We start from the raw sequence: 115343 nt of genomic DNA on the forward strand, positions 1-115343 counted from the left end.
GAATCGTTAGGATTATCACACAATATTATTCATTCTGTTAAAAAGTTAGGCTATCTGAAGCCATTTCCTATACAAGAGCAGGCAATACCTGTTATTTTACAAGGAAAAGATTTAATGGGAATTGCACAAACAGGTTCCGGAAAAACGGCTTGTTTTGTGATGCCTATCTTAGAAAAACTACAAAATGCAGAGGTTAAGAAAGACCGTAATATTCAGGTTTTAATATTGGTTCCTACACGTGAGTTGGCTATTCAGATTGATGAGGTTTTTAGAGCTTTTACAGACAACCTGAAGCGTGAGATTCGTACGATGGCAGTCTATGGAGGAGTGTCCATCAATCCACAGATGAAAGGAATGTTTGGCGTTGAGGTTTTGATTGCAACACCTGGTCGTTTATTAGATTTGATTGATCATAAAGCGTTGAGTATTTCAGGAATCCAACATTTGGTGATTGATGAAGCTGATAAAATGTTTCAGTTAGGTTTTGGGGAAGAAATGAATAAGCTTTTCGCTCAAATGCCTGTTATGAAGCAGACTACCTTGTTTTCTGCGACGTTAGATGATAAAGTTTCTGAAATGAAGGAGCGTTTATCAATCAATCCTACGCTGATTGAGATCAAGAAAGAAGAAGTTGAAATCGATAATATCGAACAATTGGCATATCATGTTTCTCCGGAAAATAAAGGTCCTTTTTTACGTTATTTAATTAAAGAAAAGAAGGTTGAAAAAGCATTGATCTTTGTTTCATCTACAAAATCTGCAGATAGTTTAGTTGAAAAATTGAAAAAGAATAAAATTAAAGCAGTAGCCATTCACAGTCAGAAATCGCAAGGTGCCCGTAGAAATAATTTAGAAGAATTTAAAGTAAATGGGGCTCAGATTTTGGTTGCTACCGATTTGATTGGTCGTGGGATCCACATTGAGTCTTTACCGTGTGTTATCAATTACGAATTACCACGTTCGCCACTAGATTATATTCACCGTATTGGTAGAACAGGACGTGCAGGCGAAAAAGGAACTGCTATTAATATTCTAACAGACGACGAACTGCAGCATTTCAGAGTCATTCAAAAGAAAATGGGTAAGAAAGTTACTTTACAAAGAACAGAAGGAATCGACTTACATGGATATTAATCCATTAAATTATATAACAAGAGCTTCAATTTTAATAGAATTGGAGCTTTTTTAATTATGATTTCTTTTCAGTAATACAATTTTACATTGTTAATTGTATTGTAATATGTTCAATTAACATTTTTTTCATTTTAAATTCTCGAATTTTTGATAAATTTACCAAAAACTATTATTTGAAAAGTTGTCCAGAATGTGATGATGGACAAAACAGCATTTTATGAAAGAATTTACTATAGTTCGAGGACTATTTGATACCAGAAAAAGATCGTTAGTAATTAACGAGAACTTTATAAAATATGAAGATAAAGACCAAAATGAGAACTTATTTACTATTTTAAAGAAAGAAGATATTGTGGGAATCCGCTATGGAATTCATTTTATCAACGGATATAGTATTTATATAGGAAGGGAATATCAGATTTTCATAAGGAACAAATCAAACAAAGAGTTAAAAATTTATTTTAAACTCTTTTATGGTAGAAAATTAAATGAAAAACATCAATTGTATAATGATATTTTGGATGAAGTCTGGGATAATTTCATTGGAGACATTTCACAGTCTTATTGGGTGAAATTTAAAAATAATGAAAAGTTCAATCTGGCTGGAGTTGAAGTTTTAAATGATAGAATAGAATTTGACAAAAATGAAATTTTAATTAAAGACTTAGATATAAAAACCTACAGACATCATTTTGTAATCTATTCAAAAAATGACCAATATAAAAATAAAATGCTGTATTACCTGAAAGACAAAGATGCTGTAATTCTATTAGACGTAATAACCAAGATAATTAAAAATGAGTGATTTAAAACAAAAGAGGTTTCCAATAGGTGAGTACCAACAACCTGAGAGCATCTGTGATATTAAACTTGATGAATATATTAAAGTCATCAAAAACTTTCCTGAAAAGCTAAAAAACTTAATAGAAGACCTTTCGGATGATCAGTTGGACACGCCTTACAGAGATGGGGGCTGGACAGTAAGACAGCTTGTAAACCATATTGCAGACAGCCATATCAACAGTTTTATCCGTCTTAAATTAGCATTAACAGAAGACAACCCAACCATCAGACCTTATGACGAAGCCAAATGGGCCGAACTTCAGGATAGTGCCAATATGCCGATAAAGCCGGCTATGAGAATGATAAAAGGAACGCATCAGAGATGGGCAGCATTGCTTAAAACACTTACGAATAAACAATTTGAAAGAACTTTTCATCATCCTGAACATCATCAGAATTATGATCTGAGAAGTTATCTTGCCTTGTATGTTTGGCACTGTAATCATCATTTTGCACACATCGAAAATTTGAAGAAAGAAAAAGGTTGGTAAAAAAGAGCCTTCATCATCGGATGTATTTCGAGGAAATTGTCAACAGAATTTCTAATCTCGCAGAAAATTCTCCAAAAAAATGGGGAAAAATGTCTGCTGCTCAAATGCTAAAGCACTGTGATCTTGTTCTTCAGGTGGCTTTGCAGAAAATTATTCTTCCGGATATCAACGTTTTATTTGGCGCAGTAGGGATTCTTGCAAAATATGAAATGCAAATGTTTAATAATGGAATTCCTCGAAATATGCCCACTTTTCAAAAACTAATCGTTAATTTTGAATGTGATTTCGATGAAGGAAAGAAAAATCTTCTAAAAACACTGGATGATTATTGGCAAGCATTTGAAAATAATCATCTATCTAACCGGCACAAACTTTTTGGTAAAATGACCGAAAAAGACTGGGGCTTTTTAGAGTATAAACATCTTAATCATCATCTTAAACAATTTAATGTATGAGTTTCTTTGATAAAATATTTGGCGGAAAAGAAGAAAAACCAGAAGAAAAATCTTTCTGGAAAAAAATAGAATCTGAAGAAGATTTACAAACGGCTATTGAAAATTCTTCCCGTCATAAGATCGGAATATTCAAACATTCTACAAGTTGCTTTATCAGTAAAACGGTATTGCGAAACTTTGAGAAAGAAATAGAAAATACAGATGAAAAAGTAGATTTGTATTTCTTAGATTTGTTGGCTCACAGACCTATTTCCAATAAAATAGCAGAAGATTTGGGAGTAAGACATGAAAGCCCGCAATTTATTGTTATTGAAAACGGAAAAGCAATTAGCAACGCTTCACATCAGGATATATCTTTAAGCCAGATCCTCTAATGAAAAATATTAATAATTATTTATCTAAAGTTTTAAATGTTCCTGTTGAAAAAGTGAACATGTGCAGCTTGCACTATGAAGTAAAGAAAATTCAGAAGAATCAGTTCATTTTACAATATGGCGAGGTGTGCAGACACATCTACTTTGTAGAAAAAGGACTTTTGAAAATGTATTCTATCGATAAAAACGGGAAGGAACACATTATCCAATTCGCTCCTGAAAGTTGGCTGATTTCGGATAGAAGTAGTCTTTATTTTAACGAAAAATCAATTTACTACATTGAGGCTATTGAAGATTGTGAGATCCTTTTACTGCATCCGGATTTCATCAGTAAATTGGTAGGAGAGTTCCCAAGCAGCCTTGGAAAAAGTGATGTTTTAGTGCAAAAACATATAAAAAGCCTTCAAGACAGAATCAATTCTTTATTAGGAGAAACAGCCGAAGAAAGATACATGAAGTTTGTCAAAATGTATCCGGATTTGTTACTGAGAGTTCCCCAATGGATGATTGCTTCCTATTTAGGAATTACGCCCGAAAGTTTAAGCCGTGTTCGAAAAGAATTGGCGAGAAAAAACTTTGTTCCGGACAGATAATTACGAAAGCCTTTTCGCTAAACTCCCTATTTGTCTTAGTTTTAATTGGGTGTCTTCTGACCAGGGTAAGCCAAAGCAAAGTCGCATGCAATTTTCAAACTGATCCTGAAGGGTAAACATTCTTCCCGGAGCAATGCTTATATTTTGCTTTATGGCCAGATCATACAATTCTGTTGTACGAACTTTTTTATCAAATTCTATCCAAAGAGATAATCCGCCTTGCGGTCTGCTGGTTTTTGTGCCCTCAGGAAAAGATTCCGCAATCGTCTGAACATAATTTTGATAGTTAGTTTGCAACGTTCTGCGCATTTGTTGAAGGTGTTTCTCATACCTTCCACTTTTTAGGAAATTAGCAACGGCTTCATTTACAATGGAAATTGATGAGGTAGAATGAAGGAGTTTCAGCTTTAAAATTTTCTCTTTATATTTTCCGGGAACGATCCATCCCACACGATACCCTGGCGCTAGCGTTTTTGAAACTGAGCTACAATAGAGCACATTTCCTTCTTTGTCAAAAGATTTACAACATTTCGGGCGGTTGGCTCCAAAATAAAGATCTCCATACACGTCATCTTCAATTAATGGAATGTTATTTTCCGACAGAAGTTTTACCACTTCTTTTTTATTTTCATCAGACATGCAACTTCCCAGCGGAGTATTAAAATTGGGAATCAATAAACAGATGTCAATTTTAGGGATAGCCTTTTTTAATGCTTCAATCTCAATCCCATGAGCCGGATGCGTAGGTAATTCCAATACTTTTAATCCAAAGCCGGCAGCCAGTTGTAAGATTCCAGGATAGCACGGACTTTCAATAGCAATGGTATCTCCGGGTTTGCCTAAAGCCATGAGACAAAAAGATAGGGCATTCATTCCGCCGTTTGTTGTTACAACATCAGTTTCATTAAAATTTCCACCCCATGATAACGATCGTAAGGCGGTCATTCTTCTTAATTTCAGATTTCCCTGTAGTTCTTCATATTCAGCTCCGCCAGATTTTAATTCTCTTGTCGCGTTGATGATTTCTTTTTTAAGTTTAGCCTGAGGTAACAAATCTCCAGACGGAATGGCAATAGAAAACAGCGTAAGATTATTTTTACCCATATTTTCATACACCTTGCTGATTAGCTCATCAGGTTCATTTGTATTCGCAATTAAAGAAGGTCGGCTAACCTCTGGAAGGGGAAGTGTAATCGAAAGTAACTGACTTACAAAATAACCCGATTGCGGTTTTGATTCTATTAAAGACATCGATTCCAGTTCAAGAAAAACACGTTTTGCTGTGTTCATACTGATTTGATGCTCTTTACATAAAATTCTCACAGAGGGAAGTTTATCTCCAGCATTTAACACACCGCCTCTGATTTGAGAAGCAATTCCGTTGGCTATTTCTGTATATAAAAATTCTTTAGTCATATTTTTTTCTAACTGTGCTCATGCAAATATACAAAACTGAGATTGTGCTTACTGAATTAACTTGTATAATTTTGACTCATTAAATAAAGCCTCAATAAAATGATGACAAATCAAATATCAAAAGACCAAACACTTAATGGCTGGATCAACGGATTCATAGGTGTACTTTTATTCAGTGGTTCCATGCCTGCCACCAAATTGGCAGTGAATGATATGAGCCCAATTTTTGTAACGATAGCACGTGCTGCGATTGCAGGACTTTTGGCTTTGATCGTCCTTTTAATCTATAAAGAAAAACGACCGACAAAAGATCAGCTCTTTCCATTGGTATTGGTTTCAATAGGTTGCGTAATTGGGTTTCCTTTGCTTTCGGCACTGGCACTTCAATATGTAACTTCGGCACATTCTATTGTTTTTTTAGGAATGTTACCTTTGATGACAGCGATTTTCGGAGTGATTAGAGGAGGAGAAAGACCACATCCTATATTTTGGTTATTCTCTATTATCGGAAGTCTTTTAGTAATTGGTTTTGCCATTTCTCAAGGCATTTCTGCATCTCCGATTGGAGATGTTTTAATGTTAGCCGCTGTGGTTTTATGCGGATTAGGATATGCAGAAGGGGCTAAACTTTCAAAAACCTTAGGAGGCTGGCAAGTGATTTCGTGGGCTTTGATCTTAGCATTGCCATTAATGGTTGTTTTATTTTTTATTTATTTTCCCAATAATATTGAAATGGTAACTACCGGTGGCTGGTTTGGTTTGGCCTACATCTCTTTATTCAGTATGTTCATTGGTTTCATCTTTTGGTATCGTGGCTTAGCACAAGGCGGAATTACTACTGTGGGTCAACTTCAATTATTGCAACCATTTTTTGGATTGGCATTGGCAGCTTACTTTCTTCATGAACCTGTAAGCATGGGAATGTTAGGCGTTACCATTGGGGTTATTCTATGTGTAGCAGGCACGAAAAAATTTGCTAAATAATTCTTTATTAAAATCATTAATCGAAAAATACGTATTTAAGTTAAAAAAATAAATTTTTTCCAAACATACAATTAGCCCCGTTTATAAAAGTAAACGGGGCTAATTGTATGATATTGTGAATGTTTTTAATTTAAAACAATGAATACGGTTTAAAATTTGCTTGACAAAAAAAGTTGTATTGCATAAAATTTGGTCCGATTTTTATTGTGATTAAACGAAATATTTAAACTAGTAGTATGAAAACAATAAGCTGTATGAATATCGATATGGAGCTTTTAAACTCATTCGGTGGAGAAACAAAAGTGTATAAGAGGGGAGATATTATTTTCAGAGAGGGAGATCATGCACTGTATTATTTTCAGATTAATGAAGGGAAAGTAAAACTCAATAATTATGATGATAATGGGAAAGAGTTTATCCAGAATATATTCGGGAAAAATCAGAGTTTCGGAGATTCTATGATTTTTTTGGAGAAATTTTATCCTATCAATGCTATAAGTTTAGAGTCCTCTAAAATTGTAAGGGTTCCTAAAAATAATTTTCTTGAATTATTAGAACAACATCCCAAAATTTCGTTGGGAATGAACGCCTGTCTTTCACAAAGGCTGTATTATAAGGTTTTAATGACCCAAAATATGTCTTCTACCAATCCTGTATTAAGATTAAAGGGATTAATGGAATATCTAAAAAGCTATTATGAAGACGATTGTCAACATTGTTTTCGCATAGAATTAACCAGACAACAGATCGCCAATTTAACAGGTCTGCGTGTAGAAACGGTTATTAGGGTTTTAAAAAGAATGGAAAAAGACAATCTGCTTAAAATAATAAATCGAAAAATTCTATATTAAAGCTATGACCCAAATCATAAAAAGGTGAAATATTTTAGCGTATCTTTATCTACTAGATAATAGAGAGTTATGAGCGGTAAGATACAGCTAACTTATTGATTATTTAGAATTGAAAATGGATGTGATTTGTTTTAACCATGAATAATCGAAAATGAATTGTCATAAAATAATACAATCACTGGAAGCGAGTCATTTTGCTAAAATAATAAATAATGGGACTTGGTTAGAAACTCATTCTCATATCTATGCAAAAGAAATTAAGGAAACTGTTTTTTTATTATTTCTTATTGCAGAAGAAAAAGAGAACATGGAGGATATTCGAGCACTAATTGCTCAATTTGATAACATTAATAATATCGGAAAGCAAGAACCGAAACAAATTCTATTTTATCTTTCAATTAAGAAAAAATATGATTTACATTATTTAAAGAAATTCATGAAAGTGGAAGACTGAAAAATTATAAAACACAAAACATAAAAAAGAAATTAAAGAGTAAAGGTTCTCAAAAGATATGAGTTGATTCTCATAGAAAATAGAAACACCAAATAGCTATATAAACCAATCATTTAAATCTAATTACTATGAAATTTCAACAGAACTTACTCGAATACATCAGTCGATCACTGATTACGGTTGGCGAATCTATTTCAGTTGTAGAAAGCGTAACTTCGGGATGTCTGCAAATGGCTTTTTCACAAATGCCTAATGCCTCTTTGTTTTATAAAGGCGGAATGACCGCGTATACATTACCGGAAAAGGTTAGATTATTAAAAATTGACCAAGATGAAGCGGAGGAATACGACTGCGTGTCAGAAAGTATAGCTCAAACAATGGCCCTAAACGTCGCCAAACTCTTTGAATCTGATTGGTCTATTGCGACAACAGGCTACAGCACACCCATACGTAATTCATTGTATAAAGTTTTCGCTTATTTTTCATTTTCCTATAAAGGTGAAATTGTTCTCACAAAAAAATTAGAATTACACCCAAAAACTCAATCTTTTAATGCCCAAATGTATTATACGGAGTTTATTTTAGGATGCTTTAAAAGCGAAATGAACCAATTATTGATTTTGAAATAACGATTTGATGAGTATTTCATTTCAATAATCCCCCTGACCACTTTAATGTTTATTATATTTAATTAAGGATAAAGCCATGATATATTTTATGGCTTTGTTTTTTTTTTAAAAGCTTCTGTATAAAACATAAGATACTCATTATGAAAGAGGTGATAAGATAGGGATTGATATTTTTTTATACATTTGTATCTAAACCAAATGACATTATGAAAAAACTTATTTTTTATGTGGCAGCTACATTTATAGTTGTTCAATGTTCATCATCTTCAGATGATTACAATTTTAATGCAGATTTAGAAACAAAAGAAATCAGAAAACTGGTCCTCAACGAAGAAGTTGCTTGGAATAATGGAGATGCAAAATCTTATTCAGTTGATTTTGATGAAAATGGGTTGTTTACCAATCTGTTTGGAATGTCTTTTACAGGGCATACAGCATTTTTCACAAGGCACGAACAGCTTCTTAATGGAGCGTTTAAAGGAAGTGTAATGAAGCAAGATGTAACGAGTTTAAAAATCATTGATAGAAACGTTGCGTATGTTGAAACAATGATTCGGGTTACAGGGTTTCCAAACAGCGAACCTCTTGCCGGAATCTATATCGATGAAAAAGGTGCTCTCAATACACGCCTTTTACAAGTTCTGAAAAAGGAAAAAAATGGTTGGAAAATTGTAGCCTATCATAATATTGATATAAAGAAAGGAGTGCCAATCCCGTAAACTTTATTTTTTATTGCATCAAAATAGTTACTTTGAATCTGTGGGTTCAAACTGATAAATTCTACTTTTTATTTTTCGTATTCTTGAAATCTCTTTTGAATTTATGAGAATTATATATAATTCAAAATATCTTCAAATTTGAATCTGTACATTAGCAAAATAAAATATGTATACTGATGAAGGTCCTGATCATAGAAGACGAAACCGAATTGGCGAAAAGTATTGCAGAATACCTTTCGGAGGAAAATTATTTATGTGAATTCGCTTCAACATTTCAGGATGCGATGGAGAAAATACATACATTTCAATATGACTGTATTCTTTTAGACATTATGCTTCCTGATGGGAATGGACTAACTATTTTGGAAGAATTAAAAAAGCAAAATAAACAGGATGGCGTTATCATTGTCTCAGCAAAAAATGCTTTAGATGACAAGATCAGTGGATTGCAAATGGGTGCAGACGATTATTTAACCAAGCCTTTTCATCTTTCTGAACTGATGGCAAGGATTTATTCTATTATTCGCAGAAAGCAGTTTAACAATTCAAATGTTGTTACCCAAAATGAATTACAGATTGATCTTTTAGCCAAAACAGTTTCTATTAATAATGAAATTATTTCTCTCACCAAAAAAGAATTCGATCTCTTGATTTTCTTTATTGGAAATAAAAATAAGGTGATTTCAAAAAGTGCTTTGGCAGAACATCTTTCGGGTGATTTTGCGGATATGCTGGATAATCATGATTTTGTATATGCCCACATTAAGAATTTAAAGAAGAAACTTAGTGACGCAGGCTGTGACAGCTATTTGAAAACAGTGTACGGAACAGGATATAAATGGGAATCTATTTAATATGGCTATGAAAAATTTACTCAGTAAAACAACAAAGCCGTTTATAATATACGTTCTTATTGTATTGGCTATCAGTATACCGGTGTATTATATTGTAGTTGATGCTATCTGGTTGAGTGAACTGGACGAGCATAATGAAATTATTGCCGATAAATCAGCTCATGAACTTAATAAGTTACAGCTTTCCGATGAAGAACTAGAAAAAAGTATAGCACTTTGGAATAATATCCAACCCGGAACCAATATTGAAAAACTTCCGTATGCTAGTTTAAAGAGAGATCAAATATACACGGTGGAAAGGCAAAAATCGTATTCATCAGAACCGAATACAGACCGTTTCAGATGTTTAAAGAAGATTGTTTTCATCAATAAAAAGCCTTACTTATTTACGGTAGAAACCAATGTGGAAGAAACTCAGGAGACTGTACTTGTCATTGCAATGATTACCATATTCTTTTTTATAGTTATTGTCGTTGGATTATTGCTTTTAAACAGAAGACTTTCCAATACAGTTTGGAAACCGTTTCATGATACGTTGCGCCAATTAAAATCATTCGACTTGAGCCATGAAACCAAGATTAATTTCGAAAAAACAGACGTTAAAGAATTTGAAGAATTAAATACAGTTCTTACAAGGCTGATTGATCATAATATTTCAGTATATAAAGCCCAGAAAGAATTTACCGAAAATGCATCTCACGAATTACAAACTCCGCTGGCTATTCTTCAAAACAAACTGGATCTTCTTCTTCAAGACGAAAACATGACCGAAAGTCAGTACAACACCGTTGAAGAATTAAACAGAACCCTGGCCCGAAGCACAAGAATCAATAAAAACCTTTTATTATTGGCCAAAATTGAAAACCTGCAATTCGCACAAAATGAGAAATTACCGTTAAGTCAGTTGCTGAATCAAAGTATAGAAGGCATACGCGAACATTTTGAACAAAAAGATATTACCATCCATACTCATATTTTGGATGGGGTAGAGATCAATGGAAATAGAACATTAACCGAGACGCTCATTAATAATCTTCTAATTAATGCCGTAAGACATACTATGTCTCATGGAAAAGCGGATGTAAAGCTTTCTGAAAACGAATTGGTTATTTCTAATTCAGGAATGATAGCACTTAACAAAGAAAATTTATTCAAAAGATTTTCTAAATCCTCTACAGATACTGCCGGAAGCGGTTTAGGATTATCGATTATTAAAGAAATATGTGCCCATCAACATTGGAAACTGAATTATAGCTTTGACAATAATACTCACACTTTCTCTGTGAAATTTTAATAGAACAATGCTTCGTATAAATTTAGGCTGTGCTTTATGATAAAGTGCAGTTTTTTTGAACTTATTGATTCAAATAATAATCTGGCAAAATAACTTTTTTGTTGGTTTTTCGCAAAGACACAATTTCTTTTAAAAAGGAAGTGTTGTAAGGCGCAAGGATTTTATCAGAGATAAAATTGATTGTGTTATAGTTGAAATTTCAGGAAATTAAAATATTACCATTTGAAAATCTTAGATTTTCTTGCGCCTTAAAACAGAATAAGGATTGAAAACCTTTGCGTCTTAGCGATGTGCCAACTTTTCAGTCTGTTAAAAAAGGCTTCATCACTCAAAGTTCACAAATTCGAAATTTCTACAGAATTGCATCAGAACTTTGAATAAAAAATATGAAAGCGGTCAATAAAGTAGCTTCTGTTACCCTTCTTTTTTGGTTGATGAAAATAACGGCAACAACATTGGGAGAAACACTTGGTGATTTTATCTCTATGACGCTCAATTTAGGATACACCGTAGGAATTTTTATTACGTTGTTATTCTTTGGAATCACACTCGCTACCCAGCTAAAAGTAAAGAAATACATCCCCATTATTTATTGGCTGGTAATTGTAGGAACTACAATATTAGGGACTGAAATTTCAGATTTTATAGACAGAACCTTAAAAGCCGGATACTTATTGGGTAGCCTGCTATTGATCAGCGGACTGTTGTTGACACTTTTTCTATGGTATAAAAAATATAAAGACCTTGAAGTATATCCCATTATAGACCGAAATAAGGAAATCTATTATTGGATTGCCATTCTTTTTTCTAACAGTCTGGGAACCGCATTTGGTGATTTCTTGAGTGATAATTTAGGACTGAGTTATCTCATTGGAGCTTGCATCACAGGAGTTATTATTCTGATTGTTGTTTTGCTTCATTATTTCACCAAAATCAATCATGCGGTATTATTCTGGATTGCTTTCGTTTTCACAAGACCGTTTGGAGCTACTTTCGGCGATTTTTTAACGAAACCGATTTCTCATGGAGGACTCAATTTAGGAACACTAAATGCCTCGCTGGTATCGCTGGCACTTTTGCTTTTAATGATTGTGATCTCCCATAAAAAACAAAACAAAGAAATAAGCCTTACCCCATAGAAATTCAAAATTTCTTCTAAATCATTATGGAATATTGTACCATAAAATAAAAATAGAATAATATGAAAAAGTTAACAATTGTATTCACCATCACAGCAAGTATAGTGTTGATCAATGCACAGAAAATACAGCAGAAAGATATTCCTGCATTAGTTCAGGCAAGAGTGCAAAAGCAATTTCCGGACGCCAAAAATATACAATGGGAAAAAGAACATGGTAATTATGAAGCGGGTTTTCAATCGAAGGGTATCAAGTATTCAGTCTTGGTAAATTCTTCGGGAACTCTTTTGGAAACCGAGATTCCTGTAGCGATCAATTCTTTTCCTGCTCAAAGCAAAGCGTTTATTCTTAAAAAATATCCTAATCAAAAAATAAAAGAAACTTCTAGAATAACAGATTCAAAAGGGGTAGTAACCTATGAAGCAGAGGTTAATGGGAAAGATGTAATATTTGATACAAAAGGGAATTTTTTAAAGGAAACTAAAGACTAAATCTTATGAATACAATAAAACCGTTCCTATTCCTCACGATATTATTTTTCTCTTCCATGGCAATGGCGCAGGTTTCTTCTGTAACCGTTTCCGGGATTGTTATTAATAAAAATAAAGCTGCTGTTCCATACACCAATGTTATTTTAAAAGATACAAAAGACAATGCTTTTGTTTTGGGAACAATTACCAATGAGGAAGGCCGATTTTCTTTAGCCGAAGTAAAACCTGGAAATTATCATTTAGAAATTTCTCTTTCAGGCTATGTTTCTAAAGAGCATCCTCTTTTTATAGGCAGTCTTTCTCCATTTTTAGATATTCCTTCCATAGAAATTGAATCGAATACCAGTGAAAAAGAAACCAAAATAGAAGAGGTGGTGGTAACGGCTTCTAAAAAAAATGAAATAGGAAATCAGCTCGACAAAAAGACCTATTCTGTTGCCGATAACATTAGCCAAAGTGGAGGATCTGTTCTTCAAAGTATGCAAAACCTACCGGGAATAACCGTTCAGGACGGAAAAGTTCAGTTGCGTGGAAATGATAAAGTAACCGTTTTAATTGATGGAAAACAAACTGCTTTAACCGGTTTTGGAAGCCAGACAGGATTGGATAATATTCCATCTTCGGCGATTGACAAAATTGAGATCATTAATAATCCGTCTTCAAAATATGATGCGAATGGAAATGCAGGAATTATTAACATCATTATGAAAAAAAATAAGCAAAACGGGTGGAACGGAAAAGTTGGGTTAACTACAGGATTAGGATCTCTTTGGGAAAGAAAAGAAAACCTTCCGGGCATCAGACCGCAGTATACGCTGACACCAAAAATAAATCCTTCCGTTTCTTTAAATTATAGAAAAGATAAGATCAATATTTTCTTGCAGGCTGATAATTTATATACGCAGACGCTTAACAAGAATGAATTTGTAACCAGAACCTATGATGACGGAACAATCATCAATTCACAACTAAAAAGAAACCGAAATACCAATTTTCTGACGACAAAAGCCGGAATAGACTGGACAATCGATAGTCAGAATACTTTAACCGTTTCAGGAATGTACGGAAGTGAAAAAATCATTGACCGTGGAGATCAGCCTTTTTTCAATAAAGATCTTTCACAGCGCCTGCGTCTCTGGCAGTTTTTAGAAGATGAATTAAAAACGACGGTAATGGCTTCGGTGGCGTATCAGCATAAATTTAAAGAAGCTGGACATCTTTTAAATGTCGGTTTCAATTACACCTTTCACAGAGAAGACGAAAAGTATTTTTATGACAATTATTTGCCTATTTCCACAGGAACCGATGCTTTTAAACTATTGTCTGATGAGCAGGTGTATGATTTCAACGTAGATTACGTAAAACCGCTACAATACGGAAGAATTGAAGCCGGAATTAAGCTAAGAAACAGAAGCATTCCTACGAATATGAATTTTATACCTGGCGCTAATTCTGTGTTGGATGTAAATGCTGGCGGTTGGGCAGATTATAAGGAACTCATTCCTGCAGTCTATGGGAATTATGTTTTTGAAAATGAAAAATGGGAAGCAGAATTGGGCGTAAGACTGGAATATGTGAAGATTCAGTATGATGTAAATCCTAATCATCCCACTTATAAAAGCGATGGTTACAATTATACACAGCCATTTCCGAATATGAGATTGGCGTACAAGCTTAATGACCGAAATAAGTTGTCTGTATTTTACAACAGAAGGGTAGACCGACCTAATGAAGTAGACATCCGAATATTTCCAAAATATGACGATGCAGAAATTATTAAAGTGGGAAATCCTGCCCTGAGACCACAATTTACCAATTCGCTGGAGTTAGGCTATAAACACAATTGGGACAACGGATATTTATATTCCGCGGCCTACCATCGTTTTTCTAATGGAACCATCAGCAGGATCTCAAGCACTGCACCTGGAAGTACATTAATTTATGCCATATTCCAAAATGCGGGTAAGAGTTTTAACTCGGGGATTGAGGCCATTTGGAATCAGAAAGTTTCAAAAGTATATTCTTTTAATGTTAATGGAAATCTTTACAGAAATCAGATCAATGCTTTTACGGTGGAGAATCTATATCCGGTTCCTAATACTTTTTCGGCAGACCAACAGACCGCAGTTTCAGGAAATATAAAATTCAACAATACCTTCAAATTCGCCAAAGGGTTTGATGCGCAGCTTACGGCTGTGTATTTGGCTCCTGATATTATTCCACAGGGAAAAATCAGTTCAAGATTCTCGATTGATATGGGGGTTAAAAAATCGGTTCAAAACGGAAAAGGAGAAGTATTCCTTAATGCATCCGACTTATTGAATACAATGGTGGTTAAAAAGCAGATTCAAGGATCAGGCTTCCAATATACGAGTAATGATTATTACGAAACACAGGTCATCCGATTAGGATACAGTTATAAATTTTAATTCAAATAAAAATCAAGTTCAAATGAAAAGTTTATTCGCAGGCTTATTTTTAAGTTTGATCATTTTTCAACAGGCTGCTGCGCAAGATAGTTTAGCGGTTAATACAATTAAGGATACCGCAGTTGTTCCTTCAAAATTAGAGATTCATGATACTTCTCATCAGTTTACCTATAAAAAACTCATTATACCCGCAGCCTTGATTTCTTACGGAGTTGCCAGTTTAAGCATAAAAGGCCTCAAGCAATTGAACGCTTCCACGCAATACGAGATCAGTGAGCATCAACCTGACAAAATAAAACTGGATAATTATACTCAATTTGCTCCGGCAGTATTGGTGTACGGACTAAACGCTGCAGGAGTTCAGGGAAAACATAATTTCAGAGACCGAAGCATTATTTACGGAACTTCTATGTTGATCACTTCGGCGATTACTGTTCCGCTAAAGCATATCGTAAAGGAAGAAAGACCGGATGAGTCTAATAAACTCTCATTTCCTTCAGGGCACACCGCTATTGCCTTTGCTTCTGCTCAGTTTATGTTCAGAGAATATAAGGATACCAACTTTTTGCTGAGCATCTCCGGATATTCCTTTGCTGTTTTCACTGGGGTTTACAGAATGTTGAACAACAAACATTGGTTTGGTGATGTAGTAGGCGGCGCAGGCTTTGGAATCCTGTCTACAGAATTGGCGTATTGGCTATATCCTAAAATCAATACCCTTTTGGGAGGTAAAAAAGAAAAATCACAAACGATGATTATGCCGTTTTATCAGCAGGGCAATATGGGAATCGGTTTGGTGAAAAATTTTTAAAATTCAGATAATGACGTTCAATATCATTCTTCTATTTCTGGGAACCATTGTAGCCTTTTGGATCAGTGCTATTTGTGGTGGTGGAGCAAGCTTAATTCTTATTCCTATCCTTAATCTATTATTACCGAGTTCGGTGGTTCCTTTTTCATTAACAATAGGCACTTTTACGAGTTCAGTTTCAAGAATTGCCGTCTTTAAAAAACACATCAACTGGAAAATCTTCTTTTGGTTTGTTCCGTTTTCTATTCCATCGGTCTTATTGGGAGCTTGGCTTATTAAATATATTAATCCTAATTATCTTCAATTGATCGTTGCCTTTTTTCTGATCATTAATCTTCCTGAATTATTTAAATCAACAAAAAGCAGAAGTAACCACAGAAAAAGCCTATCCAAAATTTATGTTAGGAATCATTGGGTTTTGTGCCGGATTTGTTTCTGGTATTACAGGCGCCATCGGATTGTTATTTAATAGGTTTTATTTAAGATTCGGACTCAAAAAAGAAGAAATTGTAGCAACAAGAGCTGCCAATGAGGTCTTTTTACACCTGATAAAGTTGATTATTTATATTTCCCTCGGATTGTATTCCAATACGGCCTTATGGCTTGGTCTTACGATTGCAGCGGCTACTATTATTTCGTCTTACACCGTAAAATATATACTTCCGTACCTGAGTGAGTTTCTATTCAAAAAATAGGATACGGAGCAATGGTCCTATCCGGAATTATGCTGATGGTGGGTACTTCGGGTAAGATTATTCAGCAGGATAGCATTTCTGTTTCTACCACGCACCTCAATAGTGAAATAGAATCTGTTATTTCATGGAGACAAACTGATTTTGTGTTTGAATTTACTTTTGATGAGGGTTTTGAAGTAGAAAGACCGATAAAAGCCGATGAACTTCCGAATCATCTCAAAGAAAAGTATACGATGTTAAAACCTCATTACGATAAAATTCATCTTGAAAAAGTATTCACTTTTAACAAGAAACCGGTTTATGAGTTCTATTGTTACAAAAACGGAAAGCTTACCAAATTCGAAGGGTAATTATTTCGTTCTGGGCTTTGATTTCATAATAGAAAAATAAGAAGACGTAAAAGCCGAAAGACTTTGATAGCCCACTTTAAAGCCTACTTCACTCAGCGTATACTGCTTCATATCGATGAATTCAACACTTTTTAGAATTCGTATCAACTGTAAATATTTTTGAAGCGTAATTCCTGTTTCGTGTTTAAAAATGCGTTGTAAACTTCTTACCGACATTTGTGCTTTTTCAGCTAGGAGATCAATGTTCAGATTATATTTGAAATTAGCATTGATGTAGTTACACACAGGAATTAACCGTACATCTGTAGGAACAGGAACTTCCAGGTAATTGCTTTCCTTACAGAAGTTGGGAAGGCTTTTTACAATAGCTTTAAAAAATATACTTTGTTCATCATCTTCTGCCAACAGTTTATTCCATTTTGAAGCATATAAAAGCATCTCTCGCAAAACCGGAGGAATCGCAAAAACCTGAACATGCTCATAAAAATCTTCTTTGAAGGAATAATTAAACAAAAAAAGCATCAGCTTCACTGTTTTCGCTTCCGAAGTGATACGATGAGGTTTTCCTGACGGGATCCAGATCACATGATTTTGTGGAACGAGATAAATCTTCTGATCAATATGAAAATATTGATAGCCTTCTTCCACATACGTTAGCTGAGAACGGTTGTGAGTATGCTCATAATCGTCATGTTTCCAGTCTTCTTCACACCAAACATAGGCTTCTTTTTCGATCGTGTCGATAAATTCGCTTTCCTTGTGCTCGGTCAAACCGCATTTTACCTTGTCGTTCTGCATAAAGTTTTTGGCAAATTTAATAAAAACGTCATTACTAATTTTGTATTATAAAAATATATCATATTAATAATGAAAAAATTAGGCTCTCTTTTTGTATTAATTTTACTACTTAAAATCACAAACATCATGGCACAAGATAAAGCTAAAGTATTGGTTTTGATCCATTCAGATAATGGTGGGACTTACGAACTGGCCAAAGAAATCGCCAAAGGAATTGAAAGTGACAAAAATGCAACGGCAATAATCAAGCAGGTTAAAGAATCTCAAAATCAAAAATTAAAAGGTGTTCCTGTGGCAACAGTGGAAGAACTTCCAACGTATGATGGGATTGCTTTTGGTTCACCGGTTTATTTCGGAAATATCAGTACCGGAATGAGTGAATTTTTGTCTAAAACGGTTAACCTTTGGACAAACCATGCGCTGGAAGGATTGCCTGCAACAGTTTTTATGTCTGCAGGAAGTGGAGCAGGGAAAGAATTGGCTTTACAGGCTTTTTGGAACAGTCTTGCTGTTCACGGAATGGTATTGGTTTCTAACGGAATTCGTGGGACAGAAGGAATTAACAAAGCAATTCCTCAGGGAAACACAGTGTTGGGAGTAACCAGCATGGCTTCTTTAAAAGATGTTGAAAGACCTACAAAAGACGAAAGAAACCTTGCTGAACTTCAAGGGAAAAACTTCGCAAAAGTAGCGTTGGCTTTAAAAGGTACATTTGCTAAAAAGGCAATGGCGACGATTGAAAAGTCGGTTAATGTTAATGAAACGTTGAAACAAAAAATATTACCCTTCCTCAAGTTCCGAAACCTGCAGGAAACTATAAGCCTTTTGTACGTTCAGGAAATTTGGTTTTCATTAATCAGGTTGCTTTGAAAGATGGAAAAATTTTAAATCCAGGAAAATTAGGAGTGGATGTGAATGAACAACAAGTGAAAGACGCTACAAAAGCTACTATGTTAAATGTTTTATCAGTCTTAAATGAAGCCGTTGGCGGAGATCTAAGCAAAGTGAAGCAATGCGTACAACTAACAGGGATTTTCAATACCAAAGATGATTATACGAAACATGCGGATTTGATGAATATCGCATCAGATCTTACCGTTGAGGTTTTTGGAGATAAAGGAAAGCATGCAAGAGCAACATTAGGCGCTTCATCTATTCCAGTGAATTCTTCTGTGGAAATACAGGCTATTTTTGAAGTTGAATAATTAATTCAAATATATTTTTTAATCTTGAAATTCTCGCAGAACAAACAGGCTGAAAAGATTTATACATCTTACAGATTTGTAGATTCTGCGGGATTTTTTATTTTATTTAAATCAATTTAGAATTGGCAACAGATTTATGTCGATTTTTAAATTCTGTCGGTGTTTCTCCAACGAGTATTTTAAATAATTTATTAAAATAAGGAATACTGTCAAAACCTACATTATAAGCAATTTCAGAGATACTTACATCATACAGCAATAATGTTTTTGCCTGGTTTATTCTGTACTGATTTACAAAATCTGTAAAGGTTATATCCGTTTGCTTCTTAAAATATCTACAAAAAGCAGAAGTACTCAGATGTACCATTTCTGCAACTACATTCACATTGGGCGTTTTATCATAATTTTCATGAATATAATTATAAACGGTTCCCAACCTTACTTTATCATTTAAAAAAAACTTCACCCTCGTGTCTTCTTGGTTAAGCTGCTTATACTCATTAGAATTAGCCAGGATATTTAAAATTTCGATCAGTTTTAACAAGGAATCAAAAAGCCCTATTTGTTGCATTTCTTTAAGGCATTTTACTGCTTTTTCTTTTGTTTCTCCATAGAATGAAAGTCCAAGATAAGAGCGTTCCAGTAAATTTTTGATACAATTAAATTCAGGGGTTGAGATAATGGTGTTTTCAGGAAATTTTTCGTTTAGCTGAATCACGATTTGCTTGTATGCCGTTTCAATTCCATAGTCAAAGTTGAGGTGAGGAACGTTAGGACCAATCAAAACTAAATAATCTCCCACAAAACCAGAGATATTTTTCCCTACATGGCTTATTCCATTGATTGCTTCAACATACACAATTTCTATTTCTGGATGATAATGCCAGAAAAAATAATTTTTAAGACGGGGTGTATGAATCTTAAATGAGCTTTCAGCTTCAAAAGAGATAATTTCTTTTTCAATTTTCATTGGTACTGTGTTTTTCATTTAGAAAACAAATTAACTAAAAAAATGTCAATAGAGAGCAAGAAATAGACATTAGTGATTAATTCGTGAGAAAGTTTTATCCACAACTTTGTATTACTAACATACATAAAATATTAAAAGACATGGAAAAAAAATTAGAAAAAGGACCAATGATGAATCACATGAGTGGTGGTAAAATGGGGGAGCCAAATCCAGGAAATCCTTCAACAATTACAAAAAACAACCCTAAATTATCAAAAAGAGTACACAACGAACCTTTAAGAATTCTTTCTGAGGAAGATTGGAAATTTTGGATTGAAAACGGATACGTTGTTGTAAAAGGAGTCATCTCAAAAGAACAGGCTGCAAAAAGCGCTGCTTTTCTTTGGGAATATGAAGGTAAAGATCACAATAATAAAGACACTTGGTATACTGTACCGCAAACTGAGCACAAAATGAAGGAGCTCAACAATGCCGGAATGGTAGAAGTTTATAACACGCCTGTTTTATGGGAAAACCGTCAGGCTCCAAAATTACAACAGGCTTTTGCGGATATTTGGGGAACAGATCATCTTTGGGTAAGCATTGACAGAGCTAATCTTAATTTTCCGATTCGCCCGGGATTTGAATATAAAGGCTTTATTCATTGGGATTATGATCCTGAAACTAAACCACAGAATGTACAAGGAGTATTGGCTTTAGCAGATCAAACTGATGAGGAAATGGGAGGTTTCCAATGTATTCCTGAATTATTCCGAACGTATGACACTTGGAAATTAACGCAACCTGCAGATCGTAACCCTTTTAAGCCTGATACAACAGGATTTACGCCTACAAAAGTAAAAATGGAAGCAGGAGATCTTTTAATTTTCAACAGCTCAGAACCTCATGGAATAAGAGCTAATAATAGTGAAGACAAAGTACGTATAGCACAATATATTTCAATGGTTCCTGCGGATGAAGAGAACGAAGATCTTAGACAATGGAGATTAAATTCTTGGCACGACAGAATTTGTCCGGATGGAGACGGATTCCCTGGAGATCCTTTAAAAAGAGAAAAGAACTATCCAATTGCTGAGCTTTCTGAACTAGGCAAAAAATTACTTGGACTCAATAAATGGTAAAATAATAAAACAGGCTGTCTCAAAAAAGGCAGCCTGTTTTTTATCATTGAAAATTGAAGAAATTATACAGATGCAGTTCCTTCTACACCATCGGAATTATTGGTTTTAATTCCGGTAATAGCAGAGGCTGCAAAACTGAGTAGGCTTACCAGTTTTCCGGCTTTGGTATCCCAATAATAGGTTTCTTTCGGCTCTACCCGAATAATGGTGACATTGGGGTCATCTTTTCCGTCAAACCAAGCTTTTGCTATAGGCGACCATTTTTCTTCAATCGTTGCTTTGTCTTTATAGACCGAAGCCGTTCCATAAACAGAAAGATATTGAGAATCTCCGTTATTCATAAAAAACAATTGTACTCTTCGGTCTTCTTTAATTTCGAAATTTTTATTGCTGTCTGCACTGCTGATAAACCAGAGATTTCCACTGTCATCCGTTTCCTGTAAGCCCATGGGGCGGGAATTGATTGGGGTAACATCCAATTCTGTACAGAACATACAGATTCTGGCTTTTTCCGAGAGTTCTTTGATTTTTTTAATTGCTTCGAGATGCGTAAGATTTTGTGTTGACATAATATAGTATTTTAAGTGATTTGAGTGAAAATGAAAAATAAATAAATTATAATGCTGTAATTCATTGATATTAATTATTATTCAAAAACCTGACCAAAAGAATTTATTCCAGATTTATAGAGGCTTGAAATTATATTCTACTTTTTTTCGCTACTTTTAAATTAATGGTAATAGGGTTATTCGTTACACTTAAGAAAGAATAGCAATTAAAAAAGAAGTTTAATGGAAAACTATGCAGTTATTTTAATGATTATGGCGCTGATGATCGGGGCATCAGGTTTTGCGGGGAAAATTAAAATTCCGGTACCGATGCTTCTTCTGGTTGTTGGAATTTTATTTGGTTTTATTCCTGCAATGCCGGAAATAGAGATGAATCCGGAAATTATTATGCTTCTTTTTTTGCCACCGTTGCTGTATGATGCAGCTTTCAATATTTCTTTTCAGGATTTTAAAACCAATATCAATACCATTAGCACCTTAGCGATAGGATTGGTGTTTATAACCACCGCCGGAATTGCGGTGCTGGCCTATTATTTAATTCCGGGAATGACCTGGCCGTTAGCTTTTGTATTGGGATCTATTCTTTCTGCGACAGATGCTGTCGCTGCAGTTGGAGTAACCAAAGGACTCGGAATTCCTCATAAAACGGTAACCATATTGGAAGGTGAAAGCTTGATCAATGATGCTTCAGCATTGGTAGCGTATCGTTTTGCGGTAGCAGCTGTAACGGGAATTGCCTTTGTAACCTGGAAAGCTTCTTTAGAATTTTTACTGGTTTTAGGCGGCGGTTTTGTTGTAGGCTGGTTAGTTTTTAAGGCGTTATCACTTACCATTAGGTTCTTTCGTTCCGATGCGATGGTGGTCAACAGTTTGATTTTATTAATGCCTTTTGTGACGTATCTTATTGCAGAGCATTTTAACGTTTCCGGAGTGATTGCGGTGGTAATTTTAGGATTGGGAATGTCTAAATTAAGTCGAAACAAATTCCCGGATCATGTAAAAGACCAATCCCGAAACTTTTGGGACATCATTATTTTTTTACTGAATGGTTTGATCTTTTTATTGATCGGTCTGGAATTCCCTATTATCTTAAAGAAAATGCCTCAGGCACAAGTTTGGACCTTTACAGGCTATGCCGCCATCATCGTTTTGATAACCTTGTTAATAAGAATGGCTCGTGTTTATCTGCAGCAGTTTAACCTTCAAAAAGCCTTTCAGGGGAAACGTAGGATCAGTGAAGATGCATTGTTTGATTCCAAAACAAGTTTTATCATTACGTGGTCAGGAATGAGAGGAATTGTCTCCTTGGCCATCGCCATTGGTATTCCTGAAACATTAGAGAATGGCGAACCATTTCCTATGCGGAATGAGATCGTCTTTTTATCAGTGGTTGTAGTTTTAATTTCTTTATTGGGACAAGGGCTTACCTTACCATGGATCGTTAAAAAGTTTAAATCATAAACAGGTTAACCCTAATTTGACTAATTTTGGTCTATGCAGATTTCTCCGCCGAAACATTTAGCATCCTACATCAAACATTATATATTCTTGGAAAATTCTGAGAATGATGTAAAGAGATTGAGGTTATTTACCGACGGAAATACCGGGCTTATTCTATCGGGTAATATCAATCTGCAGGATTTATCAGGAAACAGCCTGCCACTTTCATTTTTCTATGGACAGCTAACGCAGTACAAAGATTTGGTGACCAACGGTTCGTTTTCTTTAATGGCAGTGGTATTTCAGCCTTATTTCCTAAATATTCTCCTTAAGATTTCTGCAAAAGAAGTTCAGAATCAAATTGTTTCTGTAGAAGATGTTTTAAAAAAAGAAATGCAGGTTTTTCAGGAAAAGCTTTTTTACAACGTTGATCCTACATTAATTATTAATGATTTAAATATTTATTTCACAACATTTTTGTTTAAAATAATTAATTCCGATTATGAACTTATACAAGCAACCCAACAGTATATTCTTCAGAATAAAGGCATTGTCACATCAAAAGAATTGGAACATTTCACCGGATATTCTGAGCGTCAAATCGAAAGAAAATTTCAACAGTATATGGGATTATCTCCTAAAAAATACAGCAATATTGCCCGACTTCATTATTTCTTAAACTTGATGAAAACAAATACTGAAGAAAATATTACAGAACTTTCTTATCATGCGGGTTATGCTGACCAATCTCATTTGATTAAAGAATTCAACAATAATATCGGACTCACCCCTAATCAATATTCAAAAACAGAAAATAAACTGGCAGTAAACTTTATAGAAATTCATTCAAAATAATGGATGTCGGTTTTTTACAATTTTTAGATTTGTAGTGATCATAGATTTGTAGAAAAAAAAGATGATTAATCTTACAATTTCAACAGCACAATTTGAAAATAAAAGCGGCGATAAAGCTTACAATCTTTCCATCATAGAAAAACTGGCGAAGGAAGCGGCTTCTAAAGGTTCTCATGTGATTGCTTTCCATGAATGTTCCATTACAGGTTATACATTTGCCAGAAAACTCAATAAAGAACAGCTTCTAGATGTTGCAGAGCCTATTCCGGACGGAAAAAGTATTCAAAAACTAAAAGAAATCGCAGAGAATTATAACATCACCATTTTAGCAGGTCTTTTTGAAAAAGATGAACATGATAATCTATTCAAAGCGTATGTCTGTGTAGATAAAACCGGATTGGTTGCGAAATACAGAAAATTACATCCGTTTATTAATCCTAATCTTACGCCGGGAAATGAATTTTGTGTATTTGAAATTCATGGCTGGAAGTGTGGCATTCTGATTTGCTACGACAATAATATTATCGAAAATGTAAGAGCTACAAAATTGCTGGGTGCAGATATTATTTTCATGCCTCATGTTACGATGTGTACGCCTTCCACAAGGCCGGGCGCAGGTTTTGTAGATCCAAAACTTTGGGAAAATAGAGTAGCAGACCCAACCTCTTTACGACTTGAATTCGACGGAATGAAAGGAAGAGACTGGCTAATGAAATGGTTACCTTCGAGAGCGTATGACAATGCTGCATATGTTGTGTTTTCAAATCCTATCGGAATGGATGACGATCAATTAAAAAATGGCTGTTCCATGATTATTGATCCTTTTGGTGACATCATTGCAGAATGTCGTTCGTTTGATGATAGCTTTGAAACCATCGCTATAACTCCTGAAAAATTGATCCAAGCTGGCGGATTTCGATATATTCAAGCTCGAAGACCTGAATTATATAAAGATATTATCGGTCAAGATCATCAATCTGAACAAAAAGTGGTTTGGATTGATGCTCAAAATAATTAAAAACCTCATACAAAAGCTATTCTAGATGTAGGATAGCTTATTTGTTTTTTGTCTTACATTTGTGACGCAAAATTTCACGATGAAAGAAAAAATTTTACAAACTTCGGTGGAGCCTCTGATTGATTATTTTAATCAGATTATTCCGTTGAATTCGGAAGAAAAAAAGCTTGTAACAGAACTTTTTAAATCAAGGTTATACCGCAAAAGACAGTATGTTTTGCAGGAAGGGGATGTTTGTAATCAATTCAATTTCATTGTTCGTGGATGTTTACGAATGTATAAAATTGATGAAAAAGGAAACACCCATATCATACAATTTGCTCCCGAAAACTGGTGGATGATTGACATTGGAAGTTTTCATAAGAGAAGTGCTTCAGAATTGAGTATAGATGCTATAGAAGATACCATGGTGTTGCAAATCACTCATGAAGATCTTATTAAATTATATATTTCAGCTCCAAAATTTGACCGTATTTTTAGGGTTTTAATAGAAAATAGTTTTGTTACCCTTCAGAATCGATTGCTTCAAAATATCAGTTCTACTGCGGAAGAACGCTATCTTTCTTTTATGGAAACCTATTCTCATTTATCCAATCGCCTTCCACAAACGCAAATCGCTTCTTTTTTAGGTATCACTCCCGAATTCCTGAGCAGATTGAGAAACAGGCTCGTAAAGTCAAAGTCTTAATCTAGATCAATACTATTTCTTGATGCAGTTTATTGGAAAGAAGCCTCTTTTCAACAGAAATTTGCAGTATAAATTAAATAAAAGAAATAGTTATGACATCAAATTCAAAAGTAGCCGTTATCGGTTTAGGAAACATCGGACAGGCAGTTGCAGGAAATTTTGCAACATCAAATACCAGTTTTATCGCCGCTGATAGAAGTTCAGAAAAGGCAAAAGAACTTGCTGAAAAATGGAACGCAAAACCCAATGATATCACAACCGCTGTAAAAGATGCAGATATTGTAATTCTAGCCATTCCATTTGAAACAATTGGAGGATTTTTAAAAGAATATTCAACAGATTTAGAAGGGAAAATTATTATTGATCCATCAAATCCTATTGCCCCTGATGAAAATGGAGGTTTCAAAAAAATTATAGGAGAAAATGAATCTGCGGGAGAAATTAATGCTTCTTATCTGCCTAAAGATGCAAAATTAGTTAAAGCATTTGGTACGTTAGGCGTAGCATCTTTATCAGGCTCTTCTCATCAAACTCCTGAAAAAGCTGTTTTGTTTTATGCCAATAATGATGAAACGATTGATGCTGAAATTGAAAAACTAATTCAGGAGAATGGTTTTGATGCTTTAAAAATAGGAGGGTTGGATCAATCCATCAGAATTGAGGTTTTTGGAGATCTTCATGAGTTTGGGGCATTAGGAAAAACCGTAACAATTGAAGAAGCAAAACAAAAAATTTAGACTGACGAGAGTTTTAATCATTATATTTTCTTTGATATCATTTTTTACTATGTCAGCACAAACCATACAATTCGAAAATAAGCAATTTGAAATTTCTAATGTTACATCTTCTGTTGTAGATTTTAAAGGCGAAAAAGTTTTGAAAATTGAAAGAGATTTAACTAAAATACCTTTCGATGTAAATCACCTCGAAAACACTGTAGATGAACCCACTTTTGTTAAGCTTAGCAATGAAAATATGGAAAATGGTATTATTGAGGTGAAAGTTTTAAGTCAAATTCAGAATCCTTCACCATTTGAATTTGCGCAAGGTTTTATAGGATTGGCATTTAATATTAATGATGATAATTCGGCTTTCGAAGCTGTTTATTTAAGACCTAAAGTGGGAAGATCTGAAGTTCAATTTCATAGAAATCACAGCGTACAATATTATGCATATCCTGATTTTAAATTTGAAAAATTAAGAAAAGAAGAATTTAAAGGTCAGTATGAAACTTACGCTGATGTAGGATTAAACGAATGGATAACTTTTCGATTGGAATTAAAAAATGAGAAAATATTTCTTTATATCAATAATCAAAAATTTCCATCTTTTATTGTAAATGAAAGAAAAGGAAAAATGAAATCGGGTAGTATTGGTTTATGGGTAGATATCGGAACAATAGGATATTTTAAGGATTTAAAAATAACTAAGAACTAAACCATATTGTAAAAACCCTTCAATATTTTAGTTTCTATACTTTGTTATATCGAAAGAGCTGTAAAAAACTCTTTCGATATTTTTATTTAAGACTTTTCTGTAAATCACTCCAGGCACCACCATTATAAACCTTTTTAAAGCCTTTTTCCTTCAAAATATGTTCAACTTTTACACTTCTAAGTCCGTGTGAACAGACGGTGATATAGGTTTTATTTGAATCCAGTTCTACATATCTTTCCCTTATCGTTCCTAAAGAAATATTCAAAGATCCATCAATATGTCCCATTGCATATTCTTTCTCTGTTCTTACATCTAAAATAACGGCTCCGTTTTTAATCAGCTTATCTAAGCCATTCTCTAATGTCTGGTATCTGTAGACACGGTAAACAACATAAACGGTAAGAATAATTCCGCAAAAAATTAATATGTTTTTCATAGTTTGCTTAATATTTTATGATCAATATAAAAGGTTCCAAACGGAATAAAACACGCTAAAAGTACTTTCCAGGTTGTTTCTTTAAACTTCCAATGTTGCTCTACACCTACACTTAATGTATTGAAAAGAAAAAGGAGAAATAAGGTACCGTGGATAGGGCCCATCATTTTTACTAAAGCAGGATTTTCCATTCCGTATTTTAATGGAACTGCGATGAATACTAAGGTTAATAAAGAGATTCCTTCCAAAATAGCAAGAATTCTTAATCGTCCGATCTTTGTTTTAAATAAATCTATCATAATTATCTGAAATAAGGTCTGTTAGCAAGAGGTGAGAATGGCCACGGAATGGCAATGAAAATAATGATTAGGGCAATCGTATACCAGATTAACATCGTTTTAAATTTTTCTTTGTCCGTTGTTTTTCTTTTTGTTAATGCCGATCCGATGGTGATTAAGACGATAGAAAATAGCATCATAAAAATATGGATTAATCCGAAAAATAAGAGATCAATAGATTCTTTGGCAGTACTGAAGTTGTTCCAAAAGTATTTTACAATCGGGCTTTGAGAATATAAAGTGATTCCCAAAATTAATTGTACGTGGGCGATTGTTGCCGTCCAATGTCTTACCGAATCGTCTGTTTTTGAAAATTTCTTGTGAGAAAAATACCCTTTGTAAGCGATAAATAGGGAATAAATAAGGCTTAATAAAACCAGCCAACGAAATATAGAATGCAAAAAAGTAAGCGTTTGGTACATCTTTTCATTTTTAGATGCAGCAAAGGTAAAATAAAAACATACTAATTGGTATGTTTTTTAATAAAAAATTATCTTAACGAATTAAAATAAGATGTAAGTTGTTTTAAATAAACAAGATATATTGATTTTGAGTTTTCTAATTTCCCCAGATTTCTAATTCCCCAATATCCGGACATCACAAAAATGGCCACTCCTTTTGCATTAACATCCGGTTGTACTTTTCCGTTTTTCTTTCCTTTTTCTATAGCTTCAATCATTGCATTTTCCCATTCTGAAGAAAGCTTGTTCAGTGCTTTGGTAAACTCAATATTCCATGGTGCCATTTCCTGTGTAAAATTGGAAGTGGGGCAGCCGTATTCAACCTTTAAAAATTCATTGTCCATCAGAATATTTTCCATTAGATTATAAATGGTGTCTAACGGATTTTCCGAAAGCTTAAAAGGATCAATAAAAGTATCCTGAAAGGAAGATCTCATCAGTTCATTGATGATCGCCAAGCCCATCTCATCTTTAGTTTTAAAATGATAATAGAACGCCCCTTTTGTAACCTGAGTGGTCGCAATGATCTCATCTACACTGGTCGTCTGATAGCCTTTTTCATAGATCAATTCAAACGCTTTTCGTAGAATATTTAAACGGGTTGCTTCCGATTTCTTCATAAGATACTAACTGGTATTTTATACAAAGGAACAACTTTTTTGATGAACTCTCTCAAAGCTTTTGTTTGAAAATGGTAAGGGTAGAAAGTTTTTAATTTTATCTAATACTTTTCAGATAAACTTAGGTATAATTTGCAATAAAAGTTTCGACTCCGCTCAACCTGACAATACTAATACTATCCGCTGTTTTATCAACTGTCAGGCTGAGCGGAGTCGAAACCTCCTATAAATATCTATAATTTAATTGATGTTTTAGAAACGTACCCAACTTCTAGCTAGAATTAAATCTATCTATTATTTTAATGATAACTAACTACTATTTATCTAATTTTTATAATACAATAAATCCTCGGAAATTTGTAGTGTTAAAATCATTAAAAATAAATACAATGAATTATCAAAATGAGATCAACATGAATCCTGATCGTCCCATCATAAAAAAGAAAAAATTGCCTGCAGCCCTTTGGGCATTAACGATAAGCGCTTTCGGAATCGGAACAACGGAGTTTGTTATTGTAGGACTTCTCCCAACCGTTGCCAGTGATCTGAATATTTCCATTCCATCAGCCGGACTGTTGGTCAGTTTATATGCCATCGGGGTTGCGATTGGCGCTCCTATATTAACAGCTTTAACAGGAAAAGTACCCCGAAAAGCTTTATTAATCGCCATTATGATACTATTTGTTATTGGAAACGGCTTAGCTTCTATTGCTCCTGGGTTTATCACTTTGGTATTGGCAAGAATCTTAACAGGTTTTGCACACGGGGTTTATTTTTCTATCGGATCTACGATTGCCGCTTCTCTGGTTCCTGAGGAAAAAAGGGCTACCGCAATCTCCATTATGTTTGCAGGATTAACGTTGGCGATTGTAACCGGTGTTCCGTTGGGAACTTTTATCGGACAACATTTTGGATGGAGAGCCACTTTTATCGGAGTAGCCATTTTAGGAATAATCGGGTTAATAGCAAGTATAATTTTGATTCCGAAAAATTTACAGAAAGGAAAAACGGCATCTTTAAAACAACAGTTGAAAGTATTAACCAACAGACGTTTAATTTTTGCTTTCCTAATGACTGCGATGGGATATGGTGGGACTTTTGTGGTATTCACGTATTTATCGCCTATTTTACAGGAGATTACAGGGTTTAAAGAATCAGTGGTAACCATTATTTTATTGATTTACGGAATTGCGATTGCTTTAGGAAATTTAATCGGTGGAAAAGTAGCCAATAAGAATCCATTGAAAGTACTGCTTTGGATGTTTGCAGCACAAGGCTTGGTTTTATTGACGTTTTATTTCACGGTAAACAGTCCGGTTTTGAGTATTATTACGCTTTTCTTTTTGGGAGCATTATCGTTTGCTACGGTTCCGGGATTACAACTTTTGGTGGTTCAGATCGCTGAAAAAGAATTGCCGGGCACAGAAGATGTAGCTTCAGGAATCAATATTGCGGCGTTTAATATTGGGATCGCGATTGGTTCTTATTCAGGAGGTTTGATTGTAACTTCAGCATTAGGAATAGAAAGTACCCCATGGATTGGAGCTTTATTCCTTTTGGTAACTGTTTTAATTACGATGTATAGCATCCGTATTTCTAAAAATAGATTGAAGTAAATAATTAAATAAATTGCAAAAGACCATTCATTTTGAGTGGTCTTTTTTTGCTTTAAATATTGAACCTGTTTAAACTAATTAAAAATTTAACCGCAGAAGAATCAAAAGCTATCGTTGATTTATTGGTTATTGAGAAAGCAAAAGTATACAAAAGAATAATATTTCGACTCCGCTCAATATGCAAAGATTTTTAAAAACTTATGTGCTCTTATTTGTAGCCTAATACTCAGCTTAAAGTCACTAATATGTTAATCTTTTGTCACTTTTGCGGTTAAAATAAAAGTTTAAACAAGTTGATCTTCATGTTACGGAAAACCGTAAATAATTTTTTTCAATTGTTTATACATTTGAATGAATATATTTTTATATTAGTCTATTGATTCTTGATCAATACAAGCAAAAACTAGTATAGCCATAACTCAATTTTATTTAAAATGACCAATTTTGAAAATTACAATACTATAACCAGCATTACAGGAAATAAAAATAATTTTTGCCACTAAACTTTCAAACACAGATATTATGCTAAGCAATAATTCGTCTTTTACCAATAGTGAAGACGACTCTATTATTGATGTTTCAGGAAATACCGATACTCCGATTAATTTTGGAGCTGAAATGATATTGCCAATCATTCAGGAAAATATTCATTCTATTCCTGCCCAACAATACAATCCTGATGATTGGAAAATTGGAAAAAAATATACCCAAAAACTCAATCTTTCGGAAGAGCAGATTACCCTTCTCAATACCTTAAGATTTGGAGATAACGTTTTTAATGAAATTGAATATTGCAGGATTCAGATTCTGAAACAGCTTTTAAGAGCCGTTGAATATCTTAAAAACCATTGTATTCCGGTGAATAAATCGTATCCGACAGTTATTGATGAGCTATCGGAAATTATTGTAGCACTGCAATACAACTACAGAAAAGAAAGCATGAATTATAAATATACCTATGAGTCTGTGCAAGGTGAAATTTATAATCATATTCTAAAATTATGCGAAAATAATATACGGGAAGTCTACGGAATTAAAAGAAAAGTCAATACCGATTTCACATATACGCATCAGGATATTCTCCATCAGTTTAATCGAAAAATAGTCTCTAAATTAGATCTTTTTTTACTTGAAAATCAAGGTCAGATTCTGGATGCAGATGCTAAAACCAATATCATTCTCAATGAAAATAATACCAATCGCTGGAAAGATAAATTCGAGATCATCAAACAGGATTACACCAATCCCATTGCTTTTGAAAGGGAGATTTTCAGATTGGCGGATGTAAATATAAAAAATCCATCGGCTGATATGATCTATTTCGAAGCCTCGAAATTCATCTCTGAACACCATAAAACTTGTGCGTTAAGACTGTATATTCATTACTTAGATAAAGATTTAAACTCACCGAAATTCGATAATAAACAGCTCACAAAAACCATTCAGAAGAATTTATTTTCAACGAATGAGCAACTTGTGGATTTCGAGAAGATCATGAGTGAATTTGTTTCCCATCGAAATCTGGAATCCTCCATTGAAAAGGTGAATCTATTATACGAACCCAAAAGGAAAAAAATCATCATCAACAGAGAAGCAATTGAAAATGTTCAGAAGCTGGACTCGGAAGTAAGTAAAATATTAGGCGATCTTTTAAGCGATGAGTTGGAAACAGAAAATATTTTTATCCAATCAGAAGAAACAGAAAACACCCAAGAAATAACTTTTAACATCACCCGTGAACATCCGGAACTTCAAAAATCAAAATATATTGAGGAACTTCATCTGACAGATATTCAGAAGAAAATATTAGACCTGTTCGAAAGACAGAGTTTTAATATTCTGCAAAGCGAATTTTCAGATTTTATTAAAACTAAAAACCTGTTTATGGGATCAACCATTGAATCCATTAATGATACCTGTTTTGAAATCCTTGATGATATTCTGATTGAAGAAGAAGATGAATACTTTACTATTAATACCAATTATTACCAAAAACTTTTAAACAATGATTGACAATATAAAACCTAAAGAAGCCACCTCTATTATCAACTCTCTGGTAAGCGGTGTCGTACCCAAAATAGGAGTGCAGCATATTACCGTAGGAAGATCCGAAGAAGTAAATGCATGTATTGGTTCTTTAGAAGACGTGAAAAATGGACACAGCTTAGTGAAATTCTGGATCGGAGATTTCGGTAGCGGAAAATCTTTTATGCTTCATTTGCTCAATACCGTAGCGTTAAAACAGAAATTTGTGGTTGCCAATGCAGATTTTACACCTGATAACAGGCTGTATTCCAACGATGGAAAAAGTGTGATTCTATATTCTGCCATCATGGATAATATTGCGATTCAGACAAAACCAGAAGGAGGCGCATTGCAGACTTTATTGGAAAAATGGATTGAGCAGGTGATTGCTAAAACTGCCGAAGAAAATACGATTCCGCTTTCTGAAATTAGAAATGAACAGTATTTAAATCTGATTCAACATTCAATTATGAAAACCGTTAATGAGATCACCGAAGTTGGTGGTTTTGATTTCGGATATGTGATTGTAAAATACTACGAAGGCTACATTAAAAATGATGAGCTATTGCGCAGAAATGCCCTAAAATGGCTAAAAGGAGAATACAAAACGAAAACAGAAGCCAAACAAGATCTTGGCGCTCGAGAGATCATTAATGATTCCAATTATTACGATATGCTTAAAAACTTCTGTAAGCTATTTGTGAGCATGGGATACAGCGGTTTTATGATCAATTTGGATGAAGCCATCAATCTGTATAAAATTTCTACGGCTGCAGCGAGAGATAAAAATTACGAAAAAATATTATCGATTTACAACGATTGTTTTCAGGGGAAAATTTCAAATCTATTCATCAATTTTGCAGGAACTAAAGAGTTTTTGGAGAATGAAAGGAGAGGGCTTTTTAGTTATCAGGCTTTAAAATCCAGGCTGGAAACCAATAAATTTGAAACCCTGGAGATAAGAGATTTTGCACAACCCGTGATTAAATTAACACCTTTAGATCACAATGAAATTTTTGTCCTTCTGAAAAAATTAAAGCTAATTTTTGATTTGAATTATAAAACGGAACTCAGTATTTCAGACGATGAGATTTCAGCTTTTATGGAAGAGATGTTCAACAAACCGGGTGCCTCAGAATTTCTAACGCCAAGGGAAGTGATTCGTGATTTCTTAAATATTCTGAATATCATCAGGCAAAATCCAGAAGTGGATAAAAGAAGACTTTTCGGAGATATTGAAATTTCAGACGAAAGACCAAGTGATCTGGTAGCCTTAGATAGCATTGAAGAATTATGAGTTCATTCAACTTACTTTCAGAGCCGATAAGAAAATACATCAGAGATAAAAAATGGGAGAGCTTACGGCCTATTCAGGAGGCTGCTATCCAAAAAATAATTTCTACGGATCATAATTATGTACTGATATCAAGAACAGCTTCGGGTAAAACTGAGGCTGCTTTTCTGCCTATTTTGTCTAAAGTCAATTTCAAGGAACAAGGCGTAAAAGTTCTTTATATTTCGCCGTTGATTGCTTTGATTAATGACCAGTTTCGCCGTGTTGAAGAGCTTTGTGAATATCTTGATGTTTCCGTGACCAAATGGCATGGCGAAGCCAGTAAAGGACAAAAAGACAAGTTGATAAAAGATCCGAACGGCATCGTACTCATTACTCCGGAATCTATTGAAGCGATGTTTGTGAATAAACCTTACAACGTGCATCATTTATTTTCTTCATTGGAGTATGTCGTTATTGATGAAATTCATTCTTTTTTAGGTTCGGATCGAGGTATTCAGCTTAAATCTTTACTCAACCGTTTGCAGAGCATTAATAAAAATAAATTCAGTATTGTAGGACTTTCTGCTACGGTGAGTGATGCCAATAAATATGTTGAATTAAAAGAATTTCTGGGAAATACGGGGAACACAAAGATCATTAGAGATATTACTCCTAAGCCCATCAATGCTGTCTTTAAATACTTTCAGGCAAGTTCATCAGAGCTTCCATTAGCGTTGTTAAAAGATCTGTATGTTCGGACCAGAGAAAGCAAAGTTCTGGTTTTTCCGAATGCCAGAGGAAGAGTAGAGGAAGTGGCGGTTAAACTTAAAAAGATTTCAGATCAGGTAGGAGGCCATCCCAATTATTTCTCTCACCATTCATCGGTTGATAAAGAAGTTCGGGAATATGTAGAATTTTTCGCAAAAAATCAATCTCACCAAAATTTTTGCATTTCCTGTACATCAACCTTAGAATTGGGAATTGATATTGGAAATGTAGATGAAGTTGTTCAAATTGATGCCACCCACAGCATTGCATCCCTTATTCAAAGAGTTGGAAGAAGCGGAAGGCGAGAAGGTAAAGAAAGTAATTTGTTTTTATACGCCACCGATCCTTGGAGTTTACTGCAATCTTTGGCATGCTGGCTTTTGTATAAAGAACAGTATATAGAACCCATTGCTGTCAACAAAAAGCCTTACGATGTGTTGGTTCATCAGCTTTTATCCATTGTAAAAGGAATTTCCGGAATTATTTTAACGGATCTTTTAGAACAACTGAAAAATAATACTACTTTTTCGAATATAGAAACGGAGGAAATAAAAGACATTATTCTTCATCTTACTGCTATCGACTTTCTTGAAAAATTAGGCAATGAATTTATTATCGGTATTGAAGGTGAAAAAGTAGTTAACAATAAAGATTTCTACACTCTTTTTAAATCAGATACCCTTTTTAAAGTTTCAAATAAAGGAATTAAAATTGGTGAATTGCCATTCTCATCTCAGTTGATACATGATCAGAATGTTTTTTTATCTGCAAAGATTTGGAAAATTATAGATATTGATTTTAAAGCAAAAAAAATAGAAGTGACTCCTGCGAATGATGGTAAAAAGCCGTTGTTTGGTGGTGATGGAACTGATGTAGCGCTTAAAATAAGAGAAAAAATGTTGGAAATTCTCCTTTCAAAAGAAACGTTTGAGTTTTTAGATGAGATTGGGCAAGAAGTGATTAATGAACTCCGTACAGAGTTTTATCCTTACGAAATTACTGATGTTAAAACGCAAAGACCTTTATTATCAAGCAACTATCATCTTACATTGTATTCGTTTACAAGTTCAAGAATCAACAGAACTTTAAGCTTTATTATGGATACGATAAATATTGATCATCATCTGGACAAAAAAAATATTTCATTTGAGATCATCCATTATTCAGCCTCTGCTTTTATATCTATTTTAAATGAGTTAAGCAGCGTCAATGTAGATCAGGCTTTAAGTGAATTAATAGAGCGTAATCCCGGGATTTTAGACTTTTCAAAATGGGGGCATTATTTACCGATAAAATATCAGATAGAATTATTAAAAACCAATTATTTTGATTTTGAAGGGTGTACTACCTACTTACAAAATCTAAAGATTGTAGAAAACTAATGTATACCTGTTGTGCATTTTGGGAGTCAAATTAAAACACCAAATCCTTGTTTATCCTTGCGGTGATAAGACAATACAAAGGTGTTTTTAAACAAAGTGTCAAAATGCACAACCATTAATTAAAACCAAAAAACTCACTTTTGAATTCAATGATTTTAGTTTCTAAGGGGTAAAAAAAGAATTCATTATCCCCAACTATTCTGGCATCCAAAAGGTGGCCAACCAAATTCGTGTGGTTTTCCCGCTCTAAAGTAGTTTCAAGATGGAATATCGGGATGCCATCCATCTCAGAAAGCGTACCAAAGATCTCTGATAAACGTATTTTGGCGTCAAATTTTATATGAAATTTTCTTTTCGTTGAAGGATTGAAAAAACTTAAAATGGCTTCGTTTACATTTCCTAGTCCTTTTATTTTTCCGTGTTTAATCTTCTGGTCGACCACAAAATCTGTTAAGCCCTCCATGATGTTTGAAAAATCTTTTAAGCATACGACATACGTGTTTTCTATTTTCCTGGCGGTCCATAAATTACCTTCAATGAATTTTAAATCCATACAATTAAATGGTTTGATAGTTTTTATATTTTTTTTCAATATTCTCAATCTTCCTTTTTTCATCTATAGAATCAAACACCATTGAGCTCACTATCAAAAAATAAAGAAATAATAATTTTCATCAATTTATATAAAAAGCAATACCACATCAGTACCACAAATCTTCATTTTCGCTTTTTACAGAGTAAAAAATAAAAAAAATGAAAACATTGATTAAGGTCATAAAAAGGAAATATATCAACCTTATATATTTGACCATAGATAATTAAAATGAAATTGTTTTCATAAAACTTGATGAAAAAGAGTTAAAATAGACCTTCTAAACAATTACGTGGTATGTATGTGGTATTTTAATTTAAGAAAATTTTAATCATTTTTCTTTCTTTGCCTACTACAAAATAGTACCGCAGTCACATTGTTAGAATAATTTTAATCACAAATGCAAAAATAGAGAAAATTAAGTCAAGAAAAAGAAAAACAACTTTATTTTATAAATAGAGTAGGATTCTAAAAGAAACATTGTTAATAAAACTTCAGCATCTAATTTATTGTTTCTAATTACTGTCATAAGTAAAATAAACACCGGAAAGAATAGTAGAAAATGAAGAACCCAACGCTGACGCTGACCATTAAAATAAAAATAGCAGCAACAGAAAGTACCGTAGAGATGAGAAAATTATTATGAAAAACGAAAAACCTGAATTGAATTTAGAAGATTTAAACCAAAAATTTTTAGCCCAAGATGAAATTATTGCACTCGCTAAAGAAAACTCACCCCGTTTGCTGAATAAATTCAGATTGGCTTACCCTGATTTTTTCGACAAAATATCTGTGATACAGTCCAATCTTAAAAATTCAGAACTTATTTTTTGTATTTATTTAAAACTAAACCTTACAACCAAAGAAATTGCTACGTATACGTATGTAACCCCAAAGGCAATTCAGAACAGAAAAAACAGAATAAGAAAAAAGTTGAATATCCCGTCAACTCTTGATATTTATAAATGGTTTAATGATATTTAAACCATTTTTTTAGTTTAAAATTCTACAATGGCTTTATCTAAATCGTGGTAAAGCAAAACTTTCCAATGGTTTTCTATGGCTTCTTTTTCCCATTTCTGTCTCAATTCCATTGCTTTTCTTCCGTCAAAATCACTTTTATAAGCAACATGGTATTTAAGATAAGATTCCTGTGGAAGATCATCTGCTCCATAAAAGGCCGTTTCCCCGTTTTCTTTGATCCAAAAAACCTGCATAAACGGAGTATGACCACCAACAACTTCAAAAGAAATTTCATCCGTTATTTGCCCTTGATCATCGTTCATCCAAACAATATTGGGCAATTGAATCAGTTTTTCCAGGATATCAAAATCAAAAGAAGGATTGCCTTTATTTTCCATTGCAAAATCAAGCTCGCGCTTTTGAATGTAAATTTCTGCATTGGGATAGCTAGCCTCATCACCGCTTTCCGTATTTTTTATAATGCCGTCAATATGATCTTTATGAAGATGCGAAAGCAAAATTTTAGTGATCTGATCAGGGGTAATGTTTTCCCGATCAAAAATTTCAGAAATAACGTTTTTCCCCGCTTCATTCTCCCATCCGATACCGGTATCTAAAAGAATACAGTCATTTTCCGTAATAATAAGAAAAGGTTGAATAGACATTTTTATTCCTTTAACAGCATCCCTGTTTTCTTCTGTTAAAAGAGTAAAGTCTTTGGTTTTACTCGCCGAAAAATTTCCTTCTTTTAGTGGTACGATCTTCATATTGCAAATTTCCTGATAAATAACCAATCTTGAAAACGTTTTTTTTCGATACAAATCATCGGCAAAACCGATGATTTAAACAATTGAATTTTCTTTGTATTGTTCATTAAGAAGGCTTCGACTCCGCTCCTGACATTGCTAATACTATTCCAAATATTATCCACTGTCAGGCAGAGCGGAGTCGAAGCCTTTGTGATAACTACATCCAGATTCCTACAGAAAAATAATGATTTCTCTCGCTAATAATAACTGTAAAAAAAAGATATCGTCTTTAAATTTTTTCTAATTTATTGTTTCAAATAATTGATGATTCCTATCACATCATCTTTTCCGAAACCTGCATCATGAGCAGATTGGTAAGTTTCTATCAACGTTTTAGATAAAGGAAAATCTGCTCCGGCATCTTTTGCTAAGAGAATGTCTTTTAACATCAAATCTAAAGCAAATGCAGGCGCATAAGTATCATTGATCAACAATGGGGTTTTTATTTTGGTAGCACCGCTTCCGCTAGCACTTTCATTGATGATATCGAGCATATCTTTACGTTCAATTCCTAATTTGTCTGACAGTAAAATAGTTTCTGCCAGCCCCTGATAAATTGTGGAGATGAAATAATTAATAGACAGTTTCGCCGCAATTCCTTTTCCGTTTTCACCGAGATGCTTGATCTCTTTTCCTAATTTCTGAAAATAAGGTTCTGCACGTTGGAGATCTTTTTCATTGCCTCCTACCATAATGATCAGTGTTCCGTCAGCTGCAGGTTTTGTACTTCCGGCAACAGGCGCGTCTATAAATGAAGCTTCTTTGATGATAACTGCGGCGGCTAATTTCTTGCTGGTTTCAGGAGAAATCGTACTCATATCGATGAATAGTTTTCCTTGAATATCCAGGGTCAAAACTTCTTCATAGACTGCTTTCACAGCATCATCATTGGTCAACATCGTGAAAATAACATCACTGTTTTTAACCAGTTCTGTTACGGTAGTAAAAACGGTAGATTTTTCTTTGAAATCCTCCGCTTTTTCAATCGTTCTATTGTAAACGGATAATGGAAATCCTGCTTTTTCTAAATTTTTAGCCATCGGAAATCCCATGTTTCCCAATCCTATAAATCCTATTTTTTCGATACTCATTTTGTTTGTTTTTTTAATTTTAATTAAACAATATCCGGCCAGTTATTGGGTAATTCTCCACTGAAACCCATTTCCGGAATTTCATTGATCTGTTTGATTTCTTCAAGGCTTAATTCAAAATCAAAGATATTGATATTATCTTCAATTCTTTCGGGGGTAGTAGATTTCGGGATGGTAATCGTATCATGTTCAATACACCATCTCAAACAGATTTGAGAAACCGATTTATTGTGTTTTTCGGCAATAGATTTTAGTAATTCATTATCAAAAACTTTCCCTCTTGCCAATGGAGACCAAGCTTCGACAACAATTCCTTTGTCTTGAGAAAATTGGGTAACCTCAGGCTGCCAATATCCCGGGTGAAATTCTATCTGATTGATAGATGGCGTAACGTTGGCTGTCTTTGCTAAAGCCTCCAAATGCTCCTGCCAAAAATTGCTTACCCCGATGGATTTAATTTTTCCTTCTGCCTGAAGTTCTTCCATCGCACGCCAGGTTTCCGCATTTACTTCCTGCCAGTTGTCAAAATTCTTTTCGTTTGCGGGCCAATGGATCAGATACAGATCAATATAGTCCAAATCTAATTTTTGAAGTGATTCTTCAAATGCTTTTTTAGTGTTTTCATAGCCTAGATTGTCTCGCCAAACTTTGGTGGTTACAAAAATCTCTTCACGCGGAATTCCACTTTCTTTAATTCCTTTTCCTACCGCTGATTCGTTTTCATATCTGGCTGCGGTATCCAGCAATCTGTATCCTTTTTGTAAGGCTAATTTTACAGATGCAATACCTTCTTCCTCGGTTGCTTTATAGGTTCCAAAACCTATGGAGGGTAAGGTAAGTCCGTCGTTAAGGGTAATATATTTCATTATAATGTATTGTTTGTATTAAATACATTACAAAGGCTTTATACAACGATTTGTTTGTGCCTTTGCAATATATTTTTATTATTTAAAATCAATGGTTAAAAAGCATTCACCAGATCATCGATGGTTTTCAATTCTTCTGTGCTTAATTTGATGTTGATTGCTTCCGCATTTTGAACCGCCTGCTCTGCATTTCTAGCTCCGGCCAATGCAATCGTAATTCCTGGTCTTTCGATGGTCCAACGTAAAACTAACTGACCTAAACTTGCATGATGCGCTTCTGCAATCGGTTTTATTTTAGCTAAAAGAACATTGGTTTTCTCAATAAATTCAGGTTTGAAATGCGCCAGATTGGCTCTATGGTCTCCTTCTTTAAATTTATAATCCGAATGAATTTTCCCTGTCAATAATCCTCTTTCTAATGGACTGTATGCCAAAATAGATTTGTTATTTTTAATACAATAAGGAACGGTTTCTGCTTCAATACCTCGGTTTACCATGCTGAACGGAATTTGATTTGAAACTAAATTCAACGTTTTTTCGGCTTCTGCCATTTGTGCAGCGTTGTAGTTACAAACTCCTGCATGAAGTACTTTTCCTTGTTCGATCAACTTTGAAACGGCTTCAAAAGTTTCATCAATAGGCGTGGTAGAATCCGGCCAGTGAATTTGATACAGATCAATATAATCTGTTCCCAATCTCTTTAAACTCTGCTCACATTCATAGATGATGCTTTCTTTTCCTGCATATTTGTAAACATCGATTGCGTCTCCGTTATTTTTAAAGCTGTTCATCGCAAAATCACCTTTTGCAAGATCCCAACGCATTCCAAATTTGGTTAAGATCTGAACTTTATCTCTTGAAAACCCTTTGATGGCTTCCCCAACAATTTCTTCACTCACTCCCTGCCCATAAATAGGCGCTGTATCAATGGAAGTTACTCCAACTTCATACGATGCTTTGATGGCCTCAATGGCTTCGTTTCTGTCTGTGCTTCCCCACATCCAACCTCCGGCAGCCCAAGCTCCAAAAGTGATTGCTGAAACTTCTAAATCGCTGTTTCCTAATTTTCTGTATTCCATCTATTTTTTATCTAATGATTAAAAGAAATTAATCTTAAAAGTACTATTTTAAGATCTCTATAAAGTCTTATACAAATTTTGGCAAAAAAAATCAATTTTAGCTTGTAGAAATCGTTTAACATGTTGTAATTTTAAGAGATGAAACGAAAACAGTTTGAACCTTTAGAAATAGATACTTTTGAAACTTCTGTCTTTCCATTTCCCAAACACAGCCATACGTATTATGAAATGATCTATATTTTCAAAGGCTGCGGAAATCATCATATCAACCAAATTGTGATTCCTTACAAAGCGGGAGACCTATATTTGATCTCTCCCGATGATGAACACTACTTTGATGTCAAGAAATCAACCAGGTTTTGCTTTATCAAGTTCAACGACAGTTATTTTGAAAGCAATAAGCATCTTTCTCCCGATAATCTGACGACGGCGTCGCCAACGGACATTATGCGAAACCCTTTGCTGAAGGAAGAAAAACTGATCTTTGATGAGCCTTGCAAAACGATCTTAAGAAAGACGGTTGAAAATATTATCGAATACAATAGTTTTTGTAAAGTTTCGGATTCACCCATTATCTTTTTTCAGGTTTTGTCTTTGTTTGGATTAATTCGTGAAGCTTCCGCTAAATTCTTAAAAGTGAATCTAGATCATGCTGCACTGAGAAAAGATGATTTAATCTCCTATATTCATCAAAATATTTACCATCCTGAAAAGATTAGAATAGGCATTATTTCAGATCATTTTAATATCTCCAATACCTATTTTGGGGCTTATTTTAAACGAAATTTTGATGTTTCCTACCGAAAATACGTTACCGATTATAAGCTGAAATTAATTGAAAGAAGAATAGAATCCGGACAAATGACGATGAAGCAAATTGCGTATGAATTCGGATTTACAGATGAAAGCCATTTAACGAATTACTTTAAAAAACAAACCAGTATAAGCCCGACGGATTATAAATTTCAGTTGGTTTAATTTTTCATAGTTGGCTTTTCGTAAAGGTGCAAGGATTTGATTTCTTCTGGAATGTAGAATAAGCATTAAAATTCATTTTTAAACGCAAAGTTTTAATATGAAAATGTGTCATTTTTAGGAAGCAAAGAAATGCGACAAAGTCGCTGATGAAGGCTGCTTCTTAAGAATCAATTATATTGATTCCTTTCTTTGCTCCCTTAAATAAGGAGAATTAAAAATAAATCTTTGCGTTAAAAAAGTCAATGTTTTTTTTGGTGAGGAATTGAGAGGTTCAGAGTTCTATTTTAATTGAAACATTAAAAGTCCCAAACAATTACGTTCAGGACTTTTGAATACCATTTTCAACCTATTTTTTCTTACAGTTTTTGGGAGAATTCGCAGGATTACATCTTGCCGTTTCACCTCCGGGAAGTGTTACAAAATAATCTGTTCCGTACGTATTTCCTTTTTTGAAGAAATCGGTGGAAACAATTTGAGCTCCGCTACTAAAGGCTGCTTTTTCCCTTGTTCTGTCGTTCACCTTTGCTTCGTACGTTTCTATATCCGATCGGGTTCTTACCAAATATCCTTCTTTTACCGACTTCTGAATTTCATTCTGTCTTACAATCGCATTATCATACAATATAAAAGCGGAATAATCTTTTCCGGGGGTAGATTCTATAAACATCATTCTTCCTTTAAGACTTGGATGTTCTGCCAGGTAAGGAGATTCATTATTGCTGATTCCTGCGCTGGACGGCAAGAGGATAAATACAAACTTTCCTTTTGCATCATTCACTGTTGGCCAATTGTTATGAAGAACAGCTTCGTTTAACGTTTTATATTTTCCTTTAACATCATCAGGCGTAATGATCTTTTCTCTTCCCAAGACAGCAAGTACTTCCTGATCCAGATCATCAAATGCTTTTTTATCAAATTTCAAGACTTCTGCGGAATTGGGTAAAATTGGCATTCCTGAATCTTTAGCTTCAATTTGAATGAAGATCGGAATGTGATCAGGGTTTTTATCAGACCAATCTTTTAAAGCCTGAAGTGCCTTCTTTAAAGTCGTGTAGTGGGTTCTGAAATCAATATCTGCAATATGCATTACTTTAAAACCTGGTTTATCCAGATCTTCCGTAGAAAAAGGAGCAAGGTCTGTTACGCCTTGTTTTTTCAACATTTCATACGCTGCGGGTTTGTTGAATCTGTTTCCTGTAGGATCGTAATACACATCTATTTCGAGATTTCTTAAGCCTGCATTCAGTTGTTCATTAAAATCGGGGTGATTGTAGTTCAGGGCTTCGGAGAAATCTAATCCGTTCGGGTGATATTCCTGAAATTTTTCTTTTTCGGATGGCGACATGTTGTCAAAAAAAGAATTCTTGAACTTTTCCATGATGCCTGTTGCTAGTTTAATCACTTTCGGATCTACAGGTTTCGCATAGCTGTTGTGGGTTCCCAAGACCTGAATCTGATTGATCTTTAAGTCTTTCGGATAAGCGCTGAATTCTTTTTTATGTTGGCCTATAGCCATAGCTGATAGCAATCCGAAGGTGGATAGTATTATTTTTTTCATGTTGAAATATTTAAATTAAAAGTTGAATGAAACTCCCATTTGTCCACGGAAGCCTGTATAGGAAACACTTTCTGTTCTTGCCTGTTCTCCGTGATAAAACCTGTTGGGTTCGTTTAAAAGATTATTAAGTTCTACAAACAATCTTACTTTTTTTGAAAGAGCATATGAAGCTGTAGTATCGAGGGTAAAGTTTTTATCAAACCACTGATAATGTTCTGGCCCTGCCAAAGAACGGATGGCATTCAGGTATTTTCCTTTATAATTTCCGGCAAGTCGTATCATGAATTTATCTGTTTCATAAAAAATACTTACGTTGAAAATATGTTTGGCCTGTTTAGGTAGAGTAGTCTCAATTTTCTCTAATACGATTCCGTTCTGATATACGGGAATTTCTGTTTTTGAATCTACAAAAGTATAGTTCCCTTCCAATCCGAAATGTTGCAATATGCCCGGCAATTCTGTAAAACGTTTACTGAAATTAGCTTCCAGCCCAAACAACCAGCCTCCTTCTAAATTACTGGGCGAAATTTTAAGATAGGTAAGTCCGTTTCGCTGTTCCGTTGTTTGATCCTGATAAATGATATTGCTCAATCTTTTATAGAAACTTCCGACAGAGATAATTCCTAAATTAGAAAAATACTTTTCAAACATCAAATCAAAACTATTAGCGTAAGTCGGCTTTAAACCTGCGTTTCCTTCTGTAATTGTTTGAAGTGCATCGTTGATCTGTAACCCGGGATTGAGATCGCTAAAATCCGGTCTTGCAAATGATCGGGTATAAGAAGCTCTGAAAATTGTATTATCATCCAGATTATACTTCATATTCACCATAGGTAAGAAAGCGTTGTACTTGTTTTCCTTTTGTACAGGTTCTGCTGTTGCCGTATTTCCTTGCTGTACCACACGGTTTCCTTTGAAATTGGTAACGTTATATTCATTTCTGAAACCTCCAATCACCGTAAATTTTTCAGTAAGTCTGAAATTTCCCATCAAATAAGCAGAATACACATTTTCCTTTCCTGAATAAGAGGAAGCCAGATTACTTGCTGTATTTGCTCCCTGCACATTAGTCATCGTATGATTGGCCATGAAATCAGGGTTGTACATTTGATCGATCTGACCGTTGGTGATTTGATTGATCAACACATTATTGTAAGGATTCCCTAAAGGATTAAGGATTCCCTAAAGGATTAAGAAATCCACCGTTGTACGGAAAATCCACGGTCTGTAGCTGATTGAGATATACCAAAGGCGCAGCTCCCGGAATTCCCAATAGTTTGGAAGGCATCCATGCATACACACTTGACGTGAAAGTTTTATCTTTATTAATGAGCTTTCCTCCCGCTTTTAAATTGATATTATCATTCAATTTATAATTAAAGTTGAATTGCGCTCTGTAATCTCTTTCGCTGTTTTTATTTCGGCTGATAATGTTTTGATATAAATACAGTTTAGAAGCATCTAAATTATTAAGATTATGGGGTAAGACAACATCAGAAGCATCTCCGACACCGTCGGGAGAATCCATTGCTAGATATTTCAGTCCGTCACTTGAAAGATTTCCATAGGTCATATCCTGCCTGAAAAGGACAATAGGATAGCCTCTTTCATCTTTGCTTACATTTTTAGGGGAATTAAATTCAAAGCTTGATTTTGAATTCACTAAAGACCAATCCAGTTTTAATTTATCCGATAATTTGTGTTCACCTCCAACATCAAAAGAGTAGAGATCTGTAATGTAATCTGCATGTCTGGCCTGTAGCTGAACATTTTTTGTATTAAAATTAAAATAAGATTCTCTTACCGTCTGCTGATCAAGGTACTGACTGTATAATCCTTTGAAATAAAGCTTATTGTTTTTATTGATCTGATAATCCAGCGCGCCATTGAACCCTAAGGTTCTTCTTTGCGCAATATAATCTCTTAATTGTAGTTGATTGATTGCAAAAGATTTTGTCTTGTCTTTATTGTTGAAATCATATACCATCTGGAAATTATCAATTCCGGTATCTCGATTCCATATCACCGCAGACGTGATGAATTTTAATTTATCGGTGATCTTATTTCCATAGACTACCGATGCATTATAGCTCGGCGATTGAGATTGATTAACATAACCTCCTGCTAGATTTACCGAAAAGGTTTCTTTATTTACTGCCGTTTTGGTAATAAAATCAATAGTTCCTCCGATGGCATCTCCATCCATGTCGGGAGTTAAGGTCTTAGATAATTTTACATACTGGATTAATTCTGAAGGGAAAATATCCATTTGCAATCCTCTGTTAGCATTATCTCCACTGGCGCTGGGCATTCTGTTTCCGTTAAGCGTAGATGAGCTCCATTGAATAGGTGTTCCTCGTACGGCAGCAAATCTACCTTCGCCCATATCTCTTTCGATGGTTACGGCGGGTAATCTTTGGATCGCTTCTGCGGCATTTCGATCCGGTAATTTTCCAATTGCATCTGACGCGAGCACATCAGAAATATTTTCAGAATTCTTTTTAATATTTAAGGCTCTGGCTTGGGAAGGTTTATAAGCAGAAGTAATGGTAACGCCTTCAATACTCTTTACTTTTTCTCTGTTTTCTAAGACAATAACTCCTACATCAGCTATTTTCGGATTTGCAGAAGCTTCAATAACAATCGTTTTATCAGCATATCCTTCATAGGTTACGATAATAGACGTATATCCTTCAGGAACGGTAATGTTAAAATTCCCTTGATTGTCTGTGAGAACAAAAGTTTTGTTGTCATTCGTTAGAACTTTCGCCTGAGGAAGTCTTCCTTGTGAATCTTCCACTTTTCCGCTTACCTGAATCTGGGCATAAGATTGTATGGAAGCAAAGAAAAGGGCAACAGCCAAAGTCGATGTTAGTTTTTTCATTTTTACAGGTACAGTTTGATTTGCTGCAAAACTATTCCGACTTTCATTTTTAAAAGTTCATTTAGATTGAGATGAACTTATTTCCATGAATTGAACTTTTAATTAATTGATAAACAGTGTTTTGGCTTGTTTTAATTATTTGTTAACAGATTACTGTTCAATACTAAATCTGTGGGGTTATTAGTTTTTCTTCAAGTATTTTTTTTCGGTAATCATTAGGATTTACTCCAGTTTCCTGTTTGAAATATTTATAAAAAGTAGCCTTCGATCTGAATCCGCATTGGTAATACAATTCACTGATTTGGAGATCAGGTTTTTGATTGATTTGTTCAATAAATTCTTCGATTCGGTATTTATTGATAAGATCGTAGAAAGTGGTTTCAAGACCTTCAGAAATACATTGAGACAGATGATTCTTAGAAATATGGATCATGTTCGAAATATCTTCCAAGTTTAAATCTTCTTTCGTGTATATTTTTTTGTTTTTTAAAAGCTCGATCAATCGGTTATTGGTATTTGTGATATAGTCTTTACTCAGGACAGACGTTTTGTACTTTGTATTTTTTTTAGCATCGATTATGATATCAAGAGCTTCAACAACAACCATGTTTTCATTTTTTTTCTGAATATGGAGAGGTTGTCTTTCTATTTGATTTAATCTGATCAAAAAAGCAAACTGAATAAAAAAGGAGAGGGTGTAAATGGTTCTCAATAGTTCTTTATCTAGAAGTTTTGCATAATGACAAATAGCATATAAGATCACTAAAGAAAGAACGAAACCTATAAACTTGATAAACAGTTTTTGAAATGCATTTTCACGATCTCTATGCCTAATCTGTGCAATCAAAGTCGCAATCAGGTAACCCGCCCAGTACAACGGATACAGTTTAAAGATCCATAAATAAAACTGATGAAAACTCTGAGATTCCGAGCCTATAAAAAGAACAATAATATTACAGATAAAGACTACGAAAAAAAGGACAAAATGGAGATACTGTTTCCAAGTATTGGTGTGTTGAAGTAAATATCTGCCCGCTAAAAACAAAAGCGGACCTTTTAGAAGTCTGAAGCTTGACGGATATTGGTCTATCAGAAAAGTGCTTTTATTCCCAAAACTAAAAATAAAGTATTCGCAAAGGAAATCTAATGTGATGGTTACAATATAAAGAATTAAAAAAATATTCTTCTTGGAATTATCTCTTTTAATTAAAAAAAAGGAGAGTATGGCTTCTAAAATTACCGCTAAGAAAGCACCAGAAATTTCCATAATTGATCAATAAAATTTTGCAGAAAAGTAGTCTTTTCCAACAAGAATTTATTGAATAATGAATTACGATTTTGTTAAATATATCTTGATTTATACTTGTATTTTGAATTGTTGGTTTTTTGCAAAGGCGCAAAGTTTTATAAAAAAATACTGTTGGTAAGGCGCAAGGATTTTATCGCAGATAAAATTGACTGTGATCCGTTCACTTTGTCATTCTCTAAGAAGTTAATCAATTCAAATTCCTGTATTCAATAGGAGACATCCCTACTTTCTGTTTAAAAAGGCGTGTAAAATGCTGAGGATATTTAAACCCTAAATGATAAGCAATCTGGCTAATCGACTGGTCAATGTCAAAAATTTTATCTTTCGCTACATCAATAACTTTTGTCTGGATATATTCCTGAGGCGAAATGCCTGTTTCTTTTTTAATAAGGTCTCCAAAATAATTAGCCGATAGATTGAGTTCTTCTGCGCACCAAGCCACAGAAGGTAAGCCGATTGTTTGTGGTTTATCGGAAGAGAAATATTCATTTAAAAGCGTTTCAAAACGTTCTACGATTCCTTTGTTGATGTTATCTCTTGTAATAAATTGACGGTCATAGAATCGGGTGCAATAATTAAGAAAAAGTTCTAAATTGGAAGCGATTAACGTTTTGCTGTGTTTATCAATGTTTTGCGCCAGCTCATCCTGAATTTTCTCAAAACAATCCATCACAATCTGTCTTTCTTTTTCTGAAAGGTGGAGAGCCTCATTAGATTCATAAGAAAAGAACGAATAATCCTGAATATGCTTTCCTAATAATGTACCTTTTATCAAATCGGAATGGAAGATCAAAGCCCAGCCTTTTGGTTCAAATTGAGTTACTTTGGGCTGTACTCCAATGACCTGCCCGGGAGAAATGAAAACTAAAGTTCCTTCCTGATAATCGTAGTAATCACGGCCATATTTCAATTCTCCACATTTTAATTCTTTCAGGAAAATTGCATAGACTCCAAAGTTCAACGTTTGGGCGGGCATTGCTGTTGCCTTAGACATATCAATAATACTAATCAAAGGATTAAGCGTTTCTACTCCTCTTAATTTATTATAGACATCTACGCTGTCAATTTTTGCGATCTTTTCCATTCTCTTCGTTTTGATGATACAAATTTACATATTATAAGACACTGATAATCATCCGAAAACCTCAATCAGTAATTTTGGTAACAAATACAGTAATCTGTATAAAGTCATCGTTGTTTTATCTTCTGAAATTTGCAAAGAGAGAAAAGGAATAGATGATTTATGATCAAGATTTTTTTTGTGGGAAATCGCAAAGGCGCAAAGATTTTAACCTTTACAATGTTTCAAGGCGCAAGAAAATCAAAGATTTTCGATTGGTAATCTTTTAATTTCCATAAAGTTTGTCATTCTGGAAGAATCTCGACAAAGTTTAGCAAGATAGTATTTTAATAAATGTATTTAGACTCTTCCAGAATGACAAAGTAAACGGATATATATATATTACACAATCAATTTTATCGCAGATAAAATCCTTGCGCCTTAATAACAATATTTAAACTTTCATTGCGCCTTTGCGATTGACCAACCTGCAAAATAAAAATTTAAACAAAGTTTATTTAAACCTACTAAAAATCAAAATATGAAATACAGAAAATTAGGCAATAACGGACTTGAAGTTTCAGCCATCGGAATGGGGTGTATGAATTTAAGTTTCGGAACCGGGAAAGCAGCCGATATCAATGAAGGGATTAAAGTAATCCGTTCAGCATTTGAAAAAGGAATTACTTTCTTTGATACCGCCGAAGCGTATGGACCTTTTACCAATGAAGAATTGGTAGGAAAAGCGTTAGAACCCATTCGTAAAGATATTATTATCGCTACAAAATTTGGAATGATCTCTGAAGAAGGAGGATTAAACAGTCGTCCTGAACACATTCGAAAAGTTGTAGAGGAATCATTGAAAAGATTAAAGACAGATTATATCGATCTATTATATCAACATAGAGTTGATCCCAACGTTCCGATTGAAGAGGTAGCAGGAACCGTAAAAGAGCTGATTAACGAAGGTAAGGTGAAATATTTCGGACTATCAGAAGCAGGTACCGAAACCATCAGAAAAGCACACGAAGTTCAGTCTGTTTCAGCGGTACAAAATCAATATTCTATCTGGACAAGAGAACCAGAGATTTCTGTACTTCCGGTTTGTGAAGAACTGGGAATCGGATTTGTTCCGTGGGGACCATTAGGGACAGGATTTTTAACAGGAAAGATATCTGCTGATACCAAATTTGATCCGGCAACAGATTTGAGAGCTACATTTCCAAGGTTCACGCAGGAAGCAATGAAAGCCAACATGCCTTTGGTAGAAATGCTGAATGATATTGCTAAAAATAAGGGCGTTTCAACAGTACAGATTGCTTTGGCTTGGCTGTTAGCCCAAAAGCCATTTATCGTCCCAATTCCTGGAATGGATAAAATTGAATACCTGGAAGATAATATTAAATCTGCAGATCTAGAACTTTCAGCGGGAGATTTACAAGAAATTGAAGACAGACTTTCTGCCATCCATATTCAGGGAGAGAGGTTATCAAAAGAACTATTAAGCATCTCTGAAGAATAAGTTTTATGAATCTACAATTAAAAAATAATATGGAAACTGCAAAAATAGAAGATAACCAATTACAAATATTAACGGTGACACAAACACTCACGGAGTTGATGATCGAAAAAGATATAGCTGGCATTAATAAAATTGTAGATGTAGACTTTACCCTGACGCACATCACAGGATATGTACAGTCAAAAAAGGATTGGTTTACAGAAATAGAAAGTGAACAAATGAAATACTATTCCTATACAGAAGTAAAAACATCGGTAAGTATCACTGCTGATAAAGCAACTTTTGTTGGTCAAAATCTTTTGGATGCCCGAATTTGGGGAACGCGAAACACATGGAGATTACAACAGACCATGCAACTTGAAAAACGTAACGGTAAATGGATTATATTAAAATCCGTTGCCACAATATTTTAATTAAAAATCAAAAAAAATATGAAAACAAGAACATTAGGAAACCAAGGATTAGAAGTTTCCGAATTAGGATTAGGATGCATGGGATTAAGCTTTGGCTATGGTCCTGCAACAGATAAAACAGAAGCCATCAAATTATTACAAACAGCATTTGATGCTGGAGTAACATTTTTTGATACCGCCGAAGCGTATGGACCTTACACGAATGAAGAATTATTAGGAGAAGCATTAGAGCCCTTTAGAAAAGAGGTCGTAATTGCTACCAAATTCGGATTTAAAGAAGGTAGACCTGATCTGGGAATGGACAGCCGTCCGGAAACCATTACTGCTTTCGTTGAAGCTTCATTAAAAAGACTGAAAACTGATGTTATTGATCTGCTTTATCAACACAGAATAGATCCCAACGTTCCAATAGAAGAGGTAGCTGGAACAGTAAAAGAACTTATTCAACAAGGAAAGGTTAAACATTTTGGAATGTCGGAAGCCGGAGTAGAAAGCATCCGAAGAGCGCATGCAGTACAACCTGTAACAGCTTTACAAAGCGAATATTCATTATGGTGGAGAGAGCCCGAAGTCGAAATTTTGCCCACTTTAGAGGAACTGGGAATTGGTTTTGTTCCATTCAGCCCATTGGGAAAAGGATTTCTGACTGGAGCGATTAATGAAAATACACAGTTTGACAAGACAGATTTCAGAAATATTGTTCCACGCTTTACAGAAGACAATAGAAAAGCCAATCAGGCATTGGTAGATCTTCTTCAGAATATTGCGCAAGAGAAAGAAGCAACTCCTGCACAGATTGCTTTGGCTTGGCTGCTCGCTCAGAAACCTTTCATCGCTCCAATTCCTGGAACAACTAAAGTTCACCGTTTGCAGGAAAATATTGGTGCAACACGTGTTGAATTAACGCTGGAAGATTTACATCAGATTGAAGAAACAGCTTCAAAAATTACCATTGTAGGAGAGAGATATCCTCAACATCTTCAAAACAGAGTAGGAAAATAAAATTTTAAATGAAAAAAGTACTTATCATAGGAGCTACCGGAAGCCTCGCAAAATACGTTGTTGAGGCGGTGAAACCTTTAGAAAATATAGAATTAACCTTATTCGTAAGAAATAAAAACAGACTTTCAAAAGACCTTTCAGATAATTGTGAAATTATAGAAGGAGACGCCTTGAATTTCAATGATATTAAAAATGCCGTAAAAGGAAAAGACATTGTTTATATTAACCTTGATGGCGATTTGGAAACAATGACGGGTAATATTGTACAAGCTATGCAGGAAGAGAAGGTAAAGAGAATCATTGGGATCAGCTCTATTGGGATTTACACTGTTCCGTTGAGACCCGTTTTGGTTCCTTACAGAAAATTGGCAGATATTATTGAAAGTTCAGGATTAAACTATACGATTCTCAGACCCGATTGGTTTACCAATGTAGATGAGGTTGATTACGAAACCACAATTAAAGGCTCTCCGGAAATTGGTTCCGCCATTTCAAGAAAAAGCATTGCAGATTTTGTTTCAAAATTGATTAATTATCCGAATTTGTATATCAATGAAAACTTAGGAATTAGTAAACCCAATTAAATCTTTTTGACAGTTCAATTTGATATATTTACGTAATGAAAGTTTTTAAAGATTTTGCTTCATATAATAAATTCATGGGAATGTCTGAACCTTTGAATGAAGATATTGATGTTGGATATTATGATCCGCCCAATATCATATTGGGATCTGACCCTGTGATGGTAGATTTTTACAGAATATCTATTAAGATTAAATTCAAACGTAAAGCAACACCGTTCGCAGAGCCTATTACCGCTGTCTTTTTTAACAGTCCGGATCTGGTCATAGCACCGGGTTGGGATGCTGAACCTACCTATACGGGAATGTATCTTCAACTTTCTAAAAAAGTCATTGATCAAAATAGATTTTTATTTAAAACGTACTTAGATTACGGACAGCATGAAGCGCTGTATTTAACAGAAGAGGAAGTAGATGAAATAAGTGCTGTTTTCAGATTGTTGTTTAAATATTATGAAAGCGAAAAAAAGCATTTCGGGGTTTTATTGTCTTATGTAAATGTTTTAATTTCATTGGTAGAAGCTTTTTATAAGCGACAGTTTTCAACGGATCCTAAACAATACAACCGAATTGTGACCGATTTTCAGCAGCGTTTGATAGAGTATTACAATCATCCCATAAAACAGCTTCCCAATGTTCAGTACTTTGCAGATGCGCTGGGACTAACGGCTAATTATTTAGGAGATATCATTAAACATTATACTCAAAAATCGGCACTTGAAAATATTCATGACTTCATCATTAGAAAAGCAAAAGAATTATTGGAACAAAACGCTGAAATGAATACCACTGAAGTTGCATATGAATTAGGCTTTGAATATCCCAATTACTTTTCGAAGTTCTTTAAAAAACAAGTGGGATTAAGTCCCAAAGAGTATCGTTTACAACGCATTAATAAAGAGTAAACTTATCATAAACGCCTTCAACAAGAGGCGTTTTTTTTGTATCAGTAATTTGTATCTTTTTTATTGGTAATCTGTCTCTGTTAAAAATTTTATTCGTTTCTACATTTGTTCAGTACAAAATAGGATAAAATGAAAAACAGTAATAATGAAAATTCAAGACGGAAATTTATTCAGCAAACAGCAATGGCAGGACTTGGATTAATGTTAGCTCCGAATATATTGTCTGCATCAGTAAATGAGCCACTTGAAAATAATAAGGATAAAAAAGAGGATACAATGACTAAAAGAAAATTGGGTACGTTAGAAGTTTCAGCTTTAGGCGCAGGCTGTATGAGCATTACTGCAAATTATGGGGCAGGGGTAAAAATTGAAGATGGCATAAAAACGATTCGTACAGCTTATGAAAATGGAGTAACTTTTTTTGATACAGCCGAAGTTTATGGATTACACGCTAACGAAAAACTAGTAGGTGAAGCTTTATTGCCCATGAGAAACAAAGTTACTATTGCTACAAAATTTGGCTTTGACCTCGAAAATGGCGGATTAAATAGCCGTCCTGAGCATATTAAAAAAGTAGTTGAAGAATCTTTGATCCGTTTAAAGACCGATCGCATAGATCTTTTATATCAACATAGAGTTGACCCGAATGTGCCAATTGAAGAGGTAGCCGGAGCAGTAAAAGATTTGATTAAAGAAGGAAAAGTGTTGCATTTTGGTTTGTCAGAAGCTAAGGTGTCAACCATTCGCAGAGCACATGCCGTTCAGCCTATTTCGGCTATTCAAACCGAATATTCTTTTATGGAAAGAACTGTTGAAAAAAATGGAGTTTTAGCTATTTGTGAAGAACTGGGAATTGGTTTTGTTCCTTGGGGACCTGTTGGAATGGGGTATTTAACCGGAAAATTAAATGCTCAAAGTCATTTTGATGAAAAACTGGATTTACGCAAAACTTTCGACCGTTTTAGTCCTGAAAACTTAGCATTGAATATGCCTATCGTTAATTTGCTTAATGATTTTGCATCTAAGAAAAATGCAACTGCTTCACAAATAGCTTTAGCTTGGTTGCTCGCTCAAAAACCCTTTATTGTTCCTATTCCGGGAACAAGAAACATCCCTCATTTAAATGAAAATTTGGGAGCATTACCTATTCAACTTACCAATGCTGACTTGCAGGAATTAGAAACAGAATATTTAAAACTAAAAGTATACGGAGGCAGAATGAATGCAATGCAAATGGCAATTTGTGAGTAGTTATTAAAAATATTTAAATAAAATCAAAATGAATCAAACAAAAAAAGTACTGTTAATCAATACCCATTTAACATATCCTAATTGGTCAGAAGGCCTTTTAAATGATGCTTTCAACCAAAAAGCAAAAGAGTTTCTTGCATCAAAAGGTTTTGAAATTTTAGAAACAAAAGTTGAGAATGGTTATGATGCAGACGAAGAAGTAGAAAAACATCTACAGGCAGATATTATCATCCTGCAAACGCCCATCAATTGGTTCGGTGCTCCCTGGATTTACAAAAAATATGTAGATGAGGTTTTCAATAGTGGCTTACACAGTGCCAAATTCCTTTCTGGCGATGGCAGAACAAGAGAAGATCCTACCAAACAATATGGAACAGGTGGAAAAATGCAGGGTAAAAAGTTTATGGTCTGCAGTACCTGGAACGCTCCGTCAGAAAGCTTCAATGATGTTGGTCAACAGTTATTTAAAGGAATAAGTACACAGGATTATCTATTACACATTACCAGTAATTACCGTTTCTGCGGAGTTGAGGTTGTTCCGGATTATAATTGTTTTGATATTTTCAAAGATGGAGATATTGCTAAAGATTTAGAGAATTATCCTGCACATTTGGCCAAGGTTTTTGGCATGTAAGAATGATCTCTCGTTGAAATGATGAGGTAATGACTTCAGTTTTTTTATTCCTAATCATCAATCTCTAGAAAGACCTTACGATAATAAAATTGTGAGGCCTTTTATTTTGGGCGTGCCCCTTTGGGTCGGGCTATCCACTGCAATCTTTTGTTCGTTCCTCACAAAAGGATTTCCGTTTCTATCCCTCACGCGGTATTGGTCTTTTTAAATAGATAGAATCCGAAATTTAGAAAAAAAATAATCCTTTTTGAGCTTGTAAGAAATGATAATTGAGCCTTACAATAAGATTTGATCATTTTTAAAGCAATAAATTTGCTAGATTTAATCAAATAAAATCAAGCTGTAAATGGAAGAGACAGAGAAATTGAGAACATTGGGGTATTCAGGAATATTTCTGTCCTGCTTTTCAGATTATAGCGAAAAATATGATGACCAATATATATTATCAATAATGGAGAGCTCAATGCTCTCTTTTTTATGATTACAAATCAGATAATCTCAAATAACTGCAATCGTATAATACAATTTTCTGTTCCTACAATTTTTTAAAATCAGAAAACTTCCTGAAATTTGCATCAAGTAAAAATGAAGACAATAATGAAGATCATAGACTTAGAAAACTGGAACAGGAAAGAACATTTCGAATTTTTCTCAAGAATGGCAAGTCCATATTTTGGTTTTACAACCGAAGTAGACTGTACAAAAGCATTTCAAAAATCTAAAGATGAGGGCCATTCTTTTTTTGCCTCATACCTTCACAAATCAATGGTTGCTGTAAATTCTGTATATGAATTAAGATTAAGAATTCTTGAGGGTAAAGTGGTGGAATTTGATAATATTCATGCAGGCACAACAATCGGAAGAGCAGATGGAACTTTTGGTTTTGCATTCATTCATTTTTCTAAAGATTTTGATGTTTTCAATGCTGAGTTACAAAGTGAAATTGAGGGAGTACAAAATACAACAGGAATCAGAATGAATAACGGAGAATTGGGCAAAGACTTAATCAGACATTCTACCATTCCGTGGAATTCTTTCAGCGCGTTGCTTCATCCCACTCCTTTGGATAAAACGGAATCTGTACCCAAAATCACTTTCGGGAAATTCAGTATTCGTGATGGCAAAAAGTTCTTACCGGTTTCTGTTGAAGCGCATCATGGTTTAGCAGACGGAATTCACATTGCAAGGTATTTGGAGGAATTCCAAAGACAATTGGATATGTAAACTGAAGAAAAAAATTAACCACAAAAGTCACAAAAGACCAATCTTGAAGGTAAAGATTTTAAAGTTCACAAAATGAAAATCAAAGATTTTTAAAAGCTTTTGTGTTCTTCTTTTTTAGCATTATTTTAAACTAAAAATAGATAAAACTTTTGCCTCTTTTGTGGTTGATAAATAATACACAGTTTAGCAGATGGAATTCACATTGCAAGGTATTTGGAGGAATTCCAGAGACAGCTTGATAATTGAGTTGAAATATATTAAGTAAGAAAATAATACACCACATTTGTCATTCCGGAGGAATCTAAACACATCTATTAAAATAGAATCTTTAAAAAATTTGCTTAGATTCCTCCAGAATGACAAACTTAATATCTAATAAAAATCAAAGATTTTTAAAAGCTTCTGTGTTCTTCTTTTTTAGCATTATTTTAAACTAAAAAATAGATAAAGCTTTTGTACCTTTTGTGGTTGATAAATAACACACAGTTTAGCAGATGGAATTCACATTGCAAGGTATTTGGAGGAATTCCAAAGACAGCTTGATAATTGAGTTGAAATATATTAAGTAAGAAAATAATACACCACATTTGTCATTCCGGAGGAATCTAAACACATCTATTAAAATATAATCTTTAAAAATTTTGCTTAGATTCCTCCGGAATGACAAACTTAATATCTAATAAAAATCAAAGATTTTTAAAAGCTTCTGTGTTCTTCTTTTTTAGCATTATTTTAAACTAAAAATAGATAAAACTTTTGCCTCTTTTGTGGTTGATAAATAACACACAGTTTAGCAGATGGAATTCACATTGCAAGGTATTTGGAGGAATTCCAAAGGCAACTTGATATGTAAACTGAAGAACAAAATTAACCACAAAAGTCACAAAAGACCAATCTTGAAGGTAAAGATTTTAAAGTTCACAAAATGAACACAAAAGATTTTTAAAAGCTTCTGTGTTCTTCTTTTTTAGCATTATTTTAAACTAAAAAATAGATAAAGCTTTTGTACCTTTTGTGGTTAATAAATCACACACAGCTAGGATAACTTCCAACCCAGAATCCTACCAATTACTCAATCCGTTTTCCAACGCTTTTTCATAATTTTCTTCATCAAAAGAATACAGATCAGGAGATTTATGAGCGCCGCCACGTCTTTGTTCTTCCAACTTATTTAGAATACCTAGGTTTTTAATTTTTCTGTAAAAATTACCACGGTTAAGTTCTTTCCCTAAAATAGCTTCATATAATTTCTGTAGCTCAGAAAGGGTAAATTTTTCGGGTAAAAGATTATATCCAATCGGTTTTGTTGATATTTTTTCGCGTAAAGTCATCAATGCTTTATCAACGATCTCACGATGATCCATAGCCAGATCAATTTCTGATAATTGATTTAAATAAATCCACTCCACTTTTTCACTGAATTCATCCGGAATAGGATTTAGTTTTGTAGGATTGTATAACGCGTAATATCCGATAGAGATAAATCTTTGCTTATGGAAAAGCGTTTCATCAAAATCTTCAAAATAAAATTCACTTCTGTTTTTCTTTCCAAAAACACCGAATTCTTCAAGATAAACACCCGTTACACCCGCTCTGTCCCTTAAAATTCGTTCAACGGCTTCATCCAGGTCTTCATCTTTCTTTACATAACCTCCCGGCAATAGCCATTGTTTTCGGTAATTCATCTTGATCAGTAAAACCTTTAAATCATTTTGATCAAAGCCAAATATCACAGGGTCAGCAGATATATGAGGAAGAAAAAGCTCTTTTGCTTCGTTTGATTTATCTAAAAGTTGTTGTTTGGAATCCATGGATGTTATAAGAAAAACGTGATATCACAAATTTACTAATAAAAATTTTGAAAGAACCTCAAAAATGCATTCTTGAATTCAATTTTGGGGAAATTTTAAGACTTTATTTTTCATTGTTTCACTCCGAAACAATGAAAAATATTCATTTAGATTAAATTTAATTATTTGACATTTAGATAATTAACCCCAGTATTAAATTTTATTAATATTTTTTTTCAAAAATTGAATGAAAAAATGTAGTATTGTAATGCTTCGCATTGAAGCAATGAAAAAAAACAAAGATTGAGATAAAATTGCTTCGAAAATACTTTCCCCTGAGAGTATGCAATTTTCAGTACAAATATGATGCTTAATCCACTAAGCCTGCATGAAAAAAGTAAAGTAAATAGGCTTTTCACTTGATTTCATGACGATGCAGAGGTAAATGAACAGCTGGCTGTATTAATAAAAAATCCAGTACTGATTTTAAATGATAACAGTTCATCCAATGAAAATTTGGGTGCAGGAAATGTTGTGTCTTTTAATTGTTGGCGATAAAGACAACAGAGTGTTGATTATCATAGAATTAGATGTAAAACAAAGAAACTAAAGAAGAAATTATATAAACTAAGCAATGAAAAAATCAATTGTAAAAATTTCAGCATTAGGCATCATTCTGTTCTGTTCCAATCTTGCATTTGGACAGACAGATAAGCTTGCTGTACAAGACTCTGTGAAGCTGCAGGAAAAGCTTAAGATTGCCAATGTAAAAGAAGACAACAACAGAAATGTGATGTTGAATGCTGCTAATAATACGAGCCCAAGAGATGTAAATATCGGGCTTCCTTCTACAGTTGGCGGAATTACCATCCTTGAAAATGACCTTCCCGTGGTTTATTTTTTCTGGCCCGAACTTCCCAATAAAACGTGGAGACAAAGTGTAGGTTTAGAAAAAACGGGATTGTTAAAAATGGATCAATTGGCCAATACCATGGGCGATCTTGGGTTTGCAGTGAACTCTTATGCTCAAACAGGCACCAAAGATTTTAAACTGAAAGGAAAATTTACTACAAGTACTTTTGGATGGCTTCAAGGGGATGTCAATGCTTCAGGACCGATTTCTAAAAACGGCTGGACATACACTGTTGGGGCTTTTGCAAACTACGATCCCAGTACTTTTAAGCTAGGTTTTGCAAGGAATGTAGATGAAACAAAAATCTTCAGAGCGGGTGTTACGAAATATTTTAATGATGATAAAGGGAAGATCTCAATTTTATATAAATATTCAGATTCTTATAACGTAGGAAACTATGCTGTTTTCCAATATGGTGAGAACGGGAAGGTTACCGAATTGGATAATTTCAAAATCGGTAGAGATTCTTATGTGGTAAATGATGGCCAGATCCGAATGAAAGATATTTTATCAGGACAGAATTATTGGGCATCTATGAGTGGAAATGACAACCGATCAAAAGCTCATAACATAGATATCTTCGGTAATTATTTATTAAACAACGGCTGGAATTTCAAATTCTCCACCCGAGCCCATTTTTCAACAGTAAAAATGTCAACGATTATTCCTTTGAGTATTTTCCAGGCAGATCAGTCAGCGGGTTATACAATTGCCTCAACCGGACAGGCTTATTCCGGAGCGGTGGGAACTCAGTTGGCAATGCACACGCCTGAAACTCCAATTACCAATATTGCAGGACGTTTTTCATTAAACAAACAGCTGGGAAATCATAACGTTACGGTGGGGATTTTAGAGCAATTCTATAATGTAAATAAATACACATCCAACAGATCTTTCTTCTTCCAGACCGTGGAAGCGCAACCTCAAAGATTAATTGGCCCAACCACAGATGCTTCAGGATTTTACAACTACAATGCAGGTGGAGAATACCACAGCGGAACAGAAAACAAGCTGTCTGTATATGCAACAGATGAATGGAAAGTATCTGATAACTTTAATCTAAGCTATGGTTTACATCTACGAAATCACTTAGTTGATGGTGAATTCTCAATGACACCAAGAACTCCGGGGTTTGTTTTTGGACCTAATGATTTTCAAAGCATTAAAGAAAGCTGGTTCCAGATCGGCGGAAGTTTAAATGCGACGTATAACATCAGTAAAAACTTTGGAGTTATTGCCAACTTACTTTATACAGAAGAAAACAGAAGGCTGGAAAGTTATTCTCAGGCATTTGATCCCAATACAAAGAAAATTAAAAGCCCGTTGGGAGCGTTAGGAGTATTTTGGAATACAGATTATCTTCAATTGATTTCTCAGGCAACGTACCTTAAAAAGAATAACAATCTTAACAGATATAACTTAGTAAATCCTGCTAATACAACGCAAGCTCAAAATGTTACGGTTTACTATGACATTCAGACTATTGGTTGGACAACAGATTTTGTACTAAAGCCTTTCAAAGGGTTTAATCTTCACTATTTGATCACGTTACAGAATCCGGTATATAAGAAATTCAATTTCAATGCTTTCGGAACAGATTACGATTACAATGATAACAATGTTTTGGGAGTGGCTAAAGTATTGATGGAGATCGATCCAAGTTACACGGTTGACAAATGGAGATTCTGGGCGAGTTTCAGATATTTCTCAAAACAGTATGCCAACCTTACGAATGCGTTATACTTCGCCCCAAGATGGGAAACTTTTGGAGGAGTGAATTACACCGTAAACAAAAATATCAACCTTGGCGCTACCGTGATCAACTTCCTGAACCAAAGGGGAGCAAGTGGAACCATCAACGGGGCTGAACTCATCACCGATGCCAGTCCATATTACGGAAAACTATTAACGGGAACATACATTATGCCGTTGACAGGGCAGTTTTCAGTAAGCTTTAATTTTTAACAGGTAGAATAATGAAAAAGACAGTTTTAAGTATAGCCGTTTTGTGTTTTGGGATCTCGGTTTCTGCACAAAATATTCATCAGATAAAAAACAACAACGGACTCGTTTTAGGATATTCCGAAGAATCAGGTGTGAAAATCCTTGATGTTTCAGGGAAAAAATTCAAAGATTTAAATAAAAACGGAAAACTCGACAAATATGAAGATTGGCGTTTGCCCGTAGAAGAAAGAGCAAAAGATCTGGCTTCTAAAATGTCTATTGAGCAAATTGCAGGGTTAATGCTTTACAGTGCACATCAGGCAGTTCCGGCTCCGTCAGAAGGTTTCAGAGCAGGAAAATACAATGGTAAATTTTTCAATGAAAGTGGTGCGAATCCTTGGGATTTGACGGATCAACAAAAGAAATTTTTAAAGGATGATAATCTTCGTCATGTTTTGGTAACCACTTTACAGTCGCCGGAAGTCGCCGCCAAATGGAATAACAATTTACAGTCTTACATTGAAGGTTTAGGATTGGGAATTCCTTCTAATAATAGTACCGACCCGAGACATTCTGCTTCTGTAACGGCTGAGTTTAACGAAGGAGCAGGCGGACAAATTTCTCTTTGGCCGGATGGATTAGCAATGGGAGCTACTTTCGATCCTGAATTGGTGAAAAAATTCGGAAATATTGCGGCTCAGGAATACCGTGCGTTGGGAATTTCAACAGCTTTATCTCCACAAATCGATTTAGGGACTGAGCCCCGTTGGTACAGAATTGCTTATGTATTCAGTGAAAGCCCGGAATTAACAGCCGATTTGGCAAGAGGTTATATCGATGGTTTTCAGACGTCTTTTGGAAAAGATGTGATCAAAAACGGATGGGGTTACAAAAGTGTCAACGCCATGGTAAAACACTGGCCGGGCGGCGGTCCTGAAGAAGGTGGTCGTGATGGTCACTGGGCAATGGGAAAATATGCCGTTTATCCGGGAAATAATTTTCAAAATCATGTGAAACCTTTTACAGAAGGAGCTTTTAAATTAAATGGAGGAACCAAAGAAGCCTCTGCGGTTATGCCTTATTACACCATCAGTTTCAATCAGGATACAAAGAATGGGGAAAATGTAGGAAATGGATTCAGTAAATATTTAATTACGGATTTATTGAGAGGGAAATATGGGTATGATGGAGTAGTATGTACCGACTGGCTGATTACCGCTGAAGAAGGAAAAACTCCGGGAACATTCGCCGGAAAACCTTGGGGCGTTGAAAAGCTTTCTATTGCAGAACGTCATTACAAAGTACTGGAAGCTGGAGTAGACCAATTTGGAGGAAACAACGACAAAGGACCTGTGTTGGAAGCTTACCAAATGGGCGTAAAAGAACATGGTGAAAAATATATGCGTACCCGTTTTGAACAGTCAGCCGTTCGTTTGTTAATGAACATTTTAAGAACCGGATTGTTTGAAAATCCTTATGTAAACGTAGACGAAACCAAGAAAATCGTAGGAAACCCTGAATTTATGAAAGCAGGATACGATGCACAGGTAAAATCTATCGTTATGCTTAAAAATAAAGCGCAGGTTTTACCGATTAAAGAACGCAAAACGGTATATATTCCGAAGAGATATTCTCCTGCAACATTCAACTGGTGGGGAGTGTACACGGCTCCGTCTTTAGATTATCCTGTGGATTTAGAATTTGTGAAAAAGCATTACAACGTATCGGATGATCCTGCAAAAGCAGACTTCGCTATTGTTTTTGTTCAGAGTCCGCACAGTGAAGAAGGTGGGTACAGCGATGTTGATGTAAAAGATGGCGGAAACGGATACGTACCAATCTCTCTTCAATATCAAACCTATACGGCAACAGAAGCTCGTGAAAAAAGCATTGCCGCAGGAGATGCTGTTATTGCACCAACGGTTAAAGACAGAACGTTTAAAAACAAAACTACGACTGTTACTAATTTCACAGATTTATTGAATATTGAAAATACCTATAGAGCAATGAACGGAAAGCCTGTGATTGTTTCTGTAACTGCCTCAAAACCCATGATCTTTTCTGAGTTTGAAAAACATGCAGACGGAATTTTAGTGAATTTCAATGTATCTAACCAAGCTGTGGTAGATATTATCGCCGGAAAATATGAGCCCTCAGGATTATTGCCACTTCAGATGCCTGCCGATATGAAAACAGTGGAAACCCAAAAAGAAGATGTTCCGTTTGATATGATTCCTTACAAAGATTCGGAAGGTCATGCGTATGATTTTGGATACGGACTGAACTGGTCAGGCGTTATTAAAGATGCAAGAACGCAGAAATACGTTAAATAATTCAATAAAAAAATACGCCACAAATCGAAGATTCTACGGAGTCAAAAGGCTCAAATATTTTAGCATATTGAAAATATTAAAGTTTATATAAGAAGATTTTCAAAAAACAGAAGTATCCTTTTCAACAGCATGATATTTAAACTTAAATAAATTCTTCAGTGTAAAACCTTTGAGCCTTTTGTGGTTAATAAAAATACTTAAAACTTAATACAATGAAAAAACTCATCATAGCAAGTTTATTCCTTATCGGGATCAACAATGTACAGGCTCAGAAAAGCATTTCATTATACAGTGGAAAAGCTCCGGGCTCAGAAAACTGGAAGCAAAAAGAAGCGCAAACCTATTCTGATTTGTTTAAAACCGAGGTTGTTTACAATGTAACACAACCCACAATTTTAGTCTTTGAAGCGGATAAGGCTAAAGCCAACGGAACAGTGATTGTTATTGCTCCGGGTGGTGGTTTTCAAAGTTTATCGATTAACAGAGAAGGGATTGATATGGCAAAAAAACTAGCCGAAAACGGAATTACTGCCATTGTGCTAAAATACCGTTTATTGGAAACAAAATCCAACGATCCTGCCCGTGAAATGATGGAGAACATCAAAGACAGAAAAGCTTTTGATACGAAAACCGCTCCCATTAAAGTAATGGCAGGCGAAGATATCAAAACAGCTATTTCTTATGTAAGAGCTCACGCTAAAGAATTAAATATTCAGGCTGATAAATTAGGGGTAATCGGTTTCTCGGCTGGAGCAAGTGTAATTTTAGAAAGTGTTCTTCACAGCAAAGATGCTTCTACTTTACCCAATTTTGCGGCTTCCATTTATGGTGGACCGAATGAAGATATTTTAACTTCAAAAATCCCAACACCCATGCCATTATTTATTTGTGCAGCAACCGATGATCAGTTGAAACTAGCTCCAAAAAGCATTCAGCTTTACAATAAATGGTTAGAAGCGGGACAACCTGTGGAACTTCACATGTATGAAAAAGGAGGCCATGGTTTCGGAATGGGAACGCAAAATTTACCTGTTGACAAATGGTCAGATGTCTATCTGGATTGGTTGAGATACCATAAGTTTTTATAACATTTTAATCTGTTTAAGATGTAACCACAAAAGAAACAAAAGCTTATGCTTTAATAAAAAATCTCATTAATAAATTATTTAAGAGCACAACAGTATTCAAAATTTTTCGATTTTTATCTTATGTGACCTTGTGATTTTTTATTTCAAGCTTAAAAAAAACTTTTGTCCCTTTTGTGGTAATAATAGTATCGCATGAAATCAATTATTATAAAATAGCTTCGTTATTCTTTGAAAGTTAACTATTTAGATACCTGATTCATGTTCGAATATTTTTATACTAAACTCAAATTATTTAATTCAAAAAATAAAAAATATGAAGAAGAACCAATCTGCATTGATCAAACTTGTTCAAAAAGCTAAAAACTCAGGATTATTTCTTGTTTTATTAGCAACATCGGCGGTTGCAAATGCTCAGCAAAATAATCAGACGGTTACCGTAAACGGTCAAACGTTTAAAGATGCCAATAAAAACGGAAAATTAGATCCTTGGGAAGATATGCGTCTTTCCGTGGATAAAAGAATAGATGCGATTGTTAAAGAAATGACCAACGCAGAAAAAGTAGATGTATTGATTGGAACAGGAATGCCCGGAATTGAAGTGCTGACAGGTCCTGTGGGTGATTCAAAACAAGGTCTTGTTCCCGGAGCAGCGGGTGGAACAGCTTCTTTCGAGAGATTCGGAATTCCTGCGACAGTAGTTGCTGATGGTCCTGCGGGGCTAAGGATTGCGCCGACCAGAGAGAATAATTCAAAAACCTATTATGCAACAGCATTTCCGGTGGGGACAGCGCTAGCTTCTACTTGGAACAAAACCTTGCTAGAGCAAGTAGGAAAAGCAATGGGGAACGAAGTAAAAGAATATGGAGTAGACGTATTATTGGCTCCGGCGTTAAATATTCACCGAAACCCTCTGAACGGAAGGAATTTTGAATATTATTCTGAAGATCCTTTAATTTCAGGAAAAACAGCCGCTGCTATTGTTAATGGAATTCAGTCTCAAGGAGTGGGAACTTCCATCAAACATTTTGCGGCCAATAATGAAGAAACCAACCGTTTGACGATCAATGCTCACGTTTCAGAACGTGCGATGAGAGAACTCTATTTAAAAGGTTTTGAAATCACGGTTAAAGAATCTCAACCCTGGACGGTAATGTCTTCTTATAATTTGTTGAATGGAGTCTATACTTCAGACAGCAAAGATTTACTGACTCAGGTGTTAAGAAACGAATGGGGTTTCAAAGGAATTGTAATGACCGATTGGTTTGGTGGCTTCCCAGGATTTGAATCCATCAAAGACGGAGGGATTTCTGATGTTGTAAAACAGATGAATGCAGGGAACGATCTTTTGATGCCGGGAATTCCTGCACAGAAAAAAGTTCTTCTTGCCGCCCTTGATTCAGGGAAATTATCTCAGGAAGTTGCCAATGTAAACGTGAAAAGAATTTTGGAATATATTTTCCGAACTCCCACTTTCACACACTACAAATACAGCGACAAGCCCAACCTTGCTCAAAATGCAGAAGTCACAAGAAATGCTGCTACAGAAGGAATGGTTTTGCTTAAAAATGATAACAACGCACTGCCTTTTGCTAACAAGCAGAAAGAGGTTTCCTTATTTGGAGTTACTTCTTACGCTTGGATCACGGGGGAACAGGAAGTGGAAGTGTGAATAATAAACACACCGTTTCATTATTGGAAGGGCTAAATTCTGCAGGATATCAACTGGATAAAGAGTTGGTGAATCTCTATAAACCTCACGCAGAAAAAGAAAGAATTGCAGAAAAAGAAAGAAGAAAAGGAAAAGGGATTTTAGCGTTACCTGGAAGACTTTCTGAAATGAAAATGGACGATGCTTTCCTTGCTAAAAAAGCTGAAATGTCAGAAATTGCTTTCGTGACTTTAGGAAGAAATTCTGGTGAAGGCGGTGATAGAGTTGTTGATAATGATTTTAATCTGGCGACCGAAGAAATTGAAATGCTGGATAAGATTTCAAAAGCCTTCCACGCAAAAGGTAAAAAAGTGGTGGTGATCTTAAATATCGGCGGTGTTATTGAAACGGCATCATGGAAAGATAAAGTAGACGCTATTGTATTGGCTTGGCAACCTGGCCAGGAAGGCGGACATTCTGTAGCAGACGTTGTTTCAGGGAAAATAAACCCTTCCGGAAAACTGACAATGACGTTTCCTGTAAAATATGTAGATACGCCTTCTGCGAAAAACTTCCCGGGAGTTCCTGCTGAAAACCCGAAAGAAGTAACGTATGAAGAAGGAGTGTATGTGGGATACCGTTATTTCAATACCTTTAATGTAAAACCTTCGTATGAATTCGGATTTGGAAAGTCGTATACCAGTTTTGATTATTCGAATATAAAAATAAGTTCACCCACTTTTAAAGATAAATTGGAGGTGAAGGTTACCGTTAAAAACAGCGGAAAAGTAGCCGGAAAAGAAGTGGTAGAATTATACCTGTCTGCTCCAAATAAATTAATCGACAAGCCAAAATCTGAGCTGAAAGCTTTTGCAAAAACAAAGGAATTACAGCCTGGTGAAAGTGAAACGATTACTTTACAACTTAATCCAAAAGATTTAGCTTCATTTATCACCGAGAAAAGTGCTTGGGTCGCTGAAAAAGGAAAATATAAGATTGCTGTTGGCGCATCCTCTTTGGATATCAAACAAACTGCTGAGTTTGAAGTAAATTCGGATCTTGTTGTAGAAAAGGTACAGCATGTTTTCCCTGCGGATAAACAGTTTAAGGATTTAAGACCTTAAATTTGTTTAAACTTTTTTTAACCACAAAAGGAACAAAAGATTAACACTTTAGTATTTTAAGTTAATTGTTAAACCGCTAATAAGAGCACATAAGTTTTAAAAACATTTGCATATTGAGCGGAGTCGAAATATTATTCTTAAATTAGTGTAAACAAACTTCTTAAAATAAACAACAAAAAGAGGTTCACATTGAACCTCTTTTTTAATAGGTATTATTTAATCCACCATCCAAAGGGATATTGGTTCCTGTAAGATAAGCCGCATATTCTGAGGCTAAAAAAGCAACCAAATGACCATATTCTTCAGGCTTTCCTAATCTTTTCATAGGGATTTTATCTTCTCTGCCTTTTTTTATTTCTTCCACAGATTGATTGTTCCGTTCTGCTTCGTGATCGATCAGTTTTTTAATTCGTTCGGTATCAAAATATCCTGTCAGAACATTGTTAACCGTAATATTATATTGCGCCACTTCATTGGCTAATGTTTTTGCCCATGCTGCTACTGCTGAACGAATAGAATTTGAAAGCACTAAATTATTAATCGGCGATTTTACCGACAGAGAAGAAACATTGATAATTCGTCCGTGATTTTGTCTAATCATATAAGGCAACGCTAAAGTGGTAGTTTCACAAACCGTTTTAAAAACCAGATCAAAAGCTTTTTGGTAATCATCTACCTTTTTTTCTAAGGCAACTCCAGGCTCGGGACCATTGGTGTTATTGACAAGAATATCAACCGAATTATTTTTAAAATACTCCGAAATAATACCTCTATATTTTTCAAAATCAGAAAAATCTGCTACCAGATATTGATGTTTCTGTTTTTCATTAACAATGGGTAAAGAAGCTACAAAACTTTTCAACTTCTCTTCATTTCGAGCCATTACAGTGACGTTTGCCCCGCATTTTGCCAATTCTATTGCAATTCCTGCCCCGATTCCTTGGGTAGCGGCTCCTACTAATGCATTTTTTGATATTAATTGAATATTCATGAATCTATCTTTTCTAATTAATCCTATTAGATAAATGTACGGAAAAGTCTTGATTTCAGTGAAAAGTGAGAATAATTAAAATATTCTATTTTTTGTAGTTGGAGAATCGCAAAGGCGCAAAAGTATAACTAAAATAATGTTTTAAGGCGCAAGGATTTTATCTTTGATAAAGAACCTGTTTAAACTAATTAAAAATTTAACCGCAAAAGAATCAAAAGCTATCGTTGATTTATTAAGGATTGGTTATTGAGAAAGCAAAAGTCTACAAAAGAATAAAAATCAAAGATTTTTAAAAACTTATGTGCTCTTATTTGTGGCCTAATACTCAACTTAAAGTGACTAATGTGTTAATCTTTTGTCAATTTTGCGGTTAAAATAAAAGTTTAAACAAGTTGAAAATTTAAATCGTATATCACTAAACATTTGCTGAAAATATATGATTTTTTTGCACCTTAAAAACAGCATAACGATTAAAAACCTTTGCGCGATTGAGATTGTCCAAAAAAAAATTAATTAAACACTCGAAAATAGATAATTTGTACAAATCTCTTTTTACAAAAATAAGTACCTTTGCAGGTCTTTAAAAAATATTCTTTGCTGATTGATTTCATTGATTTTATAATTAATCATTAACAATTTGAAATACATCAAAAGTCAAGAATTCTATAACTAAATTTGAAGTAAATTTTTACCATGCAGATGAGCGCTTCTAACGGTATTTCGCGTACTGTAATTTGGCTAATGGCCATTATTTCCGGACTTGTAGTGGCCAACAATTATTACAACCAACCTTTATTGGGACTTATTTCGAAAGATTTAAATGTTTCTGAAAGTGCAGCCAGTCGAATTTCTATGCTTACTCAAATAGGATATGCGATTGGATTATTAATGATTGTTCCTTTGGGAGATAAATTTTTCCGCAAAAGATTAATTTTGATTGATTTATTTTTAGTTTTTGGATCATTATTGTGGATGACATTTGCAACCCAGTTATGGATGTTGTATGCTGCAAGTTTACTGATTGGAGTGACGTCTGTAATTCCCCAATTATTTATCCCGATTGCCGCAGAACTATCGTCTGATAAAGAAAAATCTTCCAATATCGGAACCGTGATGTCGGGCTTATTATTAGGAATTCTTTTGTCAAGATTTATAGGCGGAATTGTAGGCGATGTCTGGGGATGGAGAGCGATGTTTGGAATCGCTGCAGGACTGATGATCTTGGTTTGGTTTGCCGTTTACAAAATGCTACCCGAGATGCAACCTAATTTTAAAGGAACCTATAAAGAATTGATGCGTTCTGTGGGACACTTAGCTAAAACACAGCCTATTTTACAGTTGGCTTCATTCCGTGGCGCGATGGCATTTGGGTCGATGTGTGCTTTGTTTACAACATTGGTTTTTCACATGGAGAAACCGCCATTCAATGCAGGGGCATCCGTTGTAGGAAGCTTCGGATTAGCTGGTGCAGTGGGTGCTTTAGCTGCTGCGAAAGTTGGGAAACTTCAAAAATTCTTAGATATCAACAGAATTATTTCTTATTCTTTATTGGTTGTGTTGGGAAGTTGGGCGTTCACGTATTTTGGAGGCGAAACGTATTGGGGACTGATTGTAGGCGTAATCCTTGTGGACTTAGGTGTACAATCGAGTCACATTATGAATCAAACCAATTACTTTTTAATAAAATCTAATGCCGTCAACAGATTAAACACCGTTTATATGGTGTGTTATTTCATCGGCGGATCATTAGGAACATGGCTGGCTTCAATCGCATGGCAATATGCGCAATGGGACGGTGTTTGTTTCGTGGGAGCATCCTTTGGTCTATTGGCCTTGATTGCTCATATCCTGTTCTGTAACAAGGTGAATAAAGAGACTGGAAACTAGATTCTTTTAAAGTTTAAAATATTTCAATAAATCTCATTAATTTTCATCAACTTCCAATAGCTGCTCTTGGATTAATTTTTTGTGCTTTTTTCCCCAATCTTCCAACTGTCTCCAAATAGGAATCAGATCTCTGGCTATTTCTGTTAATTCATAATCTACCCTTGGAGGAACTTGGGCATACACAGTCCTTTTTAGTAAACCATCTTTTTCCATTTCTCTTAAATGTAGGGTAAGCATTCTCTCTGTGATTCCTGAAATTCGGTCTCTGATCTCACTGAAACGCAATTTGCCGTTTTCAAGCTTACATAAGATCAAGAGTTTCCATCTTCCTCCAGTTTTGCAAACCGCATACGTTAAATCACATTCCGTAATGTATTGTGAATTAATACTGTTCGTTGAGTTTTCCTTTTTCTTTGCCATTACTTACAAATTTGTTAGTACCATACAATTAACTGTGTACAGTGCAAATTTAGGGTTTGTTTTTTACTTTTGCTCCCTCAAAATAAATAAACGTGCAGAAAATAATAGGAACGCTTCTCATTCTGGGAACTATTTCCTGTAAAAACATCAGTAATACCAAAAGAGAAACAAATATGCAATTAACCACTACAATAGGTAAAGTACTAGACTATTTACCAAAAATAGAAGTATTCGACAGTCAGAATCCTTTAGAGATTAGTCGAAAAAATTATGAGATCATGACTCAGCAACTGAGTGGTAAAAAAGAACCGGTTGCAATAATCGAAGAACTAAATATTCCGGAAGAAGATCATCAAGTCCCAGTTAGAATATACAGACCTAAAGGCGTCACTTCAAAATCGCCTGCTATTATTTACATTCATGGGGGTTGGTTTATTTCCGGTGGTTATGAAACTCATGATGCAATCGCCAGAAAATTAGCGAATGCAACAGGTGCCGTAATTTTGTTTGTAGATTACCGTCTTGCGCCTGAACATCCTTTTCCTGCCGGATTAAATGATTGTAAAACGGCTGCTGAATGGCTTATCCATAATGCTGAAAAATTAGGAATTGATTCTCAAAAAATCGGGATTATTGGGGACAGCGCAGGGGGAACTTTAGCCACAGCTTTAACGACTCAATTGGGAAATCAATTACAATTTCAGGTTTTAATTTATCCTGCCGCTGATAATACGCTCAACACAACATCTTGGGAAACTTATCAAGACGGTCCGGTTCTTAATAAAGAGTGGGGATCACAAGCATGGAAATGGTATTTATCATCCGAAGAAGACCAAAAGAATCCATTAGCTGTTCCTATGTTAATAAAAGATTTTACAGAAACCCCTCCCACGTTGGTTATCGTGGCAGAACATGATCCTTTAAGAGATGAAGGTGAAGAACTGGCCCAACATATGAAAGACTCGGGAATCTCAGTGAAAACCAGCCTTTATAAAAATATGGTTCATGGGTTTATGCACATGGGAATTATTCTCGATGAAACACAATCTGCCATTGAAGAAATCGCAGAATTTACAACTGAAAATTTAGAAAAATAATAGACTTAAAAAAATGAAAAAATTCGCATATATAGGATGTTTGGGCTTTCTGGCCGTTATTACTACCGAGTTCGGTGTGATTGGTATTCTTCCTCAGATAGCAGAGCATTATCAAATCAGTATCGATAAGGCTGGGTATTTATTAAGTGCTTTTGCGTTGATTATTGCGCTTACAGGACCTTTTATGACATTACTAATGTCAGGATTTGACCGTAAAAAAGTAATGTTTGCTGCCATATTTATGTTTCTGATCACGGGAGTTGTTTCCTCATTTTCGCCCCCTTTCTGGTTGCTGATGTTGGTCAGAATATTGCCTGCCTTTTTACAGCCTGTTTATATTGCCAGTGCTTTATCGGTTGCAGTCTCTAACGCCGATAAAAAACACAGCAATGAATTGATGGGGATTGTATTCAGCGGTGTTGCACTGGCTATGGTAACTACGGTTCCTTTTGCGACATGGCTATCAAGTGTTTGGTCTTGGGAATCTTCTTTTATCGTTCAGTCTGTTGTGAGTGTAATTGCTTTGGCAGGAATTTATTTTTTACTGCCTCCAATGCCTGTAAAAGAGAAAAAATCTTACGGAAGTCAGCTTAAAATATTAGCACAGCCTACGTTTATCATCAGTACGCTGATGAACTTTTTCATGATTACGGCTTGGTTTTCTACCTACAGTTATTTTGCAGATTATCTGAACAAAGCAAAAGGAATGGACAGCACAATGATTAGCTATATGCTTTTTCTATTCGGGATCATCGGCGTTTTTTCCAATTGGATCTCAGGAAAAATGCTCAATAAAATATAACCGGAACCACCGCCTTTTTCCTTTCCGGAACTATTTTAGTCCCAGTTTTATTATACTTTTCAGATGGAAATTTACTGGCAACGATTGTGGTCATTGGTATTTGGGGCTTTCTTTATTCTCCAAGTTTCCTTAACGCTTCCACTTATATGATCTCTTCAGTACCTCAATCATTGGAATTTGCCAACAGCCTGGCAACTTCATTCGGTAATTTAGGCGTAACCCTTGGAACAACGGTGGGCGGATGGATGATCATCACAAAAGGGGTAGAATTTAATCCTTGGATTGGAGTTGTTTTCGGGATTCTGGCCTTCATTATGATAGGAGTGAGAAGCCTGTTGGAACGCAGAGAAAAAACTGTGGTACTATGCGGGGAATAAACCGGAATATATTTGGTCGAAATAGCCAGATATATTAACTTTGATTGACTTAAAATAAGTGAAGAAATCTTTACAGAAGATTCATTAAAGTATTAAAATAAGAAAAAATGAAAGTAGAAATCTGGTCGGATGTAATGTGTCCGTTTTGCTATATAGGAAAACATAATTTTGAACAGGCGCTTGAGAAATTGCCATTCAAAGATGAAGTAGAAGTAGAGTGGAAGAGCTTTCAGTTGGACCCGACGTTAGATCCTTCGGAAACAAAAACAACCACTGAATATTTTAAAGAAAAGAAAGGGTTTCCTGATGCTCAGGCTAAGCAAATGATTGGTCAGGTAGCACAGATGGGAGCGATGTCGGGAATTAATTTTAATTTTGAAAAAGCATTAATTACCAATACATTTTCATCCCATAAATTGATTCATTTAGCTAAAAAACACAACAAAGCTTCCGAAGCAGAAGAAGCTTTATTTGAAGCACATTTTCTGGAAGGTAAAAATGTTGGAGATCTTGAAGTACTGGTTTCTATTGCTGGAAAATTAGGAATTGATCAGGAAGAAGCAAGACAGGTTTTAAGTTCTGATGAATTTAATAATGAAGTAAATCAGGATATTACAGATGCAAAAAGTAATGGCATTAGCGGTGTTCCGTTTTTTATTCTGAATGGGAAATATGCGGTTTCAGGTGCACAGCCTGTAGAAGCTTTTGCAGAAGCCCTTCAACAGACCTATAAAGAAACTGTAGTTCCTTTTAAAGATATTTCTAATGGTGGAGCTTCTTGTGATGCCGATGGTTGCAGCATTTAACATTCCTATTTCATGATAAAAATAAACGACGAACTTCATTATTCGGTTTCCGATACGCTTTTTGTTTTTGCTTTAGATTCAGAAGCTGGGGAAGATTTTAACGATAAAAATAAATTGGTTACAGGAATTGGTAAAGTAAATGCAGCCATGGAATTAACCAAAGAAATTCATCTCAGAAAACCAAAATTGATTGTAAATTTAGGTTCGGCAGGAAGCAAAAGTTTTAATAAAGGCGAAGTTATTTGCTGTACAAAATTTATCCAGCGAGATATGGATGTAAGAGGTCTTGGATTCAGTTTATATGAAACCCCGTTGTCTGGAATTCCGCCTGTGTTGGAATATGGTTTGAAAAAGCATGAGCTAAAAGAAGGCGTTTGCGGAAGCGGTGACAGCTTTGAAATGAATCATTCAGAAACCGATTATAATATTGTAGATATGGAAGCCTATCCATTAGCATTGATTGCAATGAAAGAGAACATTCCGTTTCTATGTTTAAAATATATCTCAGATGACGCCGGAAGCGATGCAGCAGACGATTGGGCTGTACAGGTACATTTGGCTTCTGAGGCTTTTAAGAAAATACTATTCTCCTAAAATTATATACAAATCCTGAAGTTTTTCTTCAGGATTTTGTTTTCAATTTGTATTTTTACGTTTCTGCTCCATTTTATGAAAGTCAACTTCTATCAGCCCATTCATCCTATTCTTAAGAAATATATTGAAGGATATTATTTTATGTCTAAAGATGAATCTCAGGAGCCTATCAAATACCTTACGTTTCCCGACAACTATTTTATTTTATCCGCTTGTCAAAATGTATCTATTGTTCAGGAAAAAGGATGGTTGAAAATTCATGAATCTTCATCAGAGAATCTAATCATTGATTTTGTTTCTCAATGTTCTGTCCCGACGGAAATTCTTTATCAACAGTCGATTAATGAAGTTACCGTTTACTTTAAACCGCTAGGAATGTATCACTTTTTTGAGGCAGATCAGAGTACAGATTTAAAGGCTAACATTCAGGATTCAGATTTTAAAGAAATAATGGGTCAAATCTTAAAAGAATCCGACAGAAAAATGCAGATCCAATTACTGGAGGAGTATTGGCTTTTAAAATTTAAATTGAAAGATTTAACCTTGGCTTCTGCCATCACGTATGATTTAGATTCTGAACTGAGCATCGAAGAAATCGCCACAAAAAATAAGATCACCAGACAATATGTAAATAAGGTTTCTAAAAGATATTTGGGCAAACCCGCTTCTGAATACAGAAAAATCCAGAGATTCAGAAAAGTTTTAATAACCAATAGGAAAGTGAAAAACCTTACCGAGCTTTCCTATGAAAACCTTTTTTATGACCAATCACATCTTATCAAAGACTTTAAAGAACTCACCAAGATAAACCCTAAAAAGTTTTTTGAAAATGTAGATACTGAGCAGAATAATATCTGGCTGTTTATTTAATCTTACCCCTTCTCAGATTTTAAAATTTAGTCTTTGATGAAAAGATTATTATTGAATTTCACTACTAAGATGTGATTAAGAGGGTAAGAATATTAAGTTTCGCTTTGCTTTATGGCTTAGACATCTATTTTATTATTCTTAATTAAACTTCACTTCTTCAATGTTCTTAATGGTTTAAACTTTTTGATCTTTATATCTATCTTGTCCTGACTGATTTTATTTGAGTTTCCATTTTTACAATTTAAGTTTTATCCGTTCAAATACCTTTGTTGAAACATTACATTCTTGTTCTATGAAAAAATTAATCGCCGGAATTTTTCTATTCCATTCTATGATCTCTTATGCTCAGAGGGATAACACGACAAAAGTACTGTCTGATATTACAGATAAGGTAAAGCAATATTATATTGATAAGGATACTTATAAAAAGGTAGATTCTTTATTTCAAAGTGAAGTTAAGAAAGGGTCGTTTAACAATTTAACTCAAAAAGAATTCGCGGCATTGGTCACTGAAAAATTGAGAACAACTATTAAAGACAAACACTTTTTTGTTAAATATATTGAGAACTATACCCCCGAAAAACAAGGAAATGAAAAGGAAATGGAGAAATTAAATAATTTTCATAACAGTCTTGAAAATTTCGGATTTGAACATGTTCAAAGATTACAGGGAAATGTTGGTTACATCAATTTTAAAGGGTTTGCAGATCCTAAATCCAGTGCAAAAGTATTAGAATCTGCCATGAATTTTGTAGCGAATACCAATTCTCTAATCATTGACCTCAGAGAAAATGGAGGCGGAGATAACGGTATGCTTCTGTTGTTCTGCAGCTATTTTTTCAATAACAAAACCGATTTGTATACAACCTATTCCAGATACAATAATACAACTGATCTTAACAGTACATTACCAAAGGTTTCTGGAGAGAAATATCTGAATAAAAAGGTATATATTCTGACAAGCAACAAAACATTTTCTGCGGGGGAAGCCCTTGCTTATTTTTTAAAAGAATATAAATTAGCCGAAATAATTGGAGAAAAAACAGGTGGTGCAGCCAATCCTGTGAAGGATTTTATTATTCAGAATCAATACTTATTGCTTGTTCCGGCAGGTAAAGTTACGTCATCGGTAAGCCATAGCAATTGGGAACACATCGGGGTAAGTCCGGATCAGGAAACAAAAGTTGAGAATGCTTTAAAAGTCGCTCATGCAAAAGCCCTGCAGCATATTTTAAAAACAGATACAAAAACAGAATTAAGTATACCCGAAATAAAGAATCTTATTAATAAATTAGAGGAATAAATGAATAGAATGGCATCAATTATCATTAATAAAGCTTCTCTTGAAGATCTTGAAACCATACAAAATCTCGGAATCCAAACGTTTTCTGAAACCTTTGCAGAAAATAATTCTGAAGAAGCAATGAAAACATATCTTGAAAAAAGCTTTAATACGGAAAAAATTAAATCAGAACTCAATAATCCCGATTCATTTTTCTTTATCGCTTGGGAAGAAGATGATGCAATAGGATACTTGAAATTAAATTCCGGACAAGCTCAAACAGAATTACAGGATGAAACTTCTCTTGAGATTGAGCGTATTTATGTTAAGAAAAGCCATCATGGCAAAAAAATCGGACAACTATTGTACGACAAAGCCTTGGAAATAGCTCAACAGCACAAAAAATCATATGTATGGTTAGGTGTTTGGGAAGAAAATCTAAGAGCTGTACATTTCTACACGAAAAACGGTTTTGTTGAATTCGATAAACATATTTTCAGGCTGGGAGATGATGAGCAGACCGATTTAATGATGAAAAAAATGCTGTAATACTCTAAATTTCATGAATTTCAGAATCTGTAAAAACATAGAATCTTCCGCCTTTCGGAAGATTTTTTGTATCCAGTCCTGTAAACTCACTAAAAGCAGGAAGCAATAACTGATTTTCCGTTTGTACAAAGCAGGGAAGTCGTATTTTTTTTACAGCAGAATTAAGCACAATTCCGGGATGAATATGACCTGTAATCTGAAAACCTTCGATTGATTTATCAAAATCATGCACAAAAATAAAATCATTAATTTTTAATTGATTAGCTCTAAAATCAAGGTCTAATTTCTGAACTAAAGTTTTTGAGATTCGGTCGTGATTTCCTTCAACGAGATAAAATTTTATATTTGAATATTGGTTTTTCCATGTACAAAATTCATCAACATCAGAATTATCTCCGGCATGCAAAAGATCCCCAACAACAATGAATTTTTCAGGTTTAAAATATTCTATTAAAATTGATAATCGCTCTAAATCATTTTTCATGATATGATTCGCTAAGGCAATTCCGTTTTTTCTGAAATGAGCAGTTTTTCCGATATGAAGATCAGATAAAATCAGGGCTTTTTCCTTTTTCCAAAACAGCGCACGTTGATTGGTTAAAGTGAAAGTTTCGTTTTGAATAATTGTATTTTTTGTTGCTAAATTCATTTATCTATCTTGTTTTAAAAACCGCCTGTCATTCTGAATGGAACAAAGTGTAATGAAGAATCTTCCCTTCGTCAGAATGACAAACTTTGTGTATCCTTTTAATTCCTCAAAATACTTTTCCAGTAGAATGTTTGCTTATTTACCATAAAAACCTGTTAGGTTTAGAAATACACATAATTTATTAAGCATTTTTTCATTACAAAACTCACTCTTGAAGTATTGACAATTAACCTTTTTTCATTTTTTCTTCGCCTGTTCAATCAATTTTTTAATTCTTGCATCTAAACTTTCACTCGATAATGTCTGTCGTAAGCTATCCACTTTTATCGGGAAGCTTAAAGGGGTAAAAGTATTGGCAAATTTCAAAATAATTTTCGATTTTTCAATTCGTTTAAAGGCTTCCACTAATCTTTGTTCCTGCAACTGCATATTAAAAACTTCGGTGTAAGCTTGTCTTACTAAGAAATGATTGGGATCATAATCTTCTAATACTTTAAAAATTAAACCCGCAGAACTTTGTAGCGCTTTATTAGATCGCTGTTGTCCGGGAAAGTTTTGGATTACCATTCCAGAAATTACGGCGATATCACGGAATTTTCTTCTCGCCATCTCAGCAGAATTAATACTTGAAATTACATCAACCATCAAATTATCTCTGGTTAATATTTTTTGCAAATTATCTTCATTTAACGGAATTTCTTTATCGCTGAACAATTCAAAACCGTAATCATTCATTGCCATTGAAAAGGAAATCGGTGCTAATTTTGAAATTCGGTAAGCAATCAATGCCGCCATTACTTCATGTACCAAACGTCCTTCAAAAGGATACATAAATAAATGATAACCTTCGCGGTTTTTAATTAATTCAACCAAAAATTCATCATCTTTTGGAATATGAGAACGCTCTTCCTGTTTTGCCAATAATGGATGTAGAAATTTCAGTTCTTTCTCAGAAGCTTTTGGATTCAATGCGCCTGATAGTTTTTCTCTTAAAAAGTGTCCTAAATTCGAACTTAAAGGCAATCTTCCGCCCAAATAACTTGGTGCCATCGCTTTTCCTTTTGATAATCGAACATAGACCGTCATATCTTTAATCATGGACACCTCCAAGACTCTTCCAGCTAATATAAATTTTTCTTCTTTTTTTAATCTTGAGATAAAATATTCCTCAACCATTCCGATATATCCCCCTGAAATAAATTTCACTTTCAACATCGCATCACTTACGATGGCCCCCATATTCATCCGGTGAAGCATGGCTATTCTTCGGGAGGTTACTTTAAATAAACCATCTTCCATCATAACCACTTTGTGGTATTCTTCATAGCTTTTTAATGCACTTCCACCAATCGTCAAAAACTCAAGGATACTTTTCCATTCTTCATCTCTAATTTCTTGGAAAGTATAAATTTGTTTAATCCTTTCATAGGTTTCTTCAGGATGAAATCCGTCACCAATTGCTAAAGTCATTAAAAACTGAACCAATACATCAAAACACAACACCTGCGGATCACGAGGTTCAATGACTTTCTGTTTCACAGCTTCTTTCAATGCCGCAACCTCAATCAACTCTAAAGAATGGGTAGGGACACAATATATTTTTGAGGTCTCAAAAGGGGAGTGCCCGCTTCGTCCAGCTCTTTGCAGGAACCTTGCTACTCCTTTTGCCGAGCCAATTTGTATTACGGTATCAACAGGTTTAAAATCAATTCCTAAATCTAAAGATGAAGTGGAAACAACGGCTTTCAACTTTCCATTGCTTAAATTTTCTTCAATCCAGATTCTTAAATGAGCATCAATCGAACTGTGGTGAATCGCAATCTGACCCGCAAAATCAGGATAAGCCTCCAACAATAATTGATACCACATTTCACTCTGACTTCGGGTATTGGTAAAAACAATGGTTGATTTAGAAGCTAAAATAATCGGAACTACTTTATCCGCTAATTTATGTCCAAGATGTCCTGCCCAAGGCAAAATTTCTACTTCATCAGGAAAAACGGGAATAATATCAATCTTTTTATGTTCTTTAGCGGTAATTTTAGCCTTTTTAATAGCATAAGGAATTAAAGTTTCCAATGCTTCATCTAAATTCCCAATGGTTGCTGTGATTCCCCAAATTTTCATTTTTGGAACATATTTTCTTAATTGAGAAACACCTAATTCAACCATCACGCCACGTTTTGAACCCAACAGTTCATGCCATTCATCCACCACAAAACATTGGAGATTGGTAAAGAATCGGAGGTGGTTTTTCTGTCCGAGAAGAAGATGTAAACTTTCGGGAGTTACCACTAGAATATCAGGCATGTTTTTCACCTGTTGCTGTCTTACTTTGGGGTCTGTATCCCCATTTCGAACACCGACCGCCCAGTCTAATCCGATCTCATCAATCGCTTCCTGCATTGCTTTTGCAATGTCTTTTGACAGCGAACGAAGGGGAGTTACCCACATCATTTTCAATCCTTTTTTATATTTGTCGGGATGGGTTAGAAAATCGGATAGTAAGGCTAAGAAAACGGAGAACGTTTTCCCAAAACCAGTCGGAGCAATTACCATTCCGCTGTATCCGTTGCCGAATTTCCGCCAGGTTTCTATCTGAAAAATGAAAGGGGAATTGCCTTTATCAGCCATCCATTGTTGAATGACCTTAAATCCGTCGGTATTTTCAAATGCAGCCAAATTTTTGTTTTTTTTGATTTTTAACGCTAGGTCCGCAAGGATATTTTTAATTTTAAACAATTTCCTTGCGTCTTAGCGTTTATAAAATTTAATTTACTGAATCAATTTCTTAATTTCTTCCAAATCATCAATTTCATTCACCGTTTTATCTTTTCGCCATCTTACAATTCTTGGAAACCGTAATGCGACACCGCTTTTATGACGTTTGCTGAAACCTATTCCTTCAAAAGCGATCTCAAAAACCAATTCCGGTTTTACGGTACGAACAGGTCCGAATTTTTCAATCGCATTTTTATTGACGAACTTGCTGACTTCCATAATTTCTTTATCCGTTAAGCCTGAATATGCCTTTGCAATGGTGACCAGAGCATCGCCATTTTTCACGGCAAAACTGTAGTCGGTGTAATAAGCGCTTCGTCTTCCGCTTCCTTTTTGAGCATAGATTAAAACAGCATCAATGGTTAACGGATTGATTTTCCATTTCCACCAATCGCCTTTTTTTCTTCCGGAATGATAAGGTGAATTCTTTTGCTTTAACATCAACCCTTCACTATTAATATCTCTTGAATTTTCTCTGATTTGATTGAGATCTTCCCAGTTTTCAAAATCAATAACCTGAGAAAGCTTAATATTTTCAGGAGCTTGATTTAATAACAATTCTTCCAGCATGGCACGTCTTGCAGCAATCGGTTTTTCTCTTAGATCAGTTCCTTCCAATTCTAAAAGATCATAACAGAACACTTCAATCGGAATTTCCAAGAGCATTTTTTTAGGTAAATTTTTCCGGTTTAATCTTTTTTGTAATTCATTAAAATTTAAAACCTTATTATCTTTTACGGCTAATATTTCTCCATCCAAAACAAAATTTCCTTTCATTGCCTGTATGGTTTCTGCAACTTCGGGAAATTGTTTTGTTACTAATTCTTCACCTCTCGACCAAATGAAAACTTCATCATTTCGTCTGATAATTTGTCCACGAATTCCGTCCCATTTATATTCAACTTGCCATTCGTCCGGAGTTCCGAGTTCTCCCAATTCTTTTTCTAAAGGATAAGCCAAACAGAAAGGATAAGGTTTAGAATTATCTGGGTTAATATTTTCCGCTGAAATCAATTCTTTAAATGAAACTTCATCAGGTTGCCATTTTCCCATTAAACTGTGCATTAATGTACTTGCTTCCTGTCCTGAAAACTTCGTTAAAGAATTAATTAATGTTTTAGAAGACACGCCAATACGAAAACTCCCACCTAGTAATTTATTGAAAATCAAACGTTCTGTATAATCCAATCCATTCCATGAATGCAAAACGAATTCTTTTTTCTCTGCTTCTGATTTATTTTTTAAACTGATAATTTCATTCATCCATCCCGACAATGTTTTATCAATTTTTTCCGTTGGAGGAGGTAGTATTAACGAAATCGTTTCACCCAAATCTCCAACCGAAGAATAGCTTTCCTGAAACAGCCAAAATGGTAATTGGGTAATTTCCAGTGCCCATTCTTTCATATAATTGGTATTGACATTTCGTTTTGGTCTTTTACCTGTGAACAAAGCGATAAACCACAATTTATCTTCATCAGGAGCGCGTTCCAGATACTCAATAATGGCATCAATTTTTGCGTTGGTTTTGTTGGTACTTTCCAAAGCATTGATCAATTCTGCAAAATGTTTCATAAGTAGGGGATAGCATTTTTTTGTTCATTTTTTCCATTTTTCGTTAACCATGTCAAGGTTCAAAACCTTGACATGGTTAAGAGACTATTCAACATCTTTAATAACTTCCTTCTCGGTTTCCTCTTCATCATCACCGTACAACGTTTCAACGACATCAGATTTTATTCCGATTTCATTTAAATATTTAGAAAAAACTTCAGTTTGTCCGTGTGTTACATGAACAATTTCCGCTTCTGTTGCTTTAATGGCTTGCAACAATCCTTTCCAGTCGGCATGATCACTCATAGGAAATCCCGCATCGGCACTTCGCCATCTTCTTGCTCCGCGAACCTGCATCCATCCTGAACAAATGGCTGTTGCAGCATCAGGTATCTTTTTAATAACATTACTATCTAATAAAGCGGGCGGAACAATGACAATGTCACCTTGAACATGTTTTATACTTTCTCTAAAATCGGGAATTTCATAGTCTGGAAGGACAATTCCGACCTCTTCAAAAGCTTTGTTGAGCTTACCAATAGAGTAGTGAACATGGATTTTTCCCATTCCCTCAATCGCTTTCATAATCCTCTGCGCTTTACCTAAAGAATAGCCGATAAAAACGGATGTTTTTTGATTTTCCTGATTTCGTAACACCCAGTTTTGAAGTCTTTTATTAAGATCAGGAACTTCCAGCCAATTATAAATCGGGAGTCCGAAAGTACTTTCTGTAACAAATTCATTGCACTTGACCAATTCAAAAGGCGTACTTAATCCGTCGTCCTGAACTTTATAATCTCCGGAAATTACACTTACATATCCTTTGTATTCTAAACGGATTTGGGCAGAACCAATGATGTGGCCTGCCGGATGGAGTGAAAGTTTAACACCGTTAATATCCAAGACTTCACCATATTGTAAGGTCTGGCATTCAATATCCGGAGAAATTCTCTGATGTAAAATAGGTTTTGTGAAATGGTGACACAGGTATTTTTTCATTCCCCAGCGGGCATGATCGGCGTGACCATGGGTGATAACTGCATAATCAACAGGTCGCCAAGGATCAATATAAAATTTCCCTTGCGGACAGTAAATACCTTTATTGGTGAATGTGATTAGTTTCAATGCGGTGATTGGTTTAGATTTAATATTCAAAAATCTAACCAATCACTTTAAGAATGTATGGAAATTAAAATTTTTAAGCCTTTTTCAATTTTAGCTTATAATTATTCAGTAAAAAGAAAGTGACAATTCCGACTGTTAATTCAATCAAAGCACTTCCCCAATAGATGCTTTTAACCCCGAAATAATAGGGTAAAATCAACATCAGCGGAATATATAATATCAATTGGCGTAAAAATACCAGAAAGCTTGCTTTTTTACTGTCATTTACTGCAGGATAGTAGGATAGTGCCAACACGGTAATCGGCAATAAAGGAAGTATGGAGAAAAATAACCTGAAATCATTCATTTGATTATCGCTCACTGTATATCCCGGAAGCATTAAGCCAATTAATTGTTTCGGAAAAATAAGGGCGATCAAAAAGAAAGGCAACAATATCGCAATCCCGGCTACAATATAGGTTTTCAGAAATTTACGCGCTCTTTCAAATTGTCCGGCTCCAAAATTAATTCCAACCACTGGCTGTAAGCCTCGCATTAATCCAAATAAAGGGGTTAATAAAAACAGGAAAAATCGATTCAAAACGGTAAAAAATGAGATGTCATTTTCTGTTCCGTATCTGGCAATAGCGTTGAAAATAATAATGCTTTGAACCACACCCATTACCGATAAAATCATTTCGGGAAGTCCTAATTTCAATATTTTTTTTCCAATTGTTTGATCAAATAAAATTGATTTCCAATTGGTTGTAAAAGAACTTTTTCCTTTAGCGTAATAATAAAATCCAAGGAGAGAATAGATCAACATTCCGCAGTTCGTTGCCCAAGCTGCCCCTGAAACACCCATTCCGAATGTGGAAATGAAAATTGGTTTTAAAATAATATCAATCACCAAACCGACTGCAATCATACCGGCAGCGGTTTTCATTTTTCCTTCTGCACGAATCAACATGTTTAAGGCTAACCCATAAATCCAGAAAATAGTTCCGATTAATGTTACTCTAAAATATTCTACTGCAATGGTTTGTAATTCTCCTTTTGCACCCATCATCGCCATTAATTCGTGGGCAAAAATATAAGATGGAACCGTACAAAGTATAGAGAAAAAATACATAGAAAGTTGAAACTTCCAAATAAATTATACAGTTTATCCTGCCTATTTTCTCCAATCCACATACTTACTGCAGCTCCAGCTCCTGTTCCTACTAATCGCCCAAATCCGAGAACAATTTGAGATAATGGAAAGGCCATTCCGACTGCCGCAAGAGCTTTTGTATTAATTAAATACCCCACAAAAATGGCATCCAGGAAATTATTGATTCCGTATAAAACAATCGCCGCAACAGCAGGCCATGAGGTTTCCCACATGACCTTTTTGAGATCACCTTTTAAGATGAATGTTTTGCGGTCCATGCTTTTGTTGTGTTGAATTGTTGAAAGGCAATTCGCTTTTCTACTGTATAAATTTCTTTTCCGGCAATCGCATTGATGATGATGGCATTTCGGTACGCGCCCATTCCTAAATCCGGCGTTACAAAACCGTGGGTATGAAGTTCTGCATTTTGCACGAAAATATTTTCTGCGCTGTCGATGGTGTATTCACGACTTACATCAAACAATCCTTCTTCATTTCTTTGGATCTGATTTTTAATTCCTTGTAAGAATTTTGGTTCCTTATATTTGTACCCCGTCGCCAAAATAACATAATCTGAGATATTGGTAAACGTAATATCATCTTGAATGTGCGTGAAATTCAGAACATAAGAATTGCCTTCAGGAGAAATGTTATCCAATTGACAACTTGGTTTCAAATCTACATGCAGAGGCACATTTCCCACGCTCATTTCGTATAATGTATCAAAAATATCGTTGATCAACTCGAAATTAATTCCTTTATAAAGTGGCGGTTGTTTTGCCAATACATTTTGTCTTTGAGAAGGTGGCATGTTATAGAAATGATCTACATATTCGGGAGAAGTTAATTCCAGTGTCAGTTTTGAATATTCCATCGGGAAAAAACGGTCTGGTCTCGTGAACCAACTCATGTGTAAATTCTCATTTGTTTCTGGAAGAAGATCCTGGAAAATCTCAGCTGCACTTTGTCCGGAGCCAATAATAGAAACTGATTTTGCATTCAGAATATGATCTTTATGCTTCAAATATTCTGATGTATGAATAACATTAGGATAATTTTTACCCTCCATAAATTCAGGCAATCTTGGCTGAGTTCCCGTTCCTAAAGCCAGTTTTTTAGTGTAATATTTTTTAACATCATTATTTTTTAAATCCAACACTTCAACGGTATAGATTTGTTGAGATTCTTCAAAACTGATGTTTTCAACTTTTTTCCCGAACAGGCAATTCGGCAATTGGTTCGCTGCCCACTGGCAATACAGATTGTATTCTTTTCTTAAAATGAAAAAATCTTCTCTGATATAAAATTTATATAAACGGTCGGTTTCCTTTAAAAAATTCAGGAAGCTGTATTTGCTTTTCGGGTCTGCCATTGTTACCAAATCTGCCATAAAAGGAACTTGTAACGTAGCATTATCAAGCATCAAACCCGGATGCCAATCAAAGCCTTCTGCCTGATCTAAAAAAAGCGAATCGATGGATTCTACAGGCTCTAAAAGTGCTGCTAAGCCAAGGTTGAAAGGACCAATTCCGATCCCGATGATGTCGTATATTTTGTTGTTTTCCAATGTTTTTATTTTTTGAAATTTGAATTATTTAAACTTTTATTTTAACCACAAAAGTTTCAAAAGATTAGTACATTAATTATTTAAGTTGATCATAAACTGTCAACAAGAACACATAAGTTTTAAAAATCAAAGATTTTTATTCTTTGTCAAACTTTTGTTTTCTAAATAGTTAGCTTTAAATGATTCAATGTGAGCTTTTGTATCTTTTGTGGTTAAATTTTTAATTAGCTTGAAAAATTATTTTAAATACTTTTCGCTTCCAATCTGCTTTCAGGGCATTTCTCCCAATATCCTTCACGGGTACAGAAAGTCAAGTACGCAGTTTTGTGAGGCATTTCGATAATTCCTTCACGGGTGTAACCTAATTTAGTAATGATTCTATCAGTCGGAACCGCATCTACAGACGCTTCGCCAATACATTTCCCTACCTCAGGAAGCATGAAAATATAATCTAAAGCTACTTGGAAAGATTGGAAAGAGAATTTCTTGTCTTTCTGCGTTTCAGCAGCAAAAAAGTGCGTTCCGTAATCAGTCGGAAGCGCGTCGTAATAAGCTCCCACAACATCTCTCATCGGCCAATAAGGCTCAAAACTAAACTGGGCGACACCGTTTACTTCTCCAATAAAACTGTGTTGTTCGTCACTCGGAAGAATGGTTCTGAACCAAAGTTCCAAGTCCCTTTTCGGGCCATCCATTTTCCAGAAAGGTTTTGCGTGTTCCCTATTGAACCATTCGTGAATCATTCCAAAATCATTATCAATGTCGAAAGGTCTTATGCTAATGTGTACGTTATCATCTTCAAAATACCTTGAATAAACCGTTTCTGTAGATTCTGGTTTGATTAATTTATTTGAAAAAAAGTATTTATTTAAAGGATTCGGAGTATCCAGGAAAACGGCAGGATATTCTAGATTTTCGTCTGCTTCATTAATATTTTGAAGGCTTGTGATTAAATTTCCTTTCGTGTACCAATTTCTTTTGTTGATGATGTAATCTACTAACCCTGTTTCATCTTCATTTTCAAGCTCTTTAAATGCTTTATAAACTAAATTAATGAGTTTTCTTTCGTTGGCTAATCCGCTGCATCCTAAAGCGTTAACAACGCCTAAAATATTATTCGTTACCAAATAATAGGTGTATTTTGGAGCCAATGATTCTTCATCAATAATCGACTGGCTTTCATCTGCAATTCCAGGAAGCGCATTGGAAACCAAGTCTTTTCTGCCTTCTCTAAAGAAAAATCCCTGATTGTCTCTGAAATAAATTTTCCCCGGAAAACCTTTTTTATCAAGCTCAATCATTACGTTTTGCTGATGGAATTCACAAGCCAATCCGTAGGTATTCAAAATCCCAACGATGGGCCTTACACAAATATGAAGATATTGTTTAAACCAATCTAAAGCGACCTGTTCAACTGGTACATCAAGGTTTTTAGCTGTATTTTCGATGATATTTTGAAGCCTTGAAGGTTGTCCAAAAATTCCGTCCTGACACAGCGCTGCTAAAAGCGTTACATTTTTAGTCTTATTTTCCCCTTGGAAAGGGTTTCTTCTGATACTGATATTGAAACCGTTGATGATTTTATCATTGAATGTAACCGCAATAAAAGCAGGATCCACCATAAAATCAATCTCTGGGAAATCTCTCTGTAAATTTTTTCCCCAATCTGTTTTTAATAACTGACTGATGTCGTGACCACGGTGCAATTCAGGATATAAATTGATTCGTTCTGAGTTGGTAATTTTCACATGAAGAGAAAATTTATACATCCATTTGCTGTTTTCGCTGTAAACTGTTCTTACAGATGAAGTAGGAGTGAAGGACTCTCCATAATGACCTAACGCAAACAAAATCCCTTGCTCCTGCATGATTTGAACATCTTCCTGAACCAATAAATACTCAGCTTCCCAAGGATGCATCGGAACAATTTGATAATCTGGAAATCGATCCCATAATTTTTTATGCTCAGGATTTAAAAAAGGGTATATTTTTTCGCCTAATTCTTTGGTGACAGGCGTTCCATCCGCATTTTTTTCAATGATGTTTTCAGGGTTAATTAAAAAATAAAATAACTGAAATTGCCCGGAAGTTTCAGGTGAATATTTTAATAAATCTTCTTGATTAAATCCTTGTTTTGATTTGGGAACCGGATGTAAAATATGTCCTAAAACAAGTGATTGCTCAGCCTCAATAAAAGACATTTCCAGATCATTCACCGACTTATTATTTTCAACCAGATAATCTAAATAAGTAGTCAAATTTTCAATACTATTGTTCAATCTTTTTAAGACTGTTGAAGCATCGATATTGGGATACAGTCCTTTGGAATATTCTGCAGTCATGGTCATAAAACCATAAATGTCCACTTCAGAAACTTCATCGGTATCAATAACTCTCCTTATTACAGGAAAGTCAAAAAGATGTCTTCCTGTTTCTGAAAAATAGTTTACCGGAACGTATACATCACATCCAATGGAAGAAAAATCGATTCTGATATGTAAATCAGTTGGTGTTTTTTTCAAATGTTTGGCAATGGCTTCATCATACTTTGGAATTCCCAAATAACGGCTCCAGTTTGTAAATTCTCTCATATAACAATTGATGAGAGCCGTGTAGTTGATCTGTTCTGCGTAGTCTTGATTAGTTAACTTCAATGTATTCATTTCCGTGTTTTTTTATGGTGTTTAATATTGATTTGATGTCTTCAACCGTGGTTAAAGGATTTAGAATGGTGAATTTTAAATAAAACTGCCCGTTGACTTTAGTTCCTGCAACAAGGGCATTTCCGTTTTTATAGAGTTGTGATTTAATATAGGTATTAATCCTGTTCAGATCAAAAGTTTTAAAAGGATCTGCCGAATAACGGAAGACCAAAGCAGAGAGATCCGAGCGGTTTAATAATTCAAAATTCTGATCATTTTCTAATAGAATTGCTGCTTCTTTTGCGGTGTATATAATTCTCTCAATATAACCTCCCAAGCCTTTTTTACCGATGATCCTAAGGGTAAACCAAAGTTTTAGCGCGTCAAAACGTCTTGTGGTTTGTATTGATTTATTAACCTGATTAGGAATTTCATTTTCATCATGATCTTTTGGATTTAAATAATCGGCGTAATGGGTAATCAGTCCGAAATATTTTTTATCTCTCACGATAAATCCGCTGCTGCTTACAGGCTGAAAGAACGATTTGTGATAATCTACGGTCACAGAATCAGCGTCTTCAATTCCCTTAATTAAGTGCCGGTATTTGTCTGTCAACAACAAAGCACATCCGTAAGCGGCATCTACATGAAACCAAAGATTGTATTTCTTTGCAATTCCTGCAATATTAATCATTGGATCAACATTTCCAAAATCTGTGGTTCCTGCCGTTGCAACAACTGCAATCGGGATATTTCCGCTTTCAATTTCTTTTCTAACGGCATCTTCCAACAACACGCTGTTCATTCTGAAAGAGCGGTCGGTTTTAATTTTAACAACAGCCTGCTCGCCCAATCCTAAAATTGAGGCACTTTTCTGAATGCTAAAATGGGCTGCATCTGAAACAAAAATCCTGAAACGATGCGCGTCTTTTGATAATCCATCTTTTTTGATGTTGTGGTTTAAATATTTCAGAGAATAATGATCTCTTGCCAACAGCATTCCCATCAGATTGCTTTGAGAACCTCCGCTGGTGAAAATCCCGTCTGATAGATTGTCAAAACCTATTTCATTGGAAGTCCATTCAATGAGTTTCTGCTCAATTAATGTTCCGCCTGCACTTTGATCCCAGGTATCAAGTGAAGAGTTGATAGAACTGATCAACATTTCTGCTGCAATTGCAGGAATGACAATCGGACAATTAAGATGGGCAACATATTTAGGATGATGAAAGGCAATTGCATGTTGGGTATACAATTCTTTAACTTCCTCAAAAACCTCTTCATAGGTATGCGAAGGATCGTTAAGATTAATATTTTCAAACTGTTTTCTCAGTTCTCGTGGAGAAATTCCACTGAAAGGTTTGTGGGTGTCTTCCAAAAATGAAATGACACTTTCCTGCGCTTTGTTGACTGCTTTTTGATATTCATGAATGTTGATATCACAAAATAAGCTCTCCAGATTTGGGAAAAGACTTTCCTTTTCCGAAACCAATTTTTCGGTAATCACTGTGTTCATAGAAGTTCTGGATTGGTTGTTTCTTTTTTACTATTAAATTTTAGAGTAAACCATTAAGATTTTCTTTAAGGCGTTAAAAACGTTAAGTAGACTCTTCATTACACTTTACTTTATTCTGGTATCGCGTTTGTCATTTCGATGATAGAAAAATCTACTTAACTGTCAAAAAATTAAATCTTAATGGTTTAAAATATTCATCTAAATTTGAATTAAATGATTAATACGTTATCGTGTATCCTACAGAAAATGTAATTCCTCGCCCTTGGTATGCAAAGGCCTTTTGAGGCGCTCCGTAGAAAAATACAGAACGCTGTCCCCAAATGGTGGTGTATTGTTTATTGAAAATATTCTGAACGCCAAAGTTGATGGTTCCTTTGTTTAGTTTTACATCTCCAATAAAATCGAATAGGGTGTATCCCTTGATTTTCATATCTGCTAAATCGGTATAATTCATAGAATTCTGCATTTGTAGTCTTACAGAAAATCTCTTAGCATTCCAACCTGTGAAAGCCATAAATTTCGATGGATTGGTTGTATAAACAGACTGATTCTGCCAGCCTTTATCAACGGTTTCTGTTTCAGATTGCATCAATAAAATGTTACCTCCCAATTCCAATCCTTCGGCAAAACGATAGCCTAAAGCGCCTTCAAAACCGTAGTTTCTCAATTTCTGGTCAAGTAAAGAAATTGTAAAAGTGGCATTGTCTATTTTCAATGTTTTGTTGGAAAGGGCGTAGAAAAATGATCCCTGCCCATAGAATCCGGCTTCAGAAGTTCTGTTATGTCTGAAACCTAATTCCATCTGATCGGTTTTTATTCCGCTTAAGGGCTGTTCTGCAATGTTGATGCTGTTGAGTACGTTCCAACGGTTGTTATTCAACTGATATTTTCCAAAACCATAAGATTTTGCAGCATCAGGAACGGCAAATCCTTGAGAAAAACTCAACCAAGCCTGCCAAGCAGGATTAAATTTATATAGTAAACTTCCGTTAAGCAAGGTTACATCGTAGTTGTTTTTACCGCCTTTCACCACATCTGCAGAATTTCCATATCCGAAATGCATGTATACCTGCTCCTTGAATCCAACAAAATCATCCAATTTCACATTAATGAATTGCTGTCTTACCCCTCCGGAAAGGGTTAGTTTTTTAGTAATATTCCAATCTGCCTGGATAAAACCTGCCAATGTAAATATTTTGGTATCGGGATATCTTCCGACAAAAGTATCTGTTTTGTTAATTAATCCTCCCGACTCACTGCTTTTTTGAGGATTGAATATCGCCTGATCTCCTGTGAAATTTTCAAAATCAGTATCTACGCCGTAGGTGAAGTTGAATGAATCCCATTTTTTAGACAACACGACTTTCGCACCGTACACATCTGTATTCCCTCTTGCTGAAGACAAAAATACAGGAAGTATAACGCCGGCCGGAGGTTTAGGAACTTCCGCAAAAGAAGCCCCGAAATCTACTTCTTCTCGTCTCGCATACGCCTGTAGAATTAAATTCTGACCACCTAAAATATTACGATGGTTATATTGTAAGTTGGCCATAAAACGCTCTGTTCTTGGAACAATATCAGAATCTGCTCCGCCTAAAACATTGATGAGATCAGGGTTTTTAGTAGTAAATCCAACGAAATTGGGTCCAAAAGAAAGCCATTTTTTATTTCTAACTTTGGAGTTATAATATTGTAAATCTAAGCTCAAATCCTGATCAGTACTTAATTTTGCACTAATTCCTCCTAAAATGTCGATCGATCTGTTGTATTGAAAATCAGCCTGCTTAACATCCGTTATAATCTGATTTCCGCTCGCATCAAAAGCGCCTTCATTTTGCGTAAAGGCAGCGCCTAATCTGAATTTTATTTTATCATTTCCCCCTGAAACAGACTGAGCAATTCTTTTATCGAGATCATCTTTATGAAATCCTGATTTCAAACCAACAGAAGTTTCAAAAGCCAGTTGATTAGACGTTGGTTTCTTGGTAATGATATTAATAATTCCTCCCGTAGAATCACCTCCGTAGATGGCAGAAGCTCCGGAAAGCACTTCAATTCTTTCGATGTTAAAAGGATCTATGGCATCAAATTGTCGGCTTGTAGCTCTTGTGCTGTTTAGGGAAACACCGTTAAGCAAAACAAGAACATTTCTGCCCCGCATGTTTTGGGCATAATTGGTTCTTCCCTGATTTCCAAAATCAAACCCGGGAATCATATTTCCCAATACTTCCTTTAGACCGGCACCGCCTCTAATCTGGGTTTGAAGCTCTTTATCACTAATCACCCAAACCGTTCCCGGAATATCACTGATCTGCTTTGGAGAACGTGATGAGACCATAATAATTTCATTGATGTCTGTTGTGTTTAGACTGTCCTGCTTACTCTGAGCAGAAGTATTTGTGGCTATAGCTGCCAACAAGAATATAGAAAGCGCGTATTGCTTTTTCATTTATTTAGAATAATTAAAAATAAGATGACAAATATAAATGAATATTTTAAGAATAATCAAAATGATATTTATCATATAATTCAAGCTAAAGTGAATGGGTTACTAATTAACCTAGAATTAATAGCATGTGCAACCGATAAATCAGCTTAGATGATTAATATAATCTTGTCTCAAAATGAGAAATACTAAATTTAATTTAAATGAAAAATTAATAAATATGTAATATTGAATGATGAATTTTAGATCATAACACCTCATTGAGTCGTTTATGAGAATCCCCAAAACTGAACGTTAGGTGAGATGTTTTACACTTTCCGAAAAAATTTCAATGCTTTTATCCATTTCAACGAAATTTAAACTTCCGAATCCTAGCCTCATAGCGGTTATGTTTTTATTCTGATACAGTAATGTTTTGGGAATGAATAAATTATTCTGGGCGCAATGTCTGCTAAGTTGCATCAGGTTGATTGGAATATTCCATTCTGCCCAGATCGCCAAACCACCTGAAGGCTTCTGAAAACGGATAGCATTTCCTAAATGTTTGTCTAATAGTTCCGCGAAATGATCTCGCCTTTCCTGATAGACTTTCAATGATTTTTTTAAATACCGATTGATTTCTCCTTCCGCAATCATTTCTCCAAGGACTCGTTCCATTAAAACATCTCCCTGTCTGTCGATAATTCCGAGATATTTTCGCATTTCTATCATTAAATTTTCGGGCGCTACAATAAATCCTGTACGAAATCCCGGAGCAAGAGATTTCCCGAAAGAACCAATGTAAATCACCATTCCGTTCGTATCTGCACTAGACAGTGGGAGAATAGGACTTTTATCATAATGGAATTCATAATCGTAATCGTCTTCAAGAATGATGAAACCATATTCGTTGGCTAAATTAAGAAGCTCCAATCTCCGTTTTGCACTCAACGCAACGGTGGTAGGATAGTGGTGATGGGGTGTAAGATACAGCATTCTGATCTTTTGTTTCTTACAGGCTTCTCTTACGCTTTCTACCATAATCCCTTCTTCATCAATCGGAATAGAAACAATCTCTACTCCTGCTTTCTGAAAGATCATATTCACCGAAAAGTAACTTAAAGCGCCTACCAAAACGGTATCTCCTTGGGATAATAATATTTCAGAAACAATGTAAATACTCATTTCTGTGCTTCTTGTAATGAGAAGATTATTCTTAGAAATGGGTAATCCTCGTGATAAATTGAGATAATGAGAAAGGTTTTTCTTGAAAAATTCACTTCCATCATGGTTGTAATGTCCCAACATTTTCTGCTGAGACTTTCGCTTTAGAATAGAACTGTAAAATTTAGAATGTTGATCAATCTGAGTTAATCTGATATCCGGAACGCCATCATTGAAAACATACTCACAAGTGGAATGCTCAAAAGGATTATCTAAAATATTCGACGTTTTAAATGAAAAACCTGTCGATTTTGGATAGTTTTCAAGATGATTCTTCTCAAAAGTCTTAATTTCTAATGGTTTTTCCTGATTCTTTCCAATAACAAAAGTTCCTTTATTCGGAAGGCTTTCTACCCAACCTTGGGCAAATAATTCGTCATACACGGCAACAATGGTATTACGGTGCACTTCCAATACCTGGCTTAAAGCTCTGGTTCCCGGGAGTTTGGTTCCAAAGGGAATATAGCCTCTCTGTATCGCATTGATCAACTGATTGGCAATTTGCATGTAGATAGAAGTTTCAGACTTTCTATCAATTTTCACAAAACTTTTATAAGGAATTTCAACCGGACTATCCATAATATAAAAACTGGTACCGTTCAACCATCCGGCAATATACTACATTTGAACCATAAAATAAAAATCTATGGAATTCTACAATCTACTCGAAAGAATGGTGCAGGATAATGAGACCCATGCCAAATGGCTCAACACACTTTCTTTTATGGAAAATGCCGGAGCAAGAAAAATATCTGCTTGTGAGCATCCTACCAAAGTGAGTTTAATACAACTAAAACATGCTGCTGAAGAGCATCGCCATGCGTATTACTTAAAAAAACAAATTGGTAAGCTAGATCCTGATTTTTGTAAAACGTATGACAACACGGAACTTTTGGCTCCAATTGCAACTCGTCAATATCTTCATTCTTTAGATGTTAAGGCTTGCCGATATATCCAGAAAGCCTTTCAATTAAAAAAAGAAGAGCTAAAATATGCTGCTTATCTTTTTGTGACCTATGCCATTGAAGTTCGTGCCGATGAATTATATCCTGTTTATCAAGATGTTCTTACCAAAGAATCTTCTAAAATTATGGTAAAATCAATTATCCTGGAAGAAGAAGGACATTTGGAAGAAATGATCAATCAACTGAACGAATTTGCAGAAGATTGGCAGACGCATGCTGATGTAATTTTAGAAATTGAGAAAGAGCTGCACGAGCAATGGATGAATGCAATAACTGAAGAAGTGTCGCTCCTTAATTATGCTTCATAATTTCCAAGAAGCTCTCGATAAAAGAAAAGAAACGGGAACGCTAAGAATTTTAAAACCAAGATCGGAAGGGATTGATTTTTATTCCAACGACTATTTGGGATTGGCGAGAAATAAGGAATTACAACAGATATTGCTTGAAAAGATCATTGCAAATCCTCATTTATTATCAGGAAGTACCGGATCAAGGCTTATCAGTGGAAATAGCTCTGAGGTAATTGAAACCGAAAATTTTATTGCGCGAGAACATCAATATCCTGCTGCTTTGCTTTTTTCATCGGGTTATAATGCTAATCTGGCTTTGTTTTCAACGCTTCCAACCCGCCATGATACGATTATTGTTGATGAGAAAATCCATCGGTCTGTGCATGATGCCTGCAAAATGTCACATGCAAAAAAGTTGAAATTTAAGCATAACGATGTTGAAGATTTAGAACAGGTTTTAAAAAAGCAAAACGGAAACTGTTATGTCGCTATAGAAAGTTTGTATTCGATGGATGGTGATGTGGCTCCCATTCAGGAAATCATTCAAATCGTAGAAAAATATAAAGCCAACTTAATTGTAGATGAAGCGCATGCTTTTGGTGTTTTTGGATATGGTTTGGTTGAGAAACATCAATTGCAAAATCGAGTTTTAGCAACCGTTATCACGTATGGAAAAGCACTTGGAGCTCATGGAGCTGCTATACTTTGTGAAGATGTTGTAAAATCTTATCTCATCAATTTTGCCTCTCCTTTTATCTATACAACTTCGGCTCAGAATGTACAGTGGATGACGATTAAAACCAGCTATGAATTTCTAAAATCGCATGAACATTTTTCTACTCAACTTCAGGAAAACATTACAATTTTCAGGAACCAAGGTTTAAAAACACCATCGGCAGAAAACAGTCCGATTCAAGCCCTGGTAATTCCTGATAATCAAAAATTAAAAACAGTACAGCAAAATTTATCAGACAATGGATTCCTAACGTACGCAGTGTATAGCCCAACCGTAAAAGAAGGAACGGAAAGAGTAAGAATTTGCTTACACAGCTTTAATACAGTAGAAGAAATCACTGGATTAACTAAAATTATTAAAGATTTTATTTAGAGTAATGATTGCTATTTAGTTTGTCATTCAGAACGAAACGTAGTGAAGAGAAGAATCTAAATAGATTTCTCCTTCGTCGAAATGACAAAAGAACCGCAAAGTGGAATATTTAAAATTATGAATTTAGAAATAGAAACAAAAAAAACAGAACAAAAACTCCTTTTCATAACCGGAATCGGAACAGAAATAGGAAAAACAGTTTGCTCGGCTATTTTAACAAAATATTTTAAAGCTGATTATTGGAAACCCTTACAATCCGGAGATTTGCATGCTACCGATAGTATGAAAATTAGAGATTGGGTAGGAGATGGTGTCATTTGTCATCCTGAGACCTATCGTTTACAATTGGCTGCATCACCGCATCAGTCGGCATTGGAGGAAGGGGTTTTGATTACAGTTAATGATTTTACCCTTCCCGAAACTCAGAATAATCTAATTGTAGAAGGAGCCGGAGGATTAATGGTTCCTCTTTCCGATAAAGAATTTATCATTGATTTAATTGAAAAACTACAGCTTCCCGTGGCTTTGGTCGTGAGGAATTATTTAGGATGCATCAATCATACTTTATTATCGATCATGGCTTTACAACAAAGAAATTTAAAACTGGAATATTTGATTCTCAATGGGAATTTCCCACCAGATACGGAAAGAGTAATCTGTAATTCTATTGAAGAAGAAACAAAAATCATCAGAATTACAGACATCGAAAATATAACAAAAGAAAATATAGAAAGGAGTACAAAACAATTAACAAATTTAGGATAATGGATAGAAAAACAGAAATTAGAAATAATTGGACTAAAGAACAAATAGAAGAAATTTATCATCAGCCTTTACTTGAATTAATTTATAAAGCAGCAACCGTTCACCGCGAATGGCACAACCCGGAAGAAATGCAAATGTCTACCTTATTATCCATTAAAACGGGTGGTTGTACGGAAGACTGTTCGTATTGCGGACAGGCTGCACGTTATCATACCAATATTAAAGTTCAGGCGTTGTTGCCTACAGAAACCGTAATTGAGCATGCCCAAAAGGCGAAAGACAATGGCTCTTCCCGTTTTTGTATGGCTGCAGCTTGGAGAGAAGTAAGAAATAACCGTGATTTTGATCGCGTGATTGATATGGTAAAAGGTGTTAATGATCTTGGACTTGAAGTGTGTTGTACGTTGGGAATGTTGACAGAAGATCAAGCCATTCGTTTGCAGGAAGCAGGTTTATACGCTTACAATCATAACCTTGATACTTCAGAACAGTATTATGAAGAGATTATTTCTACCAGAACTTTTGATAATAGAATCAACACCATCAATAACGTCAGAAAAGCAGGAATAACGGTTTGTTCAGGAGGTATTATTGGTCTTGGAGAAAGTCATAAAGACAGAATTTCGATGCTCTTAACCTTAGCCACCATGCCAAAACATCCTGAATCAGTTCCAATCAACGCATTAGCAAGAGTAGCAGGAACTCCTCTTGAAAATAATGAAAAAACAGATACATGGGAAATGGTAAGAATGATCGCAACCGCAAGAATTGTAATGCCTTCTTCGATGGTTCGTCTGAGCGCAGGAAGAATTGAAATGACAGAATTTGAGCAAGGCTGGTGTTTCATGGCTGGAGCTAATTCTATTTTTACAGGAGAAAGAGAAACCTTATTGGTAACGCCAAACCCGGGAGTTTCGGAAGACATGCAGATGTTGCAAACTTTAGGATTAAAGCCTATGAAAAGAGAAACAGAAAAAGTGATGGATCAATTTGAAACCTGGAAAACAAGCTTAGTTTAATTTTTAGAATTATGCATTGTGAATACTCAATTGTCAATATAAGCTTGGATAATTCACAATTCATTATTATCATTCACCAAATTACTCATTACCAATTATCCATTATTTATGAACTTACAAGAACGTGATAAGGCCGTCAACTGGCATCCTTATACCCAAATGAAAACGGCAAGTGACGCCATTCCTATCGTTAGAGGGAAAGGGGTACATCTTTATGATCACGAAGGAAAGCAATATATTGATGCTGTTTCTTCATGGTGGGTGACCTTGCATGGGCACGCGCATCCTTATATTGCACAGCGTGTTTCTGAACAGTTAAATACATTGGAACAAGTAATTTTTGCAGGTTTTACTCATGAGCCCGCGATACAACTTTCCGAAAATTTATTGCAATTGCTACCGAATAATCAGCAGAAAGTTTTTTACTCTGATAATGGCTCAACGGCGGTGGAAGTAGCATTGAAAATGTGTATTCAGTATTGCTATAATCATGGAAAAGAAAAGACTAAAATTTTAGCTTTTAAAAACGCCTACCACGGAGATACTTTTGGCGCCATGTCTGTGAGTGGAAGAAGTGTCTGGACAAAACCTTTCGGCGAAATGCTGTTTGAAGTGATCTTTATTGATACCCCCAATTCTGAAAATCTGGAAAGCATAAAAAATCAGATTAAAAATGTAGCCAATGAAATCGCATGTTTTATCTACGAGCCACTGATTCAAGGGGCTGCTGGAATGTTGATGTACGAAGCTAAGGATTTGGAGGAATTAATGAAATTTTGCAGAGAACAGGAAATTTTAATGGTTCAGGATGAAGTTTTTACCGGTTTTGGACGAACAGGAAAACTGTTTGCAGCAAATCACCTTTCAGAAAAGCCTGATATTATGTGTTTTTCAAAAGGGCTCACTGGCGGAACACTTCCCATGGGAATTACCACCTGTTCCAATGAAATTTACAATGCTTTTTTATCCGATGATAAATACAAGACGTTGTTTCATGGCCATTCTTTTACTGCCAATCCGTTGTCCTGTACAGCTGCTTTAGCGAGCATGGAATTGTTATTAAATGAAGAAACTCAACAGAATATTCAAAGAATTTCTGAACAGCATTTTCAGTTTTCAGCTATTTTAAAACAACATACAAACGTTGAAAATGTTCGTCAAACCGGAACAATTTTGGCTTGGGAATTTAAAACAGATCAGGGCACTTCTTATTTTAATGAAATAGGGAAGATGCTGTATGATGCTTTCCTATTGCGAGGAATCATTATGCGTCCCTTAGGAAATGTGATGTATTTGGTTCCGCCTTATTGTATTACGTCAGAGGAATTGGAATTTGTTTACCGTAGTATTTTAGAAGTTTTAGAAGAAACAATCCTTATCGCTGAAAAAGATAATCTATAGTTATTAAAAGTAGACATTCAATGTTCTGAGTGATCATTAAATTTGCATAATAAATAAACCTTCCGGTTGAGCTCATCAATACAACGGAAGGTTTATTATTTTTACTTGAAGGATATTGGATTTGAGCTACTTTATCAATCCAAGCTCTTTTTTACTGTATGTTCTTATTTAGAAAAAGAATCCTTTAAAAATCTTTCATAATAACATACCATCTACCTCCAAAAGTATTTGAAGCTAAAAGCATAACTCTTTTACCGGCAGGTATTGAAGTAATTGTACTTGCTTCAGTTACATACATTGAAGAGCCACATACTCCTACGTTACTGGTACCAGCAGCAATTATATTTATAGTTCTTCTTTCTTGTAAATTAGGATCAGGTAATTGTACATCACATCCGGAGCCTTTTGGAATAGAAACCCAAATTGTATAGTTAGGTGCATTAGTTCCATCTAAAGAATAAGTTCCATTATCTCTAGAGTTTACATTTACAAAAGGAAAACTTACCTTAGCAACATTCACCCTACCATCACTAGGATCAAACGGTACATCTTTCCAAATAGGCGACGCCCCAGTGCCACTTGATGAAAGAAACTGACCTGAAGTGCCGGCACTTCCCGCCGTAGAAGCATTACCTCCTACATTAAGCTCGTTGGTAACCTGTAAAGCGCCGTTTACATGCAATGTTTTTTGAGGCGTTGTAGTTCCAACACCTACTGTACCACTATTAACATCCGTAAGATACATCAACTCGTTAAGCCCTCTTCCAACACTAAAAGAAAGGTAGCGAGGTCCTGCTGCCGTTCCTCCAGAAACATCTCCAAAATTAATACGTGAAACAGGCCCAGAAAATCCTGACGAAGCTGATCTTATATTAATACCATAGTTATCTGCTCTATTACCGTAGCTAAAACCATCCTGCCCAATATTAATATCTATCGCATTCTTTGTCGTAGAAGTTGTTACCGCAGCATTTAAAGACTGGCTTCCTTGTACATCTAATTTTACTGAAGGAGAAGTGGTGCCAATACCTACTCTACCTGCATTAGCATCCGTAAGATACATCAGTTCATTAGGCGTTTGCCCTACACTGAAAGACATATAACGTGTACCAACAGCTGTTCCTGTGGAGGTGTCCCCAAAATTGATACGCGAAATAGGCCCAGGAAATCCTGATGAAGCCGACCTCATATTGATCCCATAATTGTCTGTACGGTTTCCATAGGTAAAGCCATCCTGACCAACATTAATATCTAATGCATTTTTTGTAGCAGCACCTGTTACAGCAGCGTTAAGAAACTGGCTCCCCTGTACCTCTAATTTCACAGAAGGAGCTGTGGTACCAATACCCACCCGATGATTAGTAGCATCTGCCGAAAATGTACCTCCATCTATTGAGAAGGCATTTACAGCTGTTCCAACAAAAGCTAAAGTCTTATTATCTTGTGTTACGAGCCTATTAGACTGAAGTGTACCATTGGTCGTATAGATATTCCCTAAAACATAAGGAGCATTACTAGGATTATATAATTTCACCCATACAAAGCCATCAAAATAATAATACCCCATAGAATCTATATTTACCGCAGTTCCTGAAGGAGTTCCCGTAGCAACACTATTTACATACAATAAGGTAGAAGCAGGAACGCCTACCATACTTTGAGCTCTTTCTCTGTCTACACGAGGGATAAGGACCCCATCTACAGTAGGAGAATTACCTGTCGTATTTTTAGCGGTAATATCTAGTGAGGCAGCGGGCAAAGGTGTATTAATACCTACCTGAGCGCTTGTTTCCGCATAAACAGCAGACAACGCAATAACAATTGAGAATGTTAATTTTTTCATATTTCTTAAGTTTTCTGGTATTTAGTTTATTGATACCATAAAATTACAACAATAAATGATTAAATCATGTATTGTATTTCCATTTATGGTGAAAAATTTAAAATGTAATTTCATTAAAAACAAATCATAAAGCTAATTGTCCTCAGTGACGGCCTCTTTTATGCTTGTGGCTTATTTTTTGAACTGGTGAAATAAATACTTTTCTATGTTCGCTTCATTTCTATTACATCTAAACTGGAAAGAATTATTAATGGGCCAGGAAGAATGGTCATTTATTCTGGAAATCATTTTGCGAACAGCCATCATGTTTTTAACGATCATTATCGGATTACGGATTTTAGGGAAAAGAGGCGTGAAACAACTTTCGATATTTGAACTGGTTGTGATTATCGGCTTGGGTTCCGCCGCTGGAGACCCCATGTTTAATAAAGATGTAGGAATTATATCTTCCATTATTGTTTTCGTTGTCATTATTTTACTCTACAGTATCATTACTTATTTTATTGGAAAATATAAAGGTTTTGAGCAGTTGCTTGAAGGAAAACCTATTTGTTTAATCGAAAATGGAGAATTTGCCATCGATAATTTTAAAAAGGAAAATCTCGGAAGTGATGAATTTTTCACCGAACTGCGCTTGAAAGGAGTTTCTCAACTAGGACAGGTTGAAACCGCTATCGAAGAAATTTCCGGAGAGATCAGTGTTTTCTTTTATGAAGATAAAGAGGTAAAATATGGTCTTCCCATTATGCCTAATTCATTAGAAAATCCGTTAAAAATGATTAAAAAAGACGGACATTATGCCTGTACTTTTTGCGGACATACAGAAATAAAAACTCCAGGAGATTCCCGACAATGCCCTAAATGCCGAAAAGAAGAATGGGTTCTTTCATGCAATAAAAAAGAGTGACGTAAAATATATCCCTAATAACTTCATAATTTTACAACCAGAAACAATCGTTACAGTGAAAGAATTCTTAGAACAAATCAATCTTTATTATCCTTTATCACAGGAAACCATCGCAGCTTTATCAAAGATCTGTACCGAAGAAAATTATCCTAAAAATGAATTAATGTTAGCATCCGGAGCAATGTCTCGGTACTATTATTTCTTACAATCCGGATTAATAGGATATTATTTTAATAATGAAAATGGAGATTCTGTCTATAAGATATTTTTTGAAGAAAAGAGTTTTGTTGCTTCCACTTCATCCATTATTAAAAATGAACCCAGTGATTTTAATATCATTGCTTTAGAAGATTGTAAGGTCATACAATATTCCGTAAAAGAATACCGGGAACTCTTGCATAAACACCATGATCTTGCCATGTTTCACCTTCATTATCTGGAGAAAAACTGGGTCGTAAAGAAAGAACCACTAGAGATCTCTTTAAAATATGAAACAGCCAAGCAACGGTATGTATCATTATTAGAAAACGAATCTTTGTATCATCGTTTAAAACAACATCATATCGCCTCTTATTTGGGAGTTACCCCAACTCAGCTAAGCAGAATAAGAAAAGAATTAAAATAAGAAAGTCGTCAACATATGTTGATGGTTTTAGCCTTTATGTCGCGCAATTTTGCAGAGTACAATTTCATTACGAAATAAAAGAAATCATTAATTAAACATTTTTATCCCATGAAAAAGTTAATCATCATTGTATTCGCAACCATTAGTTTCACTGAGCTTTCTGCTCAAAAAATCGTTCATAAAGAGGTGTATAGTCCTGTAATGAAGAAAAACATTAAGACGATTATTATCACTCCAAACATAAAGCCTTCTGCGCATTATAAAACGGTCTATATTTTACATGGCTACAGCGGAAACCCTGATAGAACCGTAAAGGAAGACTTGCCGGGTTTAAGTAAAAAAGCACAAGAATACAATACCATTTATATTCTTCCTGATGGAAATTTCAGCAGTTGGTATGTAGACAGTCCCATTGTAAAAGATTCACAATACCAGACTTTTATAGGTAAAGAATTAGTCGATTTTATTGATAAAAATTATCCTACTCAAAAAGAGAAACAATACAGAGGGATTCTAGGATGGAGTATGGGTGGCTATGGCGCTGTGAATATCGGAGTGACGTATCATAACACTTTCGGAATCGTCGGCAGTTCTTGTGGTGCATTAGATTTTAAAACTTTTGGTGAAGGTTACACGCATTATCAGGTTAATAAAGTCTTAGGTCCCATAGAGTCATTAGATCCAAAATACCTTACCGACAGCAAAGTAGAAATCATGAAAGATGCCCAGCAAAGCTATATTTTTGATTGTGGTACAGATGATGTTCAAATGATCGCGCAAAACAGAAAGTTTCATGAAAAATTGACCGCTCAAAAAGTACAACATTTGTATATAGAATCTATTGGAGATCATACAACCAGCTATTGGAGCCAATCTTTGGCTAATCAACTTGCTTTATTTAATCGGTTTTTTGATAGTAAATAATATTGATGAATCTTATTTGAATGAATACAAAAAGTCTCGAAAGAGACTTTTTCTTATTTTACATGTATTACTCTTCCACATTCTTGTTTTTCGCGGCTCTCATTCCAAAATAAAACATGACCATTACCGCACAGCTTAAAAAGTAAAACGAGCTCTTCCAAGAGACATCCCAATCATGAAGCTTTCCGAAGACCGGCGGTCCGAATGCAGCAATCAAATATCCTACAGACTGAGCCATTCCGGAGATTTTGATGGCGTTAGCACAGTTTTTTGTTCGGGTAGAAAAGAATAAAATGGATAAACTAAAAGACAGTCCGTTTGAAATCCCAATAATAACAGCATTCAGATAGATCCATTGAGATTGCAGCCATACAAACATCATGGTACTTCCGAACATTAACGTACAAATAAAAACGATTAATATTCTCTGATCTTTCATTTTACTTGCAATAATGGGACAGCAAAAAGCAACAGGAATCATCGTAATCTGGATTACAAAAAGAACCCAACCTGTACTTTCTGCCTGCATATTATAATCGGTGAGCAAAGAGGGAAGCCAAGTCATCAGGCAATAATAAAATAAAGACTGTAATCCCATAAAAATACTGATGCTCCAGGCTTGGGGAGATTTAAACATATTAAAATCTGAAACACTTAAAGCTGTTTTCGTTTGATCAGCATTCTTTTTATTGAATATAATTTCCAGACTTAGAACGATCAATCCTAATATTGCAATGATCAGCCAAATTCCTAAAGATCCTCGCCACCCAAAACCTGTCCATTCTCCAATTCTTACGCTGAAACCTGAAGCTAGGGCAGCGGTAAGATTCATTGACACGGCAAAAATTCCTGTCATTAAACCGATCTGTTTAGGGAAATTGTTTTTAACATATCCCGGAGTGACCACATTTCCTATGCAAATTCCTAAGCCGATGAAAATTGATCCTAAAAATAACATCCAGAGAGATCCTGTGATTCGTAAGAATAATCCAAAACTTAAAATAATTAAGGAGTACATCAAAAACCGACTGATGCTGAATTTATGTGAAAATCTGCTTACTAAAACAGAACATGTAGCAAACATAAACAGTGGAATAGAGGTCAACATACTCACTTGAAAATTATCCAGACCTAACGCTTCCCGTACATCACTCAACACGGGAGCTACCGAAATAATCGGAGATCGCAAGTTGCTTGATACCAATACGACCACCAAAACATTAATGATCAGTAAAATATAAGAGGCGTTTTTCCTTTTTTCAGGCTTTGTCATCATAAGAGAACTATTTTGGTACAAAATTAAGATTGTCAGTTTGTTTAAGTTTGCCAATTTTTTAATATGAAACGACAAAAATGTATCGTGAAATAATATTGAATCAAACATTTCTGAATTTTGGCTAAAATTTTAAATAACTGAAAATCAGTTTTTTTTTAATTTATGTTTTCTTGTTTTCACTTCATGATACACTTCAGTAAAATACTTTTGTCTCTTTTGACTCCGTCGAATCTTCGATTTATGGTTAAAATAAAGGTGTAAGCAAGCTGAAAAAAAAATTTTTTTCACTGAAATTTTAAAAATAGAGGGTAATTTCTCATTTGTTTTTCACAGAATAATGAAATTATCACTAAAATGAGAAATAGAATAATGCATAAAATATCAAATTAATACCTTTTTTATTTCCACTAAAAAATATATAAAGCTCGTAATCAATTACATACAATTTAATTTAAAGCAAAAAAAAGACCTCCAAGAAGGAGGTCTAAAAAAACACAAATGATGAAAAAAAATTATTTCGATCCGCAAATATAGCAAATAATATTATGTTTCACATAAACTTTACGTAATTGATGAAAATATTTATTTTATTTAACGAAATAAGTTAAAATATTTGCATTATTCTCTTAATTTAAATATTCTAAAATTAAAAATATAAAATCATAAACAAAAGATATTCAATGAGTTGAAATGATTAAAATTATTCATATTTATTAATTCCCAAATGATTGTTTATGATAAAAAAAAATTAAAGAATTTGAGAACTTTCTTTAATACTGTTCATCACAAAGATACTTTTGGTTTGTCCGATACCTTCAATCTCTGAAAGTTGATTCACAAAAAAATCATGAAACTCGTCCATATTAGGCGCTAAGATCTTTAGCATAAAATCAAACTCACCGCTGATATTATAGAACTCAACCACTTCTTTAAGTTTGCTCACCTCTTCTATAAATTTTGTAGCAATGCTTTTGTTATGGGCATTCAGAGCAATCATACAAACTACCATCATGCCTTTGTTCACTTTTTTACGGTCTACAATCGCAGTATATTCCTTAATGATTCCTAGTTTTTCCATACGCTTAATACGTTCATGTGTAGGCGTAGGACTCAGGTTAATTCTTGCCGCAAGATCACGAATACTAAGCTTTGCATCTTTCTGCAACAAACGCAGTATAGAAAGGTCTTTCTCGTCTACTGAATAATTTTCGGTTGCCATTTGTTCTATTTTTCAGGTTTAAAATCTAATTAAAAGAACACATGTTCTTTATTAATCTCTTATAATATTATTTGTTCCAAAATTAACACATAATTTTCATAAACGTTCTAATAATGTTAATTTTGCCAGAAATTTCGAAGAATATGCAAGCAAGAAAAAACCTGATCTTAATTTTAGCCTCTATAGGAACTTTTGTAGAAGCTCTTGATATTGCGATCATTAACTTAACCATCCCTTCCATACAAGAGCAATTCGGTATTGGAGCAGATACAGTTCAATGGTTACAGACTTTGTATGTACTATTCTTTGGTGGCTTTTTAATTATTGGTGGAAAATTATCCGATCAAATCGGACGAAAAAAAGTGTTTCTTCTTGGCGGACTTATTTTTATGTTGACTTCTTTAGGAGCCGGACTTTCAACCAATTTTCAGGTGTTAGCGATATTTCGTGCCCTGCAGGGGTTAGGAGCTGCATTTATTATGCCTTCAGCATTATCTATTGTTACGAATACATTCAGAGAAAATCAGGAAAGAAACCGTGCTTTAGGAGTATTTAGTTCATTTGCAGCGATTGGATCGGGGAGTGGACTGTCTATTGGAGGTATTATCAGCACGTATATGAGCTGGCATTGGGTTTTCCTTATCAATGTTCCCATTCTTTTGGTTACGCTTATTCTAGCCTATCAATATTTGCCTAAAGATGAAAAGAATCCGAATGTTCAAAAAACAGATGCCATCTCCGGGATTCTCCTTGTTTTGGGACTGTTATCTTTAACGTACGGAACCCACGAATTATTCCATATCAAAGAACAGCCAATTCAGGTTATTGGTTCATTAGCCATCTCACTGGCCTTATTGGGAACTGTATTCTATCGTTTAAAAACGGTGGCTCAACCTTTAATAGATTTACAATTATTCAAACACAGATCGTTGGTAATTTCTAATATTACATTTTTTGCATTAGGAGCCTTTTTCATTTCATTTTTATTCTTAATCTCTTTGATGTTGCAGAAAGATATGAATCACAGTGCGGCTTCAGCAGGATTAATGTTAGTTCCCTTCAGTTTGATGTCTGCCCTAATTTCTAAATTTGCTCTGCCTCATATTGCAAAAAAAATGAATCCTTCTCAAATGGGAGTTTTTGGTTGGAGTTTTATGCTCATAGGAGCTTTATCATTATTGATATCTGTTTATATTGGCCATCCTTTAACAACCGTTTTACTGGGTGCAGCATGTATCTCAGGAGTCGGAATGACATTGTGTTTTACCAGCTTATCCATTTTGGGTATTCAGGACGTAGAAGCTTTCCATTATGGCGTTGCTTCAAGTTTAACCAGCACCAGCTATTTCTTAGGCGCAGGAATAGGCTTATCTTTTATGACGTTGATGAGCCAGATTTTCCCGTCAAAATGGGCTGTTGGAAATTTAAGCTTAGTAATTTTAACTGCTTATGCAATTGGTGCCATCGGGATATTGACTTATTTAGTGGTAAAAGAAGTAAAAAGTAAGCGAGCAGAAATGGCGATATCCTAATCTATTTATTATTAAAAAATTAAAGACATGATAAAACGACTTACTGTATTTTGCGGATCAAGCTTTGGAGCCGACAAGCTCTATGAAGAACAAACTTACGAATTAGGAAAACAATTGGCCATCCAAAAAATCGGATTGGTGTATGGTGGCGCCATCACAGGTTTGATGGGTACTGTTGCTAATGGAGTCATAGAGCATAGCGGAGAAGCTATTGGGGTTTTACCTCATTTTTTGCAAGGAAAAGAAATTGCCCATAAGCAACTTACCGAACTGATTTTAGTGGAAACAATGCATGAACGAAAAACTAAAATGAATGAACTTTCAGATGGTGTTATCGTTTTACCTGGTGGCTATGGAACATTGGAAGAATTTTTTGAAATGATAACATGGGCTCAATTAGGATTACATCAAAAACCTATCGCGATATTAAATATCAATGGTTTTTATGATGACCTACTAAAGATGGTTCAGACCATGGTTGACAAAGGTTTTCTGAAAGAAGTCAATCAAAAGATGCTCATTGTAGATGAAGATATCCAGTCACTTCTCCATAAAATAAAAAATTACGAAGCTCCACAAGTTGATAAGTGGATCTCGAAAGATAAGGTTTAGTTAAATTTTAATTAATATATTGTTTAAAACCATGGGAATTTTCTCATGGTTTTTTGTTTTTCTATTACTTCAAAATTCAAATATTTATTTCTTGAAAGTCTGTTTAAGCCACTAGATCGCATCACTTTGCCCATTTAAAATAAAGCAAAATTATTCATCAGCTTTGCGTTCATCTTTTTAATCAAAAAATAATTTCAAATATGCCCTATTGAGTCTTTTCAATAAAAAAAACATTTGATAACCAGACATATAATAATTCCTGAATAAAATTATCACAGGCACTAAAAATTCGCACTAAAATTTATTTTCTTCTTTTTAAGTTTTACATGAATATGATTCATTGTGAATTGTAATACCAATTATTTTTTTTCATGCCATCATAGTATGGTATGATTTTTTTTGTTTAAAAACCTCATAAATAAAACATAACTATTTCATATTCAGTAATATGAAGTAAATATTTATGAAATTAATTTTCTACATTTGATAGGTAAACGTCTTAAAAACACACAAATGATTTATCAAATTTTAGAAATTAATGAAGACTTTATTGTTGGATCCGTAACCGATAGCATAGGTGGTTTCATTTGGGTTGTCGTAGCAGATATCCCTCGAAAAATGGTAAAATTCAACAGAGTTACTCCTCAGCATGTCACTCTTGTAAGTTCAGAATCTGACGATAGTTTCAGTCCTGACTTTGAGAAAACCTGGGTTCCTCATATGGCGCTCCGCCTCAGAGATTGGCTTCTTACCTACCATCCCGAAAAAATGTATCCTTATAAAAATCGGCCAGTAGGTATAGATTATAATACCGATGACTCAGATTATCTGGACGATGAAGAAAGAAAAAGACTTTATCTGCCTCCGATGGATTTTTTTAATCTTCTCTTTTCAAGCCCTCCACCTAAAGAAAACAATGATTAGATAACAAAATAATATACCAATCCCAAAAACATTTATTATGAAAAACAGAAACAATGAAAATGAATTACCTTCTAATGAAGATTATTCAAAATTAAGAAAAGCTTCTTTTACGCCTGACAATAATGCTAAAAGCATTTCGGCAAATCACATCTCGGGAATTAACCGCGTGGTAGGAATTGAAGTGCATGCCGATGGAAAACCTATTAAACATTTCAAACACTTTAAATTAACCCAAAGCGCCATCAAACATCATGAATTTGAAATTATTCTGGCCCATGACAGCTTAGAAAATCAGCAGTCTCAAAATTTGGAAGATGCCAGTAAGTTATTGGGAAAAAGATTTACAACCACTTTTAAATATAAAGATGTTGATACAGAAGATAATCCCAATAAGTCGTTCGTAGGTGTTATTACTTCTGTGGGGTTTAGTAGGGAAAAGACAAGCCTTGGAGATCTGGTTTTGAAGGGGTACAGTCCAACATTTTTTTTAGATGGAGCGCCTCATACTCAAAGTTTCGGAGGAGATTTGCCTGTGAATATGGGAATCATTGCTAATGAAGTCATTAAACAAGGGCTCAGAGATTCTGATTTCGATTTTAATATTGATACCAACGACAGTTCACAGATTTTATACAGCTGTCAATATAATGAAACCCATTATAATTATCTGGCGAGAATGGCCGAGGCCTACGGAGAGCAATTTTACTATGATGGCTATGTGCTGCACTTTGGAAAACTTCCGCAGCCAAGCAGCGATCGTATTCAGTTAATAGAATGCAGTAATGTAAGTAATCTCAAGATAGAAATCAAAGCAGTTCATACCCAACCTCAATATTATGGTTACAATAGTAGCAAAAACCAAAAGCTTACATCAGGAGCTACACCCATTCAGCATTTGGGTGATTTAGCGCAAACAGCTTACGACAACAACGACAATATATACAAAACCCCATCATTACAAGTAGCTCCGATAAAGGCTTCCACTCATCTTGATGTTGAATATTCTCAAAAAAGTGCTTCAGGAAGTAAAGCGGTGGATGTCATGAATGTCTCAGGTTCTACGACCATACCATTTCTTCATCCCGGTTGTGTAGCTGATATCAAAATACGGGTACAGGATTCTAATCAAACCCGCCATCTTACTACCCTTATGATTACGGAAACGACGCATGAAGTAGATGCCAGAGGATATTATACCGGAAGTTTTGAAGCCATTTCCGAAGGAACGGGATATATGCCTAAGCCAGAATTTACAACGCCGACAACCCATCCTCAGATTGCAACTGTTGTATCAAATACAGATCCCTTAAACCAAGGTCGCGTTCAGCTGAGATTCGATTGGCAAATCAATGATACCACTGATTTTATCCGCATGATGAGTCCCGATGCTGGAGGAACAGATCAAATCACGCAAAACCGTGGCTATGTTGCGATTCCCGAAGTAGGTGATCAGGTGATGGTTAATTTCCAACATGGACATCCCGACAGACCTTTTGTGATGGGAGGAATGTTTCATGGTGGCACAGGTTTAGGCGGTGGTGCGAATAATCACATGAGATCTTGGCAGACCAAAAGTGGAATAAAATTTCTGATGAATGATAACGAAGGCAGTGTGAATATTATTGACCCAAGTGGAAGTTCCTATTTTATGGATGGAAAAGGAAGTATCACACTTACAGCTCCTAAAGACATCACGATAAATGCAGGTGAAAATGTAAGCATCAATGCAGGACAAAACATAAGCATTACCGCAGGAACCAACATTAATACTTCGGCTATCTTAAACTATACCCAAACTGTTGGAGTAAACTATACCAGCAATATCTCAGGAAGTGTGAATAGTTATGTGATGGGAAAAGTTACAGAAATCTTTGAAAGTGATGTGCATAGTGAGACGAAGGAAGGCAAAACAATAGTTAGTGAAAAAGGAATTGATATGAGTAGTGACGAAAATATCAATAAGCATTCTGATAAAGAGGTACAAAATAATAGCGAAGAAAAAAGTAAAAACTTTTAAGTTATGAGTCATATAAGAATCATAAAAGGTAAGCTTACAGAAATTGTTCGGGGAGAATATAATATGTATGCCAAAGAAAATATTACCTTCAATTCCAAGAAATTAGTTACAGAAACGGGGATAGAGAAAGGAGTAAGTTATGGGAAACCCAAAGCGCCGCCGGAAACTCCCATGATGTATGGACTAGAACCCGTTTTAAAAGGTGAAGTCATTTTCTGTAACGGATTCCATAGTGGTGTTGGAGGTGCCGTTAATGCAGCATTTAATGTAACCATTGGAATGGATGATAAACCTTGGTATATCCCCAACGGAGATAATACCCATCATCATGATGAAGAAATAAGAACAGGTGATGTAGAATCACCTGTTGTTCCTTCAGATATGGATAAAGATATCATGAGTTCATCTGATGTTTTAGAAGCAGAAGGAAAACCTAAAGAAGTGTATGGTCTGGGGTTTAATTGGCTAACAGGAATTGGCGTTAAAAAGAAAGATTCATCTTATAAACAGGCGCTTGAAAAGTTTAAAGGCTATTGGAATGAGTATAGAAATTATGGTGAAGCAGTAGATTTATACACCAGCTTTTTTAATGCAGAAAGAAGAGATCATTATATCAATGGATCTCACGGCATGGGTTCTCCTGCTTGGGAAAGGCAATGTCATGGAATTACATTAGGCTATCATTGGACCGTAAAAAACTGGAAGCTGAAAACCAGAGAAGAAGTTGAAAGAGAAAAAGAGAAGAACCCTAATGCTGAAAGCTATTCTCCCCATTATCATCCTCTTACTTTTGTAGGACATAGCGAGGGAGCTGCGGTGGCAGTAGGCGCCTGTATCGGCGCTATGTATTATGCAGCAGAACGTGGTTGGGACGAGATGGCGGTTAATATGATCCTGCTAGGTATCCACCAGCCTGTTGCTTTCTGGTCAGAAGAACCTTATGACAAAAACAGGCATCAGGAAGGAAAATATTACACCGATTATAATACCTATAAATGGTTTAAAAGTGAAGTGCTGGAAGTCGCAGGTAATTCGCCAAGAATGCTGAATGAGCTCTATGCCAAAGCCACAGAAATAGAAAGTGCCGTAACCCCTTATAGTCCTACCTTAGCGTATATGTTTACAAAAGACCGTAACAAGCAAAAATATGGCATTGATGAATGGAGTGCAAAACTTTTGGGAACAGACGGATGGAATACATTGAAAAAACGAGCGGTACAGTTTACTTTCGCCAATGACCGTGCAGATACCGTGATGATAGATGGCGATATTCCCGGAATTGCCAATGCGAAAGGGAGTACAGATGATGCAACTTTATTGGGATGGAAAGGATGGCATAACGTTCCTGTAGGAACAGGCGGTTTATCTCCCAACAGCGATTTCTCCATAAAGGTGACAGAATTTGATCAAGGGTATATGAATACCCGACTAAAAATACCCAAAGATCATCCCGAACAAGTCATTTACTTAAAAACCACCTATGCAAGTTGGGTGGATGAGTTTTGTGTGTTCCATAAAAAATTCAAACAATCAGCAGTGATTTACGAAAAAAAATATAAAGAATCCTAGACCTCCGGTGATGTGTATACGAAAGAAGGGGTAATTTTAACCAACACCACCAAGGCTTTTGATTATGCAAATGTGAAAGATCTGCATAGTGATATGATGGCCCGCTATGTTTGGGTACATCATGTAGAGTTAGAAGCTCACTTTGCTCCGGTAGCATTTATCAACCGTCCCGAAATTTTTAATCTTTCCAATGGCTCAGGAAAAAGAGATGAAGCCAATTGGCCTATCAATGAAGGAAGTACAATATGGGATAGAATTCAGAAAACGGCAAAAGATAATGGAGATATTTTCTACAGGGTAGGCTATGGTATTAATTTTTTTAATAGAAATCTTTATAGAACGAATAATAGCAAAGAAAAGCCATTGAAAGAAGAAATAGAGGAAAAGAAAAAAGATCCTAAACAAATGAAAATAGATGAAAAAAATTATGTGAAAAATATAGGTAAGGAACTTTTAATTAATCCTCAAATCGCTTATAATGCAGAAGTTGAAAAATGGATAAATATTGCTAAATTGGAGGTACAAAGAAAGGAGGAACAAGCTGATCGTGAACGTGAAAAGTTAGAACGTGAGATAGAGAGTGGAAGCAGCCCTTTCGAAGGACCAAAATTTTAAAAATGAAAAATCTATCATTATTATTTATATTAAGTATTATTATATTTTCCTGTAAGGAAACAAAAAAAGACAATGACAGATATGCCCATATTCCTTTTCTCAATGAGCTAAAAGAGACGAAGAATTATGAAATCGTACCAATAGCAGACTGGGGAGAAGTAAAATGGGATAGTATTGGAAAAAAAATAGTAATAGAAACTGAAGATGAATTTTATAAATATACAGCAGATGGTATTTTTAAGGATTCTATTAAAAGGGATAAAATACTTTTAATAGAAGATCCCTATACTTTTAACAGTCATCGTGATAATTATACCACATGGTTTTATAATGATAATAAAACATTGAAGAAGTTTATAGATATTTTACCCTATCAATTAGAAGATAGGGATACATTATTATACAAAAAAAAACATTTGGAATTTTACACTAAATCGTCAATTGTACGGTATACAGATTTTGGGCTTTATTATTATTATTATTATTATTACAAAGGTGATTGGTACAGGATGACAAGTTGGGGAGATAGATACATTAAAAAAAACTATCCTGAAAAATTGCCACCACCAAGATTAAAAGATATTAGAATCGATGGGACCCCCTCATTTGTTAAACAATTTTATGTTTCTACTCAAAAACATAAAGGCAGTGATGCATTGGGTTCGCTCGGCAAGTTTAGTACAGGATTTTGGGTAATACGTGCCGGACTTCCCAGTGGAGATTCATTAGTCTATCGAAGATTAGGTGATGGATTAGGCAATCTTACCGATTTTTACCAGCTTCCTTCTTCAAGGGGGGGAATGACAGTATTTTGTTTATTCATCAACAATATCATAATAGTAAGATGATAGATGGCGGTGTTTATTTCAGTCATGGTGGGTTGTTTATGGTGCGGCCAAAGAAAAAGAAATAATGAAAAGTATACTCACAATTATAATTGTCCTATTTGCCAATGTTATAATCTCAATACTAATGGGAAGTATTATTGGCAGTTCATTGGGCACAGGAAGCTCTCATGGTTCTTATCTTGATGGACTAGGAGGTGCATTAATGATTGGTCTAGCAGGGTTTGCCCCTTTTATAGGAATGCTTTTATTGTATATTTTAAAAAGTTCAATTCCAATACAGCAAAGAAATCTTATTTTGTATACTCAAGGAGGTATTTGCTGTATTATATTAATGATATATTTTTTACTTTTTTTAAAACTTTTTAGAGGGTAAAAAATAGAAAGTTTCACCTCTTAACCCCAATCATCGTAGCCATCATTTTTGAGATCAGTTTTTCTTCACTGCTGTCATAAACATAGCCTTCGCAGATGGTCAACGTTCTTCCGGCTTGCAGTACTTTTCCAATGGCCACAAGCTTATCTGTTTTTGCAGGTTTCATAAAGTTTATTTTAAACTCAACAGACAATACTTCCATATTATCGGGCATCATCGTTAAGGCGGCGTAGCCACAAGCGCTGTCGACAATACTTGTCGCAACGCCTGCGTGGAAAAAACCGTGTTGTTGGGTCAACCCTTCTGAAAAATCGCAGGTTATTTTTACCTGTCCTTTTTCAACTGCAATTAATTTCGCATTGAACGTCTTCATTAAACCTTGTTTATCGAAGCTTTGTTTGATTTTTTCGTACATGATAAGCTATTTATTAAGATTCAATTCCATCTGAATATTACAACGTTTATAAGGCGTAGCGTGGCCCGCAACTTTTTCAAAACCCAATTTATAATAAAGGTTGATAGCAGGTTTCAGGATTGTATTGCTTTCAAGATAGATTTTTGAAGCGCCTAATTCTTTAGCGGTATCCACAAGTTTCTGCCCCAGCAGCCAACCAATACTTTTCCCTTGTGC

The 115343-nt window shown here is 35.0% G+C and carries 105 protein-coding genes and 3 pseudogenes (2 of these 108 running past the window's edge); 71 read left to right on the forward strand and 37 right to left on the reverse strand.

Features of this window, described 5'->3' with window-relative positions; genetic code table 11:
• The 6 genes from AMQ68_RS01950 to AMQ68_RS01975 form a co-directional block, all read left to right on the forward strand.
• Window positions 1-1134: the 3' portion of a DEAD/DEAH box helicase gene (locus AMQ68_RS01950; RefSeq protein WP_054508950.1), read on the forward strand. 9 nt of this gene lie to the left of the window's left edge; 1134 of the gene's 1143 nt are visible here — the last part of the coding sequence; its start codon lies off the left edge, out of view; its stop codon occupies window positions 1132-1134.
• Between the two features lie 217 nt (window positions 1135-1351).
• Complete coding sequence (locus AMQ68_RS01955; protein WP_054508951.1) at window positions 1352-1939, forward strand: hypothetical protein; 588 nt, start codon at window positions 1352-1354, stop codon at window positions 1937-1939.
• Window positions 1932-2468, forward strand: coding sequence for a YfiT family bacillithiol transferase (locus tag AMQ68_RS01960; protein ID WP_054508952.1), 537 nt, complete (start codon window positions 1932-1934; stop codon window positions 2466-2468). The genes AMQ68_RS01955 and AMQ68_RS01960 overlap by 8 nt, the downstream gene beginning before the upstream one ends.
• Window positions 2469-2488: 20 nt before the next feature.
• Window positions 2489-2923, forward strand: coding sequence for a DUF1569 domain-containing protein (locus tag AMQ68_RS01965; protein ID WP_082383994.1), 435 nt, complete (start codon window positions 2489-2491; stop codon window positions 2921-2923).
• Window positions 2920-3297 carry a bacillithiol system redox-active protein YtxJ gene (gene ytxJ, locus AMQ68_RS01970; RefSeq protein WP_054508953.1) on the forward strand — a complete coding sequence of 126 codons (378 nt, stop codon included), beginning with the start codon at window positions 2920-2922 and terminating at the stop codon, window positions 3295-3297. The genes AMQ68_RS01965 and ytxJ overlap by 4 nt, the downstream gene beginning before the upstream one ends.
• Window positions 3297-3890, forward strand: a complete 594-nt coding sequence (locus AMQ68_RS01975) for a Crp/Fnr family transcriptional regulator (RefSeq protein WP_054508954.1) — start codon at window positions 3297-3299, stop codon at window positions 3888-3890. The genes ytxJ and AMQ68_RS01975 overlap by 1 nt, the downstream gene beginning before the upstream one ends.
• On the opposite strand, the gene AMQ68_RS01980 is transcribed toward AMQ68_RS01975, so the two are convergent.
• Window positions 3891-5306, reverse strand: coding sequence for a PLP-dependent aminotransferase family protein (locus AMQ68_RS01980; RefSeq protein WP_054508955.1), 1416 nt, complete (start codon window positions 5304-5306; stop codon window positions 3891-3893).
• Window positions 5307-5405: 99 nt separating this feature from the next.
• On the opposite strand from AMQ68_RS01980, the gene AMQ68_RS01985 reads away from it, so the two are divergent.
• The 13 genes and pseudogenes from AMQ68_RS01985 to AMQ68_RS25460 all read left to right on the forward strand — a co-directional run bounded on the left by AMQ68_RS01985 (window position 5406) and on the right by AMQ68_RS25460 (window position 17006).
• Window positions 5406-6290, forward strand: a complete 885-nt coding sequence (locus AMQ68_RS01985) for a DMT family transporter (RefSeq protein ID WP_054508956.1) — start codon at window positions 5406-5408, stop codon at window positions 6288-6290.
• A 236-nt stretch (window positions 6291-6526) separates the two neighbouring features.
• Window positions 6527-7141: a Crp/Fnr family transcriptional regulator gene (locus tag AMQ68_RS01990; protein WP_241775022.1), complete on the forward strand. Its 615-nt coding sequence runs from the start codon at window positions 6527-6529 to the stop codon at window positions 7139-7141.
• A gap of 151 nt (window positions 7142-7292) precedes the next feature.
• Window positions 7293-7595 carry a hypothetical protein gene (locus AMQ68_RS01995; RefSeq protein ID WP_054508958.1) on the forward strand — a complete coding sequence of 101 codons (303 nt, stop codon included), beginning with the start codon at window positions 7293-7295 and terminating at the stop codon, window positions 7593-7595.
• A 128-nt stretch (window positions 7596-7723) separates the two neighbouring features.
• Window positions 7724-8224, forward strand: coding sequence for a CinA family protein (locus AMQ68_RS02000; RefSeq protein ID WP_054508959.1), 501 nt, complete (start codon window positions 7724-7726; stop codon window positions 8222-8224).
• A gap of 206 nt (window positions 8225-8430) precedes the next feature.
• On the forward strand, window positions 8431-8943 hold the full coding sequence (locus AMQ68_RS02005) for an SgcJ/EcaC family oxidoreductase (protein ID WP_054508960.1): 513 nt from the start codon (window positions 8431-8433) through the stop codon (window positions 8941-8943).
• 176 nt (window positions 8944-9119) lie between these two features.
• Window positions 9120-9797 carry a response regulator transcription factor gene (locus AMQ68_RS02010; protein WP_054508961.1) on the forward strand — a complete coding sequence of 226 codons (678 nt, stop codon included), beginning with the start codon at window positions 9120-9122 and terminating at the stop codon, window positions 9795-9797.
• A gap of 7 nt (window positions 9798-9804) precedes the next feature.
• Complete coding sequence (locus AMQ68_RS02015; RefSeq protein WP_054509986.1) at window positions 9805-11091, forward strand: HAMP domain-containing sensor histidine kinase; 1287 nt, start codon at window positions 9805-9807, stop codon at window positions 11089-11091.
• Window positions 11092-11477: 386 nt separating this feature from the next.
• A complete protein-coding gene (locus AMQ68_RS02020; protein WP_054508962.1) occupies window positions 11478-12230 on the forward strand; it encodes a hypothetical protein in 753 nt (250 codons plus the stop codon).
• Window positions 12231-12292: 62 nt separating this feature from the next.
• Window positions 12293-12721, forward strand: coding sequence for a PepSY-like domain-containing protein (locus tag AMQ68_RS02025; RefSeq protein WP_054508963.1), 429 nt, complete (start codon window positions 12293-12295; stop codon window positions 12719-12721).
• Between the two features lie 5 nt (window positions 12722-12726).
• Window positions 12727-15150: a TonB-dependent receptor gene (locus AMQ68_RS02030; protein ID WP_054508964.1), complete on the forward strand. Its 2424-nt coding sequence runs from the start codon at window positions 12727-12729 to the stop codon at window positions 15148-15150.
• Between the two features lie 22 nt (window positions 15151-15172).
• A complete protein-coding gene (locus AMQ68_RS02035) occupies window positions 15173-15961 on the forward strand; it encodes a phosphatase PAP2 family protein (protein WP_054508965.1) in 789 nt (262 codons plus the stop codon).
• A gap of 10 nt (window positions 15962-15971) precedes the next feature.
• Window positions 15972-16656, forward strand: a pseudogene (locus tag AMQ68_RS02040) (sulfite exporter TauE/SafE family protein).
• A gap of 11 nt (window positions 16657-16667) precedes the next feature.
• Window positions 16668-17006, forward strand: a complete 339-nt coding sequence (locus AMQ68_RS25460) for a hypothetical protein (protein ID WP_241775023.1) — start codon at window positions 16668-16670, stop codon at window positions 17004-17006.
• Here the strand turns inward: AMQ68_RS25460 and AMQ68_RS02045 are convergent, their stop codons facing one another.
• Window positions 17007-17804, reverse strand: coding sequence for an AraC family transcriptional regulator (locus tag AMQ68_RS02045; protein ID WP_054508966.1), 798 nt, complete (start codon window positions 17802-17804; stop codon window positions 17007-17009).
• Between the two features lie 69 nt (window positions 17805-17873).
• On the opposite strand from AMQ68_RS02045, the pseudogene AMQ68_RS02050 reads away from it, so the two are divergent.
• Window positions 17874-19009: pseudogene (locus tag AMQ68_RS02050) on the forward strand (Atu1372/SO_1960 family protein).
• Between the two features lie 106 nt (window positions 19010-19115).
• On the opposite strand, the gene AMQ68_RS02055 reads toward AMQ68_RS02050, so the two are convergent.
• On the reverse strand, window positions 19116-19997 hold the full coding sequence (locus tag AMQ68_RS02055; RefSeq protein WP_241775024.1) for an AraC family transcriptional regulator: 882 nt from the start codon (window positions 19995-19997) through the stop codon (window positions 19116-19118).
• Between the two features lie 122 nt (window positions 19998-20119).
• On the opposite strand from AMQ68_RS02055, the gene AMQ68_RS02060 reads away from it, so the two are divergent.
• Window positions 20120-21100, forward strand: a complete 981-nt coding sequence (locus tag AMQ68_RS02060; protein WP_082383946.1) for a phytanoyl-CoA dioxygenase family protein — start codon at window positions 20120-20122, stop codon at window positions 21098-21100.
• A 62-nt stretch (window positions 21101-21162) separates the two neighbouring features.
• On the opposite strand, the gene AMQ68_RS02065 is transcribed toward AMQ68_RS02060, so the two are convergent.
• Window positions 21163-21669, reverse strand: a complete 507-nt coding sequence (locus AMQ68_RS02065) for a pyridoxamine 5'-phosphate oxidase family protein (protein ID WP_054508968.1) — start codon at window positions 21667-21669, stop codon at window positions 21163-21165.
• A gap of 222 nt (window positions 21670-21891) precedes the next feature.
• Between AMQ68_RS02065 and AMQ68_RS02070 the strand changes: the two genes are divergently transcribed.
• The 6 genes from AMQ68_RS02070 to AMQ68_RS02095 all read left to right on the forward strand — a co-directional run bounded on the left by AMQ68_RS02070 (window position 21892) and on the right by AMQ68_RS02095 (window position 27107).
• Window positions 21892-23130, forward strand: a complete 1239-nt coding sequence (locus tag AMQ68_RS02070) for a Na+/H+ antiporter (RefSeq protein ID WP_054508969.1) — start codon at window positions 21892-21894, stop codon at window positions 23128-23130.
• Window positions 23131-23163: 33 nt separating this feature from the next.
• Window positions 23164-23964 (forward strand): AraC family transcriptional regulator, encoded by an 801-nt coding sequence (locus tag AMQ68_RS02075; RefSeq protein ID WP_054508970.1) that lies wholly within the window; start codon window positions 23164-23166, stop codon window positions 23962-23964.
• A 61-nt stretch (window positions 23965-24025) separates the two neighbouring features.
• Window positions 24026-24982 (forward strand): nitrilase family protein, encoded by a 957-nt coding sequence (locus AMQ68_RS02080; protein ID WP_054508971.1) that lies wholly within the window; start codon window positions 24026-24028, stop codon window positions 24980-24982.
• A 79-nt stretch (window positions 24983-25061) separates the two neighbouring features.
• Window positions 25062-25670 (forward strand): Crp/Fnr family transcriptional regulator, encoded by a 609-nt coding sequence (locus AMQ68_RS02085; protein ID WP_054508972.1) that lies wholly within the window; start codon window positions 25062-25064, stop codon window positions 25668-25670.
• Window positions 25671-25762: 92 nt separating this feature from the next.
• A complete protein-coding gene (locus AMQ68_RS02090; protein WP_054508973.1) occupies window positions 25763-26407 on the forward strand; it encodes an NADPH-dependent F420 reductase in 645 nt (214 codons plus the stop codon).
• Window positions 26408-26456: 49 nt separating this feature from the next.
• Complete coding sequence (locus AMQ68_RS02095; protein WP_054508974.1) at window positions 26457-27107, forward strand: hypothetical protein; 651 nt, start codon at window positions 26457-26459, stop codon at window positions 27105-27107.
• A gap of 82 nt (window positions 27108-27189) precedes the next feature.
• Here AMQ68_RS02095 and AMQ68_RS02100 read toward each other — a convergent pair whose 3' ends face one another.
• The 4 genes from AMQ68_RS02100 to AMQ68_RS02115 all read right to left on the reverse strand — a co-directional run bounded on the left by AMQ68_RS02100 (window position 27190) and on the right by AMQ68_RS02115 (window position 28962).
• Complete coding sequence (locus AMQ68_RS02100) at window positions 27190-27543, reverse strand: rhodanese-like domain-containing protein (RefSeq protein WP_054508975.1); 354 nt, start codon at window positions 27541-27543, stop codon at window positions 27190-27192.
• Window positions 27540-27842: a DUF3817 domain-containing protein gene (locus tag AMQ68_RS02105; RefSeq protein WP_054508976.1), complete on the reverse strand. Its 303-nt coding sequence runs from the start codon at window positions 27840-27842 to the stop codon at window positions 27540-27542. Before AMQ68_RS02105 ends, AMQ68_RS02100 begins: the two co-directional genes overlap by 4 nt.
• A gap of 2 nt (window positions 27843-27844) precedes the next feature.
• Window positions 27845-28282: a hypothetical protein gene (locus AMQ68_RS02110; RefSeq protein ID WP_241775025.1), complete on the reverse strand. Its 438-nt coding sequence runs from the start codon at window positions 28280-28282 to the stop codon at window positions 27845-27847.
• An 89-nt stretch (window positions 28283-28371) separates the two neighbouring features.
• Window positions 28372-28962: a TetR/AcrR family transcriptional regulator gene (locus AMQ68_RS02115; protein ID WP_054508978.1), complete on the reverse strand. Its 591-nt coding sequence runs from the start codon at window positions 28960-28962 to the stop codon at window positions 28372-28374.
• A gap of 413 nt (window positions 28963-29375) precedes the next feature.
• Here AMQ68_RS02115 and AMQ68_RS02120 point away from each other — a divergent pair, with 413 nt between their 5' ends.
• The 4 genes from AMQ68_RS02120 (at window position 29376) to AMQ68_RS02135 (ending at window position 36029) form a co-directional block, all read left to right on the forward strand.
• Window positions 29376-30578: an MFS transporter gene (locus AMQ68_RS02120; RefSeq protein WP_241775076.1), complete on the forward strand. Its 1203-nt coding sequence runs from the start codon at window positions 29376-29378 to the stop codon at window positions 30576-30578.
• A gap of 522 nt (window positions 30579-31100) precedes the next feature.
• A complete protein-coding gene (locus AMQ68_RS02125; RefSeq protein WP_054508980.1) occupies window positions 31101-32591 on the forward strand; it encodes a tellurite resistance TerB C-terminal domain-containing protein in 1491 nt (496 codons plus the stop codon).
• Window positions 32584-33900 carry an ATP-binding protein gene (locus AMQ68_RS02130; RefSeq protein ID WP_054508981.1) on the forward strand — a complete coding sequence of 439 codons (1317 nt, stop codon included), beginning with the start codon at window positions 32584-32586 and terminating at the stop codon, window positions 33898-33900. The genes AMQ68_RS02125 and AMQ68_RS02130 overlap by 8 nt, the downstream gene beginning before the upstream one ends.
• Entirely contained in the window at window positions 33897-36029 is a 2133-nt protein-coding gene (locus AMQ68_RS02135; protein WP_054508982.1) for a DEAD/DEAH box helicase, read from the forward strand. Before AMQ68_RS02130 ends, AMQ68_RS02135 begins: the two co-directional genes overlap by 4 nt.
• Window positions 36030-36144: 115 nt before the next feature.
• Here AMQ68_RS02135 and AMQ68_RS02140 read toward each other — a convergent pair whose 3' ends face one another.
• Complete coding sequence (locus tag AMQ68_RS02140; RefSeq protein ID WP_054509988.1) at window positions 36145-36582, reverse strand: DUF296 domain-containing protein; 438 nt, start codon at window positions 36580-36582, stop codon at window positions 36145-36147.
• 681 nt (window positions 36583-37263) lie between these two features.
• Here AMQ68_RS02140 and AMQ68_RS02145 point away from each other — a divergent pair.
• On the forward strand, window positions 37264-37605 hold the full coding sequence (locus AMQ68_RS02145; protein WP_054508983.1) for a hypothetical protein: 342 nt from the start codon (window positions 37264-37266) through the stop codon (window positions 37603-37605).
• A gap of 14 nt (window positions 37606-37619) precedes the next feature.
• On the opposite strand, the gene AMQ68_RS02150 is transcribed toward AMQ68_RS02145, so the two are convergent.
• The 4 genes from AMQ68_RS02150 to AMQ68_RS02165 all read right to left on the reverse strand — a co-directional run bounded on the left by AMQ68_RS02150 (window position 37620) and on the right by AMQ68_RS02165 (window position 41429).
• Window positions 37620-38351, reverse strand: coding sequence for an MBL fold metallo-hydrolase (locus tag AMQ68_RS02150; protein ID WP_054508984.1), 732 nt, complete (start codon window positions 38349-38351; stop codon window positions 37620-37622).
• Between the two features lie 287 nt (window positions 38352-38638).
• Window positions 38639-39526, reverse strand: coding sequence for an NAD(P)-dependent oxidoreductase (locus tag AMQ68_RS02155; protein ID WP_369678616.1), 888 nt, complete (start codon window positions 39524-39526; stop codon window positions 38639-38641).
• Window positions 39508-40350 carry an aldo/keto reductase gene (locus AMQ68_RS02160; protein ID WP_054508986.1) on the reverse strand — a complete coding sequence of 281 codons (843 nt, stop codon included), beginning with the start codon at window positions 40348-40350 and terminating at the stop codon, window positions 39508-39510. Before AMQ68_RS02160 ends, AMQ68_RS02155 begins: the two co-directional genes overlap by 19 nt.
• A 95-nt stretch (window positions 40351-40445) precedes the next feature.
• Complete coding sequence (locus tag AMQ68_RS02165; protein WP_054508987.1) at window positions 40446-41429, reverse strand: aldo/keto reductase; 984 nt, start codon at window positions 41427-41429, stop codon at window positions 40446-40448.
• A gap of 138 nt (window positions 41430-41567) precedes the next feature.
• Here AMQ68_RS02165 and AMQ68_RS02170 point away from each other — a divergent pair, with 138 nt between their 5' ends.
• On the forward strand, window positions 41568-42407 hold the full coding sequence (locus tag AMQ68_RS02170; RefSeq protein WP_054508988.1) for an AraC family transcriptional regulator: 840 nt from the start codon (window positions 41568-41570) through the stop codon (window positions 42405-42407).
• A gap of 346 nt (window positions 42408-42753) precedes the next feature.
• Here the strand turns inward: AMQ68_RS02170 and AMQ68_RS02175 are convergent, their stop codons facing one another.
• From AMQ68_RS02175 to AMQ68_RS02190, 5 genes are all read right to left on the reverse strand, one after another.
• Complete coding sequence (locus AMQ68_RS02175; RefSeq protein WP_054508989.1) at window positions 42754-43965, reverse strand: Ca2+-dependent phosphoinositide-specific phospholipase C; 1212 nt, start codon at window positions 43963-43965, stop codon at window positions 42754-42756.
• 15 nt (window positions 43966-43980) lie between these two features.
• Window positions 43981-45108, reverse strand: coding sequence for a TonB-dependent receptor (locus AMQ68_RS25465; protein WP_241775026.1), 1128 nt, complete (start codon window positions 45106-45108; stop codon window positions 43981-43983).
• Window positions 45109-45136: 28 nt separating this feature from the next.
• Window positions 45137-46849 (reverse strand): carboxypeptidase-like regulatory domain-containing protein, encoded by a 1713-nt coding sequence (locus AMQ68_RS25470; protein ID WP_241775027.1) that lies wholly within the window; start codon window positions 46847-46849, stop codon window positions 45137-45139.
• Window positions 46850-47012: 163 nt separating this feature from the next.
• Window positions 47013-48116, reverse strand: a complete 1104-nt coding sequence (locus AMQ68_RS02185) for a helix-turn-helix domain-containing protein (RefSeq protein WP_054508990.1) — start codon at window positions 48114-48116, stop codon at window positions 47013-47015.
• A gap of 229 nt (window positions 48117-48345) precedes the next feature.
• A complete protein-coding gene (locus tag AMQ68_RS02190; protein ID WP_054508991.1) occupies window positions 48346-49242 on the reverse strand; it encodes an AraC family transcriptional regulator in 897 nt (298 codons plus the stop codon).
• A 517-nt stretch (window positions 49243-49759) separates the two neighbouring features.
• On the opposite strand from AMQ68_RS02190, the gene AMQ68_RS02195 reads away from it, so the two are divergent.
• The 8 genes from AMQ68_RS02195 (at window position 49760) to AMQ68_RS02230 (ending at window position 56750) form a co-directional block, all read left to right on the forward strand.
• Entirely contained in the window at window positions 49760-50740 is a 981-nt protein-coding gene (locus tag AMQ68_RS02195) for an aldo/keto reductase (RefSeq protein ID WP_054508992.1), read from the forward strand.
• A gap of 5 nt (window positions 50741-50745) precedes the next feature.
• Entirely contained in the window at window positions 50746-51153 is a 408-nt protein-coding gene (locus AMQ68_RS02200) for a nuclear transport factor 2 family protein (protein WP_241775028.1), read from the forward strand.
• An 18-nt stretch (window positions 51154-51171) separates the two neighbouring features.
• Window positions 51172-52155, forward strand: a complete 984-nt coding sequence (locus AMQ68_RS02205; RefSeq protein ID WP_054508994.1) for an aldo/keto reductase — start codon at window positions 51172-51174, stop codon at window positions 52153-52155.
• An 8-nt stretch (window positions 52156-52163) separates the two neighbouring features.
• Window positions 52164-52739 carry an NAD(P)H-binding protein gene (locus tag AMQ68_RS02210; RefSeq protein ID WP_054508995.1) on the forward strand — a complete coding sequence of 192 codons (576 nt, stop codon included), beginning with the start codon at window positions 52164-52166 and terminating at the stop codon, window positions 52737-52739.
• Window positions 52740-52774: 35 nt separating this feature from the next.
• Window positions 52775-53641: a helix-turn-helix domain-containing protein gene (locus AMQ68_RS02215; protein ID WP_054508996.1), complete on the forward strand. Its 867-nt coding sequence runs from the start codon at window positions 52775-52777 to the stop codon at window positions 53639-53641.
• 129 nt (window positions 53642-53770) lie between these two features.
• The gene (locus AMQ68_RS02220) at window positions 53771-54892 is read left to right on the forward strand and encodes an aldo/keto reductase (RefSeq protein ID WP_241775029.1); all 1122 of its coding nucleotides are present in this window, start codon (window positions 53771-53773) and stop codon (window positions 54890-54892) included.
• A gap of 28 nt (window positions 54893-54920) precedes the next feature.
• A complete protein-coding gene (locus AMQ68_RS02225; protein WP_054508997.1) occupies window positions 54921-55526 on the forward strand; it encodes an NAD(P)H-dependent oxidoreductase in 606 nt (201 codons plus the stop codon).
• A gap of 585 nt (window positions 55527-56111) precedes the next feature.
• Window positions 56112-56750: a chloramphenicol acetyltransferase gene (locus tag AMQ68_RS02230; RefSeq protein ID WP_241775030.1), complete on the forward strand. Its 639-nt coding sequence runs from the start codon at window positions 56112-56114 to the stop codon at window positions 56748-56750.
• A gap of 1061 nt (window positions 56751-57811) precedes the next feature.
• Here AMQ68_RS02230 and AMQ68_RS02235 read toward each other — a convergent pair.
• Entirely contained in the window at window positions 57812-58561 is a 750-nt protein-coding gene (locus tag AMQ68_RS02235; protein WP_054508999.1) for an NUDIX domain-containing protein, read from the reverse strand.
• A 613-nt stretch (window positions 58562-59174) separates the two neighbouring features.
• Here AMQ68_RS02235 and AMQ68_RS02240 point away from each other — a divergent pair.
• From AMQ68_RS02240 to AMQ68_RS25885, 5 genes are all read left to right on the forward strand, one after another.
• Entirely contained in the window at window positions 59175-61418 is a 2244-nt protein-coding gene (locus AMQ68_RS02240; protein ID WP_054509000.1) for a TonB-dependent receptor, read from the forward strand.
• An 11-nt stretch (window positions 61419-61429) separates the two neighbouring features.
• Complete coding sequence (locus AMQ68_RS02245) at window positions 61430-63730, forward strand: glycoside hydrolase family 3 N-terminal domain-containing protein (protein ID WP_054509001.1); 2301 nt, start codon at window positions 61430-61432, stop codon at window positions 63728-63730.
• 212 nt (window positions 63731-63942) lie between these two features.
• Window positions 63943-64818: an alpha/beta hydrolase gene (locus AMQ68_RS02250; RefSeq protein WP_054509002.1), complete on the forward strand. Its 876-nt coding sequence runs from the start codon at window positions 63943-63945 to the stop codon at window positions 64816-64818.
• 313 nt (window positions 64819-65131) lie between these two features.
• Complete coding sequence (locus AMQ68_RS25880) at window positions 65132-66487, forward strand: glycoside hydrolase family 3 protein (RefSeq protein ID WP_369678593.1); 1356 nt, start codon at window positions 65132-65134, stop codon at window positions 66485-66487.
• The gene (locus AMQ68_RS25885; protein ID WP_369678594.1) at window positions 66454-67590 is read left to right on the forward strand and encodes a glycoside hydrolase family 3 C-terminal domain-containing protein; all 1137 of its coding nucleotides are present in this window, start codon (window positions 66454-66456) and stop codon (window positions 67588-67590) included. Before AMQ68_RS25880 ends, AMQ68_RS25885 begins: the two co-directional genes overlap by 34 nt.
• Window positions 67591-67792: 202 nt before the next feature.
• Here the strand turns inward: AMQ68_RS25885 and AMQ68_RS02260 are convergent, their stop codons facing one another.
• The gene (locus AMQ68_RS02260; protein ID WP_054509003.1) at window positions 67793-68581 is read right to left on the reverse strand and encodes an SDR family oxidoreductase; all 789 of its coding nucleotides are present in this window, start codon (window positions 68579-68581) and stop codon (window positions 67793-67795) included.
• 699 nt (window positions 68582-69280) lie between these two features.
• Here AMQ68_RS02260 and AMQ68_RS02265 point away from each other — a divergent pair.
• On the forward strand, window positions 69281-70468 hold the full coding sequence (locus AMQ68_RS02265) for an MFS transporter (protein ID WP_241775031.1): 1188 nt from the start codon (window positions 69281-69283) through the stop codon (window positions 70466-70468).
• 36 nt (window positions 70469-70504) lie between these two features.
• Here the strand turns inward: AMQ68_RS02265 and AMQ68_RS02270 are convergent, their stop codons facing one another.
• Window positions 70505-70888 carry a helix-turn-helix domain-containing protein gene (locus AMQ68_RS02270; protein WP_054509005.1) on the reverse strand — a complete coding sequence of 128 codons (384 nt, stop codon included), beginning with the start codon at window positions 70886-70888 and terminating at the stop codon, window positions 70505-70507.
• Between the two features lie 92 nt (window positions 70889-70980).
• On the opposite strand from AMQ68_RS02270, the gene AMQ68_RS02275 reads away from it, so the two are divergent.
• The 8 genes from AMQ68_RS02275 (at window position 70981) to AMQ68_RS02305 (ending at window position 77265) form a co-directional block, all read left to right on the forward strand.
• On the forward strand, window positions 70981-71985 hold the full coding sequence (locus AMQ68_RS02275; protein ID WP_241775032.1) for an alpha/beta hydrolase: 1005 nt from the start codon (window positions 70981-70983) through the stop codon (window positions 71983-71985).
• A gap of 13 nt (window positions 71986-71998) precedes the next feature.
• Window positions 71999-72787, forward strand: coding sequence for an MFS transporter (locus AMQ68_RS02280; RefSeq protein WP_241775033.1), 789 nt, complete (start codon window positions 71999-72001; stop codon window positions 72785-72787).
• Between the two features lie 86 nt (window positions 72788-72873).
• Window positions 72874-73164 (forward strand): hypothetical protein, encoded by a 291-nt coding sequence (locus AMQ68_RS25475; protein WP_241775034.1) that lies wholly within the window; start codon window positions 72874-72876, stop codon window positions 73162-73164.
• Window positions 73165-73271: 107 nt separating this feature from the next.
• The gene (locus AMQ68_RS02285) at window positions 73272-73970 is read left to right on the forward strand and encodes a DsbA family oxidoreductase (RefSeq protein ID WP_054509006.1); all 699 of its coding nucleotides are present in this window, start codon (window positions 73272-73274) and stop codon (window positions 73968-73970) included.
• A 12-nt stretch (window positions 73971-73982) separates the two neighbouring features.
• Window positions 73983-74564, forward strand: coding sequence for a nucleosidase (locus AMQ68_RS02290; RefSeq protein ID WP_054509007.1), 582 nt, complete (start codon window positions 73983-73985; stop codon window positions 74562-74564).
• A gap of 75 nt (window positions 74565-74639) precedes the next feature.
• Window positions 74640-75434 (forward strand): helix-turn-helix domain-containing protein, encoded by a 795-nt coding sequence (locus AMQ68_RS02295; RefSeq protein WP_054509008.1) that lies wholly within the window; start codon window positions 74640-74642, stop codon window positions 75432-75434.
• 292 nt (window positions 75435-75726) lie between these two features.
• Window positions 75727-76737 (forward strand): S41 family peptidase, encoded by a 1011-nt coding sequence (locus AMQ68_RS02300; RefSeq protein WP_054509009.1) that lies wholly within the window; start codon window positions 75727-75729, stop codon window positions 76735-76737.
• Window positions 76738-76746: 9 nt separating this feature from the next.
• A complete protein-coding gene (locus AMQ68_RS02305; RefSeq protein ID WP_054509991.1) occupies window positions 76747-77265 on the forward strand; it encodes a GNAT family N-acetyltransferase in 519 nt (172 codons plus the stop codon).
• A 4-nt stretch (window positions 77266-77269) separates the two neighbouring features.
• Here AMQ68_RS02305 and pdeM read toward each other — a convergent pair whose 3' ends face one another.
• From pdeM to AMQ68_RS02355, 11 genes and pseudogenes are all read right to left on the reverse strand, one after another.
• On the reverse strand, window positions 77270-77914 hold the full coding sequence (gene pdeM, locus AMQ68_RS02310; protein WP_054509010.1) for a ligase-associated DNA damage response endonuclease PdeM: 645 nt from the start codon (window positions 77912-77914) through the stop codon (window positions 77270-77272).
• A gap of 237 nt (window positions 77915-78151) precedes the next feature.
• Complete coding sequence (locus AMQ68_RS02315; RefSeq protein WP_123905581.1) at window positions 78152-80596, reverse strand: ligase-associated DNA damage response DEXH box helicase; 2445 nt, start codon at window positions 80594-80596, stop codon at window positions 78152-78154.
• A gap of 93 nt (window positions 80597-80689) precedes the next feature.
• Window positions 80690-82270 carry an ATP-dependent DNA ligase gene (locus AMQ68_RS02320; protein WP_054509011.1) on the reverse strand — a complete coding sequence of 527 codons (1581 nt, stop codon included), beginning with the start codon at window positions 82268-82270 and terminating at the stop codon, window positions 80690-80692.
• 84 nt (window positions 82271-82354) lie between these two features.
• Window positions 82355-83374 (reverse strand): ligase-associated DNA damage response exonuclease, encoded by a 1020-nt coding sequence (locus AMQ68_RS02325; RefSeq protein ID WP_054509993.1) that lies wholly within the window; start codon window positions 83372-83374, stop codon window positions 82355-82357.
• A gap of 73 nt (window positions 83375-83447) precedes the next feature.
• Window positions 83448-84218 (reverse strand): MATE family efflux transporter, encoded by a 771-nt coding sequence (locus AMQ68_RS25890; protein ID WP_369678617.1) that lies wholly within the window; start codon window positions 84216-84218, stop codon window positions 83448-83450.
• Window positions 84198-84784 (reverse strand): annotated as a pseudogene (locus tag AMQ68_RS25485) (MATE family efflux transporter); the annotation flags it as partial. The gene AMQ68_RS25890 and the pseudogene AMQ68_RS25485, both read right to left, overlap by 21 nt.
• The gene (locus AMQ68_RS02335) at window positions 84760-86073 is read right to left on the reverse strand and encodes a lysine N(6)-hydroxylase/L-ornithine N(5)-oxygenase family protein (RefSeq protein ID WP_054509012.1); all 1314 of its coding nucleotides are present in this window, start codon (window positions 86071-86073) and stop codon (window positions 84760-84762) included. The pseudogene AMQ68_RS25485 and the gene AMQ68_RS02335, both read right to left, overlap by 25 nt.
• 242 nt (window positions 86074-86315) lie before the next feature.
• Window positions 86316-88736 carry a GNAT family N-acetyltransferase gene (locus AMQ68_RS02340; RefSeq protein WP_054509013.1) on the reverse strand — a complete coding sequence of 807 codons (2421 nt, stop codon included), beginning with the start codon at window positions 88734-88736 and terminating at the stop codon, window positions 86316-86318.
• On the reverse strand, window positions 88714-90231 hold the full coding sequence (locus AMQ68_RS02345) for an aspartate aminotransferase family protein (RefSeq protein ID WP_054509014.1): 1518 nt from the start codon (window positions 90229-90231) through the stop codon (window positions 88714-88716). The genes AMQ68_RS02340 and AMQ68_RS02345 overlap by 23 nt, the downstream gene beginning before the upstream one ends.
• 217 nt (window positions 90232-90448) lie before the next feature.
• Window positions 90449-92680 carry a TonB-dependent receptor gene (locus AMQ68_RS02350; protein WP_054509015.1) on the reverse strand — a complete coding sequence of 744 codons (2232 nt, stop codon included), beginning with the start codon at window positions 92678-92680 and terminating at the stop codon, window positions 90449-90451.
• A gap of 291 nt (window positions 92681-92971) precedes the next feature.
• Window positions 92972-94459, reverse strand: coding sequence for a PLP-dependent aminotransferase family protein (locus tag AMQ68_RS02355; protein WP_054509016.1), 1488 nt, complete (start codon window positions 94457-94459; stop codon window positions 92972-92974).
• A 67-nt stretch (window positions 94460-94526) separates the two neighbouring features.
• On the opposite strand from AMQ68_RS02355, the gene AMQ68_RS02360 reads away from it, so the two are divergent.
• From AMQ68_RS02360 to bioA, 5 genes are all read left to right on the forward strand, one after another.
• Window positions 94527-95153 carry a hypothetical protein gene (locus AMQ68_RS02360; protein ID WP_054509017.1) on the forward strand — a complete coding sequence of 209 codons (627 nt, stop codon included), beginning with the start codon at window positions 94527-94529 and terminating at the stop codon, window positions 95151-95153.
• Window positions 95143-96243: an aminotransferase class I/II-fold pyridoxal phosphate-dependent enzyme gene (locus AMQ68_RS02365; protein WP_054509018.1), complete on the forward strand. Its 1101-nt coding sequence runs from the start codon at window positions 95143-95145 to the stop codon at window positions 96241-96243. Before AMQ68_RS02360 ends, AMQ68_RS02365 begins: the two co-directional genes overlap by 11 nt.
• A gap of 117 nt (window positions 96244-96360) precedes the next feature.
• The gene (gene bioD, locus AMQ68_RS02370; protein ID WP_054509994.1) at window positions 96361-97008 is read left to right on the forward strand and encodes a dethiobiotin synthase; all 648 of its coding nucleotides are present in this window, start codon (window positions 96361-96363) and stop codon (window positions 97006-97008) included.
• Window positions 97008-98027: a biotin synthase BioB gene (bioB, locus tag AMQ68_RS02375; RefSeq protein WP_054509019.1), complete on the forward strand. Its 1020-nt coding sequence runs from the start codon at window positions 97008-97010 to the stop codon at window positions 98025-98027. Before bioD ends, bioB begins: the two co-directional genes overlap by 1 nt.
• A 108-nt stretch (window positions 98028-98135) precedes the next feature.
• On the forward strand, window positions 98136-99428 hold the full coding sequence (gene bioA, locus AMQ68_RS02380) for an adenosylmethionine--8-amino-7-oxononanoate transaminase (protein WP_054509020.1): 1293 nt from the start codon (window positions 98136-98138) through the stop codon (window positions 99426-99428).
• Between the two features lie 184 nt (window positions 99429-99612).
• Here the strand turns inward: bioA and AMQ68_RS02385 are convergent, their stop codons facing one another.
• Window positions 99613-101271, reverse strand: coding sequence for a hypothetical protein (locus AMQ68_RS02385; protein WP_054509021.1), 1659 nt, complete (start codon window positions 101269-101271; stop codon window positions 99613-99615).
• A gap of 205 nt (window positions 101272-101476) precedes the next feature.
• Between AMQ68_RS02385 and AMQ68_RS02390 the strand changes: the two genes are divergently transcribed.
• The 3 genes from AMQ68_RS02390 (at window position 101477) to AMQ68_RS02400 (ending at window position 103727) form a co-directional block, all read left to right on the forward strand.
• Entirely contained in the window at window positions 101477-102178 is a 702-nt protein-coding gene (locus tag AMQ68_RS02390; protein WP_082383947.1) for a DUF421 domain-containing protein, read from the forward strand.
• Window positions 102179-102233: 55 nt separating this feature from the next.
• Window positions 102234-102803 (forward strand): Crp/Fnr family transcriptional regulator, encoded by a 570-nt coding sequence (locus AMQ68_RS02395; RefSeq protein WP_054509022.1) that lies wholly within the window; start codon window positions 102234-102236, stop codon window positions 102801-102803.
• Window positions 102804-102911: 108 nt separating this feature from the next.
• Complete coding sequence (locus AMQ68_RS02400) at window positions 102912-103727, forward strand: alpha/beta hydrolase family protein (RefSeq protein ID WP_054509023.1); 816 nt, start codon at window positions 102912-102914, stop codon at window positions 103725-103727.
• Between the two features lie 67 nt (window positions 103728-103794).
• On the opposite strand, the gene AMQ68_RS02405 is transcribed toward AMQ68_RS02400, so the two are convergent.
• Window positions 103795-105003, reverse strand: a complete 1209-nt coding sequence (locus AMQ68_RS02405) for an MFS transporter (RefSeq protein ID WP_241775035.1) — start codon at window positions 105001-105003, stop codon at window positions 103795-103797.
• 748 nt (window positions 105004-105751) lie between these two features.
• Entirely contained in the window at window positions 105752-106222 is a 471-nt protein-coding gene (locus AMQ68_RS02410) for an Lrp/AsnC family transcriptional regulator (RefSeq protein ID WP_054509025.1), read from the reverse strand.
• Between the two features lie 143 nt (window positions 106223-106365).
• On the opposite strand from AMQ68_RS02410, the gene AMQ68_RS02415 reads away from it, so the two are divergent.
• The 8 genes from AMQ68_RS02415 to AMQ68_RS02450 all read left to right on the forward strand — a co-directional run bounded on the left by AMQ68_RS02415 (window position 106366) and on the right by AMQ68_RS02450 (window position 114712).
• A complete protein-coding gene (locus AMQ68_RS02415; RefSeq protein ID WP_054509026.1) occupies window positions 106366-107754 on the forward strand; it encodes an MFS transporter in 1389 nt (462 codons plus the stop codon).
• A 27-nt stretch (window positions 107755-107781) separates the two neighbouring features.
• Window positions 107782-108366 carry a TIGR00730 family Rossman fold protein gene (locus AMQ68_RS02420; protein ID WP_054509027.1) on the forward strand — a complete coding sequence of 195 codons (585 nt, stop codon included), beginning with the start codon at window positions 107782-107784 and terminating at the stop codon, window positions 108364-108366.
• 513 nt (window positions 108367-108879) lie between these two features.
• Window positions 108880-109290, forward strand: coding sequence for a hypothetical protein (locus tag AMQ68_RS02425; RefSeq protein WP_054509028.1), 411 nt, complete (start codon window positions 108880-108882; stop codon window positions 109288-109290).
• Window positions 109291-109327: 37 nt separating this feature from the next.
• Window positions 109328-111307 carry a type VI secretion system Vgr family protein gene (locus AMQ68_RS02430; protein ID WP_054509029.1) on the forward strand — a complete coding sequence of 660 codons (1980 nt, stop codon included), beginning with the start codon at window positions 109328-109330 and terminating at the stop codon, window positions 111305-111307.
• 3 nt (window positions 111308-111310) lie between these two features.
• The gene (locus AMQ68_RS02435; RefSeq protein WP_054509030.1) at window positions 111311-112876 is read left to right on the forward strand and encodes a hypothetical protein; all 1566 of its coding nucleotides are present in this window, start codon (window positions 111311-111313) and stop codon (window positions 112874-112876) included.
• Between the two features lie 12 nt (window positions 112877-112888).
• Complete coding sequence (locus AMQ68_RS02440; protein WP_054509031.1) at window positions 112889-113491, forward strand: hypothetical protein; 603 nt, start codon at window positions 112889-112891, stop codon at window positions 113489-113491.
• A gap of 2 nt (window positions 113492-113493) precedes the next feature.
• A complete protein-coding gene (locus AMQ68_RS02445) occupies window positions 113494-114339 on the forward strand; it encodes a hypothetical protein (RefSeq protein WP_054509032.1) in 846 nt (281 codons plus the stop codon).
• 64 nt (window positions 114340-114403) lie between these two features.
• Complete coding sequence (locus tag AMQ68_RS02450) at window positions 114404-114712, forward strand: hypothetical protein (RefSeq protein ID WP_123905583.1); 309 nt, start codon at window positions 114404-114406, stop codon at window positions 114710-114712.
• 13 nt (window positions 114713-114725) lie between these two features.
• On the opposite strand, the gene AMQ68_RS02455 is transcribed toward AMQ68_RS02450, so the two are convergent.
• The gene (locus AMQ68_RS02455) at window positions 114726-115127 is read right to left on the reverse strand and encodes a PaaI family thioesterase (RefSeq protein WP_054509034.1); all 402 of its coding nucleotides are present in this window, start codon (window positions 115125-115127) and stop codon (window positions 114726-114728) included.
• Window positions 115128-115133: 6 nt separating this feature from the next.
• Window positions 115134-115343, reverse strand: the end of a protein-coding gene (locus tag AMQ68_RS02460; protein ID WP_054509035.1) for a bifunctional helix-turn-helix transcriptional regulator/GNAT family N-acetyltransferase. The gene runs 747 nt beyond the window's last position; only the last 210 of its 957 coding nucleotides appear in the window; its start codon lies beyond the right edge, outside the window; its stop codon occupies window positions 115134-115136.

The organism is Chryseobacterium sp. ERMR1:04, assembly GCF_001297705.1.
Taxonomy (GTDB): Bacteria; Bacteroidota; Bacteroidia; order Flavobacteriales; family Weeksellaceae; genus Chryseobacterium.

Bases quoted from the DNA above. Each gene is read 5' to 3' on its own strand.
- AMQ68_RS01955 (WP_054508951.1), top strand. From the start codon at position 1,352: ATGAAAGAATTTACTATAGTTCGAGGACTATTTGATACCAGAAAAAGA.
- AMQ68_RS01960 (WP_054508952.1), top strand. From the start codon at position 1,932: ATGAGTGATTTAAAACAAAAGAGGTTTCCAATAGGTGAGTACCAACAA.
- AMQ68_RS01965 (WP_082383994.1), top strand. From the start codon at position 2,489: ATGTATTTCGAGGAAATTGTCAACAGAATTTCTAATCTCGCAGAAAAT.
- ytxJ (WP_054508953.1), top strand. From the start codon at position 2,920: ATGAGTTTCTTTGATAAAATATTTGGCGGAAAAGAAGAAAAACCAGAA.
- AMQ68_RS01975 (WP_054508954.1), top strand. From the start codon at position 3,297: ATGAAAAATATTAATAATTATTTATCTAAAGTTTTAAATGTTCCTGTT.
- AMQ68_RS01980 (WP_054508955.1), bottom strand. From the start codon at position 5,306: ATGACTAAAGAATTTTTATATACAGAAATAGCCAACGGAATTGCTTCT.
- AMQ68_RS01985 (WP_054508956.1), top strand. From the start codon at position 5,406: ATGATGACAAATCAAATATCAAAAGACCAAACACTTAATGGCTGGATC.
- AMQ68_RS01990 (WP_241775022.1), top strand. From the start codon at position 6,527: ATGAAAACAATAAGCTGTATGAATATCGATATGGAGCTTTTAAACTCA.
- AMQ68_RS01995 (WP_054508958.1), top strand. From the start codon at position 7,293: ATGAATTGTCATAAAATAATACAATCACTGGAAGCGAGTCATTTTGCT.
- AMQ68_RS02000 (WP_054508959.1), top strand. From the start codon at position 7,724: ATGAAATTTCAACAGAACTTACTCGAATACATCAGTCGATCACTGATT.
- AMQ68_RS02005 (WP_054508960.1), top strand. From the start codon at position 8,431: ATGAAAAAACTTATTTTTTATGTGGCAGCTACATTTATAGTTGTTCAA.
- AMQ68_RS02010 (WP_054508961.1), top strand. From the start codon at position 9,120: ATGAAGGTCCTGATCATAGAAGACGAAACCGAATTGGCGAAAAGTATT.
- AMQ68_RS02015 (WP_054509986.1), top strand. From the start codon at position 9,805: ATGAAAAATTTACTCAGTAAAACAACAAAGCCGTTTATAATATACGTT.
- AMQ68_RS02020 (WP_054508962.1), top strand. From the start codon at position 11,478: ATGAAAGCGGTCAATAAAGTAGCTTCTGTTACCCTTCTTTTTTGGTTG.
- AMQ68_RS02025 (WP_054508963.1), top strand. From the start codon at position 12,293: ATGAAAAAGTTAACAATTGTATTCACCATCACAGCAAGTATAGTGTTG.
- AMQ68_RS02030 (WP_054508964.1), top strand. From the start codon at position 12,727: ATGAATACAATAAAACCGTTCCTATTCCTCACGATATTATTTTTCTCT.
- AMQ68_RS02035 (WP_054508965.1), top strand. From the start codon at position 15,173: ATGAAAAGTTTATTCGCAGGCTTATTTTTAAGTTTGATCATTTTTCAA.
- AMQ68_RS25460 (WP_241775023.1), top strand. From the start codon at position 16,668: ATGGTCCTATCCGGAATTATGCTGATGGTGGGTACTTCGGGTAAGATT.
- AMQ68_RS02045 (WP_054508966.1), bottom strand. From the start codon at position 17,804: ATGCAGAACGACAAGGTAAAATGCGGTTTGACCGAGCACAAGGAAAGC.
- AMQ68_RS02055 (WP_241775024.1), bottom strand. From the start codon at position 19,997: ATGAAAAACACAGTACCAATGAAAATTGAAAAAGAAATTATCTCTTTT.
- AMQ68_RS02060 (WP_082383946.1), top strand. From the start codon at position 20,120: ATGGAAAAAAAATTAGAAAAAGGACCAATGATGAATCACATGAGTGGT.
- AMQ68_RS02065 (WP_054508968.1), bottom strand. From the start codon at position 21,669: ATGTCAACACAAAATCTTACGCATCTCGAAGCAATTAAAAAAATCAAA.
- AMQ68_RS02070 (WP_054508969.1), top strand. From the start codon at position 21,892: ATGGAAAACTATGCAGTTATTTTAATGATTATGGCGCTGATGATCGGG.
- AMQ68_RS02075 (WP_054508970.1), top strand. From the start codon at position 23,164: ATGCAGATTTCTCCGCCGAAACATTTAGCATCCTACATCAAACATTAT.
- AMQ68_RS02080 (WP_054508971.1), top strand. From the start codon at position 24,026: ATGATTAATCTTACAATTTCAACAGCACAATTTGAAAATAAAAGCGGC.
- AMQ68_RS02085 (WP_054508972.1), top strand. From the start codon at position 25,062: ATGAAAGAAAAAATTTTACAAACTTCGGTGGAGCCTCTGATTGATTAT.
- AMQ68_RS02090 (WP_054508973.1), top strand. From the start codon at position 25,763: ATGACATCAAATTCAAAAGTAGCCGTTATCGGTTTAGGAAACATCGGA.
- AMQ68_RS02095 (WP_054508974.1), top strand. From the start codon at position 26,457: ATGTCAGCACAAACCATACAATTCGAAAATAAGCAATTTGAAATTTCT.
- AMQ68_RS02100 (WP_054508975.1), bottom strand. From the start codon at position 27,543: ATGAAAAACATATTAATTTTTTGCGGAATTATTCTTACCGTTTATGTT.
- AMQ68_RS02105 (WP_054508976.1), bottom strand. From the start codon at position 27,842: ATGATAGATTTATTTAAAACAAAGATCGGACGATTAAGAATTCTTGCT.
- AMQ68_RS02115 (WP_054508978.1), bottom strand. From the start codon at position 28,962: ATGAAGAAATCGGAAGCAACCCGTTTAAATATTCTACGAAAAGCGTTT.
- AMQ68_RS02120 (WP_241775076.1), top strand. From the start codon at position 29,376: ATGAATCCTGATCGTCCCATCATAAAAAAGAAAAAATTGCCTGCAGCC.
- AMQ68_RS02125 (WP_054508980.1), top strand. From the start codon at position 31,101: ATGCTAAGCAATAATTCGTCTTTTACCAATAGTGAAGACGACTCTATT.
- AMQ68_RS02130 (WP_054508981.1), top strand. From the start codon at position 32,584: ATGATTGACAATATAAAACCTAAAGAAGCCACCTCTATTATCAACTCT.
- AMQ68_RS02135 (WP_054508982.1), top strand. From the start codon at position 33,897: ATGAGTTCATTCAACTTACTTTCAGAGCCGATAAGAAAATACATCAGA.
- AMQ68_RS02140 (WP_054509988.1), bottom strand. From the start codon at position 36,582: ATGGATTTAAAATTCATTGAAGGTAATTTATGGACCGCCAGGAAAATA.
- AMQ68_RS02145 (WP_054508983.1), top strand. From the start codon at position 37,264: ATGAAAAACGAAAAACCTGAATTGAATTTAGAAGATTTAAACCAAAAA.
- AMQ68_RS02150 (WP_054508984.1), bottom strand. From the start codon at position 38,351: ATGAAGATCGTACCACTAAAAGAAGGAAATTTTTCGGCGAGTAAAACC.
- AMQ68_RS02160 (WP_054508986.1), bottom strand. From the start codon at position 40,350: ATGAAATATATTACCCTTAACGACGGACTTACCTTACCCTCCATAGGT.
- AMQ68_RS02165 (WP_054508987.1), bottom strand. From the start codon at position 41,429: ATGGAATACAGAAAATTAGGAAACAGCGATTTAGAAGTTTCAGCAATC.
- AMQ68_RS02170 (WP_054508988.1), top strand. From the start codon at position 41,568: ATGAAACGAAAACAGTTTGAACCTTTAGAAATAGATACTTTTGAAACT.
- AMQ68_RS02175 (WP_054508989.1), bottom strand. From the start codon at position 43,965: ATGAAAAAAATAATACTATCCACCTTCGGATTGCTATCAGCTATGGCT.
- AMQ68_RS25470 (WP_241775027.1), bottom strand. From the start codon at position 46,849: ATGAAAAAACTAACATCGACTTTGGCTGTTGCCCTTTTCTTTGCTTCC.
- AMQ68_RS02185 (WP_054508990.1), bottom strand. From the start codon at position 48,116: ATGGAAATTTCTGGTGCTTTCTTAGCGGTAATTTTAGAAGCCATACTC.
- AMQ68_RS02190 (WP_054508991.1), bottom strand. From the start codon at position 49,242: ATGGAAAAGATCGCAAAAATTGACAGCGTAGATGTCTATAATAAATTA.
- AMQ68_RS02195 (WP_054508992.1), top strand. From the start codon at position 49,760: ATGAAATACAGAAAATTAGGCAATAACGGACTTGAAGTTTCAGCCATC.
- AMQ68_RS02200 (WP_241775028.1), top strand. From the start codon at position 50,746: ATGAATCTACAATTAAAAAATAATATGGAAACTGCAAAAATAGAAGAT.
- AMQ68_RS02205 (WP_054508994.1), top strand. From the start codon at position 51,172: ATGAAAACAAGAACATTAGGAAACCAAGGATTAGAAGTTTCCGAATTA.
- AMQ68_RS02210 (WP_054508995.1), top strand. From the start codon at position 52,164: ATGAAAAAAGTACTTATCATAGGAGCTACCGGAAGCCTCGCAAAATAC.
- AMQ68_RS02215 (WP_054508996.1), top strand. From the start codon at position 52,775: ATGAAAGTTTTTAAAGATTTTGCTTCATATAATAAATTCATGGGAATG.
- AMQ68_RS02220 (WP_241775029.1), top strand. From the start codon at position 53,771: ATGAAAAACAGTAATAATGAAAATTCAAGACGGAAATTTATTCAGCAA.
- AMQ68_RS02225 (WP_054508997.1), top strand. From the start codon at position 54,921: ATGAATCAAACAAAAAAAGTACTGTTAATCAATACCCATTTAACATAT.
- AMQ68_RS02230 (WP_241775030.1), top strand. From the start codon at position 56,112: ATGAAGACAATAATGAAGATCATAGACTTAGAAAACTGGAACAGGAAA.
- AMQ68_RS02235 (WP_054508999.1), bottom strand. From the start codon at position 58,561: ATGGATTCCAAACAACAACTTTTAGATAAATCAAACGAAGCAAAAGAG.
- AMQ68_RS02240 (WP_054509000.1), top strand. From the start codon at position 59,175: ATGAAAAAATCAATTGTAAAAATTTCAGCATTAGGCATCATTCTGTTC.
- AMQ68_RS02245 (WP_054509001.1), top strand. From the start codon at position 61,430: ATGAAAAAGACAGTTTTAAGTATAGCCGTTTTGTGTTTTGGGATCTCG.
- AMQ68_RS02250 (WP_054509002.1), top strand. From the start codon at position 63,943: ATGAAAAAACTCATCATAGCAAGTTTATTCCTTATCGGGATCAACAAT.
- AMQ68_RS25880 (WP_369678593.1), top strand. From the start codon at position 65,132: ATGAAGAAGAACCAATCTGCATTGATCAAACTTGTTCAAAAAGCTAAA.
- AMQ68_RS02260 (WP_054509003.1), bottom strand. From the start codon at position 68,581: ATGAATATTCAATTAATATCAAAAAATGCATTAGTAGGAGCCGCTACC.
- AMQ68_RS02265 (WP_241775031.1), top strand. From the start codon at position 69,281: ATGAGCGCTTCTAACGGTATTTCGCGTACTGTAATTTGGCTAATGGCC.
- AMQ68_RS02270 (WP_054509005.1), bottom strand. From the start codon at position 70,888: ATGGCAAAGAAAAAGGAAAACTCAACGAACAGTATTAATTCACAATAC.
- AMQ68_RS02280 (WP_241775033.1), top strand. From the start codon at position 71,999: ATGAAAAAATTCGCATATATAGGATGTTTGGGCTTTCTGGCCGTTATT.
- AMQ68_RS02285 (WP_054509006.1), top strand. From the start codon at position 73,272: ATGAAAGTAGAAATCTGGTCGGATGTAATGTGTCCGTTTTGCTATATA.
- AMQ68_RS02290 (WP_054509007.1), top strand. From the start codon at position 73,983: ATGATAAAAATAAACGACGAACTTCATTATTCGGTTTCCGATACGCTT.
- AMQ68_RS02295 (WP_054509008.1), top strand. From the start codon at position 74,640: ATGAAAGTCAACTTCTATCAGCCCATTCATCCTATTCTTAAGAAATAT.
- AMQ68_RS02300 (WP_054509009.1), top strand. From the start codon at position 75,727: ATGAAAAAATTAATCGCCGGAATTTTTCTATTCCATTCTATGATCTCT.
- AMQ68_RS02305 (WP_054509991.1), top strand. From the start codon at position 76,747: ATGGCATCAATTATCATTAATAAAGCTTCTCTTGAAGATCTTGAAACC.
- pdeM (WP_054509010.1), bottom strand. From the start codon at position 77,914: ATGAATTTAGCAACAAAAAATACAATTATTCAAAACGAAACTTTCACT.
- AMQ68_RS02320 (WP_054509011.1), bottom strand. From the start codon at position 82,270: ATGAAACATTTTGCAGAATTGATCAATGCTTTGGAAAGTACCAACAAA.
- AMQ68_RS25890 (WP_369678617.1), bottom strand. From the start codon at position 84,218: ATGGGTGTTTCAGGGGCAGCTTGGGCAACGAACTGCGGAATGTTGATC.
- AMQ68_RS02340 (WP_054509013.1), bottom strand. From the start codon at position 88,736: ATGAATACATTGAAGTTAACTAATCAAGACTACGCAGAACAGATCAAC.
- AMQ68_RS02345 (WP_054509014.1), bottom strand. From the start codon at position 90,231: ATGAACACAGTGATTACCGAAAAATTGGTTTCGGAAAAGGAAAGTCTT.
- AMQ68_RS02350 (WP_054509015.1), bottom strand. From the start codon at position 92,680: ATGAAAAAGCAATACGCGCTTTCTATATTCTTGTTGGCAGCTATAGCC.
- AMQ68_RS02355 (WP_054509016.1), bottom strand. From the start codon at position 94,459: ATGGATAGTCCGGTTGAAATTCCTTATAAAAGTTTTGTGAAAATTGAT.
- AMQ68_RS02360 (WP_054509017.1), top strand. From the start codon at position 94,527: ATGGAATTCTACAATCTACTCGAAAGAATGGTGCAGGATAATGAGACC.
- AMQ68_RS02365 (WP_054509018.1), top strand. From the start codon at position 95,143: ATGCTTCATAATTTCCAAGAAGCTCTCGATAAAAGAAAAGAAACGGGA.
- bioD (WP_054509994.1), top strand. From the start codon at position 96,361: ATGAATTTAGAAATAGAAACAAAAAAAACAGAACAAAAACTCCTTTTC.
- bioB (WP_054509019.1), top strand. From the start codon at position 97,008: ATGGATAGAAAAACAGAAATTAGAAATAATTGGACTAAAGAACAAATA.
- bioA (WP_054509020.1), top strand. From the start codon at position 98,136: ATGAACTTACAAGAACGTGATAAGGCCGTCAACTGGCATCCTTATACC.
- AMQ68_RS02385 (WP_054509021.1), bottom strand. From the start codon at position 101,271: ATGAAAAAATTAACATTCTCAATTGTTATTGCGTTGTCTGCTGTTTAT.
- AMQ68_RS02390 (WP_082383947.1), top strand. From the start codon at position 101,477: ATGTTCGCTTCATTTCTATTACATCTAAACTGGAAAGAATTATTAATG.
- AMQ68_RS02400 (WP_054509023.1), top strand. From the start codon at position 102,912: ATGAAAAAGTTAATCATCATTGTATTCGCAACCATTAGTTTCACTGAG.
- AMQ68_RS02405 (WP_241775035.1), bottom strand. From the start codon at position 105,003: ATGATGACAAAGCCTGAAAAAAGGAAAAACGCCTCTTATATTTTACTG.
- AMQ68_RS02410 (WP_054509025.1), bottom strand. From the start codon at position 106,222: ATGGCAACCGAAAATTATTCAGTAGACGAGAAAGACCTTTCTATACTG.
- AMQ68_RS02415 (WP_054509026.1), top strand. From the start codon at position 106,366: ATGCAAGCAAGAAAAAACCTGATCTTAATTTTAGCCTCTATAGGAACT.
- AMQ68_RS02420 (WP_054509027.1), top strand. From the start codon at position 107,782: ATGATAAAACGACTTACTGTATTTTGCGGATCAAGCTTTGGAGCCGAC.
- AMQ68_RS02425 (WP_054509028.1), top strand. From the start codon at position 108,880: ATGATTTATCAAATTTTAGAAATTAATGAAGACTTTATTGTTGGATCC.
- AMQ68_RS02430 (WP_054509029.1), top strand. From the start codon at position 109,328: ATGAAAAACAGAAACAATGAAAATGAATTACCTTCTAATGAAGATTAT.
- AMQ68_RS02435 (WP_054509030.1), top strand. From the start codon at position 111,311: ATGAGTCATATAAGAATCATAAAAGGTAAGCTTACAGAAATTGTTCGG.
- AMQ68_RS02445 (WP_054509032.1), top strand. From the start codon at position 113,494: ATGAAAAATCTATCATTATTATTTATATTAAGTATTATTATATTTTCC.
- AMQ68_RS02450 (WP_123905583.1), top strand. From the start codon at position 114,404: ATGAAAAGTATACTCACAATTATAATTGTCCTATTTGCCAATGTTATA.
- AMQ68_RS02455 (WP_054509034.1), bottom strand. From the start codon at position 115,127: ATGTACGAAAAAATCAAACAAAGCTTCGATAAACAAGGTTTAATGAAG.